The 115,343-nt window shown below is 49.7% G+C and carries 93 protein-coding genes, 1 tRNA gene and 1 pseudogene (2 of these 95 only partly in view); 33 read left to right on the top strand and 62 right to left on the bottom strand.

Annotated features, from left to right (window positions below):
* From PQG83_RS14895 to PQG83_RS14905, 3 genes are all read right to left on the bottom strand, one after another.
* Positions 1-107: the beginning of a rhomboid family intramembrane serine protease gene (locus tag PQG83_RS14895; RefSeq protein ID WP_312742615.1), read on the bottom strand. It extends 610 nt beyond the left edge of the window; 107 of the gene's 717 nt are visible here — the first part of the coding sequence; its start codon is at positions 105-107; its stop codon lies beyond the left edge, outside the window.
* Positions 108-140: 33 nt separating this feature from the next.
* Positions 141-1,013, bottom strand: a complete 873-nt coding sequence (locus tag PQG83_RS14900; RefSeq protein WP_312742618.1) for a DHHA1 domain-containing protein — start codon at positions 1,011-1,013, stop codon at positions 141-143.
* A gap of 98 nt (positions 1,014-1,111) precedes the next feature.
* On the bottom strand, positions 1,112-2,191 hold the full coding sequence (locus PQG83_RS14905) for an LOG family protein (RefSeq protein ID WP_312742621.1): 1,080 nt from the start codon (positions 2,189-2,191) through the stop codon (positions 1,112-1,114).
* Positions 2,192-2,381: 190 nt separating this feature from the next.
* On the opposite strand from PQG83_RS14905, the gene PQG83_RS14910 reads away from it, so the two are divergent.
* Positions 2,382-3,545, top strand: a complete 1,164-nt coding sequence (locus PQG83_RS14910) for a tRNA dihydrouridine synthase (RefSeq protein ID WP_312742624.1) — start codon at positions 2,382-2,384, stop codon at positions 3,543-3,545.
* A complete protein-coding gene (locus PQG83_RS14915; protein WP_312742627.1) occupies positions 3,546-4,184 on the top strand; it encodes a Maf family protein in 639 nt (212 codons plus the stop codon). It begins immediately after the preceding gene.
* 152 nt (positions 4,185-4,336) lie between these two features.
* Here PQG83_RS14915 and PQG83_RS14920 read toward each other — a convergent pair whose 3' ends face one another.
* The 5 genes from PQG83_RS14920 to PQG83_RS14940 form a co-directional block, all read right to left on the bottom strand.
* Entirely contained in the window at positions 4,337-5,110 is a 774-nt protein-coding gene (locus PQG83_RS14920) for a PCP reductase family protein (RefSeq protein WP_312742630.1), read from the bottom strand.
* Between the two features lie 49 nt (positions 5,111-5,159).
* Positions 5,160-6,080, bottom strand: coding sequence for an Mrp/NBP35 family ATP-binding protein (locus tag PQG83_RS14925; RefSeq protein WP_312742633.1), 921 nt, complete (start codon positions 6,078-6,080; stop codon positions 5,160-5,162).
* Positions 6,081-6,268: 188 nt separating this feature from the next.
* Complete coding sequence (locus tag PQG83_RS14930) at positions 6,269-6,562, bottom strand: hypothetical protein (RefSeq protein WP_312742635.1); 294 nt, start codon at positions 6,560-6,562, stop codon at positions 6,269-6,271.
* 64 nt (positions 6,563-6,626) lie between these two features.
* Positions 6,627-7,016, bottom strand: coding sequence for a hypothetical protein (locus PQG83_RS14935; protein ID WP_312742638.1), 390 nt, complete (start codon positions 7,014-7,016; stop codon positions 6,627-6,629).
* Between the two features lie 91 nt (positions 7,017-7,107).
* Positions 7,108-7,713: a 2,3-bisphosphoglycerate-dependent phosphoglycerate mutase gene (locus PQG83_RS14940; RefSeq protein WP_312742641.1), complete on the bottom strand. Its 606-nt coding sequence runs from the start codon at positions 7,711-7,713 to the stop codon at positions 7,108-7,110.
* A 62-nt stretch (positions 7,714-7,775) separates the two neighbouring features.
* On the opposite strand from PQG83_RS14940, the gene PQG83_RS14945 reads away from it, so the two are divergent.
* Positions 7,776-8,696 carry a hypothetical protein gene (locus tag PQG83_RS14945; protein WP_312742643.1) on the top strand — a complete coding sequence of 307 codons (921 nt, stop codon included), beginning with the start codon at positions 7,776-7,778 and terminating at the stop codon, positions 8,694-8,696.
* Here the strand turns inward: PQG83_RS14945 and PQG83_RS14950 are convergent.
* Entirely contained in the window at positions 8,693-9,394 is a 702-nt protein-coding gene (locus PQG83_RS14950) for a DUF2628 domain-containing protein (protein WP_376753532.1), read from the bottom strand. The genes PQG83_RS14945 and PQG83_RS14950 overlap by 4 nt on opposite strands.
* A gap of 1,018 nt (positions 9,395-10,412) precedes the next feature.
* Between PQG83_RS14950 and PQG83_RS14955 the strand changes: the two genes are divergently transcribed.
* Positions 10,413-11,087 (top strand): pentapeptide repeat-containing protein, encoded by a 675-nt coding sequence (locus PQG83_RS14955; RefSeq protein WP_312742648.1) that lies wholly within the window; start codon positions 10,413-10,415, stop codon positions 11,085-11,087.
* Between the two features lie 84 nt (positions 11,088-11,171).
* Here the strand turns inward: PQG83_RS14955 and PQG83_RS14960 are convergent, their stop codons facing one another.
* Complete coding sequence (locus tag PQG83_RS14960) at positions 11,172-12,794, bottom strand: sigma-70 family RNA polymerase sigma factor (protein WP_312742650.1); 1,623 nt, start codon at positions 12,792-12,794, stop codon at positions 11,172-11,174.
* A 591-nt stretch (positions 12,795-13,385) separates the two neighbouring features.
* Here PQG83_RS14960 and PQG83_RS14965 point away from each other — a divergent pair.
* The 4 genes from PQG83_RS14965 (at position 13,386) to PQG83_RS14980 (ending at position 18,730) form a co-directional block, all read left to right on the top strand.
* Complete coding sequence (locus tag PQG83_RS14965; protein WP_312742653.1) at positions 13,386-14,249, top strand: MlaA family lipoprotein; 864 nt, start codon at positions 13,386-13,388, stop codon at positions 14,247-14,249.
* Between the two features lie 184 nt (positions 14,250-14,433).
* A complete protein-coding gene (locus tag PQG83_RS14970) occupies positions 14,434-15,582 on the top strand; it encodes an AI-2E family transporter (RefSeq protein WP_312742656.1) in 1,149 nt (382 codons plus the stop codon).
* A gap of 214 nt (positions 15,583-15,796) precedes the next feature.
* Positions 15,797-17,278 carry a DUF2868 domain-containing protein gene (locus tag PQG83_RS14975; protein WP_312742659.1) on the top strand — a complete coding sequence of 494 codons (1,482 nt, stop codon included), beginning with the start codon at positions 15,797-15,799 and terminating at the stop codon, positions 17,276-17,278.
* Between the two features lie 6 nt (positions 17,279-17,284).
* Positions 17,285-18,730, top strand: coding sequence for a DUF3482 domain-containing protein (locus PQG83_RS14980; RefSeq protein WP_312742662.1), 1,446 nt, complete (start codon positions 17,285-17,287; stop codon positions 18,728-18,730).
* Between the two features lie 232 nt (positions 18,731-18,962).
* Here the strand turns inward: PQG83_RS14980 and PQG83_RS14985 are convergent, their stop codons facing one another.
* A complete protein-coding gene (locus tag PQG83_RS14985; protein ID WP_312742665.1) occupies positions 18,963-20,369 on the bottom strand; it encodes a cyclic di-GMP phosphodiesterase in 1,407 nt (468 codons plus the stop codon).
* A 295-nt stretch (positions 20,370-20,664) separates the two neighbouring features.
* Here PQG83_RS14985 and PQG83_RS14990 point away from each other — a divergent pair, with 295 nt between their 5' ends.
* Positions 20,665-23,367 (top strand): AMP-binding protein, encoded by a 2,703-nt coding sequence (locus PQG83_RS14990; protein WP_312742667.1) that lies wholly within the window; start codon positions 20,665-20,667, stop codon positions 23,365-23,367.
* Between the two features lie 247 nt (positions 23,368-23,614).
* Positions 23,615-23,962: a hypothetical protein gene (locus tag PQG83_RS21040; RefSeq protein WP_376753533.1), complete on the top strand. Its 348-nt coding sequence runs from the start codon at positions 23,615-23,617 to the stop codon at positions 23,960-23,962.
* Positions 23,963-24,698: 736 nt separating this feature from the next.
* On the opposite strand, the gene PQG83_RS15000 is transcribed toward PQG83_RS21040, so the two are convergent.
* Positions 24,699-28,616: a PAS domain S-box protein gene (locus tag PQG83_RS15000; RefSeq protein ID WP_312742670.1), complete on the bottom strand. Its 3,918-nt coding sequence runs from the start codon at positions 28,614-28,616 to the stop codon at positions 24,699-24,701.
* A gap of 495 nt (positions 28,617-29,111) precedes the next feature.
* Here PQG83_RS15000 and PQG83_RS15005 point away from each other — a divergent pair, with 495 nt between their 5' ends.
* Both PQG83_RS15005 and PQG83_RS15010 read left to right on the top strand, forming a co-directional pair.
* Entirely contained in the window at positions 29,112-30,338 is a 1,227-nt protein-coding gene (locus PQG83_RS15005; protein WP_312742672.1) for an anti-phage protein ZorA-like protein, read from the top strand.
* On the top strand, positions 30,335-31,012 hold the full coding sequence (locus tag PQG83_RS15010) for an OmpA family protein (RefSeq protein WP_312742673.1): 678 nt from the start codon (positions 30,335-30,337) through the stop codon (positions 31,010-31,012). The genes PQG83_RS15005 and PQG83_RS15010 overlap by 4 nt, the downstream gene beginning before the upstream one ends.
* A 617-nt stretch (positions 31,013-31,629) precedes the next feature.
* On the opposite strand, the gene PQG83_RS15015 is transcribed toward PQG83_RS15010, so the two are convergent.
* The 7 genes from PQG83_RS15015 to PQG83_RS15045 all read right to left on the bottom strand — a co-directional run bounded on the left by PQG83_RS15015 (position 31,630) and on the right by PQG83_RS15045 (position 37,432).
* The gene (locus tag PQG83_RS15015) at positions 31,630-32,619 is read right to left on the bottom strand and encodes a zinc-dependent alcohol dehydrogenase family protein (protein WP_312742675.1); all 990 of its coding nucleotides are present in this window, start codon (positions 32,617-32,619) and stop codon (positions 31,630-31,632) included.
* Between the two features lie 30 nt (positions 32,620-32,649).
* Positions 32,650-33,180, bottom strand: coding sequence for a DUF5069 domain-containing protein (locus PQG83_RS15020; protein ID WP_312742677.1), 531 nt, complete (start codon positions 33,178-33,180; stop codon positions 32,650-32,652).
* 339 nt (positions 33,181-33,519) lie between these two features.
* Positions 33,520-34,140, bottom strand: coding sequence for a pyridoxamine 5'-phosphate oxidase family protein (locus PQG83_RS15025; protein WP_312742679.1), 621 nt, complete (start codon positions 34,138-34,140; stop codon positions 33,520-33,522).
* 33 nt (positions 34,141-34,173) lie between these two features.
* The gene (locus PQG83_RS15030) at positions 34,174-35,286 is read right to left on the bottom strand and encodes an alkene reductase (protein WP_312742681.1); all 1,113 of its coding nucleotides are present in this window, start codon (positions 35,284-35,286) and stop codon (positions 34,174-34,176) included.
* A gap of 59 nt (positions 35,287-35,345) precedes the next feature.
* A complete protein-coding gene (locus tag PQG83_RS15035; RefSeq protein ID WP_376753598.1) occupies positions 35,346-36,278 on the bottom strand; it encodes an alpha/beta fold hydrolase in 933 nt (310 codons plus the stop codon).
* Between the two features lie 172 nt (positions 36,279-36,450).
* Positions 36,451-36,819, bottom strand: a complete 369-nt coding sequence (locus PQG83_RS15040; RefSeq protein WP_312742685.1) for a nuclear transport factor 2 family protein — start codon at positions 36,817-36,819, stop codon at positions 36,451-36,453.
* Positions 36,820-36,883: 64 nt separating this feature from the next.
* A complete protein-coding gene (locus tag PQG83_RS15045) occupies positions 36,884-37,432 on the bottom strand; it encodes a carboxymuconolactone decarboxylase family protein (protein ID WP_312742688.1) in 549 nt (182 codons plus the stop codon).
* 204 nt (positions 37,433-37,636) lie between these two features.
* On the opposite strand from PQG83_RS15045, the gene PQG83_RS15050 reads away from it, so the two are divergent.
* The 4 genes from PQG83_RS15050 to PQG83_RS15065 all read left to right on the top strand — a co-directional run bounded on the left by PQG83_RS15050 (position 37,637) and on the right by PQG83_RS15065 (position 44,750).
* Positions 37,637-39,271, top strand: coding sequence for a sigma-54-dependent Fis family transcriptional regulator (locus PQG83_RS15050; RefSeq protein WP_312742691.1), 1,635 nt, complete (start codon positions 37,637-37,639; stop codon positions 39,269-39,271).
* Positions 39,272-39,509: 238 nt separating this feature from the next.
* On the top strand, positions 39,510-42,293 hold the full coding sequence (locus tag PQG83_RS15055; protein WP_312742694.1) for a helicase-related protein: 2,784 nt from the start codon (positions 39,510-39,512) through the stop codon (positions 42,291-42,293).
* Between the two features lie 504 nt (positions 42,294-42,797).
* On the top strand, positions 42,798-43,721 hold the full coding sequence (locus PQG83_RS15060; RefSeq protein ID WP_312742696.1) for a hypothetical protein: 924 nt from the start codon (positions 42,798-42,800) through the stop codon (positions 43,719-43,721).
* A 351-nt stretch (positions 43,722-44,072) separates the two neighbouring features.
* Positions 44,073-44,750, top strand: a complete 678-nt coding sequence (locus PQG83_RS15065; protein WP_312742699.1) for a hypothetical protein — start codon at positions 44,073-44,075, stop codon at positions 44,748-44,750.
* A 727-nt stretch (positions 44,751-45,477) separates the two neighbouring features.
* Here PQG83_RS15065 and PQG83_RS15070 read toward each other — a convergent pair.
* Entirely contained in the window at positions 45,478-46,005 is a 528-nt protein-coding gene (locus tag PQG83_RS15070; protein WP_312742702.1) for a peroxiredoxin-like family protein, read from the bottom strand.
* Between the two features lie 286 nt (positions 46,006-46,291).
* Here PQG83_RS15070 and PQG83_RS15075 point away from each other — a divergent pair, with 286 nt between their 5' ends.
* The 3 genes from PQG83_RS15075 (at position 46,292) to PQG83_RS15085 (ending at position 47,956) form a co-directional block, all read left to right on the top strand.
* Entirely contained in the window at positions 46,292-46,783 is a 492-nt protein-coding gene (locus PQG83_RS15075; protein WP_312742705.1) for a TVP38/TMEM64 family protein, read from the top strand.
* A gap of 15 nt (positions 46,784-46,798) precedes the next feature.
* Positions 46,799-47,104, top strand: a complete 306-nt coding sequence (locus PQG83_RS15080; RefSeq protein ID WP_312742708.1) for a TVP38/TMEM64 family protein — start codon at positions 46,799-46,801, stop codon at positions 47,102-47,104.
* 399 nt (positions 47,105-47,503) lie between these two features.
* Positions 47,504-47,956 (top strand): YiiD C-terminal domain-containing protein, encoded by a 453-nt coding sequence (locus PQG83_RS15085; protein WP_312742709.1) that lies wholly within the window; start codon positions 47,504-47,506, stop codon positions 47,954-47,956.
* A gap of 152 nt (positions 47,957-48,108) precedes the next feature.
* Here the strand turns inward: PQG83_RS15085 and PQG83_RS15090 are convergent.
* Together PQG83_RS15090 and PQG83_RS15095 are read right to left on the bottom strand one after the other, a co-directional pair.
* Positions 48,109-48,420, bottom strand: a pseudogene (locus PQG83_RS15090) (hypothetical protein); the annotation flags it as partial.
* Between the two features lie 42 nt (positions 48,421-48,462).
* Positions 48,463-49,575, bottom strand: a complete 1,113-nt coding sequence (locus PQG83_RS15095) for an SGNH/GDSL hydrolase family protein (RefSeq protein WP_312742715.1) — start codon at positions 49,573-49,575, stop codon at positions 48,463-48,465.
* A gap of 689 nt (positions 49,576-50,264) precedes the next feature.
* Here PQG83_RS15095 and PQG83_RS15100 point away from each other — a divergent pair.
* Complete coding sequence (locus tag PQG83_RS15100) at positions 50,265-51,812, top strand: glycosyltransferase (RefSeq protein WP_312742718.1); 1,548 nt, start codon at positions 50,265-50,267, stop codon at positions 51,810-51,812.
* Positions 51,813-52,551: 739 nt separating this feature from the next.
* On the opposite strand, the gene PQG83_RS15105 is transcribed toward PQG83_RS15100, so the two are convergent.
* Complete coding sequence (locus PQG83_RS15105; protein WP_312742721.1) at positions 52,552-53,526, bottom strand: exopolyphosphatase; 975 nt, start codon at positions 53,524-53,526, stop codon at positions 52,552-52,554.
* 209 nt (positions 53,527-53,735) lie between these two features.
* A complete protein-coding gene (locus PQG83_RS15110) occupies positions 53,736-53,921 on the bottom strand; it encodes a hypothetical protein (protein WP_312742724.1) in 186 nt (61 codons plus the stop codon).
* Between the two features lie 247 nt (positions 53,922-54,168).
* Here PQG83_RS15110 and PQG83_RS15115 point away from each other — a divergent pair, with 247 nt between their 5' ends.
* Positions 54,169-55,362 (top strand): outer membrane beta-barrel protein, encoded by a 1,194-nt coding sequence (locus PQG83_RS15115; RefSeq protein WP_312742727.1) that lies wholly within the window; start codon positions 54,169-54,171, stop codon positions 55,360-55,362.
* A gap of 993 nt (positions 55,363-56,355) precedes the next feature.
* Here the strand turns inward: PQG83_RS15115 and PQG83_RS15120 are convergent.
* On the bottom strand, positions 56,356-56,688 hold the full coding sequence (locus PQG83_RS15120; protein ID WP_312742730.1) for a hypothetical protein: 333 nt from the start codon (positions 56,686-56,688) through the stop codon (positions 56,356-56,358).
* 418 nt (positions 56,689-57,106) lie between these two features.
* On the opposite strand from PQG83_RS15120, the gene PQG83_RS15125 reads away from it, so the two are divergent.
* Positions 57,107-57,508: a hypothetical protein gene (locus tag PQG83_RS15125; RefSeq protein WP_312742735.1), complete on the top strand. Its 402-nt coding sequence runs from the start codon at positions 57,107-57,109 to the stop codon at positions 57,506-57,508.
* A gap of 40 nt (positions 57,509-57,548) precedes the next feature.
* Here the strand turns inward: PQG83_RS15125 and PQG83_RS21045 are convergent, their stop codons facing one another.
* On the bottom strand, positions 57,549-57,728 hold the full coding sequence (locus tag PQG83_RS21045) for a hypothetical protein (RefSeq protein ID WP_376753599.1): 180 nt from the start codon (positions 57,726-57,728) through the stop codon (positions 57,549-57,551).
* Entirely contained in the window at positions 57,650-57,838 is a 189-nt protein-coding gene (locus PQG83_RS15130; RefSeq protein WP_312742738.1) for a hypothetical protein, read from the bottom strand. Before PQG83_RS15130 ends, PQG83_RS21045 begins: the two co-directional genes overlap by 79 nt.
* 332 nt (positions 57,839-58,170) lie before the next feature.
* On the opposite strand from PQG83_RS15130, the gene PQG83_RS15135 reads away from it, so the two are divergent.
* Complete coding sequence (locus tag PQG83_RS15135) at positions 58,171-58,605, top strand: hypothetical protein (RefSeq protein ID WP_312742741.1); 435 nt, start codon at positions 58,171-58,173, stop codon at positions 58,603-58,605.
* A gap of 101 nt (positions 58,606-58,706) precedes the next feature.
* Here PQG83_RS15135 and PQG83_RS15140 read toward each other — a convergent pair whose 3' ends face one another.
* From PQG83_RS15140 to PQG83_RS15150, 3 genes are all read right to left on the bottom strand, one after another.
* Positions 58,707-59,396 (bottom strand): TIGR04211 family SH3 domain-containing protein, encoded by a 690-nt coding sequence (locus PQG83_RS15140; RefSeq protein ID WP_312742744.1) that lies wholly within the window; start codon positions 59,394-59,396, stop codon positions 58,707-58,709.
* Between the two features lie 653 nt (positions 59,397-60,049).
* On the bottom strand, positions 60,050-60,646 hold the full coding sequence (locus tag PQG83_RS15145; RefSeq protein WP_312742747.1) for a cytochrome P460 family protein: 597 nt from the start codon (positions 60,644-60,646) through the stop codon (positions 60,050-60,052).
* 82 nt (positions 60,647-60,728) lie between these two features.
* Positions 60,729-61,184: a YHS domain-containing (seleno)protein gene (locus PQG83_RS15150; protein ID WP_312742749.1), complete on the bottom strand. Its 456-nt coding sequence runs from the start codon at positions 61,182-61,184 to the stop codon at positions 60,729-60,731.
* Between the two features lie 242 nt (positions 61,185-61,426).
* Here PQG83_RS15150 and PQG83_RS15155 point away from each other — a divergent pair, with 242 nt between their 5' ends.
* The 4 genes from PQG83_RS15155 to PQG83_RS15170 all read left to right on the top strand — a co-directional run bounded on the left by PQG83_RS15155 (position 61,427) and on the right by PQG83_RS15170 (position 67,026).
* Positions 61,427-62,023 (top strand): TetR/AcrR family transcriptional regulator, encoded by a 597-nt coding sequence (locus tag PQG83_RS15155; protein WP_312742750.1) that lies wholly within the window; start codon positions 61,427-61,429, stop codon positions 62,021-62,023.
* Between the two features lie 1,098 nt (positions 62,024-63,121).
* A complete protein-coding gene (locus PQG83_RS15160; protein WP_312742753.1) occupies positions 63,122-64,111 on the top strand; it encodes an acyl-CoA desaturase in 990 nt (329 codons plus the stop codon).
* A 204-nt stretch (positions 64,112-64,315) separates the two neighbouring features.
* Complete coding sequence (locus tag PQG83_RS15165) at positions 64,316-65,329, top strand: Ig-like domain-containing protein (RefSeq protein WP_312742756.1); 1,014 nt, start codon at positions 64,316-64,318, stop codon at positions 65,327-65,329.
* A gap of 740 nt (positions 65,330-66,069) precedes the next feature.
* Positions 66,070-67,026 carry a hypothetical protein gene (locus PQG83_RS15170; protein WP_312742759.1) on the top strand — a complete coding sequence of 319 codons (957 nt, stop codon included), beginning with the start codon at positions 66,070-66,072 and terminating at the stop codon, positions 67,024-67,026.
* Between the two features lie 164 nt (positions 67,027-67,190).
* On the opposite strand, the gene PQG83_RS15175 is transcribed toward PQG83_RS15170, so the two are convergent.
* From PQG83_RS15175 to PQG83_RS15190, 4 genes are all read right to left on the bottom strand, one after another.
* Positions 67,191-68,783 carry a hypothetical protein gene (locus tag PQG83_RS15175; protein ID WP_312742762.1) on the bottom strand — a complete coding sequence of 531 codons (1,593 nt, stop codon included), beginning with the start codon at positions 68,781-68,783 and terminating at the stop codon, positions 67,191-67,193.
* Entirely contained in the window at positions 68,783-68,929 is a 147-nt protein-coding gene (locus tag PQG83_RS15180) for a hypothetical protein (RefSeq protein WP_312742766.1), read from the bottom strand. Before PQG83_RS15180 ends, PQG83_RS15175 begins: the two co-directional genes overlap by 1 nt.
* Before the next feature lie 414 nt (positions 68,930-69,343).
* A complete protein-coding gene (locus PQG83_RS15185) occupies positions 69,344-70,333 on the bottom strand; it encodes a UbiA prenyltransferase family protein (protein WP_312742769.1) in 990 nt (329 codons plus the stop codon).
* On the bottom strand, positions 70,311-71,039 hold the full coding sequence (locus PQG83_RS15190; RefSeq protein ID WP_312742771.1) for an HAD family hydrolase: 729 nt from the start codon (positions 71,037-71,039) through the stop codon (positions 70,311-70,313). The genes PQG83_RS15185 and PQG83_RS15190 overlap by 23 nt, the downstream gene beginning before the upstream one ends.
* Before the next feature lie 1,298 nt (positions 71,040-72,337).
* Between PQG83_RS15190 and PQG83_RS15195 the strand changes: the two genes are divergently transcribed.
* From PQG83_RS15195 to PQG83_RS15215, 5 genes are all read left to right on the top strand, one after another.
* Entirely contained in the window at positions 72,338-73,843 is a 1,506-nt protein-coding gene (locus PQG83_RS15195) for an alkaline phosphatase family protein (protein ID WP_312742773.1), read from the top strand.
* Positions 73,844-74,034: 191 nt separating this feature from the next.
* Complete coding sequence (locus tag PQG83_RS15200) at positions 74,035-75,192, top strand: glycosyltransferase (protein ID WP_312742775.1); 1,158 nt, start codon at positions 74,035-74,037, stop codon at positions 75,190-75,192.
* 641 nt (positions 75,193-75,833) lie between these two features.
* On the top strand, positions 75,834-76,976 hold the full coding sequence (locus PQG83_RS15205) for a glycosyltransferase family 4 protein (protein WP_312742777.1): 1,143 nt from the start codon (positions 75,834-75,836) through the stop codon (positions 76,974-76,976).
* A 116-nt stretch (positions 76,977-77,092) separates the two neighbouring features.
* Entirely contained in the window at positions 77,093-78,061 is a 969-nt protein-coding gene (locus tag PQG83_RS15210; protein WP_312742780.1) for a glycosyltransferase family 2 protein, read from the top strand.
* Between the two features lie 5 nt (positions 78,062-78,066).
* Positions 78,067-79,179 carry a glycosyltransferase gene (locus tag PQG83_RS15215; protein WP_312742783.1) on the top strand — a complete coding sequence of 371 codons (1,113 nt, stop codon included), beginning with the start codon at positions 78,067-78,069 and terminating at the stop codon, positions 79,177-79,179.
* Between the two features lie 269 nt (positions 79,180-79,448).
* On the opposite strand, the gene PQG83_RS15220 is transcribed toward PQG83_RS15215, so the two are convergent.
* The 22 genes from PQG83_RS15220 to PQG83_RS15325 all read right to left on the bottom strand — a co-directional run bounded on the left by PQG83_RS15220 (position 79,449) and on the right by PQG83_RS15325 (position 106,707).
* Positions 79,449-80,909, bottom strand: a complete 1,461-nt coding sequence (locus PQG83_RS15220; RefSeq protein WP_312742786.1) for a lipopolysaccharide biosynthesis protein — start codon at positions 80,907-80,909, stop codon at positions 79,449-79,451.
* A gap of 5 nt (positions 80,910-80,914) precedes the next feature.
* Positions 80,915-81,910: an SGNH/GDSL hydrolase family protein gene (locus PQG83_RS15225; protein WP_312742788.1), complete on the bottom strand. Its 996-nt coding sequence runs from the start codon at positions 81,908-81,910 to the stop codon at positions 80,915-80,917.
* Positions 81,911-82,036: 126 nt separating this feature from the next.
* Complete coding sequence (locus PQG83_RS15230) at positions 82,037-83,011, bottom strand: glycosyltransferase family 2 protein (RefSeq protein WP_312742791.1); 975 nt, start codon at positions 83,009-83,011, stop codon at positions 82,037-82,039.
* Complete coding sequence (locus PQG83_RS15235; RefSeq protein ID WP_312742793.1) at positions 83,011-84,378, bottom strand: cytochrome P450; 1,368 nt, start codon at positions 84,376-84,378, stop codon at positions 83,011-83,013. The genes PQG83_RS15230 and PQG83_RS15235 overlap by 1 nt, the downstream gene beginning before the upstream one ends.
* Positions 84,375-85,598: a glycosyltransferase family 4 protein gene (locus PQG83_RS15240; protein WP_312742795.1), complete on the bottom strand. Its 1,224-nt coding sequence runs from the start codon at positions 85,596-85,598 to the stop codon at positions 84,375-84,377. The genes PQG83_RS15235 and PQG83_RS15240 overlap by 4 nt, the downstream gene beginning before the upstream one ends.
* Positions 85,599-85,616: 18 nt before the next feature.
* Positions 85,617-86,573, bottom strand: coding sequence for a glycosyltransferase family 2 protein (locus tag PQG83_RS15245; RefSeq protein WP_312742798.1), 957 nt, complete (start codon positions 86,571-86,573; stop codon positions 85,617-85,619).
* Positions 86,574-86,595: 22 nt separating this feature from the next.
* Positions 86,596-87,630, bottom strand: coding sequence for a glycosyltransferase family protein (locus PQG83_RS15250; RefSeq protein ID WP_312742801.1), 1,035 nt, complete (start codon positions 87,628-87,630; stop codon positions 86,596-86,598).
* Positions 87,631-87,946: 316 nt separating this feature from the next.
* On the bottom strand, positions 87,947-89,011 hold the full coding sequence (locus PQG83_RS15255; RefSeq protein ID WP_312742802.1) for a Gfo/Idh/MocA family oxidoreductase: 1,065 nt from the start codon (positions 89,009-89,011) through the stop codon (positions 87,947-87,949).
* Between the two features lie 17 nt (positions 89,012-89,028).
* Positions 89,029-90,033 carry a glycosyltransferase family 2 protein gene (locus tag PQG83_RS15260; protein WP_312742803.1) on the bottom strand — a complete coding sequence of 335 codons (1,005 nt, stop codon included), beginning with the start codon at positions 90,031-90,033 and terminating at the stop codon, positions 89,029-89,031.
* Between the two features lie 222 nt (positions 90,034-90,255).
* Positions 90,256-91,500 (bottom strand): Glu/Leu/Phe/Val family dehydrogenase, encoded by a 1,245-nt coding sequence (locus PQG83_RS15265; RefSeq protein WP_312742806.1) that lies wholly within the window; start codon positions 91,498-91,500, stop codon positions 90,256-90,258.
* Positions 91,501-91,778: 278 nt separating this feature from the next.
* Entirely contained in the window at positions 91,779-92,528 is a 750-nt protein-coding gene (locus PQG83_RS15270; protein ID WP_312742809.1) for a class I SAM-dependent methyltransferase, read from the bottom strand.
* The gene (locus PQG83_RS15275) at positions 92,528-93,826 is read right to left on the bottom strand and encodes a hypothetical protein (RefSeq protein ID WP_312742812.1); all 1,299 of its coding nucleotides are present in this window, start codon (positions 93,824-93,826) and stop codon (positions 92,528-92,530) included. Before PQG83_RS15275 ends, PQG83_RS15270 begins: the two co-directional genes overlap by 1 nt.
* Before the next feature lie 581 nt (positions 93,827-94,407).
* Positions 94,408-95,769 (bottom strand): phenylacetate--CoA ligase family protein, encoded by a 1,362-nt coding sequence (locus PQG83_RS15280; protein WP_312742815.1) that lies wholly within the window; start codon positions 95,767-95,769, stop codon positions 94,408-94,410.
* On the bottom strand, positions 95,766-97,655 hold the full coding sequence (asnB, locus tag PQG83_RS15285; protein ID WP_312742818.1) for an asparagine synthase (glutamine-hydrolyzing): 1,890 nt from the start codon (positions 97,653-97,655) through the stop codon (positions 95,766-95,768). Before asnB ends, PQG83_RS15280 begins: the two co-directional genes overlap by 4 nt.
* A gap of 241 nt (positions 97,656-97,896) precedes the next feature.
* On the bottom strand, positions 97,897-99,060 hold the full coding sequence (locus tag PQG83_RS15290) for a GNAT family N-acetyltransferase (RefSeq protein ID WP_312742820.1): 1,164 nt from the start codon (positions 99,058-99,060) through the stop codon (positions 97,897-97,899).
* Between the two features lie 102 nt (positions 99,061-99,162).
* Positions 99,163-100,473, bottom strand: a complete 1,311-nt coding sequence (locus PQG83_RS15295; RefSeq protein ID WP_312742822.1) for a phenylacetate--CoA ligase family protein — start codon at positions 100,471-100,473, stop codon at positions 99,163-99,165.
* Between the two features lie 30 nt (positions 100,474-100,503).
* On the bottom strand, positions 100,504-101,805 hold the full coding sequence (locus PQG83_RS15300; RefSeq protein WP_312742824.1) for a phenylacetate--CoA ligase family protein: 1,302 nt from the start codon (positions 101,803-101,805) through the stop codon (positions 100,504-100,506).
* A 154-nt stretch (positions 101,806-101,959) separates the two neighbouring features.
* Positions 101,960-102,697: a class I SAM-dependent methyltransferase gene (locus PQG83_RS15305; protein ID WP_312742826.1), complete on the bottom strand. Its 738-nt coding sequence runs from the start codon at positions 102,695-102,697 to the stop codon at positions 101,960-101,962.
* Positions 102,698-102,904: 207 nt separating this feature from the next.
* A complete protein-coding gene (locus PQG83_RS15310; protein WP_312742828.1) occupies positions 102,905-103,213 on the bottom strand; it encodes a hypothetical protein in 309 nt (102 codons plus the stop codon).
* Between the two features lie 34 nt (positions 103,214-103,247).
* Positions 103,248-105,086: an NAD(P)/FAD-dependent oxidoreductase gene (locus PQG83_RS15315; protein ID WP_312742831.1), complete on the bottom strand. Its 1,839-nt coding sequence runs from the start codon at positions 105,084-105,086 to the stop codon at positions 103,248-103,250.
* On the bottom strand, positions 105,086-106,204 hold the full coding sequence (locus tag PQG83_RS15320; protein ID WP_312742833.1) for a glycosyltransferase family 2 protein: 1,119 nt from the start codon (positions 106,202-106,204) through the stop codon (positions 105,086-105,088). The genes PQG83_RS15315 and PQG83_RS15320 overlap by 1 nt, the downstream gene beginning before the upstream one ends.
* Before the next feature lie 426 nt (positions 106,205-106,630).
* Positions 106,631-106,707 (bottom strand) — tRNA-Met (locus PQG83_RS15325).
* An 87-nt stretch (positions 106,708-106,794) separates the two neighbouring features.
* On the opposite strand from PQG83_RS15325, the gene PQG83_RS15330 reads away from it, so the two are divergent.
* Positions 106,795-107,451, top strand: coding sequence for a hypothetical protein (locus PQG83_RS15330; protein ID WP_312742836.1), 657 nt, complete (start codon positions 106,795-106,797; stop codon positions 107,449-107,451).
* Positions 107,452-107,491: 40 nt separating this feature from the next.
* Here PQG83_RS15330 and PQG83_RS15335 read toward each other — a convergent pair whose 3' ends face one another.
* From PQG83_RS15335 to PQG83_RS15360, 6 genes are all read right to left on the bottom strand, one after another.
* Positions 107,492-108,682 carry a DUF4340 domain-containing protein gene (locus tag PQG83_RS15335; RefSeq protein ID WP_312742839.1) on the bottom strand — a complete coding sequence of 397 codons (1,191 nt, stop codon included), beginning with the start codon at positions 108,680-108,682 and terminating at the stop codon, positions 107,492-107,494.
* A 58-nt stretch (positions 108,683-108,740) separates the two neighbouring features.
* Positions 108,741-110,675 carry a Gldg family protein gene (locus tag PQG83_RS15340; protein WP_312742841.1) on the bottom strand — a complete coding sequence of 645 codons (1,935 nt, stop codon included), beginning with the start codon at positions 110,673-110,675 and terminating at the stop codon, positions 108,741-108,743.
* A gap of 47 nt (positions 110,676-110,722) precedes the next feature.
* Positions 110,723-111,460, bottom strand: coding sequence for an ABC transporter permease subunit (locus PQG83_RS15345; RefSeq protein WP_312742844.1), 738 nt, complete (start codon positions 111,458-111,460; stop codon positions 110,723-110,725).
* Between the two features lie 154 nt (positions 111,461-111,614).
* Complete coding sequence (locus tag PQG83_RS15350; protein ID WP_312742847.1) at positions 111,615-112,571, bottom strand: ABC transporter ATP-binding protein; 957 nt, start codon at positions 112,569-112,571, stop codon at positions 111,615-111,617.
* Positions 112,572-112,658: 87 nt separating this feature from the next.
* Complete coding sequence (locus tag PQG83_RS15355) at positions 112,659-114,455, bottom strand: BatD family protein (RefSeq protein ID WP_312742849.1); 1,797 nt, start codon at positions 114,453-114,455, stop codon at positions 112,659-112,661.
* Positions 114,452-115,343, bottom strand: partial view of a VWA domain-containing protein gene (locus PQG83_RS15360; RefSeq protein WP_312742852.1) — the 3' end only. 1,010 nt of this gene lie beyond the right edge of the window; only the last 892 of its 1,902 coding nucleotides appear in the window; its start codon lies off the right edge, out of view; it ends in the stop codon at positions 114,452-114,454. Before PQG83_RS15360 ends, PQG83_RS15355 begins: the two co-directional genes overlap by 4 nt.

Raw genomic sequence — 115,343 nt, forward strand, 5'->3', positions numbered from 1 at the left:
ATCGAGAGAGAGGTCTCATACAGGAACACCATACTGCAGGAGACAATTAACGCCACCGTCACCACAGGTGTAATTTCAGTAGGATTGTCATCCCGAAGTGGAATCATGGATGCACCCTCAAGAAGATTCTCTTGAAATAATCAGAACCGAGAAGCGGCGGGAGAAAATTCAGGCAAACCGAATACGGGGTTAAGGAAATTCTGGGAATTACCGTCTAAAGAGATAGAAAACCCGGCAGCATGGGTATGCCCGCCTCCACCATATTTGGCTGCAATATCAGCCACGGAAATCCCTCCGGCTTTTGACCGAAGGGAAAAATACCGGCGGCCATCTTTTTGATGCCAAATGAGACAAAATGGATGCTTCTCAGAGAGATGCTCCCCTATTTGGCTGGTTAGCACGGCTGAATGAACGGCCGGAACCATATGTCCCGCAAACGTCACCATGGTGAATTCCGTTGCCATCTTTTCAACCAATGCCTTTTCGGATCGTAAAATACCTGTCCCTTCAACCTTCAATGTTTCAAATTGAAGAGATTCCCAACGTTCAAATCCAAAAGGGTATGACGCCAGCGCCGCACTAATTTCACGACTACCGGGAAGTTGCCACTGCCACAAATCCTTATCCTGCACATACTGGAGGAGCCAGGGAACCGGTTGCCTGTGGGCCCATTCCCATGCCAGGACCGCGCCACTTCGGTGCATATCGAAATATGCAAAAGGCAAATCCTTCAGAGAATCCTGCGCGGTAATATGATGATCTAAAATATAAAGACTGGCCACTTGATCTGCCAATTCCAATATGGTTTCGCGGTGATAACTAAAATCAACCATCACCACATGATGGTTTTGCAACCCATCCGGAGGCGGATTCCCATGCTTAACCGCAACATAGCGAGCCTGCGGAAATCGTTTCCAGAGAGCCCACGCTGCGCCAAATCCATCCATACAATCGGCATGATACAATACTATGTCAGGAGGATTCTGGTTGGGCATTTCATCAAATTTTGTCATTGGTTTTGTCATTATCATCTCGCCTCTCGGGCTGAGCTTATCAGCTTTCAATAAATCCGGACAAACCCTCAATGCATTTTACCAAATGCCTATATGGCTCATGCTCGGGCATTTAGCCAATCAATGCATTGCCGAAGACGACCCAACTCCTTCCAATTAAAATGTAACATCAGACGTGGCAGGTGGGAAATGTGGGGTTCATCCCATTCCTCTGGCAACGCCTCAACTTGCTGAAACTGGCCATCGGCCAAGAGGTCCGAAAATTCCTGGTTCAACTGGGCCATCTCCGCCTGGGAGAGCTGTTGATGAATACGAATAACCATCGAATTTTTCACAATTCGTAGAGAATGATACACCCGGAAAAATTGCTGAATTTCCTTAACCGCTTCCTCTGCAGAATACACGATTTTAAAGAGTGCTAAATCGGATCGATTAATAAATCCACGAGACAAGAGTTGCTGATCAAAAAACTCCATCAATTGCTTCCAGTAATCGCCCCCAGGGGATTCGATACACACGACGGGAATCGGGTGCGTTTTCCCCGTTTGAATCAGCGTTAACACCTCAAACGCCTCATCTAAAGTCCCAAATCCTCCAGGGAAAAGGGCGACGGCATGGCTTTCCTTCACCAGCAGTAATTTTCGCGAAAAAAAATACTTGAGATGTACAAGTTTTTTATCATCTGCAATCATCGCATTCGGGGCTTGCTCAAAAGGCAGCATGATATTTACTCCAAAACTATTGTCCCGACCAGCCCCTTCATTCCCGGCTAGCATAATCCCGGGCCCTCCCCCCGTGATCACCATAAAGCCACGTTGACTGAGGAGTTTCCCAAGTTGGGAAGCCAACTTATAGTTGGGATCATCCCCTGGGGTCCGGGCTGAACCAAAAATACTGACTTTCTTCACCTCGCGATATTGCCGAAATACCCGAAAGGAGTGGCGAAGCTCTTTTAAAGCTCGATGAAGAATTTTGACATCTATGACATCCGTATCCAAATCACGAAGCCCGACGACACTGCCGACCATTTCTTTTAATAGGGCCGTTCGCACATCCGTATCAGGTCCTGTCCAAAGAGTTTTGATTTCGCGTACAATCTCCTCTTCCAACACTATGGTATTTCTAAAAGGTTTTGTATCAGATGGCGCTTTCAAAGTTGCATTTCTACGTAATGACATCTAATACCCTCCAAATTCACCAACGACAAAAACAAATTATGTCCCAACTGGACTTTCCCAGAAGCTTCCTGTCAATTGGTCGGTCCGCTGTGTCAGGATTAAAGGTGTAAGATTTAGATTTAAAGGAACACCTAGACGTTTTCGGTTAAATAAACCTGAAACTCAAGCACCCGATTGCATTCCATATCCCATGACTCACTACCCTCAGACCGAATCCACACTATGGCGGGCTCTCCCTCAACCAATTATTGGATTGGCCCCCATGGATGGCGTCACTGATTCGGCTTTCCGCCACATAGTGGCAATTCATGGAAAACCTGATGTGGTCTTTACGGAATTTACCAACGTCCATGACATCTGTTCCGGTAGACTCAAGGCCCTCGACAGCCTGCGATACTCGGAAGCGGAGCGTCCCGTCATTGCCCAAATTTATGGGAAGGAACCTGCTTTATTTTACCAAGCGGCCCATGTGGTCTGTGAGTTGGGGTTTGATGGGTTGGATATCAATATGGGGTGCCCCTCGAAAAACGTCGCATCCTCGGGAAGTGGCGCCGGATTAATTCGCACTCCAAATTTGGCGCTGGAACTGATAGAGATGGCAAGAAAAGGCATTCAGGATTGGACCGCCGGCCAACCCCTAAATCAAATCGGGATGAAGCCCAAAGCATTAGAAGCCATTGGCCAGCTCCAGACCGAGCTTCACCACTCCCCAGTTCGCAAAGCCATTCCGTTATCCGTCAAAACCCGCATTGGCTTCGACCGGAACATGATCGAAGAATGGAGCGCCTGTCTTATCCAGGGACGCCCAGAGGTCATCTCCATTCACGGCCGCACGCTATCGCAAATGTACCGGGGACAATCTGATTGGGAAGCGATCGCCCTAGCCGCAAACCGAATCCAGCCGCATGGCATTCTTGTCCTGGGCAATGGCGATATTCAGAGTCTGGGAGAATCCGCTGCCCGCATTCGGGAATCAGGCGTAAACGGCGTGTTGATTGGCCGTGGCTCACTCGGCAATCCATGGGTTTTTCAGGGGATTCAACAGATACGAGAAATGTTGCAGACCGGACAATTCCGTAATCCTCCGCAGCATGTTCCAAGCCTGGAAGAAAAATTCAGGATCATGATCCGACATGCTTCTTTGTTTGAACGGGTCCATGGGCCAGATCGTTTCGTACGCATGCGCAAACACTTAGGTTGGTATTGTTCGGGCTTTCCCTATGCTGCAGCGATGCGCGCACAACTCGTCCGTACCCATTCCACGACAGATGTGATCAATTTGGTCAACAAGTACCAAGCCCGTACCCTGGACAACCAGGACATGGAAATACCGGTCACCATCACTGCCCCCTAAATGCCCGATCCTCACCTCATCCTGGCATCCTCATCGCCTCGTCGAAAAGAACTGCTGACCCTCTTGGGGCTCCGCTTTGAAATCATTTCGCCTTCAATCAATGAAGAAGTTCTCGGCCAGGAGTCACCCGCCAATCATGTACGACGCCTTGCCATTGAAAAAGCCGAATCCGTGGCGAGTCACTATCCCGACAGCCTCGTCATCGGCAGCGATACTGTTATAGAATTAGATGGTCAGATACTTGGCAAACCGGCAAACCTTGAAGATGCCCACCACATGCTGAGGAGCTTGCGCGGTCGATGTCATCTCGTCCATACCGGGTTGGCCTTGGTAGCAAGGGCTAATGGGCGAAAAGAAATGTACGTAGAAACCGTCAAAGTCTGGGTCAGGGAATTTTTAGATGCCGACTTGCAATCCTACCTGAAGACTCAGGACAGCCTGGGAAAAGCGGGCGCCTATTCCATTCAAGGAAAAGGAGCGTATTTGATAGAAAAAATTGAGGGAGATTATCCCACCGTGGTGGGATTGCCACTTGGGAAGCTAGCTCAACTCCTTGAGCAGGCTGGAGTTGAACTGCCCGTAAAGGCAGAAGAGATTTACCGAACAAAACCATACGCGAATTGGAAGGATTTCTTATAGCGGGGTTTCGTCCCCGCATAAACTATATTGAGATTCCAGGAAAAAAATATCGAGGAAGCCGCAAATGTTGTTATGGGTAGAATGTAGAGAAATAAAAAAAGGCGGGACTCGGTGAGTCCCGCCTTTTTTATAAACCCGTTTGTGAATTTGGGCTACATAAACTTCATAAATTTTTCTTTGGCCTCTTCCATCACCTGGGCCGTAATTTCCGACTGACCCCGTTCCTTGACCAGACGTTCGATTTCCCGCCTCGCCATGGGGCGAATAAAGTCGGGAATATTATCCAACCGTTGCTGCGCCTCCGGTGTCCACTTTATCCCTTCCGTAGAGGCATTCTTGGAATCATCCATCACCTGAAGGGTCACGGTGGTAAAACCGTTCTTCCGGGCATAGGTCTCTACACTGCTTTTGACCATCGGCTGCACAAAAGATGGCAGTTTGGCTAGTTTTTCCTGAGCATCCGGAGTCCAAAGCAATTGATCCACAGCCTGAGGGGCTTGAGTTCCTGTGGCACCCGTCGAGCCCAAACCCATTTGAGCAACCATGGCCGAAAACGGACATCCTCCGCCTTCCGAAGTGGTCCCTGGTGCACTGGCAGTAGCTGGCGCACCCGAGGCCGCAGGATCCGCAGCCGGTTTGCCGCTCTGAATTTTCTCATTCAAATAGGCAGCCATCTGTCCCATGCCCGCCGAAACGTTATCCTCTAGCCCGCCCCGGGTCATTTCCAAAGGTTTGGATGCTTCGGTTCTCCCCCCCAACTGGACGCCTAAAGAGGAGACCATCTGGGTTTCGCCGGGATTGGTCACCATCGAAAACCGCGATTGGCAAGAGGGGCATTCAAAAAAGACCCCAAGAGAGCCTTCAGCCGGTTTTTCGACTTTTTCAAAAGTCATATAGGTTTCGCATTTGAGGCAGACAAATTTCATATCGCTTCCCTTCTGAACGTCGGCGAAGGCCAACGATCGCTTCGAGACGTTACACTTTCCCGTCTAAAACATGTTGATAATCCAACAATGTATGAACTTTTTTGGCAATATCCTGATATTTCGCCGAAGTGGGATTGTCCCCTTCCAGGATCGGTTCCCCCTTATCAAAGGTGCGGGCAAAATTCCGATCAAAGGGAATACGTCCTAAAAGAGGCAAACCCAATGCCTCACACATGGAATCGGTATCCCCCTCAAACAAGGGGCTTTCTTCTCCGCAGGATGGACACCGGTACTGGCTCATGTTCTCGACCACCCCCAAAATCTCAATACCCAGTTCCTGGGCATAGGCAATGGATTTTTGGACGACATTCGAAGCCACCTCGGATGGCGTCGTCACCACCACCGCCCCCGCTAAATCAGGAATAAGTCCCGCCAAGAGGGGTGGCTTATCGGCTGCCGCCCCCGGGGGCAGGTCGGCCAGCAAATAGTCCAATTCCCCCCACACCATGTCGGAGAGAAACTCCCGAATCACATTCATTTCGGTCATGCCCAACCAAACCGGGCTGAGGTCCATGGGACCTTTCCACCGCACCGGGGCGTTTTCTTGTAGGAGAAAATCCATCGACGCAACCTTGATATTTAATGGACCAGTCGGCGGCACTGCCCCTTCCGGGGTATCCAGCAAACCCTTACCACGCATCCCCAGCATTTGAGGAACACAGGGCCCATTAATATCCACATCCAATAATCCCACCCGTTGACCCATTCGCGCGAAGGCCAACGCCAGATTCACGGTGGTCATACTTTTCCCCACCCCGCCCTTGCCGCTCATCACTACCACCTTGCGGCGAATACCTTTCATACGGGCCATGACCAGTTTGGTCTGGGCAGAAATCTGCTCCACCACCTTGGCGTCGTCAGAATAATGGAGTTTATTCAGAATCGTTTTCAGGTCATTTTGTTGACTCATTGTCTGCACCTAACTGTGAAAGGCAATAGGTAGAAACCAGAAACCACGGTACCACAGCATTTTTTCCAGCGTCAAACCACTCAAAAAACCAACCCCATGAATTCCAGTAAGGCTGAACCGCCCATAAAGAGGCTCATTTCGGTGGGCAACGAAAAATGACCGGGAAGAAAGATCAGTTGGAAAATGGTTTATGAAAAATCTTGAAGAAGGGTCATGCCAAGAAATCGCAATCGACTGAAATAATCACGGGTGGATTCAGATAATTCCGGGACAATAATTTCCAGATCAGCAAGGCAATCACGTAAGATTTCAATTCGAGGTTCATCTAGGTGATGCTCCTCAAAGTAATAGGTCAAACATCCACCAATGACTGTATCTAACGTCATGAGTTGCCCTTCATGACTTCCCAACCCGTCTGGCCAATCGGTAGATTGATGAACCTGCCAGGTTTCGCACAGTTTCTCACGGTCAAAATCCGTCATATGCCCTCATTGTCATCCTGCTTTTGGCAAAGCTGGATCAGATTGTCCACGCCATTCCACTCCCCTACAGTCCTTGTCCCCAGCCCAACGCATCTAATAGCAAGACAGAAAGGGCACATAACCCCAGCCCCCAGATGCGATAATCGACCACATCCCGTTCCAAACACCATTTAACGATCCGCAACCGCCAACGATCTGGTCCGGCATACAAGAAAACGCCCTTCGCGACCATACTTAGGCCCACGACCATCCAAAGAGGTTGGTAAGGCAGTCCTTTGGTTCCGAATAACAAAACAAGGCCTAATAAAGCTGCAACGCCACCCCATTTTATAAACCCTGGTGCCACAATCAGCGACTGTCGCAGTGTGGCAATCATCCGTTCCGGCGCCACTAACAAGGCCACACCATCGGCCATCCACAACCCTGCAATAAAGAAAAGAAAAATGACCACCATGATTCAACCAAGCAGGAATAAGGCAATTTTCTATGCGAAACGATTCTTTGAAATTGCGCTTGAGAGACATTGGCAAGGCGCTATGGCTCACTTACAAATACCGATGACCAGTTATTTCCCCTGATGCGTCTAATTCATACCATAATGGCGCTCCCGTCGGAATATTCAATTCAAGCACAGCTTCCTTGGACAAATGCTCTAATTGCATAACCAATGACCGCAAACTATTGCCATGGGCCACGACTAAGACCGTCTTATCTGCCAAAAGGGCCGGCCGGATTCGATTTTCATAATAGGGAAGAACTCGTTCGGCCGTATCCTTCAAGCTTTCACCCCCTGGGGGAGGCACATCAAAACTCCTCCGCCAAATTTTGACCTGGTGGTCGCCATATTTTTGTGCCGTTTCTGTTTTATTAAGCCCCTGCAATTCTCCATACATCCGCTCATTCAGCGCTTTGTTTTCCTCTACGGGAATCGTCGTCTGCCCAATTTCCTCCAGAACCAATCGTAAGGTTTCCTTGGCGCGTACCAACACTGAGGTAAATGCACAATCAAATCGAAACGTCTTAAGTTTCATACCCGCATCGCGAGCTTCTTGCTCCCCCTTAGCAGTTAATGGGACATCGACCCAGCCCGTAAAACGGTTTTCCAGATTCCACTGAGATTCACCATGACGAATTAACACCAACTGAGCCATCTAGTTCTCCTCCCTCGCTCCCTTTCGTGATTGCCTCTTCAACATTGTTAGGTGACCTATTCTTGCTTGCATTGCTCGGCACCGAATCGTACCATGACCAGGAATTTTTTACCTTCTTTCGAAGCGATATGGCCTCTGACGAACATAAATGGGAACAATTCGCACGCTGGTGGACCGCTTTGGCTGGCCGACACGGCGTCGCAGATCGAACAGAACAGTTTTTTTGCCAAGGTCTTGGGCCGCAAAACGCCTTGGACCGTGCAGCTCAGGAAGGCGGAGATCTGGACTATATCCTATTTACACTCATCAGGCATTGGATTCCCGCGGTCCTTCCCCCCGCAGGACAGGAACGAACTGCAAAAAACGATTCCGACTATTGGTTGGAGTCGGAACGTATCCTCAAGGCTGCAGTTGGTCGCCTCAGAGAACTCAAGCCCGTTATTGATATGCTCACGACACCTAGTCCGCTTGATAGGCCCGCTGACTCCCCTCGATCAGAAGTTGAGGTCGAATTGGCCAATATGTTAGAGGGCATTGCAGAAGTGGTCGGAGAATATGGGGGCCCCGATTATACCTCAATCATTAAAAACTTTGACCCGATTCCCCTGCGTCAAACACAACCATTTAAACACAACAAAAAACACAGTGCGGAATTGTGGGTAGTCTTTTTATTACGGGAACATTTTCGAAATTTGGGTTTGGGAAAAGATCGAGCTTGGAAGCTTATCGCCCAGCTTGTTGATGCTGCAAATATTTTTCAGTCAGACGATCAGCCCTCCACACCTGAGGCCCTTAAATCCTGGTGGACAAAAAATTGGCCCAGGACCTACACACTCTTGACGGAAAAGGGCCAACAAGGGGACGCCAAATCTACCGCATATCAATCTGATTATGAATGGTTCCAAGCGTGGTTCAATTGGCAGACCGCCTCAAACGAATCCCAGATCCCTCCAGCCAGCAAATATCCGAATTCTCTCTCTTAAAAGAATTTTTGAGAAGGACGTCCTTCCGTTCCCCCAAGAGGATCCTGCACCGGAGGCCCTTGAACAATCGCCGCAGCCAATAGGCCAAGCATCAACACATGCAAAACCACCCCTAACCAGAGGACGTAAGGTTGCACGCCACCCTCTTCCTGAATCAGGTGAGCACGACTCGTATCATCAAGACCGGGCATTGCCATAATTCTCTGCACCTTGTCTTTCACATGCCAGTAATACAAGTAATTCGCGCTGGCTCCGGCCAATAGTCTCGATACAATTCCCACCATCACATCCCCAGTCATAAATATGGCGAGAGCTGGGGCAACAGCGTATAACAGCGCAAATAGGTACATTTTGCGATATAAAAACCAAAGAAACGAATCAAACAACGCGGCGGGCCAGTTCCAACTTAGGACGAATCGTGGACCTTGAGGGGTCTCAATATTCTCAAATTTTTCCTTGTAATACAAAAAAGCCGAGCGCCACACCCACCCGGTCTTGACGGAAAATTGAATGGATTTACTCGGACCGATGAACGTTTCCCATAATTGGGATTGAGTGGGAGGAGTCCTGGTCCCAAGACCCTCAGGATTGGCCTCTGCCGCAGTTTCTAAGGAAGGTGAACCAAGCGCTTGTCCACACTGCAAACAAAAGTTCGCTGTATCGGGATTCTCTTGTGAACAAGAAGGACAAGGTCGCATAGTGGTCGTTTATAGCATCCCAACTACACCCGCACAAGTTCTGTCTGGTAGCTGAAGATCACTCGACAGCCTCTGAATCCTCCTCACCTAATCATCAAGACTTAGCATTGAACATTTCGACTCATTCTCACTTTTTGATCAAGCATGTCATACACCATTCTCTTGAGATCGCGAAGGGGCATTTCTGGATCATCCAGCTCATGTATGCTCCAGGATAATCCACAATTGTGGCATTGCGCTGGAACATATGAAATCTGAGCCGGAACCCTTCCCACCCATCGCTTCAAACACCCACGACAAAATGGCCCTTGCACCATGGATTGGACTTGATCATCCTCAACATCTTCGTTCGAAACCACTCCCATTTGAAACCAAATTGAATCGCTGAGTGTAAACCGAAGGCCTTTCCACATGATCGACCTGGGTCGAGGGACGGACCTGTCAATGTGAGAAACTGAACCCTCAAAGGATGCAAGGCCATTAACAGATGGTTCTCCTTTTTGAATACATTCTTGAAATTGCTGAAAGTATTCCCGGGCTTTGACCCCTAAAACCTTCCTGAAATAAACCTGCTGCTCCAGACGAACAAATTCAGCTTGAATGGTCTTCAGCGCTCTGACGTCCACCACTCCTAATCCCCCCTCGAAAACGATCAGAAAGTTCTTTCAGTAGCTGCAAAATTAAACCATGTGTTTTCCGTATTACCCATAGTTGATAGCTCAGAAGCACGACGACCATCCATAATAGAATTAAGATCAATTCCATATCACCTCACCACATGTCCAATACTTGCGATGTGCATCACTGAAATATTTTTGAGTATCTTCGATTCATGTTTCCTGCCCCACAGGGTCGTAGTATTTGTATACCATCATTAGGTTTCCTTGATGCCTTCAGGCCCTCATTTTGGACTGGACCCTTGTTGTCATTTTCGCTAAGGTTTCATCATGCCCTTTTAGGCCAATGTCCCCTTTTAACGCATTTTTTATTTTCTGTTGTCTTTTCGTGGCGTTTCTCCATGGCAGCGACTGAAGATAGTCCATTAAAGCCAGCCCTTAACGAGGTTGAAGAGGACCGGGCACTTCTTCTCCACACACATAGGAACTGGAGACGCTCCCTGCAAGCTGGAATCAGGGAAAATGGACCACCTGAAGATGCCCAGTCTACCCACACCACTCCACCAAGTTCTCAAGATTTTTTTCAGATTGACCTCCGGGAGGCCGATTTTCGCCACCAGGATCTTCGGAATGCCAATTTTCAAGAAGCTTACCTCCCTGGGGCGAATTTTGAGGGAGCGAACTTGCGTGGCGCAAATTTTCAAGGAGCCAATCTGCGAAGTGTCCGTTTCAGAAGTGCCCAATTAGCCTGGGCGAATTTTTCACAAGCCGATCTGATATGGGCGGATTTCCAACAAGCGGAACTTCAAGGAACCGACTTCCAACATGCCACGCTTCGCGGCGCTACCTTCGTTCGTGCACAAATTCGGGGGGGTAATTTTTTTTCCTCGGACTGCTCTTGGGCTGATTTTCGGGACACTGACCTGCATGAGAGTGATTTTCAGCAGGCCAATCTCAATGGAACAACCTTCATCAATGCCCAGACTACCGGCGCTAATTTCCAGAGTAGTCTTGGTTTTTACAATTCTCCAATGACGGATTCTTCACCACCCTCTGGGGATCCTCTTTTCCCTTAAGAGGCTTTCAAAATATTATTCCAATTCGGAAATCAGTCGCCTACGTGGGTCGACATGCCACGTTCACGAAAAGTATCAATCCTGCTAATCTAAGGCTGGACCGGATGGTTGAAAAAAATTGCGCAAGACCACATTCCGTTGGGGTTCACGCAATTTGGCCAAGGCCCGTTCCTCAATTTGGCGAATGCGTTCTCGGGTTACAGAGAATTCAAGACCGATCTCTTCAAGAGTAGCATCTTCAAGCTCTCCAATACCAAAGCGTCGCCGAATAATATGTGCCTCCCGAGGCGTTAAAGTCCTTAACAAGGAAGTCACTTTTTCCTGGAGATCCACCCGTTCCGCTGAATAACATGGAGAAACGGCTGTAGGATCTTGCAAGAGATCAGAGAGCGGCGAACCATCTTCATCGCCCATGGGAGTTTCGAGCGACAGAGTACCTTTTGTCGCTTCCAACATCGTGGACAATTTATCCAATGGGATATCCACCGCGCCGCTGAGTTCCTCCAATTTCGGTTCACGCCCCAATTGCACCGCTAAACGGTCCAGCGTTCGTCGCACTCGAGTCAGCACATCACACACGTGCACCGGAATCCGCACGGTTCTGGATTGATCGGCCAAGGCCCTCGTTACCGCCTGCCGAATCCACCACGTCGCATAGGTGCTGAACTTATAGCCTCGTTGATACTCAAAACGGTCCACTGCACGCATCAGTCCGATATTGCCTTCCTGTATGAGGTCCAGTAAATCGAGGCCTCGATTCACATAACGCTTGGCAACACTAACCACCAGGCGTAAGTTTGCCTCCAACATCGCTTCCTTGGCGAAGTGCAGGCGAATTTTCGCTTGATCCAAGCGCCGAACCCGGGCGAGGAATTCTGAAAAGCCCAGGCGCAAAACTTCTTGCTCCAAATATACGAGGTGTTCTCCAGCTTCCAGGGTTGAGCGATGGGAACCCGAGGTTATCTCAAGTCCATGGTTTGTGGAGGATAGAGAATTGCGACCCGCCTCACGTGTTCGCTCATCTCCATTAACAATATCTTGAGGGGATATTCCTAATCGGTTCAAAACTTCGGTGAGTTGGCGTTCCGTTGCCCGTATGCGGCTTTCCACCTGTTTGGTAAATGCAGGATGCCAATTCACTCCTTCAAGACTTTGCCATAATTTTTTTCGGGCTTGCATCGAGGCCGAACCGCCTTGCTTGCATGCAGATGCATTTTCCTTGGCCATCATGAATTGAACACAATGACAAAGTTGGCTCAGTTGCTGAATTACCCGTTGACGAAATTCTTCATCTTCTTGCTGTTCGGTTTGAATATCCGGAATGTCAGGTTCTTCCTCCGATTCAGTCTCCGCATCACCTTCTTTTTCCTTTTGAACAATATGTTTTGCCAGGATTTCGCCATTCAACAAACGCATGCGTTGTTCCTGTAGATAGTCCAAGGTCATAGGGAGTGAGTATAGAATATCCAACATACTTCGCCGGGCTTCCTCAATTTTCTTGCACAAACGAACTTCGCCCTCCCGGTCAAGTAATGACACTTGCCCTATTTCCTTTAGGTATAGGGGGAGTTGCTTGTCACTCATTCCTGACGAACGGTCCACTTCAGGAGAGCCGCCGCCGGACAAGACAGGATGACGGTTCTGTTTTTTCACTCGTTTAATGGAACCATTCCAGGAAGGTTTCTGCTCCGATACCGATGGGCTCATAGCTGGTCTCCCTTCAATTGAACGTTCTCAGATCATCTGACCATGTGGTTAAGAGGCATTGGTACCCCGGGAACCTTATTGATCACCTGCTATGAATCAGCAAAGGGAGTGCCACTGAAAAAGCTTTGTCGTATGCTGCACATTGATTATCGTTACCGCTGACACCTTTCCAATAATGAAGAACATAATCCCTATAAGATGGAAGCCCTCATTGAAAACGTCGAGGCGGCTTACGACCTTTGAGAGACTGCATGTCAAAGAATGGTCAGTATCTACGTTTTTCTCGATTTTTCTTGTAATGGTTTGTCAAGGAAGCTGACAAAACCTTCAGCAGCCTTCTCCAAGCCTTTACCAAAAAGTCGAAAAAAGTCTGATTTTTTTCACCACTCTCAGGTCTTCAAAAAAGTGGGGACGGGGAAAGAGATTCTTGGCTTGGGTATGGGATTTTGTTACAGTCCGCGCGGTTTATCTGTGAAATAGTTGAAGTTATTCCACATTACTGAATCGATCTTGCGTTCCAACAATCGGATTGAAGTGGACGGGCCCGATATAAATCTCAAAAGAAAAGCCTTTGGCATGAGAGGAGAAACGATGCGATTGTCCATCTGGGTAATTCTATGCCTCGCGGTAGGACTTGGTGGATGTGCGGGAAAGTCCAAATCCACGAAGACCCAAAATGGCATGGAAACCGCTCCCGACATTCAAATCGCTGAATTTGAGGACGGACTCAACGCTGAAGGCGAAGGAAATGAAAATGAATTCTTTGATCCTTTTGACGAGTCTGGTGATTCCCAGAATAAGGACTATGATCCGTTTGAACCTGTTAATTCTGCCGTTTTTGAATTTAATTACCGGCTGGACAAATACGTGGTGAAGCCGGTTGCCAAAGTTTACAATTTTTTCATCCCTCCCGATGTCCAGCAAAGCTTTTCAAACGTGTTTCAAAATATACGATTTGTCCCGAGATTATTGAACAACATTTTTCAAGCAAAGCTTCAGGGAGCTGGCATTGAGCTGAGCCGATTCCTTATTAATTCCACCCTTGGGGTCGGAGGATTATTTGACCCGGCTGGAGTTATGTTCGAGTTAGAAACTCCGCAAGAGGATCTTGGGCAAACCTTAGGAACTTATGGTGTCCCACCTGGACCGTTCCTCATGATTCCGCTCCTGGGCCCCTTCACCTTACGAGATGGCATTGGATTCATCGGCGATTCCTTCCTCGACCCTTTTAACTGGCTAGTCCTGCCCTTTATTGAAATCGCTGACGCTCCGCGGTTGGTCCAACACGATATGACCGTCACCTTATCACGGCTTGGAATGGTCGCCGGCGAGACGGTGAATCTCCGTGCACTCACGCTGGAAAAATTTCAAGGCGTTGAGGAAGGCACGCTCGATTTGTATGGTGCTGTCCGGAATGGGTATCTCCAACAACGGCTGAAGGCCATTCAGGAATAGTCCTCTAGCCCATCATCTTGGTCCCCACAGCAGCAACCACGCTAAGATTTTAGAGACTTTTGAATTTTCCTTTTCTCCGCTGACTTCTATCCATAGCACCGACAACTTTTCGCTCGAAGACAGGAGAGGAAAAAACGGGTATCATACCCAAAGAAGACACAGTTTCTTCGCGATAAACCTTTTCATGATGCACAACCAGCAGAATTCCCAACTACCGACCTCCAGTCATCCTCCAACTGGTCGATTCTTGTTGACCACCGCAGCATTTATCATCGTTGTGGCCGGGATGCGGGCTGCAGAGCCCATCCTGGTTCCTCTTATTGTCTCAATATTTCTTGCCATTATTAGTGCATCACCAGTCTTTTGGCTTCGACAAAAAGGCATCCCTACGCCATTGGCGGTGTTCGGTGTCGTCCTAGGAGTTCTCAGTGTCGGAGTTGTGTTTATTCTGATTATTGGAACCTCCCTGGATGATTTCTCCGAAGCCATTCCACGCTACCAAGCTCGATTGACCCAGGAAATCGAGCCCATGATCCATTGGATCCAGGAGTTGGGCTTCCAACTTGATAAAGGCATATTACTGAAATCCATCGATCCCGGTGCTTCAATGAAGCTCGTAGCCAAAATGTTGTCCGGGTTGGGAAACGTGCTCACAAACTCTTTTTTAATTTTCCTCACCGTCATTTTCATTTTATTTGAGGCGTCCAGCTTTCAACAGAAAGTAGGGACCGCCTTCGGAGATCCAAAAGGCACTTTCTCCCAGGCCCAAAAAATAACGGACGCCGTCAACAATTATTTAGCTATCAAAACCGTTGTCAGCCTTGGAACGGGTGTAATTGTTGCGTTGTGGGTGTGGGCCTTAGGAATTGATTTTCCCCTTATCTGGGGCCTTCTGGCGTTTTTGCTGAACTTTATTCCAAACCTCGGGTCTATCATTGCAGCAGTCCCGCCAATGCTATTGGGATACATTCAATTCGGCATTGGACACCTGTTGCTGGTAGCCGCAGGGTATGTAGCCGTCAACTTGATCTTCGGTAATGTAGTGGAACCCAAACTTATGGGGAGGAAGCTTAACCTTTCCACACTTGTTGTCTTTCTCTCCTTAGTATTTTGGGGGTGGGTGTGGGGACCGGTTGGAATGTTGCTTTCTGTTCCCATGACCATGGTGGTGAAAATTGCCTTGGAAAGCAGCCCCTCGACCCGTTGGATCAGCATCTTGTTAGATTCTGAGGCCTCCGCTGCCCAATCCGTAAACAATAATTCTCAGGAGCCTCAACCAGATGCTTCTTCTTCCGGATCAAAACATGCCGGTTCGGTTTCCCTCCATACCTGAGCCATACAAGCTAAGGAAACGCTGCGTCCCCCGTTTTCCCTGGGTTGACCTCACGCCATGCAATTAGTCATTTATCACACAACAAAACACGTCACCTTCTACACAGACACAACAGTCAGATCTATCATGGTTGTACGTCAATCCTGGCAGGCTGTTTGCTTAGTGACCCCATCCTGAAAATATCACAGATTCAGATGGCAAAATGGCTACAGTTATGAATTCGAAACAGGTATCAAAAATTCTGTTAATCCAGGCACTGGAACAATCAGACCCACAAGGACGATATATTTCACACTCCACCAGACAGCGAGCCAGCCAACACGCAAAAAAAAGCTCGCCCCACGAACCACCCTTATCAGCAGAGAGTTCTATCCAATTTTTCACCAATCGAGCGGAATCCCTCTGGAATTTTCTTTCCACTTCTTACCCCATGATCACTGAATCGTTTCGAGGCGCTCAGGCTACAATTCCATATACCATCGTGGCGATACCGGCCTTTGTTGTCGGCCTGTTTATCAATGGGCTCGGAACGACTCAACGAGTCAATCTCTTAAACTTTCCACTCTTGATTCTGCTTTTGTGGAATGTGGGAACCTATGCGGGTACCATTCTGCCGCCGCTTCTGGGAAAAGACCTAACCGGGCCACTTCTCCGTCACCTGGCCAAAGGATTTGCCACCGCGACGGAATGGTTAGGGAAAGGACCATGGCCAAAATTTGCTTTACCTGGAGGTGCGGAAAGAGAATGGATTCTTCAATCTTCCGAACGATTTATGAATCTGTGGTGGAGACACTGGCATCCCGTCATTATCAGTCGCGTTCGTCATCTGCTGCATATTGGATCAGCCTGTCTGGCGCTAGGCATCATCTTCAGTATGTACGTCCGTGGACTAGTTTTAGATTATCAAGCCACGTGGGAAAGCACCTTCTTGTCAGCAGCACAGGTGCATATGGTCTTAAACGGACTCTTGGGACCAGCAGCCTGGCTCCTGGGTTTTCCCTTTCCATCAGCTGAGGACATTGCACGTCTTCAAGCTCCCGGCCAGGGCTCTGCTGCTCAGTGGATTCACATGTGGGCACTGACGGCCTTTGTGAGTATCGTCATACCTCGGGTAACCCTGGCCTGGCTATCCGCACGATTCGCCCACAAAGCCGCGAAATCTTTCACGCTCCCTCTCGATGAGCCGTATTATCTACAGCTGCTGAGTACTGAACGCGGACAAGGCATCCAAATTGATATTGTGCCGTATAGTTATCAACCTTCTCCGGCCGCTTTAGATTGCGTGGGACAATGCCTTCTGGATCTCATTGGCAATCAGGCCACCTTGCATTGGAGAGACCCACTTCCTTATGGACGGACATGCCTTACCTCGTTGCAGGCAACCGCCTCACCTCAAACGGTGGTTCTTCTCTGTAATTTGGCGCAAACCCCGGAAGCGGAGGTGCACGGCGAACTCTTTCACATGGTTCAAGCCTCAATTGAATCCTCTAATGGACAACATCATTTACTCATTGTTCTGGACCAGGAGCCCTATCGGCACCTTGCTAATCAGACACAAATGAGAGAACGTCAACAAACCTGGCAACGTCTCGCCAACGACTACCATCTACAAATCGTGGCCTTCGATGCCAAAGATACATCCCGCGACCAGCTTCTGGAGAAGGCCCAAGCGGCTTTGTGGCCTCCCAAAAGGTGAGATGTCATGACGGCCCTTTCTTCCTCTATCACGCTTTCACTCATTTCCCATACCAATATCGGGAAGACCACCTTGGCCCGCACTCTGTTGCGTCGCGACGTCGGACAGGTGCTCGATCAGGCCCATGTCACGCTTCAAAATGAACAATTTGTATTGCTGGAGACTTCTGATGGCTCCCGACTCAACTTGTGGGACACCCCAGGCTTTGGTAATAGCCACAAGCTTTTGGATCGCCTTCAAGGACTCAGCAACCCGATTGGGTGGATGGTGTCTCAAGTCTGGGACCGTATAGCAGACAAACCGTTTTGGTGCAGTCAGCAAGCGATCCGTAACGTCAGGGATGAAGCCGACGTGGTGTTATACCTCGTCAATGCGACAGAAGACCCATCCATGGCGGGCTATCTTCAACCTGAACTCGATCTCCTCACTTGGCTGAATAAACCCGTCATCCTGTTAGTGAATCAAACCGGTCTGATCGATCCACAACAACAGCGACAATTGGAATCCCTTTGGAAACAACACTGGGTTAATCATGGCGTCATTAAAGACGTGATGAGCTTGGACGCCTTTACGCGTTGCTGGGTTCAGGAAGGTGTGTTATGGGATCACGTCACTCAGGTCCTGCCATCGGAAAAACTCCCCACGATGGAAAAATTAGGAAAGGCCTGGTATGCCACCCACCGGCAAATTTTTGACACATCCATGACCCATCTCACTCAACTTTTGATCGAGACCGCCATGGATGGAGAATGCCTTCCCCAAGAGTCTACGGGCTTCTCGAAAAGGCCGCAAATCCAAAATGCGATTCAGGCACTGGACCAACGTTTAGCACAACGCATCTCAGGCGTCACCGCAGATCTTATTGAGTTACATGGGTTAACCGGCGATGCCGCGCACACACTCAAATCCAGGATTGAAGATGTGACCGTGCCAGGTGAAAAAAAACCGTGGGAAGAAGAAACGTTCTGGGGAGCACTGGCCAGTGGCGCGGCAGCCGGATTGGCTTCGGACTTAGCCACGGGAGGACTCTCTCATGGCGCCTTTACCATTGGAGGAGCGATCCTTGGAGCATTCGCCGAACGGACCTATGCCAAAAGTCAGGAAACAGGCAATTCCAATCGGATTTCCTGGGTCCCTGCCTTTCTTGACCGGCAAACGCGGGATGCCTTGTTACGCTATTTAGCGGTGACTCATTGCGGGAGGGGACGGGGAGATTACACGGACCCAAGAGAGTTTCCCGTTTTTTGGCAACGCGCCGCCGAAAACGTTCTTGAACAACAAAAAGACGCTCTACACCAAATGTGGAAACTGGCCAGATCGCCGCAACCCACAACCGCCACTACGGATCACATCCAGACCAATCTCGTTTCTCTACTCTCAAGAATGAGTCAGGAAATTTTAGGCCAATTTTATCCCGAAGCCAAAGGTTGGTTAGAAAAATCTCCGGGCTAGCATCTTCCGTTTATCCGGTCCACCCTTTACAAAATTATCGAGTCCATAAGGGGGAAACAAATGATATGTCTTTTTCTGAGGAGTCGGAGCAAGGCTCTCTTCTTGTATGAGCTCAAGGCGATTATGGAAATTTGCCAACCACTGACAGCCCATGAACACTTAACGCCCTACCGTTTGTATCGGAATTACGGCATTCATGAACCTCAACCGTCTCTTTTCAATACCATCCGGACTACCGCTTCAGATTTGACTTAAAAATTTGACGCTGCCTGCTGTTGGACGCCACAGTGGTGGGTTCGGTCGCATGCACAAACATGGCCATTCGACGGGGGCTCAAGTAGGCCAGGGCAGGCAGGGGTATATCCTTCACATGGAGGGCTTGTTTAATTTCCAACTCAGGCTCTTGTGCCAAATTGACCAGCATCCCATCGTTTCGGCAGATCCAGGGCGCATACAACAACACCGTCGGTCGGGTGGGTTGATGAATATCGATCAATGACACGACCCCCAGAAATCCATCCGATAGTTCCACCAGGCTCCCCGGTGGATAGACCCCAATGGCCTGCACCAGGGCTTGCACGACTCCCGGGCAGAATCTGGACGATTCTCCCTTCATCACCACGTGGCGAAAGAGTCGGGACAACGCGGCATGAGGGGTGAGACTTGTTTGTAGATCAGGAGCATTGCAGAGTTCATCATAATGGTCCGCAACCATCACGATTTTTGTCGACAATGAAAGGCCGTCCACTCTCATACCATTCGGAAACCCCGAACCATCCAGTCGTTCATGATGGCGTTCAATCATTTCCAATACTGCTGGACTGGTATCCGGAAAGCATGCCATCAGCTGCCGTCCTACCTCCGGATGTCGCTGACTCAGCTCCGGGTCCGATTGAATTTTCATACCAACCGCACTGAATCGTACGTTCATGGGTAACGCGCGATAACCCACATCGTGGAACAACGCTCCACGCCCAAGCTCAAGTAATCCCTCGACTTCCAAACCCAACTGACGGCCGATGAGGAGGGAGAGGGTGCACACGTTGAGGGCATGTTCAGACAGGCCCCACGTGGCCCCGTTACTGCCGACCACATCGATTAACGACATCGCCGTCTTGGGATGTTGTATGGCCGTGATAATACTCGTGATCATGGCATCCGCGGTTTTCCGTCCGGACTGCCGGCGATCACTCAGTTGCCGGAACAATTCATTCCCCTGTCCCAGAGTTTTTTGATATGCCCCTTCGATCTTACGCAGGTGATTTTGAAATTCATGGTAATCCTGTCGCCGGTCCAGGATTGTGGATAGGGAAGATTCTTTGATCAGTGGTTCGTCGTCTTCCGGGTGATCGAATGTTGAATCGGAAATGACCTCCGAGTCTTCCTCCCTACTTACGCTCTCCTCATGATCCAGAGGCCGCCGGTTTTCATCCGGAACATCCTCAACATCGAACGAGGCCGACCGTTCGGGGTCTTGGAGAATGACGACATTTTTGAGCGCTTGAATGGTCGCCAGATCATCAGCGGATTTGATTTGAAAGGTATTCGTGGGAAAAGGATGGCTGAACCAGGACCCTTCGAGTTTGACAAACGTCCCGACGCGAAGATCCCGGGTATCTTCAACTTTAAAGAACGGCATAGAACAATCTCATTTTCAGCTATAAAGCAAAACATCCATCTGGGGAATGGCTACAATTATGGGTAAGCAGAAAGCTCCATGCTTTTTCGGAATATTTTCCTTATTGGTTAAGGCTTGACACCTATCGACTGTAAATAAATCATTTCCCTTTCATGCCGAGTGAGCCTCATCACACCAACCTGCCCCTTTTTTAGGCTCAGTTTCCGTTACCCAAGTCTTTTCTTGGATCCATGTCCCCTTTCGGGTAGACTTTGTTTCGAATCGTTTTTGACAGCCCTCTCAGGAGACACAAACGATGCAGGCTTCTCCCATCGCTCCCACCAATCTTCCAGATACTATTCCCGAGGCCTTTTTTGCACTCACGGCCATAGCCCCCGATCAAGTGGTCATGCAAATAAAAGAAGGGGAGAGGTATCGACAACACACGTATGGGGAAGTGTCACTGCTCATTCGGGGATTGGCGGGAAGTCTTCATGAACACGGACTTGGTCCGGGCCACCGTGTCGCACTCGTGGCTGAAAATCGTCCGGAATGGGTGATTGCTCATCTCAGCATCCTCACCGTCGGCGCCACAGCCGTTCCACTGGATATTCACATGCCACAGGAGCAACTGCTGTCCTTCCTCACCACTTCCAATAGTCGGCTCGTCTTCGTCAGCTCAAAAACCGTGGCCTTAATACAAGGCCTTCCCACCACGATCACCGTCGTGAACATGGATCCCGCTACCACATCTACCCACCTGTCCATGAAAGATCTCATATCACAAGGACAGCAGAAACCGTCCGTCGATAGGCGAATAAACCCTGACGACGTGGCTTCGTTGCTCTATACCTCTGGCACCACCAAAAAACCCAAAGGCGTGCTACTCACCCACCGCAACTTTATGGCCAACGCCAAAGACATTATGGGGAAAGATTTAGCGGGCCCGGAAGACAATTTTTTAGTAATGCTCCCTCTGCACCACGCCTATCCCTTTATGATTGCCTACCTTGTTCCCATTCTCCTGGGCGCCAGAATGACCTTCTTATCTTCACTCAAGGGACCGGATCTAGTGCAATGTCTTCAGGAGACCGGCGTCACGATCGTCGTGGGTGTCCCCCAAATTTTTTCCATGATTCGTCGGTCAATATTTGAAGAACTCGCCCGGCGTCCCGCGTTCGTCCGTCCGCTCATCACGCTTCTACTCGGCCTGTCAGATTTTGTGAGAACCCATACCCGATGGAACCCTGGACGCCGTGTCTTTACCCCTGTTCACCGCCGATTTGGTTCCTCGCTTCGGCTTCTGTGCTCCGGCGGAGCCAAACTTGATCCACAAATCTCGAAAGACTTAGGGAACCTTGGATTTACCATTCGGGAAGGATACGGGCTCACTGAAACGGCGCCCGTGATTGCCTTCAGTTCCTTGTCTCGACTGAAACCGGGTTCCGTCGGTCCACCACTCGCCAGCGTCGAGGTGCGAATCGATCAGCCGAACGAAGAAGGAATAGGAGAAGTGGTGGTACGAGGGCCCAATGTGATGAAGGGCTATGACCAAGCACCGGCAGAAACGGCAGAGGCTATTCGTGATGGATGGTTTTTTACCGGAGATCTGGGCTATCTGGACTCCGACGGATACCTGTTTCTCACCGGACGGATCAAGGAACTGATCGTCACACCTGGAGGAAAAAACATTCTTCCCGAAGAATTGGAAGAGGCGTACCAACAGAATCCGGCGATCGCGGAACTTTGTATCCTTGGACTCCCCCGCCCTGGGGAGGAAGGCGAATATCTTCATGCCGTGGTCGTCCCCAATTTTGATTATTTACGAGACCACAAAATTCATGATTCCGCCACTTACATCAAAGATGCGCTGAATAGTGTCGCGGCAACTCTTCCCTCCTACAAACGAATCAGTGGTGTGACCTTCATCAAAGATCCCCTTCCACGCACGCGCTTAGGGAAGATCCAGCGACATCTTGTCCGGGCCATGACGCAATCTAAGCAGACTGCCGTTGAACCCGCACCGGAGCAAGAACCTGAGACCGACCAGGAGATTCGCCAAACAACCATCGGCCAAGTGGTTATCCAAACCCTTGTCGGGCTGATTTCAGCCGACCGCGCCCTACGATTGGACGACCACCTGGATCTGGACTTGGGATTCGACTCCTTGAAACGCGTCGAATTTCAAGCAGCCCTCGAAAACCGGTTGGGAGCGGTCCCGGAAACGTTCATGGGAGAAGTCGTGACGGTGCGTGATGTCATTACCAAGCTCATAGCCCTCCAGCAAACTCCCGTTGAGGACACAGAAACCACCTCCTCCTGGCATCAGATCTTCGAAACCCCACTCCCTCCAGCCCTGAAAAGGACCGTTCTCGCTCCGCTTTCCCGAGGGAATAAAATCATCGGGCAGACAGGCATGGCTATTGTCGGAACCCTCTCCCGTCTAGCCTTTCCATTGACCGTCAAAGGCATCACACATCTGCCCAAGGAGGGACCTTTTATCCTGGCGGCCAACCATCTGAGTTTTGTTGATCCCTTTATTATTTTGGCGACCGTCCCACCATCCACCTTTTCACAACTTTACACTCTTGGCTGGGAACCGTTTTTTCGATCACCTTTTCGTCGATGGGTCGCGCGCGTGGGTCATGTGATTCCCGTGGGACCGGAGACGCCCCTGGTCAATGTCCTCAAAGCCTCAGTCGCCCTTCTCCGGAAGGGGAAAAGTCTCCTGATTTTTCCCGAAGGGGAACGGAGCCTTGACGGGCAGCTCCTTCCCTTCAAGAAAGGTCTCGGGGTTCTTGCCTGTGAATTACACATTCCAATTATCCCGGTTAAAATCGAAGGAAGTTTTCAGGTCTGGCCCCCCGATGCCAAAACACCTCAACGTCATCCCATTTCCCTCACCTTTGGGGAAGGGCAAACCTTCACCCCATCCATGGTTGAAACATGGACAACCAGAGGGGAAGACCCCTATTCAGCAGCAACCCAGTTAATCCGTGAGGCAGTGGCATCTCTTTAACAATTGGGTGGAATCTTTCAACACATCCCGCCTCACCATGGCATTTAAATATCTTACGCCTTTTTCCCATTAAGAGAGGATTCTACCGATCAAAGAAAAAATCAGCTCATTGTGATTGTTGCTCCAGCACCGGAAAAACAACGGTGGCAATGGCCAACAACTCTTTGACAATCCTTCCAGATTTTTCTAAGGTGAAATGTGAAATTTCCATGGAAAAACGTGTTCACAAATATTAAAAGGAGGCATCATGAGCGACCATCGCATTCATGACAAACATCCCCACACACACGGTCCCGATTGTGGCCATACCGTTATCCGGCACCAAGACCATCAGGATTACCTTCATGATGGACATCTGCATTTCCCGCACGATGAACACGTGGATGAACACACCTTGGCTGTAGGGACTGTGAATCCCGCTGATTGTACCCCCAACCACGATTGCGAGGCCCATGAGTCCTCCCATCGCCATGGGCCTACATGCGGGCATCAAACGGTTCCGCACAGCGACCATATCGACTATCTGGTTGACGGCCATTTGCATTTTCCGCACGGCGCTCATTGCGATAACCATGGCATGGTCCAAGTGGGTTAACTGCTTCACCGAATCAGTCCCGCCTGCCAGATAATGCAGGCGGGACGCATACACGCCAGATGCCTGGACAACCATTGTGTCACCGCAGCCATCCAATTTGCGGTGCGCATCGCCTGACATCACTGGCCATTTTGACGGCAAGTTCATACGCTTGAATGACAGCCTCTTCACCATTCATGACACATCCTCACAGAAACGGTCATATGAAAATACGAACGCCAATAACTGTAGCCTGACTTTCCCCCTTTCAGCCGCACATTTCATCAAGCAAATGGCAGAACGACCGGTTCGCTACCTGCAGGACGTCAAGAGCAAAAGAAGAACCCCTTTCATAGAAGCCTTCTGAATGTGAAGGAACACCATATAGTGACTTGGGAATCAGCCACCATCGAATTTTGATGATCAGCCCATTTTCGCTCCCGTTCTGATTTTGACATACGGTGGATGGCATGCGGAGCATGTGAGTCGGCGAAAACGAAAGGTATAGGAGCTACGCTGGCGCGAGTTTCAACAGCCCGGGAAAACCCTACGCACAATCTTGCTGGGCACACATTTCGATCGTGAATGCTGATGACGAGTCTGCACAAAATATTGATGGGAGTGTGATGAAAGAAAACAATCTGAAAACGGGGATTACGGACATCACCACAATTCTGGCGAGTAAACTCTTCACACACCAAACAGAAGCCGGAAGAAATTTCACACCGTCCGGAACGACAAAGTCACATTCGGCCTGTCATGAATCCAGAACCTCCCGAAGAGTCCACGCGAGATCCTTGATCAACAGCGGCTTTAAAAGAAAAGCACGAATCCCCATGGCTTTGGCCTTTTCCGAGGTCATACTGTGACTAAACCCCGTACACAGGATAATAGGCACGTCCGGTCTAAGTTCTAACAATTGACGCGCAAGAGCTTCGCCGGTGATATGCGGCATCGTTTGATCGGTCACAACCGCATCAAATCGAAAGGGATCGGCCCGAAAAGTTTCCAGAGCTTCAACGCTACTCATGCGCACTATAACCTCATACCCCAACCCCTTCATGGCCTCCTCCCCAAGCCTGGCGAGGGGCACCTCATCTTCCACAAAAAGTATATGCCCTCGGCCCTTGAACACTTCTTGTGGCAATGGAGGATTTTCCTCTGGATAACTCGTGGCCGCCATCTCCGGAAAATAAATGCTAAACAGCGTTCCCTGTCCAGGTTCACTCTCCACCTTAATAACACCGCCATAACTGATGACGATTCCATGGACCACGGCCAAGCCCATTCCCGTCCCTTCACCGACCCTCTTCGTGGTAAAGAAGGGATCAAAGATACGTTGGACGACATCCGGAGTCATACCTGTTCCGGTATCACGAACCGTCAGACATACATAGGCACCTCCCTTTAGATCAGGATGTGCGCCAATCCCATCAGGTTCACCAATCACACTCTCCAACTTCAATTCAAGAACACCTCCGCTTCCCCGCATGGCGTATTCGGCGTTGGCACACAGGTTCATCAACACCTGATGCATTTGGATAGGATCTCCTAATATGATCGAGGTCGCCTCAGTGAAATGTTGCCGAATGTCGATGGTCGCCGGGAACGTGGCACGAAGGAATTTGCCAATTTCCTTGACCAACAGTTGAAGGTCAAGCGGCTGCTGGATTTGCTCGGTTTGCCGACTGAATGTCAAAATTTGCTGAACCAATTCCTTGGCGCGCTGCCCAGCTACCAACACCTCATCAAGATTCCTTTGGGCTTTGATATTTTCCCTGGCACTCTGTTTGGCAAGTTCCGTATAACCAATGATCGCCATAAGAATGTTATTGAAATCATGGGCAATACCACCTGCCAAGGTCCCAATCGCTTCCATTTTTTGAGATTGGCGAACCTGATTTTCCAACTGCTTTAATTGAGTGATATCTGTGTTGGATCCAAACCATTTCACCACCTGCCCCTCTGAATTAAAAACAGGAAGAGCCCGCCCGAGATGCCATCGGAAAGCATGGTCTGACCCCCGCAATAGCCGAAATTCGATTTCGTAGGGTTGGTTGGTTTCACGTGCCCTGGCCCAGCAATCCAGACATCCAGGTAGATCATCCGGATGCAGAAATTGCTGCCACCCATGACCGATCATCTCTTCAAAGGATGAACCGAAATACTCGAGAACCCGTGGATTGACATAATCTAAAGACCCATCAGGGCATGCCGTCCATACCTGCTGAGGAATCGCTTCATTTAAAAGTCTGAACCGCTCTTCACTCTCCTGAAGAACGGTTTCTGCCTGCTTCGTCTGCGTTATATTAAAGATGACTCCACGCAATTTCACAGGCTGACCACGTTCCACCACCACGGTCACCAGATCTCTTAGCCAGATCATCTCCCCATTCTTCCTGAGAAATCGGTATTCTATTTCATAGTTCTTTTTCTTGAGAATGGCTTCCCTGCTATATTCCATCACCCGGTTTTTGTCAGCCTCATGAAGACGACCCCAGAAAAAATCGTGATTTTCCAACCATTCATTTATGGGATACCCCAACAGGCGCTCCGCCTGTTGACTAACAAAGGTGATCCGATAAGAAGGCAACTCACACTCCCACACAATCCCCTCCAGTGAATCGACTAAGGTCAAAAACTCCGCTCTCGATTTATTAAACGCCTCTTCCGTTTGCTTGCGCTCGGAAATATCTCGAAAAGTGACGACCGCTCCTGTCAGATTCCCATCCTGCCAAATTGGGGTGCTGGTATAGTCCACCGGGAAACTGGTGCCGTCTTTGCGCCACAAGACTTCATCTTCTACCTGCCGAGTAACTCCGTCCGAATAGACCGCATACATAGGGCAGGTTTCACGGGGATAAAGAGAACCATCGGACTTAGAATGATGGACGGTTCCATGCATAAGGGATCCAATGAGCTCCTGGGGGTCATACCCCAACATTTTTGCCCCAGCCGGATTGACAAAGGTCGTCCGACCCTCAAGATCTAATCCATAGATCCCGTCACCTGCCGATGACAGGATCAGTTCATTCTGACGGGACAACCGCTGAGCCTGCTCCTCTGACTTTTTCCGTTCCGTAATATCGTGGGTGACCGCTAAATGTTCCACTTCATTCGTGATGGGATTTTTGAATGGCACCGCATAGGTTTCTATCCAACTTCTGGTGCCTTTGAGGCTCTGGACCTCAAATTGAAGGGTCTGTTTCTTCCCCTGTATCACCTCGTGATGCATCTGCTTAAAGGCATCCAGATGCTCAGGCACGACGAGGTCAAAGACGGAACATCCAAGCACCTCCTCGGCATTTGTCGCTTCGATTAAATCCAACCCCGCAGGATTGATGTGGAGCAGGGTTCCATCGGCGGCAACCCGTTTAATGCAACCTGGCCCCATTTCAAAAATAAGGTGTAACAACGTTTCACGTTCTGTCCGTTCCAATTCTGCCTGCTTCTGCTCAGTAATATCCTCTGAAATTCCTAAAAGATATTCAGGGGTTCCCTGACCATCTAAGATCGGAATTTTTTTGGTATGCAGATACCGTGTCCCATGAGATTGGGTGTGAATGACCTCCTCCGGGATATTAATCAGGGTTTTACCGGACAAGACTTCTCGATCTTTCCTGGTATAAAAGTCTGCTTCCGATTTGGGGAACAAATCGTGATCGGTTTTCCCGATCATCGCTTCCTTGGAATAGCCAATGAGCTTTTCTCCGGCTTGATTGAAGCGGATAAAGCGGAGATCTTTGGCATCTTTAACAAAAATCATATGCGGGAGATTATCCACAATGGAGGTCAAAAAGCGTTGACTATCCTGCAAATGGATCTCTGCCTGTTTCCTGGTGGTGATATCTTGAACGATGCCGAGCATTCGTTGGTGGAGACCATCCTGATCTTTAACAAGCTGCCCCTTGCAGGCGATCCACCGGACCTCCCCGGTTGGCCACACAATTCGATGCTCGACTTCATAAGGCGCCCCGGTCTCCAGCGTTCTCCCAATGATGTCTTTAAGCATCGGGCGATCATCTGGATGAATGCAGTTTTCGTAAGCCTCAAATGTTTCATCAAACATCCCATGGGCCAACCCGAAGAGCCCGGCAACTTCCTCCGAGCAGATAAGATGACCGGTCGGAATATGCCAGTCCCAAATCCCCATATTTCCCGCCTTCAAGGCCAACGTCAGCCGTTGCTCACTTTCGGAAAGCAAGGCTTGCGTACGTTGCTGTTCGATCTGGCGTTTCGATTCACTGGAGGTGAGCGCCTTTTCCGCCTGCGCAGCTTTCCAAGTCAAATCCTTGGCCGCAACCGCGCGATGCACCATCTCAACCACCTCCTGCCGGTCATAGGGTTTGATCAAGTGGGCAAATGCATGATGTTGCAGAGTGAGAATTTTTTCTTTTTGATCGCCATGCGCCGTAAGAATGACCACAGGAAGGGTGGGATCCTGTCCATACAACCGTTGAAGGACAATGAGACCATCAAGGTCAGGCAGACCTAAATCGAGGATGACGGCACTATAGGAATGAACGGGAGACACTCGACGTAACGCTTCCCTTCCGGTCTCCACGGTCTCAACCTGATACCCTTCACTTTCCAGCAGATCACTCAAGGCGAGACAAATGTCCACCTCGTCATCCACAACAAGGATAGTGGGTGTGGTGGTTCTCAGAGCCTCCATCTTTTCCCCTTTTCTTTCCTCATTTTCTGCCAAAAATATCCTTCAGCCGGGAAGTGTGGCCGGAATCGTGGAGGTATTGTACGCCATTTGAAGAAAGGGTCAAACCCATTGGCTCTATCAGGCATCTATTTTTCTCTTGCGGGTTTCCCTAACCATGACCCCCTTAACATGAATAAAACCAATGGTCTGGCAAAATTTGGCACCGGATGAGGATGACAGTCGGTGACCAGAGGGAGAAGGATGGCGTCAGGATTTATGGGAGATCATGATTGTGGATGCGTATTTTTTGAGGACCAACTTGCCGATGCAGGAGGCACTCTTTGCCCAACGCCCCTCGCAAGATTCTTAAACATTCACAAAAATTGCGTTATTTTATGAGTTTCTACTGGCTTTAGCGACGGCACGAAACTTGAGAATGCTGTATACGAATTCGACGATCAACAACTCTGCCATGCATAAGCCGTAGGCAATTATTAGCGAAAGGCTGAGGACAAGATGCCCTCTACGTTTGGCCTGTGGGAATTTTTGAGCCGTGACGTGACCTTCCTGGGAGGCCCGAACAGCCCCATGCTGAGTTGGCTGGGGTCTGTTGGGATTGTGGTATTTTTCCTGTGGCACATTCTCAAGATGCGAAAGGAAACGGCTTCGGTTCGTCTGGCGTTTAATCGAGTACGCCCCATGTTGAACGCACTCGCTAACGAACGAAAGGAAATCGATCGCAACCGCTTCACGCATCACCCGGGAAAGGGGTTCTCAACCCATGTGGACCGTGCGGCATCCACTTCGAACCGGCTGGACAGTGAAGACATCCACACGCTCGACTCGGGAATGAAACAGGAACCCATCTTTCGCGATGCATGGGCGCAATACCGGATGACACTCATTCTTGAACAAGTCCCGTGGTTTGTCGACCCGCGGATATTCAGCACAAAACGCGCCGCCGAGGTGTTTACTCAAGAAGCCCTCATTGCCAAACATGTGAATCTGCCGTTCTATCGACAGTTGCCTTCGTTCATCACGGGGCTCGGGTTACTGCTGACCTTTCTCGCCTTGTTTATCGGCCTTGGCAAGCTACATGCCGAGGGAAGTGAGATTGTCGGAATTCAGGGGCTGATAAACGGGCTGGCCGGCAAGTTCCTGACATCCATCATCGGACTTATCATAGCCAATGTCTTTACGTTCATTGAAAAACCGCTCATGGCCCGACTGACAAACGACCATTACATCTTTCTTGGTCTCATTGACCAACTTTTTCCTCGAAAAACCATGGAGCAAATGTTAGAGCAACTCACAGCTATGCAAGGCCGATCCCCTAAAGATCATTCGGCCTCCGGCGGAGAAAGCCGCCCACACCTGGCCGGATGGGAGACAAACGGCCTTGCCGGTTCAACGGCCGATTTAACAGCGGCCATTCAAACTTTGTCGGCATTGCAGCAGGAGCAACATGCCGAATTCCGACGAACCGTGGCGGAACTTCCACGTATCATGACCGACCGGCTTCATGGTCCCCTCAATGATTTAAACGATGCCATTCACAGCCTCACCAAATGCCTCAAGGAAGCCAACCTGCATCCCATGCCAACAGAAACACCTTTCGAAAACCGCCCAGCCCTCTGGAAGACCTCTGCATACGCTCGGAGCCCTTCCATGATTAGTTTTTTCGATAAAATCAGCTCCTGGTCCAAACGGCCGGGGCCAGTCAGACACCGGCGGACAGGATGAGTTTTCCGACGGATCCGGATAACACCAGTTCTCCCACGACGGGCGGTATCATTGATCTCATGACCTCTCTGGCCATGATCTTCATTCTGCTCTTTGCAGCATTTATCACCCAAACCCCCTCCGAAGCCCAGTCGCAATTGCAAGAACACAAAGAGAATGTGCAGGCAGCCCTTCGGGACCATTTGGAGCGGTTAGGACTGACCCTGGAGTCCGATCCCCAAGATCCGCTCACGCTTCTCATCGTCGTCCCCGACAATAAACTCACCTTTGAGTTCGGCCAAAGCATACTTTCTCATGACGCCGTTCAGTTTTTACAGGAGGCGATGCCGTTCTACGCGGCCGTCTTATGCGGACCCTTACGCGACAAGGTCGATTCCCTCGCAATCCAGGGTCACACCGACGATCGCGGGGACGATGCCTATAATTTAAAATTAAGCCAGGAGCGATCCCTGGCCGTGATGGTGAAAGGGCTAGAGGCCATTGAGGCTCAAGAGCCGTCGGCCTATCAATGCTTCCAGGCCATGACGTCAGCTTCCGGCCGTGGCAGACAAGACTTGATCTACGATGGGAATAGCAGGGTGAACCGCGAAAAGAGCCGGCGCGTAATCTTTAAAATCCGCCTCCGTTCAACCGAGCAACGTCATATGGCTGAGCAGCCAGCCAAGATACTATAAGCCACTCGACACTCCGCAAATCGCCTCCCTTCCTCTCCTCCCGGTCCGTCAAGACGAGACCACTGCAAAATTTTAGCAAAATTATGGCCATCCTTCCCCATAACGAACTGTCGAAATAGTCATGTGGTTGTCTGAATAAAAAGAGCCTTGCCTTAAATAAAATTGTCCAAGGACGGGGGGAGGCAAAGGGCAGTATTTTACTTATGCATAGAGGTCACATTGACACGACGAGCCCTGGAAATCCCAATAGGGGTTTTTAAAAGACCCTCCTACATTCATCTCGTACGAGGGACAGGTGCCTGAAACAGCATGGGAAAAAAAGTCTTCTCTGTGGAGGATTGCTCACATCCGATGATTGAATGACGGAGAACAGATACAAATGGAAATGAGTGATGAGGAAAGTATTAAGACGGTGTGGGCTTCAGGAAGAGATTGGGTCATCAAGCGGAAAAACCATCAATATTTCCATCGCCCGGAAAGGGATCATGGAGCATGGATCCCGGGACTACCCCCAGATACTTTTGAGCCAGAGATCGATGTCCTCTTCGATGATTAATGCCAATTATTCTTACCTCTTGCCCAAACCTACAAATGAACACACAGGGAAGCGGTAGACTTTATACCGTCACGACGATTTTGCCTTTTTGCTGGTTGGAGACCATGTAGCGATGCGCTTCCGCAATTTCCGCTAAAGGGAAGGTGCGGTCGATGATCGGTTTTAAAGCGCCTGATTCTAATCCCTGATAAATATAGTCTTTCCCGCGCTTCAGCATTTCAGGGTTTTTGACAATCTCGAATAGCGTATAGCCTCGTATGGTTAATCCTTTTGCCAGGGCAGGGAACAAAGGAAACGGGGTTGGGTGTGGAGCCAATGCCCCATATTCAAAGATGATCCCTCCTGGTGCGGTGACGGCGGCGAGTTGTTCCAACAACGGACCCGCAACAGGATCAAACACCAGGCGCGCGCCTTTTCCAGAGGTGAGCGCCATTCCTCTTTCCGCCAGATCTTCCGCATCAGTCACAATCACATGATCCGCTCCCGCTTCAAGGAGAAAGGCTTTTTTATCCGCGCCACGAGTCGAAGCAATCGCGACTCCTCCGGTAGCTTTAACGATTTGAATGGCCGCCAATCCCACACTGCTGCTGGCGGCCGTTATCAAAACCGTGTCGCCTGTTTTCAGGTTTCCGTATTCAATGAGTGCCCCATACGCCGTCATGTATTGCATCCAGATGGCGGCACCTTCAATGGCGGAGAGGTTGTCGGGATAAGGAGCGGCCGCAGAGGCCGGGACGATGGCACTCTCACCATAGACACCATATTGGCTCATGGGAAAGGACGGAATCGTACTCACCCTGTCCCCAATATGAAGGTCTGTGATGTCGGGACCGACGGCATCAATGACTCCTGCCGCTTCATATCCTATCCGAGAGGGCAGTTGAGGCGTCTCCAGATATTGGCCTTTTCTCAGCATGACTTCGGCGCGGTTAAGACCGATAGCCTCCACCTTCATGCGCACTTCTCCCTTACCCGGTTCGGCCAAAGGGAAGTCCTCAAGCTTCAGAACGTCAGGTCCGCCCGTTTGATGAAAGCGAACGATCTTTGGCATCACCTACCTCCTTCAAAAAAATCATTTCGGTCAGGTTTGTGACCGTTCCTTCACAAATTTCACGATGCGGTCCACGTCGTCATCCGCCTCCCGGACCATTTGGAGAAATTCAACGGGATTGACGTTGATCTTTCTCAGAAATCGGAGATCCGCACCGCAACTATACATCAGATCGGGTGGCAACTCTCCATAAAGCTTGGCTCTGGCTTTCTCAATAAGGCGCGGAAACCATTCCAGTCCGGCCAGAGAGGCCTCCCGAGGCGGGAACAATTCAGTAATTTTCACGAATTTCGAATATTGTCCCTGTTGATCGTTCAAAAAATAGTCCCGCCTTATCCTGGTGATGGCAAGAGCGGTTTCCGGATCGGGTTCTCCGGCATCGCACCAGTCCTCCACAAAGTCGAAAATTTCCTGAGGCGTGGCCCCGATTGATCGAAGAAAATCATCCTCTTGTTTCGTAAACATCACATCCACCTGACGCTCCCCGTTTTTATAAGCCGCGACCTTGCTTTCGAAGAGGGCCCGGAATCTCTCTTCCCACTGTTCAGATTCGTGATTCATCGTTCGATGTTCCCTTGTAGGGTCTGTTGAAAAAAGCCGCCAGCGGCGTTCTTGCCATTTTCCCGTGCTCACGTACTAAGCGTACGCTCCGCGCGTAAAAACGGCTGCGGCCTTGCTGGACGGACTTTTTTGAACCGCCTCGGATCCTTTGGTGAGTAATCTAATCCTGGGTAAATTTGCTCTTGAACATCCTTATTATTCAACACTCCCTTGTAGTTCCGTGTGTACAATCAGAAGCTCCTCTCGATTCGGATATTGATTTCTTGAATTGTACGGATGTGTTCATTTCCTTGTCTCCTATTTCAGCATGGCCTTAGACAGTAATCGACTGACATTCGTTTACACGGACACCCGCAATTGTCTGTTTAATATCTCAATTTCGGTTTCCAGGGCCGTGATCCGGTTCCTAAGGGGCAACATAAGGCGCTCGACCTCCTCTTGTGAATATTTGGCGGGAATGTGTTGTCGGCAATTGGCATCCCAGGCTTCCACATGAAAACGAATAACCCGTTCGGGCTTTCCCTTATAATGTGTATCGGTGAGTTGTTTGAGCAAGTCCTGAGCACCCTCAATGACCTCTGCCGTTCCCCACATCTTGATTCGGGTTTGGGTGGCATAATCCATCAGGAACAAAAAGGCCTGATGGTTTTCGGCCAAATTTCCCAATGAGATATATTGGCGATTGCCTTTGAAGTCGGCGAAGGCGAGGGTCCGATCATCCAGCACCCTAAGAAAACCCTTGGGACCTCCTCGATGCTGAATATAAGGTCTTCCTGCCGCACTCGCTGTGGCGAAATAGAAGGAGTCCCGCTCGCGTAAGAAATCTGCAAGCTCAGGCGTTATGGTGTCCGACCAGCCCTCCCGTTCCTCCATTCGTGCGTAGTGCTGTCGTGACCCCAGTCGCTCCTGCACGACTTTCACGGACGGAGTAAAGGCGATATCACTGATTGGTGGTTTCATATCTTCGTCTCCCTGTTCTCACTCAAATAGTCGTTAGGCAGCTTTTTCATTCAGAGGCAAATAGTCGGTATATCCTTTCGTATCTCCACCATAAAATGTGGAACGATCATAGGGAGTGAGAGGGGCAGACTTTCGGATCCGTTCAGAGAGGTCCGGGTTGGAAATGAAGTACCTTCCAAACGCCACCGCGTCTGCCAAACTCTTTTCTGTATATTCAAGAGCGGAATCAGGGGTATGCCCTCCTGCGGAAATCAGAACAGACTTCAAGTTATCACGAAACAATGCGGCCGTTTGTGGTGTGTCTTGAAGGCTTTCGTCTTGCATGCCCGCGAGCGCTGCCCGTGGCTCAATTAAATCAACAAAGGCCACACCTCGTGCATCCAATTCACGGAGGACATAGGTGAACAGCGTGATCGGATCACTATCCCTCATGCCATTAAATGCGTTAAAGGGAGATACACGCACGCCAACACGTTCTTTTCCCCAGACTTCGTTGACCGCATCGACGACCTCCAACAACAGACGGGCACGATTTTCAATTGATCCACCATAGTCGTCGGTGCGAACGTTGGAACCATCCTGAAGGAACTGATCGAGTAAATACCCATTAGCTCCATGCACTTCTACACCATCGAACCCCGCTGCTTTGGCGTTTTCAGCACCCGCTTTAAAGTCAGCAACAATTCCTGCTATTTCATCTGTTTCAAGTGCACGAGGAACCAAAATAGGCGTTTCCTGCCAATCAGCGGTATACGTTCCACTGTTTTCCGCAGCAAGAGCAGAAGGGGCAACCGGCAACGCACCATCGGGTTGATGAGAAGGGTGAGAAATGCGCCCCACATGCCATAGTTGAAGAAAGATCCGGCCGCCTGCCTTATGCACCGCATCGGTTACGAGTTTCCAGCCCTGGACTTGCTCTTGGGAATGTATCCCTGGGGTGCCTGGATAGCCCTGTCCCTGTTGGGAAACTTGAGTGGCTTCCGAGATGATTAATCCGGCAGAAGCACGTTGTGCATAATATGTGACATTGAGTTCATGTGGAACGTTTCCTGGCTGCTTTGATCGCATCCGTGTTAACGGTGCCATGATGATGCGATTGGGCAATGTCAGAGAACCTATGGTTAAGGGCTCAAAAAGTTTTGTCATGGTCCGTTTCCTTTTAATGAGTTGCTCAATGAACGACATTCTTACTTGCTCGCGATCTTTCACCGGTTTACCGCTACTCGTTTATCCAGAAAACGGCCAATATAATTAGCGATTAGGTCGCCGTCTTCTTCCAAGGCAAAGTGTCCCGTGTCCAGTAGATGAAACTCCAGATTGTTCAGATCCCGTTTATACGGGTAGGCCCCTTCAGCCGGAAAGATCTGATCGTTCTTCCCCCACACAATTAACGTGGGCGGTTGATACTCTCGCAGATATTCCTGCCACTGTGGATAGAGCGGCGGGTTTGAGCCATAGCTATAGAACAATTCCAGTTGAATGGCCTGATTTCCCTCCCGGTCCAACAGGTATTGGTCAACTAACCAATTATCCGGGCTGATGACTGCTGAATTTCTCACTCCATGGGTATACTGCCATTTTGTGGCGTCAATATTGAGAGATCGCTTCAGAGGTTCGGCATTTTGCGGAGTACGGTCTTTCCAGAAGGCTCGAAACGGTTTCCAGAACTCCCGTAATCCTTCTTCATAGGCGTTTCCATTCTGGATAATGAGAGATTCGATCCGTTCGGGATGGCTAACGGCCAAACGGAATCCCACAGGAGCCCCATAATCCATCAAATACAAACTGTAGGATTTCAATCCGACTTTTTGTATGAACTGCTCCATGACCTTCGCAAGATTATCGAAGGTATAGTGGAACTGATCCACCGTCGGCATGGAACTGTTTCCAAATCCCGGGTAATCCGGAGCCACTACATGGAAGCGGTCGGATAACTGCGGGATCAGGTTGCGGAACATGTGGGACGAAGTCGGGAACCCATGAAGCAATAAAATGACCGGCGCATCCTTTGGTCCCGCCTCCCGATAAAAGATCTCCAGTCCGTCCACTTCCACCGTTTTATGGAGAGTAGGATGATTGCTCCACACGGCCGTGGTTTGAGCAGTGGCCGGTTCTTGATTTCCCGACTTGGAAGCCATGGCCCCCACAACCAACATGCCTATAAGCCCGAACGGTACAACAGCCAAAATTCCAATCAGAGGTTTAATGATTTTATTCAATGGTTTCATTCCTTTCCCTCCGGGACAATGAAGAAATCTCATGCCTTCATAAAATGTTCCGGTCTCTTTCCAATTTCGTTGGTATTAATTCTCAAGGATTGTGGTAATACCGCTCGTGAGTGATCCTGCCGTCCTGCCATTTGGCAACCACGACCTGCTCAGCATGAACCGGAGTGCCGTCCGTGGCTATCCAGTCCATGACCGTTTCATAAAACGTCACGTCCTCACCAACGCCCTTGGCCGTGACATCAAAGCGCTTCCACTCCTTCACGGTGTTCATGAATTGCTTCTCCCGTTCCAAATTGGCCTTGCGCCCCACCGTTGGTGGTTGATCGTTCTCCTGCATGGCCGCATCTTCCGCATAGAATGCATTGATCGCATCCAGAATGCGGCCTTCGCGGATATACGAAAACAAGTCTTCCAGTCTGTCCTGTAGGTTGATGGTGGTTTGTGAGCTCATGGTCTTTCTCCTTTCTTGAAAAACTGCTTGAGTAATGGTGGTTTAAATTTTGGCCTGAACGGCTCTAGACCCTGGCTTCCAGCTCGGAAGCGGCAGGAAAGTCCACGTCCGTCCCGGCCACGTGATTGAAATAATTGGTGAACAGAGTCAGCGCGATATTGGCCAGGATCTCCGTCATCTCCCCGTCCGTGAACCCGGCCTTAGAAAGTTTGGCGAACTCTTCGTCCGTGACCTGCGCGCGGTTCGACACGACCTGCCGCGTGAACGCCAGGGCCGTGGCCTCCTTAGTGTCGAGTGACTCGCCTCGCCGGCTGTCACTGATGGCTTCCTCGCTGAGCCCCACCGTCCGGCCGATGGCCGAATGGGCTGCGAGGCAATACCGGCAGTCATTGACTTCCGAAACGGTCAGAGCAATTTGTTCCCGAAACTTCGCCGAAAGATGGCCTTTCGAGAGGGCTCCCGAGAAATCGAGGTATCCCTGAAGGACGGCCGGCGAGTTGGCCATGGTCCGCATAATGTTGGGCGCGAATCCCAGTTTGCTCTCCACGCCTTTCAACAAACGTTGAGCCTGACCTGTGGCAGTCTCCGGATTGAGTGCAGTTAATCGTGGCATGGCTTGGGTTCTCCTTGTGTGGGCTTGATAAACGTTCGCATTCATGTTTTCGTGGTAATACAATGACCGTGCCAATCGATAAAATTTCATAACATAATGTTTTATTTATAAAAATAATATTTAACCAATTGCTATTTTCCACGAAATATCGTGCTTCACGAAAACTCATTGCACATACACGAAATTTCGTTTAAATTTTCACTCATGACCACGACAAAACCGGAATGTACAGAACCCACCACGCTGGATTCCCTGAAATGCCTGTTGCTGGACATCGCCCAGCAACGGTCATTGAATGATTTGTTGTGGCTGATTGTGCGGCGGCTGGCGGATCGAACTACCGTGGTTCTGGCCCGAATCTGGCTCATCAAGCCCGGCGATATTTGCTCCACCTGCCGGTTCAAGGAGGAATGTCCAGATCAGACGCAGTGCCTCCATCTCGTGGCCAGTGCGGGCCGATCCGGTGTGGGGGATAAGATGGAATGGATGAACACCGACGGATACTTTGCCCGGTTTCCGCTGGGCGTGTGTAAGGTGGGGCGGATCGGAAAGACCGGCGAGCAGCTTGTCATTAATGAGTTGGAGAACAATCTCGACTGGATTGCTAAACCCGACTGGGCCAGGCAGGAAGGCATCCAGGGATTTCACGGACAGCCCATCATCTATAAAGGGGAAACCCTGGGTGTGCTGGCCGTCTTCGAACGGGAACCGGTCACGGATGAAGCCACCGTCTGGTTCCGGATGATTGCCGATCATGTAGCCGTCGCCATTGCCAACGCCCGGGCTTTCGAGGAAATTGAACGACTCAAATCCCAATTGGAACTGGAAAACACCTTCTTAAAAGAAGAAGTCCTGGAAGCGCAGAACTTCGGCGAAATTATCGGACAGAGTCCGGCCATCGCCAACCTGGTCCAACAGATTGAACTGGTGGCCCCCACCCATGCCACCGCACTCATCTCCGGCGAGTCGGGAACGGGAAAAGAACTGGTCGCGCGGGAAATACACCGCCGCAGTCAACGCAAGGAGCATCCGCTCGTGCGGGTCAACTGTGCCTCGGTTCCCAAGGATCTCTATGAAAGCGAATTCTTCGGGCATGCCAAAGGTTCCTTTACCGGCGCCATGAAAGACCGGGCCGGACGGTTTCAAGCGGCCGATGGCGGCACGCTGTTTCTGGATGAAGTGGGAGAAATTCCTCTGGAGATGCAAAGCAAACTCTTACGGGTCTTACAGGAAGGGGAGTATGAACGTGTAGGCGAAGAAACCACCAGAAAAGTCAACGTCCGCATTATCGCAGCCACCAACCGGAAGCTGGCCCAAGAGGTGGAAGCCAAAAGATTTCGTCAGGATCTGTATTACCGGTTGAATGTCTTTCCGATTGAAGTCGCTCCACTTCGCAATCGCAAGGAGGATATTCCGCTATTGGCCAGTATGTTCATGGCCAATGTCCGCAAAAAACTCAATTGCACAGGACGGGAATTAACCCAGGCCGAAGTGGTGAAATTGCAAAACTATCATTGGCCCGGCAACGTGCGGGAACTGCAGAACATCATCGAACGTGCCGTGATTTCCTCACGGTGCGGATCGGTGAAATTCGATCTGCCCGTTCCGCAAGCCAGCGGCGCATCACTCAAAACACCCCTCAAGAGAAACGGTGACAGCGGCGGCCAAATTCTGACCGAAGAGGATATTCGCCTTCAGGAAAAAGCGAATCTCGAAGCCGCATTACACAAAACAGGCTGGAAAATCTACGGCACGGGCGGGGCGGCGGAACTCCTGGGCCTCAAACCCACCACCCTCCTGTCCCGCATCAAAAAGATTGGGATTAAGAAGACCCATTAGATTTGTGTCACGAACTTGAATAGAGGTAGGAATGGAATACAAGCCAAAGAGGTATTCACCAATGACCCAGGAATGAGGTAAGCATTTAGTCGCCTCTTTAAGAAAAAGCAAGAAAATCACCCTGCACAGAACAATCACCATGGCTGGGAATGTCACAAACTAACTACCACCTCTCCAAAATCGATTTTCGTGTTTAGTAGCCAGGCAATCTCTACCTCTTAAAAGAAGATGAACGAATATGATGGATGATTTTACTCCTGGCCAACGCTGGGTGAGTGACAACGATGCCGCACTCGGGTTGGGCATCGTCCAATCTGTCGCCTTTCGCACAGTTCAAATTGAATTTCCCGCCGCAGATGAAACACGCACGTATGCAAAAGCCACTGCCCCGCTGACACGCGTTGAATTTGATGTCGGTGATTCAATTAAAAGTATGGATGGTTGGGATCTTTCGATCACCGAAATAGAACATGTCAGCGGCACAGTGCGCTACCACGGCATTCGGGAAAGTGGTGAGGCGGCCACCATGCATGAACGTGAGCTGTCCGATGCACTCACGTTTAATGTACCTCAAGACAAACTGTTTGCCGGGCAAGTGGACGACAACAGATGGTTTGAGCTCCGTGCGGCCACGTTGCAACACCTTGCCACACAACAAGCATCAACAAGCTTTGGCTTACACGGGCCACGTGTCAGCCTGATTCCCCATCAAATGTATATTGCCCATGAAGTATCAACGAGAACCGCCCCGCGTGTTCTACTTGCCGATGAAGTTGGACTCGGTAAAACCATTGAAGCCGGCTTAATTCTGCACCGTCTGATACTGACCGGAAAAATACACCGTGCTTTAGTTATCGTACCGGAACCACTACTGCATCAGTGGCTGGTGGAATTGCTCAGGCGCTTTAATTTACGCTTCACCTTAATCGATGAACAGTATTTTTCACATATCGACGAGGCATTCGACAATCCAGAAGAATCGGCACCTCTTGAAAACCTGTTCGATCAATTCCCCCTCGTGTTATGCGGATTACACTTTGCCTGCCGCGATGAAATCGCCCCGTTAATGGCCATGTGCCATTGGGATATATTGGTCGTCGATGAGGCGCACCATCTGGAGTGGACACCGGGCGAGAGCAGCCGGGAGTATCGACAAATCGAAACGTTAGCGAATCAGTCAGATTCAGTCTTGTTATTAACAGCCACACCCGAGCAATTTGGCACGGCAGGGCATTTTGCCCGTTTGCGACTTCTCGACCCAGCGCGTTTTCATTCGCTCGACAGCTACTTAGCCGAGGAAAAACAACATGCCGCGACTGCCGGGCTGGTGAATCTTCTACTCGACCATCAGACCATGACTGAAGATGATCTAGCGCGTTTAGATTCGCTCTTTGATGATAGCGATACCATCGACCTAGCAGCCATCAATGCCGCTAATGACGATGCACGCATACTTCGACGACACCTCATCGACCGTTTGATTGATCAACACGGCACTGGCCGCATGTTGTTCAGGAACATGCGTGCGGCGATCAGCGGGTTTCCCCGGCGTCATTTCATTCCTGCTGTACTTGATGACGACAGAAACGAGACCCGTATTGACTGGCTTTCCGATAAGCTACGAGAACTATCGCCGCACAAAGTCCTACTGATTTGCGCGACCGCCGAGACCGCGGTTTCCCTATCAACAATACTGCTGCAAAGGCATGGCCTGCCAGCCGGTGTTTTTCACGAACACATGAATCTCCTGGAACGAGACCGCGCTGCCGCCTGGTTTGCCGATGCCGAAGACGGTGCGCAAATATTGATTTGCTCGGAGATTGGCGGCGAAGGCCGAAACTTTCAATTTCTACATAATATCGTCCTGCTCGACTTACCCGATAAACCCGATTTACTGGAGCAGCGCATTGGCCGCCTGGATAGAATCGGGCAGCAGCACGATATCAATATTCACGTGCCTGTCGCGGCAGGTTCAAGAGACGCACGACTGAGCCGCTGGTATCATGATGCACTCAATGCGTTTGAGCATAGTTGCGTAACCGGCCAACACATCAAAGCCGAAATGGAAGAACCATTTGCTGCGTACCTTGCCGGCGAACACCTCGATGAAGACCGGTTCATCAAGGAATGCAGGCAACTGCACGAGCAAAAGACCCGGCAACTCAACCTTGGTCGCAACCGGTTGCTCGAACTCAGTGGTTGCCGTCAGGAAATTGCTGACCCGTTGATTAAAGAAATCAAACACAATGAGCAGGAGAACAGCTTATTACGATACCTTGAAAACGCCTTTGATTGTTTTGGGGTTGAAATTGAAGATCATTCGCCAAGCAGTTGGGTCGTACGACCGGGCGCTCATTTACAGGTGGCACAATTTCCTGAATTACCCGAAGACGGCATGACCGTGACGACCAATCGCGAGACCGCCCTTGTGCGAGAAGATATGCATTTCCTGAGTTGGGAGCACCCGTTAGTGGGTGCGACAATCGACCTGGTTTTGAACGGAGAACGAGGCCGGGTCAGCGTCTGCGCGTTACAACTGCCACACCTTCCGCCCCGCAATATTTTAATCGAGGCCATATTCGAATCGAACTGCCCTGCACCCGCCGGATTAGAGATCGGGCGCTACCTTCCTTGCCACGCATTGCGCTTGCTGGTCAACCAGGACGGGAAAAACTATACCCAGCTACTACCACCTGACAGCTACGAAACTTTACTGGAAAAGATCAATCGGAAAGTCGCACAGCAAATGATCCAGAGCACACGTGCGACATTAAAAAAACAGGTGCAACACATTGAGGAAATAGCCGCGCAACAGTTCCCCATGCTTCGCAATGCTGCCATCGCCTTGATGCATGAAAAATTAGATAACGAGTTACAGCGTCTCCTTACCCTGCAAAAGCGCAACCCCACAATTCGCGATGAAGAAGTGGAATCCCTGCGCACGAAAATTTCCGATGTGGAAAGGTGCTTGCAAAGCAGCACCCTCCATCTGTCCGCCCTGCGTGTCATTTATACGGTTTGAGCCGTTGAATTCAATCTTCGAGGGCATATTCCCCATTGCGTGTGGTGTAAATTACTCACGTGAGCGAGTACAATCATTAGGGAAGTCTGTGGAGCAACAACAATTATGGGTCGCGTCTGTTGTTGTAATTTGGTTAGGTAGATATTCCTTTATGGCGTGCCGCAATCCTTGGGTTTGCAAGAAGTCTAAACTAGATAACAACAGACATGACCCGTATTCAAAACGAAAATTGGAGACAGCCCCGGCGAAGTTCTGACCGAATACGATATGCGCCGGCGCAAAAGGGCGAATATCGAATCCGCCTTACAATGAACCGCCTGGAAAATCTACGGAACCGGCCGGGCCGCCGAACTTCTCCGACTCAAACTCATCACCCTCCTTTCCCAGATTAAAAAAATGGGGATTTAGAAAGCTGGTTTAAATTAGAAAAGGAATGCGTAAGAAGGAAGGTCAGACGTAAAAAAATCCTGATTCAAGACACATTAGATTTTTACCCCAGCCCCTATGATCAAAGAATTGCCAAACAATGAAGAGGATTTCCAGCAATTAATGGAAGAAGTTGATTCATTTTTACGTAGAAACAATGTGCCAATCCCATATAGGCAGTTAAGGGGGGCTTTGGAAATATCTAGGAGATTCCATTTAAGATTACCATCCATAAGAGATGATAAAGAACCAAAAGAAGGATCATATGTTGGCGCCGATTTAAAAATAAGAATTAAAAGATGGTTCGATATTCGTTATGGAGAAAGATTAAAAAAAAGTCTTGGACCTGGCCGAATGGTTTTTTCTCTTCGGGGGGATCCTTGGATCTTTAAGTTTCCCAAAGTCTATGGTCAAGGTTTCCGTTTTTTTTGTCATTCAATCGAAGAGTCCTTTAAGCCGGAACCCACTTCAGGGATGATACCAAAATTTAATATTTTGGATAGTATTATTGATCTTCCTTCATCCCTCCGTCGTACCTTAAATTCTTCAGAACTCAAAGGGATTTGGGGAAATTTCCAAATTGGGTTTAATGCATTATCTAAACTTCAATATTTTTCTGGAAATAATCTTGTCTTTACAGCCTTGGCAGACCACGAAGCATCCGTACATAACCTTTCCCAATCTTCACCTTCCTATGGAAATGCAAAATGGTCTTCCTTACTGTTCACAGAGAAATTATTGAAGGGGTTTATCAAAGAAAGCGGGCATTTATTTACATACGATCATGATTTAATGGCTTTGGCGGACAAAGCCATTTCATCTGGACTTCCCAAAACGGAGAAATCTTTAATTGCCCTCATTCAATGCAAAGCCGGTGTGCGATATGGGGACCCTGCCGTGTCACTTGAAAATGCCCTAGATGCTCATCGCGCTTCTTTAGAAATAGCTTTACAGGTTGCGGAAGGATTTAATTTATTGAGGAATCCCAATCCTCCCATGTAATCCCCATATTCATTGCGCCTGGGCAATAAATAGCCGAGAGAAATAAAAGAGCATTAGGAAACCTTTTCTTTGTGGCCATTGAACAGCGGAATGCTTGTATACGAAACCCATCACCATCCTCTCACACACCCTAAAATGGGGATTTAAAAACCGGGTTAGAACCAAAGATATATGGCAGATATTAAAACCTAACCTCTCTTTTTCTTTCCAGGGAGCCTGGTGAGAGATCAGAAGCAAACCAGACCGCAGTTTCTAAACTGAGAGTCACACCTTCAATTCCGGTTGGGGGTACTATAATTCAACTACTCAGATATGATCCCATATTTTCTTTATTACTCTTTTTAAGATTTAATGAAAACTCGCACCCACCAGATTAAACTACGCCGATGGTTTCCACCAGAGGACGCCATAGCTACGGCTGTTGGACAGCTTGCCATCCTGAGGGAAGACTATTTCCTCGAATTAAATGGATTGATAATTCCAGCTTCAAACACCTTTAAACAAAACTCAAAGGACGTTGGTCTTGGGGCCCTGGATGAAAACTCTCCTTCCTGGCGCTATCTTTATTTCTTCAGAAACTCCTTACGGTCGTTAATTGAAATCCGTAATGTGGCGGAGAGAGTTCACTTTGAACACAAAAAAGAGTTAACAAGAGAATCTCTTCCCTTCAGAAATGCCTTTAGAAAACTTAGGCAAGAGTTGGCAGTAATCCCTGTTGAATTCGAAAAGATCAAAAAACTCCGTGATAATTTGGGCGGACACGTTCTTAAAAATGGAGTTCAAGACGCACTTAACAAAATGGATATAGATAAAATTGGCATTTTCCAGGAAGGGGAGGTAAGAGGCAAGATACATTATAAATTTTCCGTCGAGTTAGTTCACTCTGTCATTTTCCCAGGAGTGAAAGAAGAAAATCTGGTTAATGAATTTGAAATGTTATTTAAAAATACAGCCAAACTGGTTTTCATAATTGGCACAATTGATGAAATTATCCACTCCTATATCCAAGGACGGAATCTTTTGCCGTAGATTCAATTGATTATCGCAACTAACCACGCAGGCGCTTTTCGAATTTCAACTCACCACGTTTTTTCTCAGTCGATAATGCAGGTAGTGCTGTCGAAACGAGTAAATATCACGCAAACCAAACTTGTGGGGATTAAATAAGGAAAAGCCAACCCTCGTGCCAGCACATTCCAGCTGCCCTACCAGGAGGTTTCCTGGCACCTCAACGTTGGAAAAGTAGCGAGGCTATTATTGAGGGTTTTGCTGTTTTTGGTGCTAGGCTCACTAAAAAAAAGCAAGAACATGCATTTGACTAAGAATTCTAAAACGGGAGGTAGAAGTGTTTTCTTTTTTCTCATCAATGGGCCCCTACCTTCGATGGTTTGGTGGGTTTTGTGAACGGCAGGTGCGATAATCGCCCCGCCACTCAGCACTTATTTAAAGAAGATCGACTCTCAAATTTTGGAAAAAAAAGCTGTTCAGTTTCGACCCTGTTTACAACATCAGATACTGCATCTATAGCCTTTTAGGCCGCACACGATGCCTTTCCGGCTACCAATTGGGTCAATCCTTTCGCGTGAATTTTTTCAAAAATTTCTTTCGGTGTGTCATCGGCCGCCTCATTCCCTACCTGACGAGTGCCCGTATTGCGATCCCCGCCGCCGCTATTCGCAAGGCAGTGTCCTCCGAAATTGAGAGTTGAACTCCGGTTGACGACCGACGAATCGGGAACAACCGGGTTTAGCGTTCCTTATTCATAGGTCCCGCGGATGGGATAGTCATTCTCCTGAATCCATTTCAAGGTATCAATTAATTCCTCGGGGTCCGACCTGTTGAAGGGCGTATTGGACATATCGATCAATTGAACCTGGCCTTCCGGATTCACCGCAAACATGCCAGGTTCGGGGAACGGTTGGTCCGTCTCCTCCTTAGAGCGCGGAAGGGAAATATACAGGCCGAGTTCCTTCATTTGTTCGATAGACAGCCCGTAGGCCACCGGAAACGTTGCGCCGGTCTCTTCGATCATCTTCCTGGCTTTGTGTTCCGGATCGCCTGAGACGGCCACCATTTCTGCTCCAACAGCAGGAAATTTTTCCTTCAAGTCCTCGAGTTTTTTCAGGTATGTTTTACATATGGGGCAATGCAGCCCCCGATAGATAAACACCACCTGCCAGTTTCCTTTCTTCTGTGGCTGTCCCAATGTGACCTCTCCTCCGTTGACCAGCGGAAGTGTGAATTCAGGGAGCCGGCTTCCCGACGAAAGCTTTGTTGGAGCCATGGGTATCACCTCCTTTAAGATTGGTTCAGTTTTTCGTATAAACCGGTTCAACCCAAAAGATCATGTGGATTGGCTATCTTAGGAATTTTTGAAAGACCTGGTTGATCCCATCATAACAAGCCCGTGACGAGGAATAATGGCTCATAGGTGGATAAAAATTCTTTTTTTGATGGCACTTCATCTAACAACATGAGAATATCCGGCTTCCAATCTGATTGGACCGAAAATTCAGGAACTTGAGAGCAGGCGTTTTAAAAAATGCTCACTTCAGGAAGGCGTCCTGACCTTGCGCAATCCATCCCCGAATTCCCGTTTTTCCCCCAAGCGGCTGACAACCTCATTCTGGGTCAAAGCGGCAGTGTTACTTGTCTTGCCGATAGCAGTGTATTTGGCCATGCAGCACGTCGACGTCGGTGAGGTATTCAATCCTGACCGGCTCACCCGATGGCTTTCCGAGGCCGGGCCATCCGCCCCTTTTCTCTTTATGGGTTTGATGGCGGTCGCCGTGATTATTAGCCCTATTCCGAGCCTGCCGCTGGACATTGCCGCGGGGGCCGCGTTCGGGCCGTTTCTTGGTGCCGCCTATGCAGTGCTGGGAGCGGAATTGGGCGCCATTATCAGCTTTCTCATCGGGCGGGCCGTGGGACGGGAAGTACTGAGCAGACTCCTTCGAATGAACATCGCCTTCTGTGAAAAATGTTCCGACCATCACCTGGCGGTTTTTGTCTTTCTGTCCCGATTACTTCCAATCTTTTCCTTCGACTTAATCAGTTATTGAGCCGGGCTCACCAACATGTCTCTTCGTATGTTTGCACTGGTCACCTTTCTGGGCATGATCCCTCCAACTCTCGCGCTTACCTATGCCGGAAGTTCTGTCACCGGAGGAACATGGCTCACGGTGGTTCTTGGATTTGCCATGGTCGCGCTGCTCCTTCTCATCCCTAAAATTGTCCTCCGATTCCCCGACTCACGCTTCGTCAAACTCTTGCGAGGAGAGGCCCCGGTTCCGACTCCCGGATCAACTCCGCTTCAACCGCCAACTAAGGACTTTGCTGAAGGGACACCACGTTGCGCCTCATGCAACGGCCCGATGAAATAAATTGTGCGAGAGTGCCAACCGCGGGATTAGGAAGAAATTGCGCCGGGAAGCCATTCCCGAATATTTTAGCTACCAGGGCCTTTCCTGTCATTTTGGCGTCGACCCCCGGCTACAAAAACCTCTGGAGGACATTCTCCATGGTTATGGTCGAGCTCTGGCATTGAAACGATTACAATAGAAACCACGGGAACCATGGCATTGGAAGAACAGGCGCAGGAAAAAGAAATATTCAAGAAGCTTCTGGAGAAGCGAACAGACGACATTCTTCGCGTTCTTGGGGAAAAGTTATGGCGCCAAGACCAGGACGGGTAAACCCGGTCCCTCGGATCGACAATTTTCCGGGGATTTTTATTTTGTTTCAATCTTGTTTCTTGGCTCTCGAAAGGTAGGAGCTCTCCCATGAAACGATATGACTTAGAGCAGGATCTACACGAGCATATTCCGCTCTCACGCGCCATGGGCGTTGAAGTCATTGAGGTCGGCTGGAATGGGGTCACTTTGCGCGCTCCTCTTGCTCCCAATATCAATCATCGGGAAACCGTGTTTGGCGGGAGCGCCTCGGCCGTGGCCATCCTGGCAGCCTGGTCCATTTTGTCTATTCGACTACATCAGGAACACGTGAAGTGTCGTCTGGTGATTCAGCGAAACACGATGACCTATGAACGTCCCATTGTGAGTACCTTTGAGGCCTCTTCCACCATTCAAGACTCACTGCCCTGGGAGAAGTTTCTACGCACATTTACACGGAAGAATATAGCGAGAATCAGCGTCGCGGCCACACTAAGCTGCAACGAAGAACAGGTCGGAAGATTCGAAGGGGATTTCGTGGCTTTAACGATGAAACAAGACTAATGGCAGGCTCTATGGACCATGACTATAATGGGACCGCAAATTGGAAACCATCCGCATCTTTTTAAGGAAGAGGGTTTGTCCAAACCTGGGCGAGAAATAGTCTGCTCAATTTCGGTACCGGTTACCCCATGACATTCTGAATCTATTGCCTGTTAAGCCGTCGCATAGGCTGGCTTTCCTGCATCTCTCTGGGTCATGCTTCGCATGCGTATCATCCCGATGATTTCCTTGAGTGTTTTACCGGCCACTTCATTAGAGACCTGACAGGTGCCCGCATTCCGGTGCCCCCCGCCGCCATACGCCAGGCAGAGTTCTTCGATATTGACCATTGAACTCCGGTTGACGATCGACGCGCCAATTGCGAACACGGTGATTTGTTGTTTCAACCCCCACATCACATGGATGAACAAATTGCAGTCCGGATACAGGGCATAAATCATAAACCGGTTGACGGCATAGAAGGATCCTCATCGCATTGTGTGAATTTCAGAAAATTGGCGGAATGATTACGGCTTGGGCTTCGCTTGATTGAATGTCAATGAATCGCAGGGATCATCCTTAAAAGCCTCGGCGAGATATTTCCCGATCAAGTAATGGGCTCTGGCATTCGGATGTGGATCATAAGGGGAAAGAGTATACAAGTCCTGATTCCCTTGAATATCCGGTATGATCTGGGAAATGTTAATGAGCCGAAACCGATTGTCTTTAAATTTTTCTATAATCTGATCCGTCAAAATATTCCCGCTTCCCTTATCCCAAAACAGCACGTAAAACGGTGCGTGAAGGTTACCTTCAATCGTACGACGGCTTTGTTCTACCACACCAAGATAGAGAGGAATGTCTCTGGGATCAAATGCATGCATTTGAATGACACGTTTCTGAATAAAACCATACAGTGCACTATGACGAACAAGGTCGTAGAATATTTTGTACCATTTACCATGGAACGGACCTTGGTACCTCACTGATCCATCTGGCATGAGAGTATAGCGAGGGCCATAGTGATCCCAAAATGTATTTCCTGCCACGCGATCCACATGACTTTGGATCCCCTGATAAATCACGAGATGCACAGGACCATCCACAATCGCTTTGAGTCGTTCCGTTTCCAACGCTCGTAGCATTTGATGAGGTCCATAACCATGAAACCCTAAATTGTAGACGTTGAATTTTCCGTCGCCTTCTTTTGCAAAAAAATACGGCATGGTCTCCTGATCGCCTACGCCTTCTCCAAACGTGTAGGACCCACCAAAAAAAACCACATTACAACTTTCGGCACGCTTCTTTTGGGGCGTTTCGCGAATTCTCTGTGGGGTAATGGCATATGTTTGGCTATACACGAGATGAGCTCCCTGGTATTTCTGAACAGAAAAATTCCCCGGATTTGGTTCATACCCTAAATCACCATCTTCCCCGTCACTACGAAAGTAGGAGGTCGTGTACTCTCCAGAATAGGACTCTTCTGTCCGATTAAGTAGGAGACAAAGGATTTCTCCAATAGCCAAACAGGCAAAGACACTCAACAAGATGAGGATCACATTTTTCCAATGTGGCGGTCGAACCCAGGCAACAAGTATCCCTGCGATGAGAGTTCCTAGACCAAAAATTAATGAGAACACCGCTCCCTTTCCCACGAGGAAAAAGAGAATTCCACCCGCACTGATCGTGATGAACAGCAACCTCAATTGGATTGATTGATACCACGTATTTGAAATGGATCCAGACAACATTAAATTTGTTGTACTAAGAATGAGGGAAGTTCAATTGTCAACGTATTGACACAACACGAGGAGTCACAGGCTTTCAGCTGTGAAGGGATTGCCCCTGACCATAACACCCTTAATGTATATTGGCAGGTGAATTCGAGTTGTCAATGCAACGCTCTATAATTTCTCAGGCCCTTCCATGACTGGTGCTTTAAGAATTGGAGGTACACCTGTCCGGCGACCAGGACTGGTAATCCCGGAATTGGCGCTCATCAAAGTCCTTAAAGTTTGGCCTATATGTTTCCGATTTCCGGGAACTAATAGGGAAGGAACCAGTTGGTGGGATTGCCCCATTCTACTCATTTCTCTTTATGCCTCTCAAAATTTATGAGTCAAAGGAAAGATAGTTAGAAACATAATTTCCTTTCAGGCCATATGAGTTAAAACGAGGCATTTGTGTGAGCTAGAAAATCATTCTAAGTCTAAAGGGAAACCATTTTTACAACAGGCAATTTAAGAATCTGTCACTGCTCAGGCGGTTTTCTTTTGTCAGAAGGAATTCCCAATTTTTCAGACATTTCACCCCTTTGGGGGGTTGGCCAGTGGGAGGAACACTTATTGTTAGCATAGCAGCCACGTTAGCCTTTTTTGTCCAGGTTGTTTGCGGTGTCTTCCTCTTGGGACTGACCCTCTATTATGTATTTCTGATCGCATTGTATAGACAAAATCACGGCTTGGACCCTGCACCCCTCTGTCGTTTTGAAGAGAGCGCACTCCCATGTGTCACGATACAGCTTCCAATTCGAAACGAAGGTCAACTGGCTGTGCGCGTCATCCGGCATGCGGTGGCACTGGATTATCCAAGTGACCGACTTGAAATCCAAGTCCTTGACGATTCCGATGATGAAACATCAACAATTATTCAACGGGAGGTGGACCGCTTGCGTCAGCAGCAGGCAGGGCTGGATATCAATGTGATCAGACGAACAACACGGGAAGGATTCAAGGCCGGTAATCTCAAGAACGGCTTTCCTATGGCAAAAGGAGAAATGTTGGCCATATTTGATGCCGATTTTCTCATACCGACAGATTTTCTTCGGCGAACCGTTCATTTTTTCACGGACCCCCTGGTCGGTATTGTCCAAGCCCGATGGTCTTACATGAATCGAGGAACGTCCTGTTTCACGGAATTTCAAGCCACAAAACTGGACACACACCAGATGTTCGAGCAGGCCGCACGGGCTCGCGCCGGGCTATGGATTCATTTCCACGGAAGCGCAGGGATCATTCGCAAATCAGCGGTTGAGGACGCAGGTGGGTGGAATTGTCTATCCGAAGTCGAAGATGTCGAGTTCAGTATCCGCGCCAATATCAAGAAGTGGAAGCTTGTTTACCTTGACCAGTTCAAGGTGCCATCAGAGGTTCCGGAAACCCTCACCGGATTCCTGGTTCAACAGATGCGGTGGAAGAGAGGATGGATACGAGTCCTAAAATATTATGCCGGGGACATCTGGAAAAGTGATTTTCCTCTTGCGATTCGTCTCGATCTTTTGGTGCGCCTGTTCGGTAGTTTTGGGCCAGCACTCTCTCTGCCCTTCACCTTAGGTGCACTCCCGGCATTCCTGATAAGTGCTCGGTATGGTCTTCAATGGTTCGTTTATTTGGAATTCTCACTGCTGCTCATTTGCTCTCTTTGTATACGATTGGCTGAAGGACACTATGTGACAGGGAACATCGATTCGGAATTTCCGGTGCGGAAATTCCGACTCTCTTCCCTTATCCCAATTGGGTTTGTTGTGAATCTCGGAATGATGTGGGTCCAAACCCAGAGCACTCTTGAAGGTCTCGGAAATGTCCAGAGTTGGGACGTCACACCAAAATCCCATAAACATCTGGTTCAACAAAAAGTTCCCCTGCCTGGCTATATTGTCGGAACAGTCCTCATGTGTATATATGCAACGGCGTTTTCTGTTTGGTCCTTTTGGACGGGGCACTTCCTGGCAAGTGGATTCTATATGCTGACAATGGTGGGAGCCGGCTGGATAACCATGTCATTCTTGCTTGAACGGGTCTCATCCAAGAGATCGCTCTCCGAATCTTTCCTGGAGGTGAAGCCTCGTAACTATAAAAGCGCTATGCATACAGATTGAACCTGCGACCAAATTCGCAAGAAAGACCTAATCGTTCCAATCGATCCCTTGCTGCACAATTTTTGTGGATGGAGTTAAAGAAATTGCTTTAGAAGTCATGCAACACACTACGCACCTTGCGATGGAAGCGATTACGAACGGGATCGGGATCAGACAAGACGAAAGGTAAATAGTTTCAGCATTGCGGCCACCAATCCGAAATTGTACCAGGGAAGTAATGCTTCGCGCTTTAGATAAGATCTCTAGTATGGATTCAATGTGGTTCCGGCACCGGCGGGCCCCCCGAACTCTTCGACCTCAATCCGGTCCCTTCCGTATCAAAAAGATGGGAGATTCCATTTTCGAGTCTAGAAAAAGAATTAACGTGCCCTCAATTCTTCCCCAGCGTAATCAAGGAGGGGTAGTTCTAGTTCAGGAGAATTAGGAGGCCGTACCAATAATGCCAGCTGATGAAATGGAAGAAGCGTTTTTTTGGGTGGTTTTTCGGCATGTCGTTCTTTTCTCGGGGCTATTGCGGGACTTAGTCTGTTTTTAAATAGGCCTTTCCGTGATTAAATTGGTCACGATTGGTAAATATCCAGAAGGAAAATCCGCTGTGACTCAAGAAATTATCACCTACAGGTGGGTCTCCTTACCTTCTTTTTGGAATAATGATGCTAACAGGATTTGGCGCTAAGGAACGCTTGGGGAAGGTGGCCTCGGTACCGGTTACCCCATGACAGTCTGAATCTATTGCCTGTTAAGCCGTCGCATAGGCTGGTTTTCCTGCATCTCTCTGGGTCATGCTTCGCATGCGTATCATTCCAATGATTTCTTTGAGTGTTTTACCGGCCACTTCATTAGAGACCTGACAGGTGCCCGCATTCCGGTGCCCCCCGCCGCCATACGCCAGGCAGAGTTCTCCGATATTGACCGTTGAACTCCGGTTGACGATCGACGCTCCAATGGCGAACACGGTGTTTTGTTGTTTCAACCCCCACATCACATGGATGGACAGATTGCAGTCCGGATACAGGGCATAAATCATAAACCGGTTGACGGCATAGATCGTCTCCTCATCCCGCAAGTCCAGCACGACCAGATTATTATGGACGGTCGAGCATCGTTGGATTTGTTCCTTCGCCAACTCGGCATGTTTATGGAAGAGCTGCACCCGCTCTTGCACGTCCGGCAGGGCAATGATTTCATTGATACTGAGGCTGATACATTTTTCGATGAGTTCCATCATCAACTGGTAATTGGAAATACGAAATTCCTTAAAGCGTCCAAGTCCGGTACGCGCATCCATAATGAAATTCATCAAAGCCCAGCCGGTCGGGTTGAGGATTTCGTTGATATCGTATTTGGCCGAATCGCCTTTATCGACTGCGGCCATCATCTCATTCCATGCGGCCGGAAATGTCTTTTCACCACCGTAATACCGATAAACCACCCGCGAAGCCGATGGAGCCTTCGGATCGATGATATGGTTACTCCGTTCACCCTTATTTCGAATAGTTTCACTCAGATGATGATCAAACGCGAGATGGACGCCCTCAACATACGGAAGATTGGTGGTGATATCCTTGGCGGAGATCGCCACTTTGCCATCCTGCATATCCTTTGGATGGACAAATTTGATGTCCTCAATAATTCCCACCTTCTTCAGCAGAACCGCACAGACCAGTCCGTCAAAATCACTGCGGGTCACTAATCGAAATTTTTCAGTAGCCATAAGATTTGATCCTCAAAGGGAAGCAAGGTGGATAAGGAAATGCCGCGAGCGTGTTCATAAATGACGATGGTTTAAGCATGGCGTCCTTAGGCTGAACGGCCAAGGCCTACTCATATTTTCGGCCAAAAGGTTCAGATCTTAAGGAAATATGACTTTCGTGTTTGACTTTTTCGCCAGAAATAGGAAGCCCGTCGCTCTTTTTCTCGCATTTAGAGGAGTCGATGCCCTTGCCCCAAATCCAGTTGTTGTCCCAGATCAACCAGGTTCGCGATCTCTATATACAGGCGATGAAATTCGGTGACGCAGGCGAACGCATGGATTTCATTTATTTCTTTGAAGAATGGCCTGATAGAACCTACCTGGACGTTGTCCATTGTTGGCATGGTCCAGGCCATGGCCCTTTTTCCCCCACACAAAAACCGTACAAAAGAGTTCTGGATGACACCGGTCATATGAGACTTTATCCTGATAGGATCCTGCTGCTATAGGTAAAGGGCACTCCAATCGTCAGACACATATCTTTACATGACAGAACACATCAGCAGATGTACGTTCCTCTCAATCCGGTCATCCGAGAGATGGGGGAGCATCAAATAGAGCTAGCCCGATCGAAAACAACTGAAGACGGAGAACGGTTAGACCATGATAGCGATTACCTGGTGGATGGGCATGATCACATTGGTGACATACTTGATCACGATGACTCAGGCCCTTGCAGAGGAACCTGAGCGTCTGCCCCGAAAAAAGGAACTGTCGCAGAATGTTGCGGCCCAGCTACCGAAAGCCCGGTCGCCACAATGGCACTACGGCGGGTTTGTGGATCTTGGATATTCACATGACTTTAATTTTCCCGACAATCACCTCTTTCGCAATCGCGGTACCACGCCCCGAGTCAACGAGCTCGAACTCAACATGGGCGGTGCCTATATTAGGAAGAGTGCGTCCGAGCAGTCCCGATGGGGTGCAGAGCTATTGGGGCAGGGCGGACAGGATTCCAAAGATTTCGGGTTCGGGACCAACCTTCCTCATGTTCCCGGGTCCGATGTCTGGCGTCACTTCGGTCGCGCGAATCTCTCCTACCTGGCTCCGGTCGGCAACGGCTTGACGATTCAGGCCGGACTCTTTAACAGCCTCATCGGTTATGAATCCCTGTACGCCAAGGATAATTTTAACTATACGCGCTCCTGGGTAGCCGATTATTCACCGTACCTCATGTTCGGGGCGAATGCGGTCTATCCGTTCAACGACCGGTGGACCGGTGCGGTCTTCGTCATCAATGAATATTTCCATCTACAAAACGCCAACGATCTGCCGAGTTATGGAGCCCAGGCGACATACACACCCAATCGCTCCTGGACGATAAAAGAAACCATCTACTATGGGCCTGATCAATCGAACACGTCACTGGAATTCTGGCGATTCTTTTCAGACACCATCGTTGAATGGAAAGGCAAACAGGTCACCATTGCGGGCCAGTACCAGATGGGAACCCAAAAAAATGCCTCGGTTCCTGGCAATCCCCGATTAATTTATATGGGAGCAGCGCTCCATACGCGCTGGCACATCACCAAACCATGGTTTGTCGCGCTTCGACCGGAGCTCTATTCGGACCCGAATGGTCTTATAACCGGCTTTGAACAATTCATCTGGGCGGTCACCGCCACTTCGGAATACCGGCTTCCCTATGAATGGACCAATTCCATCTTCCGGATCGAATACCGCCATGACAACTCTACGGGTTCCGGTGGCGGGTTTTTCAAGGGTGAGCAAAACACTCTGACGCCTTCCCAGAACTTATTGATATTCTCGGTCATTTGGACCTTCGACTCCCCCTGACAGGGAATTCCAAGCTGAGCCTGGATGAAGATGAGGATGCGAAATTTCCCGGCAAGAACAGGTTCACAAAAGACACCTTGACTGAAATGGCGTCACAGGGATCATGGCAGGAAACCCACATGGAAACGATCACGGTTTTTTCCCTTCAGGTGATAGGATAGAAGGAAAACGGAAAACTGGTTATTGTGGAAATTTCTCATAGACAACTGTCCACGATGTAACCACTTGTCGATCTCCCTCCAGCTGTTGACTGATTTTCATTTCTCCTAAGAATTCAAGCGTTTAAACTCAGAAGGGTTGGGAAAGGGTTCTCCCGCCGATTGGCATCATGATTGCTCCTTTACCTCACCAAGGCAAAAGAAAATTATTTACACATCCAATCAAGTGAGGCACTGACATGACATGGTCCTTGGTTATAACCATTAGTCTCACCATTGTGATCACGTTACTCGCCATGGGTTGGATTTGGGCGGAGAACAAACCCCCAACTCGAACTAAAGCGAGGACCAAAGCGTCAAATGATTACTTCCAAAATGAAGGAATAGAAGAAGAATAAACAATGGAAGTAGCGAGACTTCAAGGTTATCCATATGTTCCCTGATGGGGCAATTAGTTTCCTGAATCTCATACAAGGTTTCGATCAACTCGTCGGGGTCGGACCTGTTGAGGGATGTGTTGGAAATACCTATTATGGACCTTACCGTCCGGACAGATTGCAAACATTCCAGGTTCTGGAAAAGGTGTATCCGTTCCTTCGGGAGATCGCGGGCGAGAGATTTACACCCCAAGTATCCGATTCCATCACAGATGATCACCGGAGAATTAGAATCAAACTTTTATCGCCTAGCCAGGATACGGAACGAAAGATTCTGGATGTCAAATTTGAATAAAGGCTCAATGGCCCATACCAGGATGCGTATGGACCATCATGCACAATTTAATATTAGTAATCCGGCTTCCCCATGAAAGCCTGAAAGATCCCCGTTAACGTCCTTACGGAGATTTTGCCTGCTCAGCATGAGCCTTCGCCATCTTTTCCGCAACTTCCGCAGCTTTATTGTAATGGTCCCTTAAATTCTTGGCATGTTCCACAAGGCTTGATTCATGCCCTTCTTTGGGGGTCCCCAAGAACTCATATTCTTTTTCAATTTGGCGCATTTCTTCTGCCCTCTCATGAAGATCACTCGCTTCTTTCTGGTACCAATCCGCTAAACGCGCATGGTCATTTTGTTTCACCATATTGCTTGGCGGACTGAATGCGCACCCGACCATCAGGGCCATCATTGTGGTCGCAAGCACCAATTTCCAGTTTCCTTGAATGTTCATACCCTCCTCCTGTGTGATGAATGATTATTGGTTATCCATCTACTTTTCCTATGCCATCATCTGGTAAGGAATGGGTTGTCAAAAAAGAATCTCAACGGTCTACCTCAAGATCGGCATGCTACTTTAGGATATCTCCAAAAAGCATTCACAATACTTCGCTAGAAAAAGGTCTATCGGAATCCTCTCCGATTTCCTTCCTGAAATAAAAACCAATCGGCGGGAGAATGAACTATTTTTACAGAGACCTCGCTATCCCCCGCTCTCACAAATTTCAGTATGGCCTTCGTGGGTTTGCTTAGAGAGATCCGCGCAGACATTCACAGCCTCTTTTGATATCTCGGTGAAAGATTTGATATCCGAATCTCACCTCATATTGCACATCTTTAACCAACTTCATATACACATCGCAATGCTAAAAATGGATGACTATCTTTTCACCCTATTCGGCATGACAGAATGTGCCTTTTTTATGGGATATGGCCCGGCTTGGCCGCTTCAGGGTGCAATGTTGGTAGAGCCCGGCCATGCTTACTGCGGTATGGCCGGGAACGTGAATGCAGAAAAAATCCGATTAATCTGGATGGCTTCATCACACCTCAACCACCTGCTCCGCACCGGGCATGGCGGAAGCGCCTGCACGATGAATGATCCGGGTGGCGCCAAAGTGTTTGGCATGCCGAGCAGCCTCCGCCGCATCATCCTCTTGGCTGAGGAAGATATACCGAATTCCACCTTTCTCTTCAATCGCCTGAACCAGGTGTTTGAGGAAACGCAAAAAAAATCGACGAACCCGGTTTCTTGGAGATGTTGGATGAAATAGCAATTGGCGCCAAACGATTTTCCGAATGGAAACCTACATACTACGCATTGTTTTCAACAAGGATCGGGAAAGAGCCTTGCGCCTCTGAGAAGATCGCAGGATTCTTTATCCCAGTGACCATTGACTCCACGGGATAGGCTATTAACGCTTGATAGGCGAAAAATTCTTCTTCTTGAGATCCCGGTTGGTGACATACTGTCGAACACTCACCGGCCTCCACAAACGTGGCCCCTGCCAATCGTCGGCAAGTATCACAATCGATCCGGGTGGAATCGACAAACAATTGCCCTCGACATTCCCCTTTAAACGTTTGGATAGGTTAGCCATCATTCGTTCTCTTATTGTTTTAAAATACCGCCCAGAAAGGTGCCAATGCCATTTTACATTACATAAGAATGATGTTGAATTTAAAATGGAAGTTTAAGGAGATGGACCAATGTGACCTGAAGACCCTGTTAAGTTTGTGACTTGCCTTTTGGGAGACCAAAAACTGAAAAAATGCCTTCCGAAGACAATTTCGCTCCAGAATTCAGATAGGTAGAATATCTCTTTTTTGATGGATGCGCTCACGTGCACATCCACCCAAAAACTTAAAACAATCTTTTATTGGCTAGAGATCATACAATCTACACCACCTATTCACATTTACCCTGGAGGGGCTTATGCAAAAGATTGCCGCCATTTTCGCGATAGCAGCTCTGATAACCGGGCTGAGCGGATGCAGTTATGTTTTCTATCCGCGTGCGGATGAATTTGCCCAAAAAGCGAAAGGGACCACCAGTCTCGAAACCGTACTGAACCTGACCGCTATGATGGAAGCCAGTGCGGAAGCCGCGAAGGGGGGAACAGGGTCCGATCAGCCATTGGACGACCTGCACAATCAATTCCATGCCTTCGACAATTCATTGTGTTGTGTGGACGAGGCCAAACGGGAAACACCGGCCTACGCTCTCGCGGTGACCCATAATAAGGAATTGTGGGCCATTTTTAAACGGCTATGGAAGTTCAAGGATACGCAACCTCAACGGGATGAACACCTCGCCTTATTTAAGACCGAGGTTCAAGAACTCCGTGCAACCCTTGAGGTATTGAAATAATCGGAAGGCGTGGATTGACCCAACTGGCCTGAATCGAATTTGGGCGAGAGAGGTGCCTAAGGGGACACAGACTTTTGGGCAGGGATTTCTTATGAAGTTCCTTACGAATAGCGGGAATAACTCGTCGTCTGCCTGGGCCGAGCTTTGAGAATGACTCCGATTAACAGGCCGATGAGTACCAGAGCGCCCCCATACAATAGCCATTTAAGTTGTAAGTTTTCTTCGAGCTGCCTGGCTTTGGCGGATAGCTCTTCAACCTGGCCAGCTAAGAGGGTATTCTGCTGAACAAGTTCGATGTTACGGGCATGCTCGTTGATGGAATCGCCCGATATACGTTTCAGTTCCGCGAGTTCTTTCGAGAGGGATTGCACCTGCGAATTGAGTGTCCGGTTGTTGGCGTCGGTTTCTTTGTGCTCAGCCTGGATGCTCGCACGCGCCTCGCGCTCTTTTTCGATTTCAGCTTTAAGAGCTTGTAGGCGCTTTTCGGCTGCAGCCAGCTTGACCCGGGCAATGGGTTCCCCGATAAGGTACTGAGACGTTACCCAGCCCTCCATCCCATCGGTGGTCCGGACCTGGGTGAACCCGGCCTCCTCGTCTATCGCAAGAATGGTCAGTTGGGTCCCGCTTGGTAGGCCACGGTGTAGGATGCGATGGGCCGTAGTGGGCCCACTGCGTAGCGGCACCGTTACTATGTCGGAGATGTAATTCACGTCTCCGACCGCAGCCAAGGGCTGTGTGGTCAATCCCAACCATGAGAACGATAAAAAGACGAGATAGATTAAAAATTTCAAAGCGTTCAACCTCCTCATGGTATTGCACATTTCGAGAAAGGAGTTCTTTCGGCGAAAGGTAAAGTGTCGTACTCACTGGGAATAGGAAATGTATAGGCCTTGGGGGACCAAGCCGATAAGTAGCAAAGGAGCCGTAATGTGTCAATGACACCAAAAAATCGGCTCATGAAAAAGGAGGCTTTAAAAGATTAAATCCTGTCTTGACCCACCAGTTAATCCCCTTTTCCGTCCACGAACATAGAAGACCCGGACATGGTCACGCAAACGGGCCTAAAGAAGGTGGGTAAAACAAGGTAGGATGAAATGAAAACCATCACTACAGGCTTGATCTACGACTCAGGTGATCATATGACCACCACATATGAATGCGCTAACCGGGCTGACGTTCATACCCAAAAGGATCCTAGTTGAGCCAGAGGGGTTGGTCCACTCCTCCACGGTATGCGTCAGAACGATTCAATATGTAATTTTGGATGGAAATGGCTTTACGTCCCTTGGCCCAATGAAACGAAACCTCGGCTTCCGAACCGGAATACGGTTCTTCCAATAGCCAAAGTCAAATAATAACCCTTGACGAAAGGAAAAATGTCAGGCGAGTGAACTTTTTTATGGAACAGTACGGATGGATGGGATGTTCATTTTAGGTTGCTCTGTCATTTCTTTTGAAGCACAGGGTAACCAAACGAGTAAATCCATTTATCCGCCTCAACCGCATTTTTCTGGGCCAACTCTCTGGCCGGGGTGTGACACGGAAGACAATCTATTTTGTAATCCTTAGACACCGTATGTTGAGGATCGTCCGAATTAAAGAAGGACCAACCCCAACCATCACCCCATAGGCTGGATTCTTTAAACCGCCCGTTCGTATCCCTGACCAACACAAACCAGCCTTTGATGGTGGTCGCGTGACCGACTGCCGGCCCGGTGGTCATCGACATGGTGTCGGCGTGTAGGAGTTCTTTCACCAACACCGCTCCGTCGGGAAACCGGTTTTTCTCTTTGTAATACCTGATTGTATCCGGCTGGGTATACACGACGTGGTATTCCTGCAGACCGGGCGCACCTTCAACCTTGGCGTGGGCCCAGGTCCCAAGCGTGGGCCATTCCCGGTAATTTTCAGGAACATTGATGGCCCCAGTTTTGGGGTGAACATTAGGGGCAAAATATTTTTCTTCTTTCGTCATCGCCCATCCTGCCAAACTTCCCAATCCCAGAAAAAGGACCGTTCCTACGGTGATAAACTGTTTCATAGAATTCTCCTTACAAAAATTAGTAACTAAAAAACGGCTGAGGTCCGTCCCAAAAACCGTGACGGACCTCGGCCTAGTTTCTTTATAAATCCGACGGCGCTTTATCTTTGATTTCTTTCCAATTGGCCTCGGATTTTTTGAGATAGACCGGAATTTCCTTGGCCCATTTGTTTTGGATATCCCGATCCAGATTCAAATACAGTTTGCCCTGAACGATCTTCCACGCTTCAGGATCGGACACGAATTTCTTCCCGACCGCCACACCATAGGCACAATATCCACCATAGGCTGGCACATACTTCCCGGGGTCGGCCTCGAACATTTCTTTATGCTCTTTAGAAGCAAAGGCATAGGTCACTCCCTTGTGCTCGACTACGTGGTAACCGGAGCCCCTCATCGGTTTACCATCCGTAAAGTACGCAACCGGATCATAACCGCTGATTCCTGGAGTGCTATTGGTAACATCCCCCGCGAAAGCGGGTGTACCCGCGGTGGCCACGAACATGACGAACAGGGAACTTAAAATTGTCTTCATCATTTTCATGATGGATCTCCTTTTTAAAGATAGAATGGTTAATAAATCCAAGTATACCGATCTGTATCCTTTATGGAGCCTAGTCAGCTGAGTTCTTGTTTCGTTACACTTCTTTTTCAGTCGCGTTCACATTTCAGAAACCATTCATGTACTGGAATACAAAAAAGCCTGATAAGTCTCTTTCAGAGATATTTGTGTATCCACAAAAATTTCAAAAATATTGGTAGACCGGAAGGTCTAGTGAAATGACGGTAGAAAGCCCTCGACCCTCAAAGCGGGAGCAACTCATCCAGACAGCCGTGACCTTATTTGCGCAAAACGGGATTCACGCCACAGGGATCGATACCATTGTTGAACATTCCGGGGTGACAAAAAAAACCTTGTATGCCCACTTCCGCTCAAAGGAGGAATTGGTCCTCGCGGCATTGCGACACTATGACGGACAGTTTAGAAATTCGTTCATGCGGCAAGTGGAGACCAAGGCGCGCACTCCCAAAACTCGCCTGCTGGCCATTTTCGATGTGGCCGAAACCTGGTTCTCGCAACAGAGTTTTTATGGATGTCTGTTCATCAATGCCGTTGGTGAGCATTCCACCCCCGACACTTCACTGCGTTACGTCTGCAGGGATTTCAAGCGGATGATGACGGAGTTTATTCTCAAGCTCTGTATTCAGATGGGAGTGCGGAATCCTCAGCATTTAGCCGAAGAACTCTCGCTCTTATTGGAAGGCGCAATCGTGACCGCCCAAGTGTCGCAAAAACCTGATGCAGCCAAAATTGCCAAACGGATAGCAGCAGCGCTGATCGAAAAACAGAGACCACGTGAAACACCCCAAACATGAAATCATATTTCCAGGTGGATGATCGGAACTCCTAATTGATTTGATGATTGTCACTCGGCAAAGCTGATTTCTGACATATTCGACCCTTGGTCGTTGTGCATCGCTACGAGGCACCATATATCAGAAGGCATGAGCCTTAAAATCCGGGGAGGCTAACAGGAGGAGCTAAGATTTTTTCCTGCCCACTTGCATAATATTCAGAGGGCGGCTGAATGTGGCGAGAGGGTTTCAGGGGGAGGCCATCCTGGTTCTATTGGCTTTTCAGATGTTCCCATACAATAGAAACACAGGAATGGGCATCTTGTGTTCAGCGAAATCCCATACACGATGAGCGACCTATATTGATTGCATTTAGGCCTCATCACCCAGCCTCCAGGACCTTCTGGTATGAGAGAAGGTCCAGGTTACATTCAAGCAGAGATAATAAATGAAAATTTCCATAGCTGCCCCGTGGTAATGTCACGGGATAAATTTGGTAAACTCTGGGTGTTTTTGTTAGGTCATCCCCATACATAGTACTCAGTAGGTGCTAATAACAGCGTTGGCATCTTTCGCGGGTTTGCCCTCCACCCTCCAACATACATATTAATGCGTTTCTCGAATTGAATAGTCATTCTCTGGCGTTCATTCCATTGTTTCGAGGAACTTACCAGGATCGAACCAATGCATCGGAGCGTTGATCTATCAACCAAACCCAGGTTGCTTTCCAACTCCATAACAATATGCCAAGCCCCGAAACTGATTCCCTTCCACACCCAATCAGGAGAAATGATGGGATTTTAGTTTTGAAGAAAGTTTTTGTAAGGCATATGATCATTTATCACCTTCAATATCATCATGATGGACACTCGAGTCGGCCTTTTTTAACGGGTTCTATTAGATATCCAACCTCCCAATCATATACCAAAGGCCATACACCAGGTAAAATTGTATTTGCCAGAAGGTCTCCTTCTGGTTTACTTTGTAGAGTTTGTATATTCCCTCTTTATTTTAAAAAGTTGAGGATCTCCGCTTTACAAAAAGACCTCGATGAAGTTTTGTGAATCGTAAGCTATAGATATCTCGAAATCCCCTACACATGAGAGAGGAGCATTAAGGATGCCAGAAATCCAGCGGATCATATTGGGCCCATGGAAACTGTTAAAATCCCTGTTTGATACCCAAGAAGCGACAGCGCTGGCTTCCCATAAAAATGGTCGCGAGATAGACCTGGCTCGCACGATCCCATTTTTAGCCCTACATGTTGCCGTCCTGGCAGTTTTTTGGGTGGGCTGGAGTCCTATCGCGGTCGGGGTTGCGGTTTCCTTATATATTGTACGAATGTTCGCCATTACCGGCTTTTATCACCGCTACTTCTCCCACCGAACCTTTCGCACCTCACGAGTGATGCAGTTCCTGTTTGCCTGCCTTGGGGCCAGCGCGGCCCAACGAGGTCCTTTATGGTGGGCCGCTAATCATCGCCACCATCACGCCTATTCCGACAAACCGGCAGATGTCCATTCTCCTGTTATCCGCGGGCTCTGGTGGAGCCATGTAGGTTGGTTTTTAACCCATGACCAACTTGCAACAAAGTGGAACCGCATCAAAGATTTTGCGCGATATCCGGAATTACGATTTCTGAATCGTTTCGACACCCTTGTGCCAATCGGGCTGGCAGTCCTCCTGTTTCTCTTGGGGAAATGGCTGGGCAGTGCCTATCCGGATTTGGGAACAAGTGGATGGCAAATGCTGGTGTGGGGTTTCGTGATATCGACCGTTGTCCTCTGGCACGGAACCTTCACCATCAACTCACTTTCCCATCTTTTCGGTAGCCGACGCTATCCAACATCGGACCATAGCCGGAACAACTTCCTTCTGGCCATCATTACCCTAGGCGAAGGATGGCACAATAATCATCATCAATATTGCAGCTCCGCCCGACAAGGATTTCGATGGTGGGAAATCGATGTCACCTATTACCTGCTGGAAGGACTGCAACTTTTCGGGATCATTTGGGATATTCGACCCGTCCCCGCATGGGTACTGAATCACTCAAGTCTTGATCAGGAGGACGAGGAAACTGATTCAGCCGAGAAGATGGCGATGTAGATATACCATTGGTCCCGGGGATGAACACTTACGGTGTCCGGCCATTCACTCAGGCCTTTTTAAATTTACCCCTCCAGGCCTTCCCTTTCACACTCTCCCACATTTCACAAGCCAAGAACTCGTCATGATCATGAGGGATGCACCCACTTGGAAGGGTGATGTATGATAAGGCTAATGGCTGCTGACGCCCTGTGAGGTACGAATATGTTTCGCGCTCGGATGACGATAGTCTTCGTAACCGCTCTCACCCTTCTGCTTGGATATCAAACGTCCTGGCCCTTTTCCATACTTGAACCGAAAGAATTCACAGTTCACCAGTCAGGTGACCATATTTCGGTCGCCTTGGATTTAGAGGGTCTCCCCGGAGTCACCAAGGTGAACTACTACTGGTATGGTGAATTTGACGATATGCTGCGAGAATTTGTCGAAGAAAAATTAGCTCTTGTCGCCACGGCAAAAAATAATCCTCCCTTTGGCGGAAAGATTCTGATACCCAAGGAAATGATGGGCGCCTATCGGCTTCTGGCTGTGGCCGAACAGGGTGGAAGACAATCCCAACATGAATCTTTAGCCATCTTCGATGAAATCCTGATTCAAATCGTGCCGGACGCTGAACTCCTGGAAATTGACTTTCAAACGGACAAGCCCCTGAAATTGGGACGAGCCAGCGGAACTCGTGTATATGACCAAATAGACTTTCTCGGAAAAACGTTTGAATTACCAGTGATTGGGCGATTCTCAGATGGAATCTCCCGTTCCCTTCGTGCACAAAGCACAGGAACCACCTATCAGTCTGCTGACGAAAACATCATTTCGGTCAACCCAAATGGGGTGGTCCGGCTGGTAGGTAATGGGGAAACCGCGCTCACCGTAAAAAATCGCAATCAAGAGGCCACCCTCGGTATTCTGGTTGAGGTTAACGATGAACCGAATCAGCCACCGGTTTCGGATCCCGGCAAAACGCAAACGGTCCTTTCGGGAACACGAGTCACCTTGAATGGCTTAAGGAGTTATGATCCCGACGGCGGCTCCCTCCAGTACCACTGGGAACAAGTACGAGGAAGTAAAGTCCCTTTGCTTGACCCGTATTCCGCACAAGCCAAATTTTTGGCCCCGTTTGTAGTCGAAGAACGTTTTTTCCGCTTCACCCTCAGAGTTACGGACATTAAAGGTGCCGACAGTCAACCTGCCTTTGTCGACGTCATGATTACGCCCTAGCGGGAGGCACCTCATGAAACGTGCAGCGAGTCAGAAGCCAAACGTAATCACTCCTTTCCCTTATTACCCCTGAATCCACTCAATAGTGGTGCGATCTTACCCAACTTCCCAATTCCGCCAAAATCTCCTTTTCTGGTCGAAGTTACTACAGGCGGGAGGGGATCGAGCCAGTGATGATTTTTTTAAACTGCAGTACCAAGCTCACTTGGAACAGATTCCCAGGTTCATCTGGCATATGCGGACAACATAGGAATCATGCAGTTTTGGTTTCCAATTATCAAAAAAGCAGGAGAGCCGCTCAAATGTCGGAGCAATAATCTCTTAAGAAACCGTGAAAAAATGCCCATCGATGACAAAGGTCAAAAAATATTGAGCTTTACATCCCACATAGAAGATAGGCCCAGGAACACGTATACCTCGTAGTCGCCTTGGATCATCATCAAAAGAAACAAAAAATCGGAAGCAGACTAAATGCCATTCGCCATAGGTTAAACAATTTTACCCTATAAACGATAAGGCGAACCGAACGTGAACATCCATCCTGGTTCCGCTAATGTTTTACGGTTTCATCGCAGGAGCAAGGTGGTCGATTAAGGGAAATACGGAGTGCAGAAACCTTGAGTCCTCGCATAGACCTCCACAAGAGCATATGGGATGCATAGCAAATACGTGTATATGGCGAGAATCGAATCACAAAGGTAGGGGAACTGACTGCCATTTGAATACGAGGGAGTTTGCCCATGCTCATATTTAAAGCAAGCTGGTTGGAGGGTGTTTTGGTTGTATTGCTCCTGATGGCCCTCACCATGGTGAGTGCGTGCCTGGGAAAGTTTGAAACGAAACCTACATTAACCCAACCGTGTCGCCTGGATTGGCAACAGCAAGCGGGTCTCTCCGAAATCGATCTTCCTGATTCAACTGGGAGCCATGGTCTTCCGGTCTTGGTATTTAATATTCATGACCGCCTTCTTTCCGACTCATTCTTCTCGAGTGAGGCCCATACGGAAGAAGAGATCGCATGCATTGGGGATCTAGCCTCCAAGTTCGATCTTGTGCTGTTTCAAGAAGCCTTTGTCCGGCCGGCACAACTCGCCCAATACACCAAACATGCCTGGTCAAATCACCCATTGTTCAGCGAAGGCGGGGGTGGCGACTGGTGGCCTCTTCGAGCCATATGCCACATTTGTTTGAGCCCCGGACTCCTGATGCTCGCTCGTGAACACCCTCAGTCTGTCTATTCAGAACCCTATGAGGCCTTTGCAGGCTGGAATACCGATCTGAATAAAGCCGATGATTTCTTTTCGAAGGGTTTTCAGCTTGTTCAATTCCCAACGTTTTGGGTATTGAATAGTCACATGGACGCCGGTCGCGGAGAAGCCAGCATTAGGGCCAGAGCTCTACAGTTTAGACAGCTTACTGCAAGCATTAGGCATTTCATTTCTCCTGATGCACCGTTGTTTGTCGGAATGGATGCGAATCTTCGACCAGACCAAGAGGAACGCGATGTAGAAATTTTGGAAGAATTTCTTAAGTCGAATAGGCTAACCCTTGTGCACCAAAGCGGGCCGGATTTGATTGCCGTCAGAGGAATCCGCACAAACCACTCCCAATCCCTCCCTTTCAAAGGCATCCTTAGCGATCACAACGCTCTGTCCGTCATTATATACCCACCATTCAGATTAGAGTCACCAGACTAATCAGGCTCCTCGAGCTACGCATGATAATGGGATGCAGAGCGCCAAAAAATTAGCAGAAAAACTCGCTCTCTCATTGGAAGGACCAATGGTTTGTCCCATTGTCTGAAGATTCTGAAACGCCAACATTGTTAAATGGGACGCAGAACAACGACTCAATTGCAAAATTATATTTTTGTGTTGATGTAGACTTTTATTCCAGGATCGTGATCCTTCCCGAGGGAATCGAACATTTTTTCATCCAGGCTGATGAAACTCGTATCGTTCTGAAGATTTTTATCCGCCAAAGTTCCTCGATCAACGATGATGATTTTGGCAAGAGACGATTCCACCTCTTCGACAGTTTGAGACCTTTCCGACCTTCCATGCCAGGGCACTTGCATCAGAAAGGCGGTATAGGAATCGATATTTTCCAACCCGCTCGTCGAAGCAATTGGGCCGCTGATATGGAGGGCGTTCAATTTTTCTTTCAGGATTTTGGCTGCCTGGTAACTGGGTCTCTCGGGGAAAAAAGTTTGGTTGGCAAGGGGAAAGAGAAAAGATATTGAAACAAGGGCCAATGCCATGAAATGAAGAATTTTCGCCTGACCGGACCAACTCTTGGCCAGGTGCCCCACATAGCCTAAACTCGTGCCAAGGAGAAACGGGTAGACTGAATAATAATATCGCTTTTCTCCTGCATAACCCGGCAAAAAAATCACCACAAGACACCCAATGAGTATCGCTGACCATCGCCAGCGATCCGACCGTATATTCTGTCTCCATGGAGCATGAAACAAAAATCCGAATATGACCGAAACCAGACCAATGCCAAGCCAATCAAAGTCCTTCAGCAGACGTATAGTTTTCATCACATTACTATGGACGATCCGCAATTGATGACGAAAATTCTCTATACTTTCAATCGGGGACCAGTGTGAATACTTTTTCGATATGGGATCCTCCCAGGACGAAACTCGGCCCTGTTCCGGAATAAGAAAGTCAGAAAAAGTGGGATGTCCTCGTCCAACACCAGGCGGCCCCATAACGGCATGACTAATTCCTGCACTTGTCGAAAACGTCGGTCTTTCATATTTGAGGGACAGTACCAAAATCCAAGGCCCGGCAATAAGAATTAACCCGAGAAAGGTAATCGCGGCGCTACGTAGAGCCCGTATCGGGCTGGTCTGCTGACAAACGGTCCATAACACCCCTACCGCCACAATCAGAATAAATGCAAATGGCAACCCAGGCGCTTTCGCTAAATACGCAGCTCCGAATAATAGCCCGGCAGAAAATTGGACGGAGGGCTTATCGCACCAATCATGATGCAAAGTTCGGCTTATGGCTAGACAAAGCATTCCACTCATCAGGAGGTCGGGAGTGATGCCTAGAACCGCCCAGTGGACACTAAAAAAGGCAACGATCCCGAGAGCCACAAAGACCGCGGAGGACCCGATCCCCAAAATCCGGAAGATCGCCATACAGCCCGCAAGGTACACGATCGCCGTTAGTGCCATGGCCATCTGCGCAGCGGATAACGGTTCTTCCACAAAACCAAGCAACGGGACCATGATCCAACTCAACATGGGCCCCCAATAACCGGAAACCGCTAAATCGAACTGTCCAGATGCATAATATTGGGCAATTCTGATATAGGAAATCCCATCGGTACTAATCCAATCCTGATTGACCCAACCAGCCCAAATCAGCAACCCAATCTGAAGAACAAAGAAGCCGAAACTGACCATGGAGATGTCCCGCCGACTCATCTCACCCATTAGACATAACCATTTCCAGTAAGATTCCCTGGCAAACAACCAGCTCCCAAACGAGCCCTTCCTCCAATTTTTACTTCAAATAATAAGGTTCGTAATTTCGCATTTTGTAATCTCATCATTTTTATTTCCCCGTCACACTCATTCATAACCAGCACTCCGGCTCCTTCCCAACGCCGCGAGATCCATCCCGAAAAGTCCTAATGTTCAAAGGTCGTGATTTCCTCATGCTTGAATCTCAACATTCAAAACCCTTCACAATTTCGTCAGGTATTGGGGACAGAGTCCTCCCAGCGGTCGGCAAGATTCCGCATAGTGAAAAGATCACCCCATGCATGCCAGCATACTTTTCTCGGGGAGGCATTTCACGCTTTAACGGTTTCAATGTCCCCAAACGCAAGGCAGGGTCACGCGGGTCATGAAGTTTTTATTATTTCTTCGGAAATCCTGCATAAGACTGAAGGAATGTTTGGTGGCTTCTGGTACATGGCCTCACGAAAGCACATACAAAAACTAACGCCTCAGATATCCTTGACTCAGTTTTTTAGTCAGATAGGGGTGATTTACTTTTCACCAATAGTCCAAAGAGGTGGAATGAGGGCCGGATTAACATTAAACAACTCATACAAAAAAGGGATCTCAGAAAACATAAGCAGGAGAAAGAGCATCGTGCTCAATCCAACATAAAGAACAAACCCACCTTCCTTGTATAATTTTTCGGGATTTTGAACGGGACTATCCTCCAGCAAACCAACTTTAAGATAATACGTCAAAAACCCGGCACCTATAGGGACAAAAAGAATTAACTCCATATGATATCGGACAAGAAATATTCCAGACACAAAGGAACAGGCCATCGCATAGAAAAACATACTGAGCAATAGACGGTTTTCTGTGTAATATCCGAACGACTTACGATACCCACGTGCACGTATCGGATCACCGATACGTCGATACTCGGCAAATCGCTTAGTAGCCATGAAAAATGCGCCGACCATCCAGTATGCCAACACCAGGGAAAGTGGGGGGATGCTATTGGTTACAAGTGCAAACCACCCAAGCAACAACCGAATCGGATTATTCAGCGCCTCAGAAAGTACATCTAAATAAGGTAGTTCTTTCGTCCGTATCGGCGGAATATTGTAAATGAGGCCGCTCCCCAAAAAAATGAGGGCTGTGGTTCCAAAATATGCGTTAAGGGAAAATGCAAGTACGATCCCTGAAGTCCCCAATAAAAACCACTCCACCCAGGCCCAATTAGCTTTGACCTTCCCGGAAGGTACGGGACGGTCCTTTTTCACTGGGTGGAGACGGTCATAGGGCGCATCAAGAAGCTCGTTTACCACATAATTGCTTGAGGCAATTAAACAGGTAGCTACAACAGCCAGAAGCAAAGGGAGAAGACTATCCCAGACAAAGAGTTCCGGTTCATAAAACAAGGCCAGCACGATGCCCAGAATCATAAAGACATTTTTAAACCAGTGGTCGATCCTAGCGATCTGGACATAAGGCCAGAGTACCCGAAAAAAGTTAGATGGTTGAGTGGATAACATCGCAAAGACCTCTGAAATTAGTAATCGAACGATATTCTGTTTTTGCACTCGCGTCCAACTCACGAGGCACTCTGCGGGAAAATATGACGTAAGGCATTCCGGCAGCTTTGGCACCACACGCATCGACGTCATACCGATCACCGACATACAACACCTCCGGGGGATCAAGATTCCAGAGGTGACACGCATAGAGAAACCCTTTGGGGTTAGGTTTAAACGCGTTAATTTCAGGATCCGTGGCGCATAGTTCCACCGTTAACGGAGCATGAATCCCTAGCCCTTGCAATTTTTCTCTTACAGGGTAATCAGAAAAGACTCCCGTACGCAGGCCCCTATCAGCCGCTAATTGAAAAAATTCTTTCATGGCACGACGCCGACAAATCCTAAGATATTTCAAAGGGCGACGGAACATCCATTCCCTCACCACTATTTCCACTTCACTGGGGGTCACACCGACTCGTTCGGCAACAAAAGAATATTGCAAATTCACCAAGGGGGTACTCGGATCTTTCATGGTTCGTAACGCTTCACGTCCTTCCCGAAAACATTTCAAAATTCGCCAGACACGCAAAGCCTTAGGAATAGAACCTAATACAAACGGAACGGTAGATAACTCAAAGGCCATCAAACCCCGTAGAGACTGCTGGTGATAGAGAGTTCCGTCAATATCGAGCAAAACAGCACGAATCGGATGAACCAGCTTCACGAAACAGTCTACTCTCCATAATCAGAAAAATGGTTATTGAAAAATTGACCCTCAGAAGCTCGTAAAAACGCTATATAGTGGGTAAATACTTATATTCATCAAGTTAAGGGATGATTGTTCAAAAAAACCATTCTTGTGGCCTAAAGAGTTCCTTGAGGCATACAAGCAAGAGTTGTTCCGTATTGAATCTAATCGGAAGCAAGAATCACTGTCTGTAAAAAAAAAGTTAAAAAAACGAACCACTGGGGGGACCGTAACCGATAGCGGCCGTTCAGATTACGCGTAGGTCCCATTAAGCCAAGGTTGAGAAATTTAAGCGAGACCTCATGTCCTCGGTTGGCTCATCCTGTGAAACACGCTGTTTTCTGACGTCGGTAGGGTAAATGGTGATGGTGATAGTCGGGACAATTCTGCCCTACAAAGCCATCGTCCCCTAATTAATGGGAGACCGCTTTTGAGCAACTGCCGGTGGGGTAAGAAGTTTGATCTCCATTGGATCCCTATGGGGTTTTAGATGGTTGTCAGCGTTTTTGCCTTTTTTCTCTCCTCCTATAATGAGCCGAAAGGCTTATAAAAACCATAGTCTTTGCATTTTTTTGGGGAATAACGAGGGTTATTCGGATATTTTATACATGATTCCTCGTAATCCATGCTGCAACCGATCATTCTTAGAAAGAGGGAAGTTAGATTATGGTTCCTTATTCTAGCGGCTGAGTGGGCAACTCGATTGGGTGTCATGAAGCATAAATGTATCAATGGGTCGATCATAGCGATGATGAATTTTCCAGAGTTCAACTCACAACTATTATATGGAAGGATGGCAATTCGGGGATGTTCGTCTGGCTAAATATCGTACACAAGCTCTATCCCCGCTACACTTACACTTGTTTCTGAAGGAATGCAAATAACACTCCAAATACATAGCCGTCAACACCTTTAATATAATAACCCTGGGCAAGAGTTCATTGAAGATCTTCTTAGCATGGCCTAGATTTTTTGGCCACACGGGCAAACCAAGTTAACCTTGTAGAAAATACTCGGGATTCAATTGGTCTATTGCAAGGTGTAAATCGATAACACCATAGATTGATTTTACTGCTTCAAACCTGGCATCTTTAAAATTTGAAGGAAAGTAAAAGCGGTTAAATCCTACAAGTTTCATCTCCAGAACAACCAATGATTTTTGAGGCACCGAAATTCCTGGACATTTCCCCCCCTGTTCTCTTTCGAGGGAGTACCCGCATGTGCCAGAGCCAGGGTTACATCTGTCTGATCTGTTCTGTCATAGAATGCAAAACATGATTGCGGCTATCTCTTTAGAGGCCCCAGCGCTGCCCCTCATCCATCAGTTAATCGCTGACAACCGAATGCCAAATCTCGCGGCTCTTCAACGAGAAGGCGAGGTCGTCAGCCTCGACCCCCCATTTCTCGATGGAGCAGTTTACGCCACCCTCTATACAGGTCAGCATCTGTCAGAGCACGGCATTTATTCCCTGTTTACCTGGTCTGCTCCCGAGCAAAGGCTTCGACTGTCTCACGAACTCCTATCAGATGAGACTCTTTTTCAACGCCTGGACCGAGCAGGCAAACGAGTCCTTGCCATCGATCCACCCGAACATCCCATACAAGATCTGACCAATGGTACTGTGGTGAGTGGATGTCAGTTTCGATCTCGCGTCCACTTGGCTAAGTGGGCGCGTCCTCCGAGCTTGGGCAAGGAACTCTTAAAACATCTTGGCAAGACGCCTAGAGGTGAGGAGACCTTTGGTCAACCATCGCAGCACCATCTCCTCCACCTGCGGAAAATTCTCCTGCAGGCGCCTAGCCGCCTAGCAAGCGTGGTTGAACGATTGATGGAAGAGAGGGCTCCCGATGTCCTCTGGTTGCACATGGCTGCGATCCACCTTGCGGGTCATCAGCTTTGGGATCCAGCGTCCGTCGACGTCATCGGGCACTCACCAACAGGATCGGCTCTGCTGAAGGAATCCTTAATTGACGTATATCTGGCAGCCGACGCAGCACTCGGTCGAATCATAAAAATTCTGCCAGACAATGCAGATCTTCTTGTGTTCTGGGCTAAGGGAATGGGTCCGGAAACATGTCGGTCCGATCTTTTTCCCGAAATGTTGGACCGGATTCTGACCCCTCCCTCCGCGGTCTGCACATCATCAGGAAATGATATTTTGACGAAACTGCGTGCGATTGTCCCCACCTCGCTTCGATCTAAAGTTGCAGATGCCTTACCGGATTCACTTTCGCTCCAACTCACAGCTCGATTGGGGACGATCGGGAAAGACTGGAAAGCGGTACGGGCCTTTTCGCTACCTTCAGATGGCCCTGGATTGGTTCGGCTCAACATCCGCGGGCGTGAGCGGAATGGGATTGTCACCGAATCCGAAGCAAAAGTGCTCTGCGACGAGATCGCCAAGGGCCTCCGAACCTTTAGCGACATCGATGGGAAAGAGTGCATCGCAGGCATTGAACGACCCGGAGACCATTTACCTCCGGGGCAGAAACTAGATAGGCTTCCCGATCTGGTTATCCGATGGACTGGTGAACCATCTACTAACCTGCGTGGCGTGGCTTCCCCGGTGTACGGCACAATTTTGCGCGGAGGTGCGGGATCAGGACGGTCGGGAAACCACATACCAGGCGCCGGCGCAATCATCGTCCCACGATCGGGAACGTATCACGCAATCAATGGCCGAAACCCACATCTGGTTGATCTGAGTGCGACGGTCTGTGCAGCAGCGGACGTGCCCCACAAGGACCTTCCCGGCCAGTCACTTCTCGCATATCGATGAGAACATGGAGTGATGGAGATCCAACCGAATCACCCAGCTCAACCCAAAGTAAAAACAGTTTCCTAGAGTGAATCTCCACCCAGCAAGCTAGTGGGCATCTTTCATTTGTATTATCCCATCACATTTCCGCATTTCTTCCCTCAGCAAGCTGAGGGGTATCCTGTCCTGTTCTTATGAAAAGAATAAAGATATTGTTTGTCTATCTTGGTTTTTACCGGGATGCCGGAGCGGAACAAACTCCCCTGGGCCTTGCCGAGGAACTTGATCGGAAGCGCTTCAGTTTCGAGATGGTGACCCTGATGCCGACCACCTCCACAATCGGCGCTGCGATGCAGGCAACCGGTTGCACCATTCACGAGCTCGGACTTGGCATTCCCCGTCTCACAGACCCGATCGGCATCATCAAGGTTATCAAAGCCTTGTATCAGACCTTTCGCCGGCTCAGACCCGACATTGTTCAGACGCAATCGGGGTTTTGCAACGTGTGGGCCCGTTTGGCGGCCAAATTGGCGCATGTTCCCGTCATCATCGCGACTTTGAATTTTGGTGGGGAGCCAAAACCGCGATGGTTTCTGCGGCCGGTTATGCGGGCCATGCATCACTGGTTGTCGAGGAGCACCACCGCCTACGTCTGTGTCGCTGAGCATTTGGTGAAGGAACAGTTACAGCCCTACGAATGGGATCGTGCTGAAATCATCGATGGCTTTTTCGACCTGCATCGTTTTCTTGCGGGCCGCACCGATTTGCCGGAAATCCGGGCGCTAACCGATCCCGCGCATCCAGTACTCGGCATTGTCGCAAGGCTCGAATACGATAAGGGGCATAGGGTGGCGATCACGGCCATGCGGAAAATCGTCGATGCGATACCCGGCGCTCAACTCAAGATCATCGGTGCGGGCAGCTTGGAACGAGAACTCAGGGATCAAGTTGTGGCACTGCGACTCATGGAACACGTCGAGTTTACCGGTCACCAGACTCAGATTTGTGAGATCATGTCCACTCTGGACCTGTTATTGATCCCTTCATACAACGAAGCGTTTGCTAGGGTCGCGTTGGAGTCGATTGCCGCCGGGGTACCGTTATTGGGGAGCCGCAGCGGTGCATTCCCCCGAATTCTTGACAACGGGAAATACGGGGAGTTGGTGCCCCCCGCCGATCCTGACGTGTTATCAGAGGCGGCCCTCAAGATTATCGCTAACCCGGCCCCAGCATTGGTGAGGTTGAAGGAAGCTCGAGCGACTGTGCTCAAGCGATTTACCAAAGAGGAAAGTGCCAGGCGTTACGCTCGTCTGTATCTGCGTTTAGCTGAAAATTTTGAGGGGAAAATTAAAGACACTTCTAGTAAATAATCATTTCCTGGCTCAAGTGGTTGGCCCTATTGCAGACCAACGGTAAAATGATGGCACCCGTCACCATTTTCTGCAGTAATGCATTATCCAGATAAAAGGCCTTGAACGTGCTGGCCTCTGGCCTTTTCAAGTCAGTTATTCGAGTTATTTTGAATGGCACACGGACCTTGGGATGGAGAACGACTGGAATTAGACCAACCGGGTTTCACGAAAGTTCTATGTTAACGTATGTCATCTCTATTGCTGGGGGAAAGAGAGTAATGGACGAGACCCGCAACTCAGCCCTGAGCGTAAAGAGGCTCATGCCGGAGGTGCACAACACACTCCTCAGGGAGGAAGGTCTGGGAAATGCTTATGTAACGAGATCGACCCCAATCCTGGTTTCTTCTGAAGATTTCTTTTAAAAATATGGAACATGAGTTGATTTCTAAACGGTCACGCTACCTCTTGATACAAATCCATACTCATAGGTGATTCTGATCTATCGGCTCAGAGATTGGTCCCTCCCACTTCCCTCATTGATCCTCCTTTCCCTGTTTCGATAAAAAACTATATCTTATTTATTCACGTGGATTTTTACCCTTATGATGCTCTTTTATTTTAGGAATTGAGACCAAAACATCCCGGTAGTTTCGGCTAGAATGAAAAAAATTAAAGTATTGTATGCCTATCTTGGTTTTTACCGCGATGCCGGTGGGGAACACTCTCCGTTGGGCCTTGCCGAGGAACTTGATCCCGAACGCTTCAGTTTTGAGATGGTGACTTTGATGCCAACCACCTCTACAATCGGCGTTGCGGTACAAGCAACCGGTTGCACCATCCATGAGCTCGGACTTGGCATTCCCCGCCTCACGGAACCACTCGGCATTCTCAAGGTTATCAAAGCTTTTTATCAGACCTTCCGCAGAATTCAACCGGACATTGTTCAAACACAATCAGGCTTTTGCAACGTCTGGGCTCGCCTGGCAGCCAAATTAGCGGGCGTGCCCGTCATTATCATGACGGTGAATTTTGATGAACCAAAACCCCGATGGTTTCTGCGGCCGCTAATGGGTGCTGTGCACTACTGGTTGGCAACGAGCACGAACGCCTACGTCTGTATCGCCGAACATTTGATAAAGGAACAGTTGCGGCCCTACGAATGGGGTCGTGCCGAAATCATTGACCAATTTTTCGATCTAAACCGCTTTCTGGCGGGCCGCACTAGTTTGCCGGAAATCCGAGCCCTAACCGATCCCGCCCATCCAGTACTCGGCATTATCGGACGGCTCGAATACGAAAAAGGGCATAAGGTGGCAATCGCTGCCATGCGGAATATCATCGATGCGATACCCGGCGCTCGCCTTCAGATCGTCGGTGCCGGCAGCTTGGAACAAGAACTCAGAAATCAAGTCCTGGCATTGGGGCTCTCCGACCACGTCGAATTCTCTGGTCACCGAACTCAGATTTGCGAGATCATGTCCCATATGGACCTGGTGGTGATCCCTTCATACAATGAGGCATTCGGTTTAGTGGTGTTAGAGTCGATTGTGGCCGGGGTACCCTTATTGGGAAGTCGTAGCGGTGCATTCCCAAGAATTCTCGACCATGGCAAATACGGTACCTTGATCGACCCATCCGATCCTGACGCCTTGGCAGAAGCTGCCATCGATATGATCCGTAACCCGGCCCCAGCATTGGTGAGGTTAAAGGAAGCTCGAGCGACTGTTCTCAAGCGATATACCAAAGAGGAAAGCGCCCGCCGACACGCTCGCCTATATATGCGTTTAACCGAAAATTCTTAGGTAAAATTGCGAAAAAAATTCCATTAAGTAATAATTGTCTGGTCTGGGGGTAGGATTTAAGAGGTAAAGCATTCAAATTCGATCTTTTGTATAACAAAGCAACTGGAGGTATACACATGCTTGATAATGAATGCTCTGGAACTGGCCACAATTCCGAGCCTGTGGTTAGTGTGCTGATTGTGGCCGACCATGACACAGATCGCCATGCAGAACTCGCGGATCTCCGCAGTTGCCTTCAAGCACTTGCCGCACAGAAAGTGGACGAACCCGTCGAGTTTCTGCTTGTCGAAACGGAAGAGCGTGCCCGAAAGCTTCCACCCGACTTGCTGGCCGAGTTACCTGGCCTAAAGGTGATCGGAGTGCCCAAAGATGCTACTTACGAGCAGAAGAACGCTGGCGCTCAGGCTGCTCAGGGTAAAATTATCGCTCTCTTGGATGCGGACTGCATTCCGGTTCCTGGCTGGCTCAAGTCACTGATCACCACATTTCAGTCCCACCCTCAATATGTTGCAGTGAGCGGCCGCACCATGTATGAAGGCAAAACCGCCACCGAACGATGCCTTTCAGTCTTATCCCGCGGCTTTCTCGACCCAGGGAAAGAAGGCCCAACCCGTTTCATTTCCAATAACAACTCCGGTTTTCTCAGAAAGGTTTACGAACGGTTCCCGCTCCCGGAAAATGAAGGCCCTTATGCAGCGCAACTACAATCTGCTGCCATCATGCGGGACGGAGGCCGTTTTCTCTTTCAGCCAGCCATGACTGTGATACACGACTTCGAGGGCTGGTCCATGGAACGCGATATTCGGTGCCATATCGGCTGGGCCACTATCCGAATCCGTCAGCTTGATCCTGGATTACGATTCAGCTGGCTCCTACGGCTCGGACAGGGTTCAATTCCTTTATTTTACATAGGTAGAGTTCTTGAGAGCTTGGGGACGTGTTTTCGAGTCGGCCAACAATACGGTCTGCGGCTGACCGACTATCCAGTCGCAGTGGCACTCACGCTTTGGATACATTTCCTCGAAATCAATGGCATGCTGTTAGCATTCCGTCACCAGCGAGTAGACAAAACGAAATATCGCTGACCATTATGGCCAAGCTTTTCATTGCCTCGCTGGTTGATCCGGCTTCGCACCCGGGTGGTGCAGGAACCTACACTCGCGGACTCCTTGCCGCCCTGGGGAGTAGCCACGTGGTCAATTTGGCAGCTCCTCTTCACCCGCCCCCCGGCCCATGGTATCGGTCGCGCCAAATAATGTCGTTGGCCCGGTCCTACATTTCTGAGCTTCCAGCATTGACATTATTTACACGTCAACCCGAGTTTAAGCTGAGAATTCGCAAAATCGCGCGATCCCAGCATTTCGATGCGGCATTGATCAACGGCGGTGACATGTTATGGGCCATCAAGGAATTACCGCCGGAAATCCCCACAGTGCTCATCGCGCATAATCTCGAGCACCAGGTGCTGACTCAAAAACTGGCCAACTACCCATTCCTTTCACATGTCCTCAAACGGGAAATTATCAAGCAACGTCGTTATGAGATCGAGGGGTTTCGTCGCTCCCGAGGGGTTATATTTCTTTCGGCGGCTGAAATGGCTTGGGGTTGTAACCAGGTCCCAGGACTGCGCGCTCTTCATGTTCCGCCGATGTTTACCGATCCTCCTATAGTCCGCCAGCCGAAGCCCAACGGCCATCTACGGCTTGGATTCCTTGCCGATTTCGCATGGTGGCCCAATCGCCAAAGTTGGAAGTGGCTAATGGATAAGATACTTCCCAAGGTGTGCCGCCCAATCACGGTTCACGTTTTTGGGCGACAGAGTGACCAGATACCCACTCGTGGCAGAGTTATTTCCCATGGCTTTGTCCAAAATCTAAGGGAGGTATGGGAACAGGTTGATATCATGGTTTGTCCTATTCACGAAGGTGCCGGCGTGAATATCAAGCTTGCGGAGAGTCTATATAATCGAATGCCAGTTCTCGCGACCACCCTGGCAGTACGCGGCCTCGAATGCCCATCCGGACCTGGCCTGACAATTATGGATAGTGCTGATGAATGGGTTGCCTTCTTAAGTTCCTCCCAGGCTGATCTGCTGGCCGCCGAAGTCCCATCTGAGGAATTAAGCCGACAATTTTCTCCCGACCGCTATAGGGAAAAGCTGGAAAATTTCCTCACGGAGGTAATCCGAGGCAACCCGAGGTGAAGGACCTTTAAAATTGGAACCTTTTCGAATGTACCCGCACACGGAGGGGAGAATCTCAAACCAATCAAGACACCCTGACAGATCTTCTCACTTAAGATTACAATCAAACCCTTATAAGATTATTGCCGACCTCTTTCCCCTGCTTAGCCCATGCAGCTGAAAGCTTGAAGAGCAGAAAGTGGCGTGCTCTGCCACGGAACACATTTAACGTTCCCCTAGAAGAGCCTTGATTCATTCTCCCTCGATTGGCCTTTGAACCGAACTCACATTTACTTCTGTTGTTCGATAGGTACGGTTCTTCGTCTTAAAAACGAACGGGTGAGTGCAATTTCGTCGTAACTGAATTCCCGCAAGACCAGATATGCCAGAATAATCACCACTCCGATTACCCCAATCTTTATCACGAGCAGAAGTCCCGCGGTTGGCCACATCACTGCCATGGTATAGGCTAGTACGCTGATGACGGCGCTACGCCACAACGTACCAATTGGCGGGGAAATTGCCCAAAGCCGATAGATCGCAAACACGGAAGCCAAGGCACCAATTCCCTGACACAGTGCTGTCACCATGGCAGCGCCCAGGGCATCGAATCTTGGGATCATCACCAAGTTCCCGATCACTACCAGCAAGACCAGCGGGATACTTAAATACAAGGTGAATAGTGGAGCACCTGAAGCCGTCGCAATGACCACGGCTACTGAGACCATCACAAATGCGATGGCTCCCATAATCAACACCCCCAGTATTGGACCAGCAAGCTCGAAAGACTGGCCAAAGACTAATGTAACAATCTCAGGAGCAGCGCCCGCGACGAGAGCTCCAAACGGGAATAACCCCACCACCATTCTCATTGCACCAAATCCCATGCTTTTTGCCTGATCAGTTTTCCCCTCAAAAAGCAGACGGCTCACCGTCGAGAGTAACAGCGGGGAAAAAGATGCCCCAAACAGACCGGGAATAATCGACAAATTCTGGGCCGCACCATAGACTCCTGCCTGCTCCAGGGTTCCGCCAAGGATTTTCAGCATAACCAAGCCCATGCTGGAAAAAATTAGGAACAATATGGATGAGACACACAGGAGGATACCGAAGTCATAAAATGGGCGTATGGGAATGACAATTTTGCCAAAGAAGGGAGGCCTGACATATCGACGGGTGATAGCGAGTTCGACCAGGGCCGCCCCAAGACTTCCCAGTATAGCGCCAGAAACAGACAGGCCCATTTCAACCAGCAACAGAATCAACAGCAGCCTGGCAATCCAACGGTAGGCATTAGTCACGGCTTTCTGCCGAAAACTACCAATTCCCACGAGGATGCTCTGGTGGGCTTGAGTCAGGCTACTGATTGGGATGTGGAGAGAATAGAGGGCGAGATAGGGCGCAAGCAACGGTTCGTCGAGGAGCCAGGCGAGAGGAAATGACAGCAGTCCTAGTAACACCCCTCCGCCAACCCCTGCTACAAATTGCAACCGTATGAGGGTGCTACCAACTGGCAGCCAGTTTTTCGCTTCCCCAATAAACTTAATCGCCGGACGAGCAAAAAATGAGTTGATCCCGAGCTCCACCCATCCAAACAACGTTGCAGAGAGGACCAATAAGCCATAACCATCCGTACCGAGTCGTCGGGTGAGGAACCCGGCGGTAATGAGGCCCGTAAGGGGAAACAGGAGCCCGGCGAGAAAGACTCGGACTGTCCCATCAACAAGATGACGGCCTGGTTGGGACGACAAGGGACTCACTGGGAAAACTCTGGTTGGTGTTCCACATACAGGGCTAATGCTTCCCCGATTCGGCGATGAACCGCAGGGGAAGGATGCCGGTCAAACCGACTTGCCATATACTCTTCAGTGGTAAATTCTTTACTTATGTTTGATAAATCAAGATGCCTGATACCGTCTTGTCGCAGTTTGTCAGGAAGAGGACCCCAGGCCTTTTCTTCCATTCGTGGAAGGAGCGCAATCAAGGGGAAAAGTCCATAGTGAATTGCTGTCTCCTTGAACTGTCGAATGTAACGGTAGGAGTCGGGAATTTCGCCGCGTGAAAGCAGTGGGTGAGGGTATTGAGGTGGAGAAACCCACCGTGACCCTATATCCCGGAGTACATACAGAAGGCGGATGCCTCTTAAGGCCGCTCCAACCGGAGAATCAAGAAGACTGGCAATTTTTTGACCAACCAGATAACCGGTTGAGTCTATGGTGGGGGTCCGGTCGAGATTCAGATCAGGCGGAATAATAGCCATCACAACCAGATCCGGTCGAATATCTACCATACGGTGTTGAAGCATGGCGGCCATCTCTTTGACGCTATAGGCCGATACACCAAAATTAAACACCTTCACGGTCAAGAGATTCTGGTGTTGATTCAGCACATGTTCCAGAACTTCGGTGAACGTTTCCTCAGTGGGAACACCCTCCCCAAACGTAACGGAATCACCCACGATTGCAATACGATATTCCTGTGGTTGTTTGGTACCATAAACCATTCCGGAGACTTTCGAACGTAATCCCAGGCTATCCGTGTTAATGAAAACAAGACCCCGGGCTCTGGCCTGCATAAGATTAGGTTTATGTATATAGGGAATGTCTTCGCTCGGTTCAAACGAGGTATAGATCGGATCATGAATATGATGCTCCGAATATCCCCAGACCCTGACCCCGATTTCCAGGAGGGAGACGGTCACGAGGAACAGGTAACCAGCATACAAAAGAGCTCTCTTCAATCTTTTTGGCATCGATGCTTCTTTCTTACCTAGACCAACCGATGCAGAGAATGGATCTGGGCATTCTGCATTTTTGCGTTGTTCTTTGATCATGCCAATCACATTAATTCTGGCTTGAGTAAACGTGCAACTTAGTATTCATGCCTGGTCAGGGGGCAGGCCTGGATTGAACGCACGTTTGCCTGAAAATAGAGTAACCATCCGAGCCCGCAATTTATGAGGCATGAGCCAGATTCCCCAAAACAATACGACATTCAGGACAGACAGTTTTCCATGCTGGTAGGCGTGTCGAAGAAGCAACAACGACTCCAATCGATTTCCTTCCTTCACGGCATTTGCACTCAGCCAGGTCATGAGGAACGACGCGTAGGCCCTCTTGGTGACCAAATCCTTATTCTGGTTAATCCAAGCAAGTGAAAAACGCCAATCCGTCTTGCTACTGACCGTGCTGCGGTTATCATCCTTGTGCCAAATGGCTAGTGGGGAAGAACCGGGGACAAATTGGACACCAACATCATGTCGCCTGGTTGCCCGGAGGACCCAATCAATATCGTCATGTCTCTGACTTTCCTTTCTAAATGGAACAATCTTTAAAAGGGCTGTCGCGGTAAATATGGTGGAAGTTTGTAAGTTTCCTTCCCCTCCGAAAATCTTCGTCCGGAAAAACAGGTATTCGCTCATAGGCTCGTTCGGCTTAGGGAGTCTGGTCGGCCATACCAAATCCCCCATTTCATGACGCACAATTAGGCGACATCCGATAATCGGATATCGATGCGGGGACTGTTCCGCTACTCGAAGCTGGCTGAGAAGCTTTTGGGACAGCCATTCATCGTCATCATCAAGGAACGCTACCCATTGACCTCGTGCTTCCTTGACTCCCTCATTGCGAGCCTCCGCAGAGCCATGAGTGTGGGGCAGAACTTTGACTCGTAACCGGGAATCCTTTATTTCACCAAGAGACTCTACCGTTAGGTCATCGGGACCGTCGACGACAACAATCACCTCAAAAGCTTCGTGGGTCTGGCCCAACGCACTGCGTACGGCTCGCACCACTAAATCGGGGCGATGCCGGGTAGGAATCACGCACGATATCAACGGGACTACCTCAGGCATCACGCTCCCTCAGGCACATTCCTCATGTGTATCCGCAACATGATCCCGTTTCGTGGACGCAAAGTCATATGAGGCTTCGGCACAACCGTCTGCCCAGGTACTAACGTGAGAGTGAACCGCTGAGCGATAGATGCCAGAGCCAACATGCATTCCATTTTGGCGAAAGCTTCCCCGATACAGACCCGGATACCTCCTCCAAAGGGAAAATACGTGAATTTAGGCCGTGCTTTTATGGCATGTTCGGTAAAACGTTCCGGGTCAAAGCGTTCCGGATTTGGCCAATACCGGACATTCCGATGCATGACATACTGACAGAGGTATAGTTTTGAACCCGCAGGAATGGTGAACCCGCTTGGAAGGACAGCATCTTGTCGAGCCATGCGGATAAAAATCCAGGTCGGAGGATAGAGACGCATCGATTCAGCTAAGATCATTCCGGTATAACGAAGCTTAGACAAATCATCAGCACCAGGAACACTACCGCCTAGCACTTCGCGAAGTTCCTCGTGGAATCTGGCTTCCACGTCCGGATGCTGAGAGAGCAGATACCAGGTCCAGGTTAAGGCTTCCCCGACAGTTTCATAACCTGCACTGAAAAGTGTCAAAAATTCGTCACGGATTTGCTTGTCGGTCATTCCAGTTCCATCTTCGTATTTGGTATGCATAAGCAGGGACAACAAATCGTGAGACGGCTCAGGGGCCCCGCGGCGCATGTCAATCTCCCGGGTAATGGTATCATCGATTCGCTTCATCGCCTGCTGATATTCATGCCATAACATTGGAGGAAAAATTTCAGAAAATGGGAGCAGTGAAAATTGCACATGTTCAACATACTGCTTCCTGAGGGTGATGGCGCTGGCTAACGCGCCGGAAGGATCATCAAAGCGACGACCAAAGACCGTCTTGATAATATTGTCTTGTGCCAGTTCCATCATGTCCTGCCCGATATTGAGCTCGGTGCCGTTTTTCCATTCGGCAATCATCTTTTCAACACCACTGGTTATGGTCTCCGCAAAGGCGTTAATAGATGTTCTATAGAACACCGGTTGCATCATCATTCGCTGCCTGAGGTGGGCCGATCCCAGACTGGTCAGCAAACCTTCGCCGGATAACCGCTTTCCTTTTGGACTGGTTAGGCGTGGCCCCTTGTCAAAATTGTCGGAATTGGTCACCAACACATGTTTAATGTCTTCAGGATTGTTTAGCAGGAAGGTGGTCTCTCCAATTTTAAGTTTCACCACATCCCCATACTCAGACGCGCAACGTGAGAGAAACCCGAGTCTGTCCCAAAGAAAACCAGGGATATGGCCGAGAATAGGATACCCCTTAGGACCGGAAGGTTCCTTTCGTGATTTATCGTTGATCATAAAATGGTGCTTCCTGCCAACTTAAATCTTTTTTTCTTACCTATCTCTTGGATAAGTTGCAGGTAGCGTTCCAGATATTTTTCTTGGGAATACCATTGCTCATACCCTACACGCGCCCGTTGTCCAAGAGTCTTACAAAGCTGGAAGTCATTTCCCAGCAAAGTAAGGGCGTCATGCAACTCTTCAGGGGAGTGATACACCACTCCCCCGCCTGTCTTATCAACGGCTTCACGACTCCCACCGGCATGATGGACGATGGCCGGCGTGCCATGGGCAAAGGCTTCCAGTATGGTTAAGGGGAACACCTCCGGAGCGAGCGAGGGGAGAACCAGGGCGGTTGCCTTTTGATACCAAGGACTGATTTGTTCCTGAGAAAGAGGGCCTAGGAACTGAATGTGACGGTGCTCGGCATATTGCCGTTGGAGCGTGAGCAATAAGTCTCCACCTCCAATAACCACGAGATCGTATTCGCTGAAACTCACAAATTCTTTCAAAAGTATAGCAATGCCTTTCGAAGCCGTGACTCGTCCCACATACAGAAAACATCCGCGCTCTTGTAGGGAAGCGGAAGCGGTATTGTTCAATTTCGGATCTAATCTGGAAAAGGTTGGCAAGACATGGATTGGTAGTGTTTGTCCAAGGTTTTTATGGCGATCTGCCGTGTATTGGCTCGGCGATAAGAATGCGTCTACATTGGCTAAACTTCGCTCTATGACACCGGTGTATCGCCAGAATTGTGGGGGAATGCCTGACCGGAGACAACAACGGATACACTGCGGTGAATCACACTCTTTGGTATCGTTTTTCCAGAAGATATGCATCGGACACAAAAGCCAGTGTTCATGCAAGGTATACAGGTTTACAGCCGCTTTGCTCATGCCCAATATTCCTGGTCCACCTACCAGTGAAATATTATGAAAATTCACCACATCGAACTCACGGTCAAAAATGGCTCTGAGTTCTTGTGCCTTTGGACCAGGCTGACCTGTCTGTTGGGTGATGATGGGAGAGAGCAATCTCATTGAACTGTGCAAACGATGGACTATAATTCCGTCATTCGTTTCAGATTTTTCCAGTGACGCCTTTTGCTGCAGACGGTAGGCATCTTCGCAGTGCACCACTTCGACATGGTGTCCTTCCGAGACCAATGCACGAGCGAGGGACTGCACAAAGATGGCATCGCCTCCAAAATGGTAGGGCGGATAAAATGTGGTGACCATGCAAAAGCGCATTGACGATTATTTCCGTGGTTCCTTGGAGTTTCCGGCTTCTCTGGGAGCCTCCTCTGTTCGAGCCAATCTTTCATGGCGAATGCTTGGAAATGACAGGAAAAATGGTTGAGCGGCTTGCCATAAAAACCCTGCCAGATTCGCCACCTGCCACAACCCCAACAAACCGGTCATGCGGAGTGGCTTCTTCCCTGAGAGCGCACGGCGGAATACCGAGGCATAGAACCGTGGATCAGGTTTCAAAAGACTAGGACCGCATCGTGCTCGCGTGCGATGAAACTGATATGCCCCACGCCCATAGGAAAAGTGTTGCCGACAGAATGCCGTCAAGGTGAGTTGGTGATAATGATGGACAATGGCCTTGGTAGTATACACAAGGGGGTATCCTTGCCGTATCCACCGGTCACAAAATTCGCGATCTTCGGAAGTACGAAAGGATGAATCGAACCCACCGATTTTGTGAAAGAGCCTTGTAGAAACCGCCATATTGTTCGACGCGAAAAACCTGAGGCCACTATCTCTGCGGAGGAAATATGCATAGGCCTCATCGATAATCATTTGGCTGGCGATCGAAAAAATATTGTCGACCAGCCCATTGACGGTTCCCCCACCGACAAGTCCCGTTGGAGCATCATTACAGGATCGGGCCAGTTCCCTTAACCACTGTTGGGTGGGGACACAGTCATCGTCCGTAAAAGCCAGAATGTCTCCCTGTGCATGCTGCGCCCCCATATTGCGAGCTGAAGCCGGACCGGCATTGAATTGACGCAGACAGGTGATACTTTTCAGATTGGACCCATCCATCTTGTGCACTTCGACGGGATCCAGGCTCCCATCATCCACGATAATGATTTCGAAACGATCATGTGGATAGTCGAGCCGTCCACAGGCCTGTAAGCAGGCAGCAAGTTGCTTCGGCCTATTGTAGGTCGGAATCACGATCGAAAAAATAGGTGCATCAGTCATCTTTATGACGGTTCAGAAGTTTTTAGTTTATACGACCAATTGAATCAGTCCGGAGTGACGCGGTTGCATCAGATATGAGATCAACGATCTGGCTTACCGATCGTTCCATTGTTACGTCCTGAGTAATCAATCCATGAGCCCGTTGGCTGATTGAAGCACGCATCTCATCATGAGCCAAGTAGTACCGAATCTTTTCAGGCATCTCCTCTATCGAGGCACTGATAAAATGCTGTCCCGGCACAAAAGGGGCTGGGAGATAGATCGGTTCGGATATGACCAGCGCCTTATTTGCCATCCCCAGGATCAAGCGGAGGTCGGGAAACTCTCCAGGTGTTCTGGACAGGTTAAGAAGTATTTTTGTTCGATTCAGCAATTCAGTCCTATCTTTCCCCCAACAACCTTGATTAGCATAACTTCCTACTGCATGTATCCGAATTCCGTTTTTCCCCAGGCGCTTCAAGAGTCGATTCCGGCGGGGGACATCCTGGGCTCCAAGGAACAGCACATCGATATCCCTGGGCAGATCCAAGTCCTGTCCACATGAAGGCTCGTATCCCAGTGGAACCCAATCGGCCACAACCCCTCGCTCAGATAGAAACTCCCTGCGTCCTAATGTAGCAGCCACAAGGATATCCGGAAGCCCATTCCTCACCCAACGACGCAACACAAGATAGTTCGTGTAGACATCCGTGGCTTCGGAACTACGAAGGATGAACTTTGCCGTTTCCCACCAGTTCAATCGCGGCCATGGCAAGCCAGCCGCGCTGGGAGGCGGGAGAGGTTCGGTGTGCCAGATTATGATCAGAGGCCTTTGCGCTCGATTGATGGCGGTGAGTTGCGCAAAGAGTCCAGGATACCAATTCGTATTTCCCCAGACCCAAAGGACACTATCGGGTGCAAGATCCAATGGCCCATCTTTGATCTGCCTTACCTGATGCCCGGCCTTTTCAAGAATGGAAACCACGACACGAGGGGGAGTCCCATATCTCGCAGTAAAACCCCGATAGCAGAACGTGATGGCAAGTTTCTGGCCGACCCGTTGTTTCGAAGCCATCATCTGGATAATTCTCAGTTCGCACCGGCATGGCCACAAGATAAGGATTGGCACGTGGCATGGTTGTTCATTGAAGCATTCCTTCTAAAACCTAAATATCATAAGAAAAGGCCCTTCACACATGCAGTAATGGGCTACGACGTTTTCTCGGATGTTTTCAGAATTTCGAAAGGAACTGGCTGCCCGGCTGCGTGACCTGATCCAGGGGCATTCGCGAAGATTTCTTTGGAATAAGGTGCCATATAATCTGCGAATATCCATGTAGTAGGCAATGAATCAGCTTGTTAAACTGACCAACCCTTCGTACTTCAATATCTAGCTATCTCTTGGCAACCGTCACCGCTTTTCCCGTGGCTGCGGACTCCATCGCGGCCAAGGCAACAGCTAAGGCACGTCGTCCATCTTCTAAACCGCATTCCATCCGGCCACCCCCACGGACTGAGCCGATAAAATGTCGCCATTCTTCTATGTAAGACCGGCGCCATTCTCCGCCCTGCCGATTCGTGGCGATCGCCTCGGGGAATTCGTTGACAAATTTCCTCAATCCTCTAATTCGGGCTTGGATATTTCCCGAATTTTCGGATGTGGTGGAAGTTTGCAACCCGTCAAAACGATAAAAGTCGATCCATAGTGATCCATTTCGTCCATAAATCTCCATACTGTTCGTTTGAGTTGCACATTCGGAGAATGTCGCCGAAGCAAGGGCGCCGCAACCCAAGCGAGCGGTAACCGTCGCCGATTCATCCTCCCAGGTTCCCGACCGGCTGTGTGCACTGATTTCCTCCACCTCCTCATCTAAAACATACTTCCAGAGATCGAAATGGTGCATCGCCATCTCAAGCAGAACCCCCCCGCCTGAGATTCGTCTCTTTCTCCAATCGGGGAGATCTTTATTGTAATTCGTCAACAGATTGCTGCGAACAATTTCAAGGGGCCCAACAGCACCTTGCTGAAACAGAGTCCTGGCCTGTCGGGTTAATCGATGCCAACGGGTGTTAAAGCCCAACATGATTTGAAGAGGTAACCCGGCAGCCCGATCAATAAGTCGATCACATTCCTCCAGGGTCAAGCTCAGTGGTTTCTCGATAAAGAGGTGCTTGCCAGCATCCAATGCTGCGAGAGCAATCTCCACATGGAACTCCACCGGGGCACAAATGGCGATCGCCTCAATTGTCGGGTTATCAAGCAAGGCTCGATAGTCAGAAACACACTGTTCTACCGCGAGTTGGAGGGAGGCGCGGTGAAGTGCCTCTGGATTGGGATCGGCCAAAGCCACTACCTTTGCACCAGGTACAAATTGTAATGCCGGCAGGTGAAGCATCGTCGTGGCCCGCCCACAACCGACCATTCCTATTCTGACAGGCAGCTTTTCATCCAATTTCATAAATTCTCCACACTGTTTTAAAATCCCAGTATTTCCAATCGATCCTGCTCTCGAATGTGTTTGAACCGATCAACCTCAAATCTGGCTACCTTGTCCAGGGCATTACCTGTCCCTAACGCATAGCCAACCATTTGGCCCGTTCCATCAATCACCAACCCAATTATCAAGGCAGGAAGACAGGACAGAAATCGAATCTTTAAGTCCTGAGAAGGGAGTCCCGTCCAAATTCGCCACAGCCGGACAATTGGAATAAGCGGCGACCCCAGAGCAAACATGATGCGCCATGACAAAGGCTTTTGCCGGGCTCTGGCTCCGGCGAAGAGACGTCCGTTATAGAACTGAGCTGGGACCCATGAGGACCATAAAGAAAAATTTGTATGGGCGACGCTCGCCGTCGACTCCATATGCAATCGATGCCCCTTTTCACGAAGATCCCAGTGGAGGACCGTTTCCGCTTCCATCATGGCATCCAGTTGTTCGCCATAGCCGAGCAAAATTTCTCGTTTGTAACTGGTATTGTGCCCTGGCAAAAATTCCGCTTCCCTGGAAGGAGCAGGGGTCAGCCAGGGACCGTAGCCAATGAACAGATCGGCCCAACTCACAGCAGTATTGGGATTGGCATTTCTGACGCCAGGGCCCACGGCAGCCCAGGGGCCCTTATGCGCGGCAAGGAGGTTCTCCGCCCATTGCGGATCAGGGAAACAATGGTCCTCAGCCAATGCCACAATCGGGGCTGCCGCTTGACGAATACCCGCGGCGTTTGCCTGCCCAATGGACTGAAATTTCTTGATCTCGACCACCTGATAACAGGCAAACTCATTCAACTGATCCAGCTCCTGGTCCAACAGCATTTTCGAAGGCGCCACAATCACTAATTCCAATGACGAGCGGGCGGTTTGAGAGAGAAGATGCGAAACGGTTTTTCGGATTGTGCCATACCCCGCTGGAGTTGCCAGAATCACGGAAAGACGCGGAGTCTTTTCCTGGTCCATAGCACGTGTAGGAACTTTTGATTCGTTCACTTTATTCACCTTCGCCTTTTTTCATGAGCCTTTATAAAGGATGCCACCCAAAACCGTTCTGAACCCGAATGATCCCCCTTCGCCTGTCTACACAAGTATTCTAAATAATGGAAGTGTCAAAAAATATCTCCGGGCCGGGCACGCGCAGACAGACGTTAAGTATCCCAGACCACCTACGGAGGACCTCATCCCCTTAGCACACCGTCAAGATCCACGCGCCACTCAAGCCAACCTCTTTGCAAAGTATGGTTGCGCCAGAGCCGCCACAAGAGCACCAGGGACCCAACCCCGAGTATAGAGCTCTACCCCGGCGGCGACGAGCTTTCCGCGCAGCGACGGATGGGCAGCGGTTCGCTGGATATCCTCAAAGCGTTGTCTCGCAAACGGTTCGGCGATTTCGCGCGGCGATACCTGCCGGAGCCTCGCCTCCTTCAGCAACCAGACGACTCGATCGCCGAGATAACGATCCATGGTCGAGACGATCTGCTCCCTTTTTATCGAGGCGAAGGCCATCGTACTACCAAGTATCCCACCACAGTTGGCGACGAAATCGGGAAGATACACCAGTCCCCGTTCAAACAGAATTTTCTCGGCTTCGGCCGTCACTGGGTTGTTGGCTCCGGGGCAGATAAGGCGCGCGAGCACTCGAGGAGCATTGTCAATATGGAGACTATGATGAGTCGCACAAGGGCAGAGCAGATCCACGGGCAACTCAAACAATTGAGCGCAGGAAATACGTTCGGCATCTGGATAATAATCTACGACACGGCTGCCGTGCTGTTCGGCGAGTTGGTTGAGCTGTTTCACATTCAGACCATGCGGGTTCGTAATCGCTCCCCTCTCGGTAGAGATTGCCACCACCTTGACGTTGGCTTGGTCCAACAGGCTGGCCAGGGCATTCCCCACCTTGCCGAAGCCTTCAATGGCTACCGTACAGCGAGGGAGCGTCAAGCCGAGATGCTGCATCGCCCGTTTGGCACTGATGAACACGGTCGCGGCGGTATATTGCCCCGATTGCGTATCGCGCAATTCCCCCCAATTGAGCTTCACTCCAACCGCATTGAGCATCGCATGGATATCTGTGTCATTCGTACCCATATCAGGGCCAGGGATAAAGATGCGGTTGATCAGAAGCGGAGCAATCGCTCGCCCAAACGCTTCCAAGTGCTGCCGGCGTTCGGCGAGCGGGGCCTCAGGGTTGAAGCGCACGCCTGCCTTCGCGCCACCCTGTGGTTGTCTTAAAAAGCCGCACTTGAGCGTCATGGTACGGGCCAGACCACGCACTTCTGCTTCGCTCACATTGGTAGACATACGAAGCCCCCCTCGCGAGATGCCACATACGGTCGAATCAACGACGACGTATCCCAAGACTTCGGAACCTCGAGCGACCGTGCAGACGAGTTGGTTGTCATCCCTCAACTCTGGATGCACATCCACGCAGTCACCTACCCTGAGTAATGAGGCCATCGGCAATCCCTTTCAAAACTTCAATATTCGAACAACCATGAAGTGGCCGGTGAGATGGCATGCGGGATATCTTGATAAGTGCTGAACCCTGCTCACGCAAAAACCGTTTGGGCGCTTCTTGACCGCGGCTTATGAGATAAGTTCCAAACTTCATATTTAAAGAAATCATTAAAGACAAGACATTGGCATAAGAGGATCTTTTCATTCGTTCGCAGCACCTACTAACCGAGCTATTGCCTGTTTAGCAGGTACCCAATAGCGCCGGACACGATTGTGGTTTAGGACTTTTTTGCATGGAGGAATAACAGCTCCCAGTTCATGCGACATGCGTGGCTTTCGAGATCATAGCCCAGGTGCTTTCGGATACCCTCTACTACCTGGGCAAAGTCTGCTTTATCGATCCCGAACAACAGTTGGGAAAAACGTCCCATGGCCTGGGAAGAATCAAACTCCCAGTGAAAAGGGATCAACGAAGACTCCCTCATAGTAAATCCCCATCGTTCGATCTCACCTTGAGTTTCGGCGGAGATATAAGTCCCTTTGTGTCCCATTGTATTGTGTTCGTTGACAAAACCGTCCAAGAATTCGGAAACGGGCGACCTCGCTTGCACGTCGGCAATGGTAAGCGTCCCTCCCTTTTTTAACATTCGATAGGCCTCTGAAAAGAACCGGTCCTTTTCATTGACATGGTGCAATGCCGCGAGGCTGATAATTTTATTGACAGCCCCGGTCTCGACAGGAATATCCTCCAGAGTTGAAAGCAACACGTGAGGCATGCCATTCGCTCTGCAGAGATCGGCAAAAACCTCTGAGGTTTCGATATGGCAAAGAGTCGAGGTCTGGTCCACGAAGTGCCTTAAGTATCCTCCGCCGGAAGGAATATCACAAACGATATCTCCGTCTTTTATGTCCGCCATACGGACAATATGAAGGAATTCTTCTGCACGAGCGGTCGGGTACAGGGTCATTGCTTGATGGTAGAGATGGCCTCGTTTCTTGAAAATTGCGCGATAATCCGAAAACATCATCACCTCGTATTCTTTTTGCCCGCCTCGGAATTTCCATGCGCTTTCGGCGATGTCGGCTGATTCCCACCTAACGTCGATAGAATTCGTTCAAAATCGCAGAACTCCGTCCCACCAACATAAGGTATCCCGCCTCTATCCTGTCCAGAAAGCACACCCACCTCCTGTGAACCATATCCGGTTGGCAACGCCACAAAGAGTCGCTGCAGCCCTGCCATCCACAACGAGCGATGCATCATAGACGCTTGGTCCGCGTGGGGTACGCCATTGAGCCTAATGCCGGTCAGCCCAGCCAGGTAACCGTGGTTTCTGAAAATCAAGGGCACGTCAGCAAGGAAGTCGAGGACCTGCTCATTCGGTCGCTCCCACCGGACCAGATAATCATAGGGAGTCTGGTGCTCATCCATGAGCTGGACTCCCCACTTCTTCTTGAAGTGAAGAAGTCCGTCATTGAGAATCGGCGGGGTGCCACCAAAGTCAATGCTTGCACATCCAGCCTCTTGAGCGCACTGAATTTCGAAAATGTAGAGCGCCGCAAGGGCACCCTGCTTCATCAGCGTGAGGTCCCCCCCAGCTGTGCCCAAAGCCACTCCACGGAAGACGTCACCCTGCTGCTCAAACAGCGCAGCGGCAATGCGATGGTCGCCCCGCCGCAGCCAGATGAGTCCCCCACGACGGAACTTTCGACGGAGCTGATGCACGTTATGGATCACGGCAAATTCTCCGTGCCGCTTCTGGACGAAGGGAAGATACATCAATGAGTAAAACGACTCGCAGTCTGCCTCTCTATGTGAGACCTCCATCGTGAAACCCTCACGCCGGAGCGTGCCCAAATCTTCCTTTACGCTGCGGCTGGCATGCGCAAGCTTGTCAAAATCGACCGGTAGCAGAAGTCGGCAGCCGATGCTTTCGGGAACCACAAGGAAACCGTCTTCAAAAAAGAGGCGGGCAGAGACACGATCGACGCGCGCGACAATAATGTCTGCATTGACAGCCAAACGTTTTAGGAATGAAGGAAGGGCCCATATAGGCACGGCTCCAACGACCTCTCGCCGAGGCGCACATGCAAAGAAGCGACGCGGCAGGTAATCGGCCCAGGGTTGAAGCCCGGCCACTATGATGGTTCCCGATCGCTCGGAATGTCTGGTTGGCCCTCGCAGAATAGCGACAGGAATGCGAAGCGCAACCCATGGCAAGACCCATGGGGCCCATCTCTTAGCTGCATCGTCCAAGGCGGCTGGAGCATGCTCATAGAGCCACCATGCCCAGTCGTTGAAGCGGGGAAAATTTTGGGTAGCCATGCCCATTTCCAGAGACTCACTACTCAGATGACCAACCTCAAGCAAATAAGGGGGACGTCACCGGCGAATATTTCGTTCCTGCTCTATAAACCGAAAATAATGCCCGCTGCATTTTTTTGGATTTTCAACCATAAAACATGTAGGCCATCTCGGTTATTGGTAATGGGTGGATGACCGGAGGAACTCATCCTCTCGTCAATCGTTTCAGATGTCTCCGCTTCCTGATGCTTAATACGGATCCAAAATGAACCGTTCTTTCTCATCAATATGGTACAACGCAGCAAGACTGAAACCATTCACAGAGATCAGCGCACACTTCGGACATTTCGATATGAATGAGAGTCGCCGCTCGATGGAAAAAGATGCTACGTACTCATCACCCGATGAGGCCTCGCAGACCACCTTTCTGCCCTTAATGTCGGTCTATGCGGACATCATGACCAGGCTCTTCAACACGTGCCTGTGGAAACATCGTCATCACTTGATGATTGAGATATCCGCGTTTCTTGAAAATTCATGATAGGTTGCAGGCAAAAGTCACCTGGTTTTCCATATCCACCTCACGATCGCCATGAGAATTATCAGTCGTCATTGACTACAGGAGGAACCATTTTTTGATCCGGCCACGCAAATGCGTCATAAGCCGATCGAATATGGGAACGATATACTCGGAATTTCCCGTTTGCCTCTCTCGGGATTGTGTCCACCAACACTACCTGGAACTGCACGTCCGATCCCAGCAACGCCATCACCGGTTGAACCAACGCTTCCATCTCCTGTGTGGAGGGTGTGTGGAATGGGACGACTTTCATCACGATGAATTCCAATCGTTCTTGGGTCACCTGAAACTCCCGAATCCAGGGGACCTTTCTGACCCCCAACTCATAAGGATGGACAACCCTGTTGCCGGGAAGCACGAAGTAATCGATCATACGTCCCTGGATCGATCGAATCGTCGAAAACGGTTGTCCGCATCGACAGGTTTGGCTCCCCTTTGTGACGACATCGCCAAGCTGGTATCGGATCAACGGCATCGCAAAAGAATGCAAGTCGGTTCCCACAAGCTCTCCCCTCTCTCCTTCACCCGCCGGGGCCCCATCCCGCAGCACTTCGATAATTACGCCATCGTCACATGAGTGATACTCCCCGGTTGTGGGGCATTCCCAGGCCAGAAGGTAAAATTCAATACTTCCATACGTTTCAAAGACCGGCGCGGAAAACCCGTCCTGAATCTGTTGACGCATGAGTGGCGTCAGGACTTCTCCACCAGGATTCACAAAGTGGAGTCGAAGGGACCGTAGTGCGTCGCGATTCACAGTCTGCGCGATTCTGGTCAACACGCCGGGATACCCCCCCACGACCGTAGGTTTGAACTTCTGCAGACCCCGGACAATGTCCTCGGGTGGCTGCAGGGCATCAATGACTTTTCGCCGGGCCATTCCAAGGGTGTCCAGGATATGCGTGGCGAGTTGGTTCTGTCGTTGGATATTCCAGTTCCCCATCACATAACAAATCTTGTCGCTCGCACGGAGGCCCAACGCATGGAGCGCACGCCACCGAAAGGCCCCATGAAGGCGTTCCTCCAGCCAAGTGCGGCGCACAATAAATGGTCGCCCGGAGGACCCGCTGGAAGCACGGGTGATCAAAGACCCCGGGTCCACATTCCGAGCAATGATTTCATCGACCGGCAAGGCTTGCAAATCACTCCTGGAGGTGATGGGCACGGCCCCCAAATCCTCGACCGTTCGGATATCCTGGGGTTTCAGTCCATGTCGATCAAAGAGCCCACGGTAATAGGGCACATGGCGATAGGCATGTGCGACCAACCGGCAAACTCGTTCGTTTTGAAAGGCCACAAGCTGCTCCCGTCCGACATGCGGATGGCGAAGTAGGGAATAGAGCGTCGACACAGGATTGGAAACCAACACACTCGTGCATCTCACGACGGACGGCACCCTTGGACAAATAGGTCATCCCATAATTGAATATTGAGGACACCGATTAACTCTCTTCCAAAATTCGCCTTGCCGTTTTGATGTTGCTGAAGCATGTATCGGACATAATGAGGATTGAAATACCCTTTGGTGTGGAGCCTGTTTTCGGACAGAGCGTCTGCGACAAATTCCGGCAAACGACCTTGCCATGGCCAGAATGGGGCGGAAAGTCCGCGTTTCTTTCTATTCAGAATTTCCGCGGGTAAGACACCCTCCAGTGCCCGTCGGAGAATATGCTTTTCCTGAAGCCCTCGCATTTTCAAGTCGGATGGAATCTGGCTGCATAATTCGACAAATTCATGATCGAGGAATGGCACGCGTGCCTCCAGACCATAAGCCATGGAGGCGGCATCCAGAGTTCTCGTAATGAAGTCCGAAAGACGTACATTGATATCCAAATATTGTAATTGAGCAAAACGACTCCATCCTTCAAAATCCTTCGGAAGAGAGAAAGGTGGTTCTGAATCGGTGAAAGAATTATGGATGTTGCTAAGATGATCGGAAAAAAGATCATCGTAACTTCGGTGGGAGGCATTATCGATGATCTGGGTGTATCGAGACCGGTCCATCGTGGCGTGGGCGGCGAATGCCCGGCTTGATCGAGAATATTTTTTCCTCAGGAAGGGGATGTTTGCGATGACTTGACGCACACTGAGTGGAAGATTGATGAATGGTTCAAGCAACCGCTCAACCCGGTACCAAGGGTAGCCCCCAAATATTTCATCCGAGCCCTCCCCGGTCAAGACGACTTTCACCTGCTGCGCCGCCATCCTGGCGAGCAACATATGGGGGATGCCCCCCGCTGAGATATTGGGGTCTTCACGATGCCAAATCATTTCCGGTAACAGATCAAAATCAGCGGTGCTGCAGGTGGTGATATGATTGCGGAGATTGTAGCCCGGGAAATCTGTGAGAATCCTATTCGGACCTATCTCATTAAACAACGGATCTTCAAACGCCGCAGAAAAAGTGTGGATAGGAGCCGAAATTTCTCGGCCCATCAATCCCGCCATTGCACTTGAATCGATTCCACTGCTCAAATAACAACCTAATGGCACATCGCTTCGGAGGTGGAGGCGAACGGACTCTTCCAGTTTTTCCCGCACCGCCTCGGCCCATTCCTGGACGCTTCGTCGAATGCCGTCCTCTCCCATTGATGGAAAGGAGAGATCCCAATAACGCTGGATCGTGATCTTCCCGTTTTCATGGAGAAGATAATGCGCGGGTGGGAGCCGCCGGATTGAACGCAAGAGGGTCTTCGGCGCTTGAACAAATCCGACCGCAAACAACTCCTTCATGGCTGCGGCATCAACCTGACGGTCAATACAACCACTTGCAAGGATGGACTTCAACTCCGATCCAAAAAACAGAGCACCGGGTTTGATGGCATAGCTAAGGGGTTTAATACCGAACCGATCTCTGGCCAACATGAGACGGCGATGCCGGGAATCCCAGATAGCGAAGCCGAACATGCCTCTCAGAAAATCCACACAACGCACCCCATAATCCTCGTACAAATGGACAAGGACTTCGACATCCGAATGTGTCCTGAAACGATGACCGGTAGCCTCGAGATCTTGACGCAATTCCTTGTAGTTGTAGATCTCTCCATTGCATACCACGGTGACAGAGTGGTCCTCGTTGGAAATGGGCTGATCGCCGGTTTCCAAGTCAATGATGCTCAGTCGACGGAAGCCGAGACCAATACCCGGTTCAACAAAGTACCCATCCCCATCCGGTCCACGATGGGCCATCATGTTTGTCATATGATGAAGCATATCCCGATCGACCGGCCTCATAGGATCGGAATACACCACGCCGCACAATCCGCACATAGGTACTCCTACTCTTGTGTGTCGCGTATCTCTTAGCCAACCCCCGGGAAAATGCGTTTGGTCAGTGTCCTCGTTGATGGCTTTCAAATCAACGACTGAATACAGCGCATTCCTATCGTCAGAAACAATCGAATAGCCAAAGAATGTTTCGAACCTTGTATCTCGCCACAATAGGTTCCCTTACGGATCATCGGCGCAAAGTGGGGGAATGTTGATAGGGCCCTTGATGTCTCCTCAAGCATCATGAAAGGGTCGATGAGAATCGAACGTGGCTCCGGTTACGCTTAACGAGAACTCCCTCATCTATCATCGGTTGGCGACCGGATTCAGTCAGGAGGTAGAGCCGATGCAGCCCTTCAATCCAGAGAGATCGGCGACTCTGTGATTCGTCAGCATGGATTGCAGACAAGCGTCCTCCGTCCCGAAAGATAAGACCTGTGTGAGAGAAGAAATCCTTCACTACGCCGTTGACGCTCTTCCAACGGATCAACAGATCAAAATACGAATTAGGATTATCAAATACAGCATTTCCCCATTTGCGTTTATAGCGAAGCAATCCGTCATGCAGGGAAGACCGAGCGGCTCTAAAATTTACCTCAGCAAACCCCAACTGGCGGGCATGCTGGATGCTGTAATAGTAGAGCGCGGCCATAATTCCTCTTTTTTTCAGCGGGAGTTCTCCCGAAGCCATGCCTATGGCCAAAAGGTTTAATGTGTCCTGTTTTCGTTCATAGAGAACACCAGCAAATGGCTGATTGTCTCCCATAACCCAGAGGATTCCCCCTTTTTGGATCAACCGACGTAATTCCTGCCGGCCTTTGATGATAGCCATGGCTCCATGACGGTCTCTCGAGAAAGGGACGTACATGGAATCATAGAACTCGTCAAATCGTTCCTCCCCTTCAGTGACCAATGGCTGCAACTGATATTTGCGAACCAGACGCATGTCCTCGCGGATACTTCGGTTACTACGCACCACCTCATCGAGGTCCCCAGGAACGGCGAGCCGCATGTCAATCCATTCAGGAACCGCGAGATAGTCTTTTCCGAAGAATGTTTCCGCTGACAATCGATCTGCCCGAACGATAGTCAGGTCCGCTGCTTCACGCCGGCGATCTAGCAGAGCCGGCAGGTCCCGTAACGACACATTTCCTACCAGCTCACGTTGGGGCTCCCCAATGAAAAACCTGTTCGGCAAATAAGAAACCCAGGGATCATGGCCCGCCACCAATAGTGTCCCGATTTGCCCGAATGGAAGGGTGGGCCCCCGCAGCAACACAACCGGGATCCCTCCTAATCCCAGACACGCCCACGCGTAAAAACCATATCGCGGAACCAAGGCTTGTGCCTTGCCGGAAAGGCGGGAGATGACCCACTCTATCATGATGTTTTTTAAATGATTCATCCTATCCGTGCCCACTGTTTTTGTTTCGACTGGCCGCAACCACATTCGCAAGGTTCAACCACCCTCTGTCGTGTTTCCACAAAACCATGGGCATGTCGCGCTTCAAGACGCCGTTCCCGTGGTGTCCCTGAGAGAACCCTCATTGAGATTGACCCCCGAGAAGATTGCATGGGTCTTGCCCGTGCCATCTGCCGGCCACGGCTGAACAATCCTAATCGATAGATCGATCTCCCCAAGGAGCTTGCGGAGATGATCCCGTACAGTCAGGTGGACATGCGAACAGGGGTCTACGTCCTCGACCCCTGGATGGCCGACAAGGGCGTGGCAGGTGAGCTCGAGCCGAAACTTCTTTAGGCTTTCCTGGTACAGGCGGTACTCTCCGAGGCGGAGTGTTCCCGCGAGGTGATCAAGTATCTTTCGGGTCGTAAGGCGACGCCCGTCTCCGAGTAAAATTGAGGCTCGTTCGCGCCCTTCAATTGAACCCATCAAAGGCAGTTGCCGACCGCAGGAACATCCACCTGATGCAGCTATGGCAAGGTCAGCCGTGCTGTACCGTATGAGTGGCATGGTCCGGGCGCGCAAATCTGTCACCACGATTGTCCCTAATTCGCCCGGATGGGCCGGTATCCCATCCCGCAATACTTCAACAAAATGTGTATCCGCATTTACATGGAACGACCCACGGTGCTCGCATTGCCAGGCGATATACCCGACCTCAGTCTGGCCATACAGCCCGACCGGTTCGCGGCCGAAGACTCGGGTGACCAATTGACGTGTTTCGGCATCCACCAACTCTCCTGCGCAAAACACCACACATGGCCGTTTAAGTGCGGCCTGAACCGATTCGCTCGCACGCGCAATGCGGCGAAGGGCTGTCGCCGTGCCAACCACCACATCAGCCTTTGCTTCCAACAATTGTGCTAACTGGTCCTCGATGGATCGTTCCGTCGAGATCCATGTCTTCCGAGAAATACCGAAGCGCTGCAGTACGTGCGAGGGACCCGGCTTTATCTGAAATTGCGCTGTGTTATGACGCCAACGAAATCCGTGTTCAAACCATATCCGCAGTCCCACGGCTCTTCGTACCCGTTCCTCGAGCGGCCGTTTCCAAATCCGTAATGCTGCACCTGATGAGCCGCTGGTCTCAAGGTAGGTGCAGGATGAGGGGTCCACTCCCCGCGCCAGCAATTCACCTCGTTTCGCCGATTCTCGCACCAGGGGAGCGGTGATGATTGGAATTCGATCCAGATCTTGAATGCCTCGAATGGCTTGGATATCTACACCCGCTTCGTCCCACACACGACGGTAAAAGGGGACGTTGCTGTAGGCATGGATGATAGCGTCGCGGAACAAATGATCTTGCAACGATCTGAGATCTGCGGGAGAGCGTGTGACGTTCGCTCTCAGATCCATGAGGCACTTCCATGTTCGCAGAATTTCCATCTAGAGCCCTTCCCTTCCGGAGACAGGGTGCTGCTCATTTGCAGTTCCGACCTTCGAGATGATCATCCTGGTCTTCTCGCCCGGGCTAAACGGGATCGCTTCGACTCGCTCAACGCACAGATGGACCTCACCGGGCAAGACCGCTTGAAGATCCGATTCAATCCTCGAAAGAAGACCCTGAGCGTTATTGGGTACAACGATTTGGAGGTGGATCTCGTTTATCTCATCTTGCAAAATTCTCCACTGGCCTAACTCGTCATAGCGTCCCAAGACTTCGTGAAAAAATGGCCAGAAGATTCGCCTGCCGTTTGGCAAAGCCACTGAATCTACCCTGCGCCCATAGATTCGGCTGAGAAGGGGAAGAGTGCGCCCACAGGGACATCGTGTGGTCTCAACCTCGGCCAGATCTCCTGTTTCATAGCGAATCATCGGCATAGTCCACATGCCTAATGCTGTGGTGATAATTGGGCCTGGCTCCCCTGCAGGCGCAGCAACCTCCACAATGTGGCTATCAGCGCTTACGTGAAATCCCGAACGACGCTCACACTCCCATGCGAAATTTGAAAGCTCAACCAAACCGTACACATCCACAGGATCCCTTCCGAGCGCACCCCGAACCAGTTGGCGAGTGGCCGGCGAGAGGGTTTCACTATCGGAGACGATGAGTCGGGGTGAGGGCAGATTGAGCCCCAGCGTTTTGACAGTGTCCGCCAAGGCATGCAGCGTACCCGCCCCGGCAACGATCACGTCCGGCCGCGTCTCAATTATGCGTTGTGCCCAGAACTCTGGGGGGTCCAGAATCGAGCACCACTCTTTAGGAGCAATACCAAGACGTTGGACGAAAAACTGCCGACCAAAAGTCATGCGAATTTCAAGCGTTCGGTCAGTCCAGCGGAAACCGTGTTCGAAAAGAATGCGCCAGGCAACCACACGCTGCCACTGCTGATCTAAGGCTCCAAGAAAAATACGCAACGGAGTTCCTGTCGAACCGCTCGTTTCAACGACTCCACATCGGTGTGGATCAATCCCCTGGACAACGACTTCTTCCGGACTTGCCTGCTTGAGACGATCCTTTTGAAGGATAGGGATGTTGTCTATATCATCCAACGAACGGAATTCATCAGGATGAAACCCTGCCTCCTTGTAAAGCCCTCGATAGAGCGGAACGTTCTGATAAGCATGCATGAGGAGGTTCCGAAGTTGCGCCTCTTGTAGTTGCCGTAGATCCTCAAACATCCAGCGACTGGAAGCCAGGGCTTGGCGAATCAACCGAACAGTTTTCCATCCGTTCAACAACATCATTCGTTCCAATGCTGCGTATCATTTTTGATATCATTTTTCATGTAACAAAACGTGTGGGCCAGGAGCATCCGGCTGACCAGCCACATTGGCCCAGACTTCGCAACTTCCAAGCGTCCTGAACAATCTCAAATTCTCGTGGGCCTACCGATGGGCTCTATCTCTTTTCAGCTCTAACAGCAATAAAATGCCCGGTCAGATAACGCGTAGGCCAGTGCGACATGTTTTCGAATACCTGTATCCATCGCAAAAACCGTTGCTGTACTGAATTGTTCGCGAAGGAGCACAAGATTTTGGCAGCGAGCACGGCAAAAATCCGGGGACAATGGAGCACCGCTGTGACATCCATCACGTCGAAGCCAATTTCCCGCAGCCATTTCTGTAGCCGCCTAGGACCGCAGGTGGCACCAACATAGTAAGGAAGGATACCCAACCGGTTTAATAGTTTGAACGGAAGAACGTTACGGGCCGCAATAATCGGATTGGCAGGATTATCCAATGTCAGAATTAGCTGACCGTCCTTGCGAAGGACCCGGTGCAATTCCCGCAGACTCACGATGATCTCATCTGAGGTTTGAAAATGGTCCAGAGTCGAATTCGACACCACCACCTCAAACGACTCATTTCCAAACGGGAGGTCGCGTACATCCGCACAGGCTCCACAAACGCTCGTCTGCGTCCGACAGGTTAAGTGCGCATTCCCGAAGGAAAGATCCATCCCTATGACGCTATGACCTCTGGCCTGCAAGAAAGGCGTGAGGCCCTCTCCCACCAATTCGTCAAACATGTCCGTCTTTAACAATCGACCTACAGGTTGTTTGGGGAGCCATCGGAAGAGAAGAGATTGGTTGATTGAATCGCTATGCTTTCGCCAAAGCTGATCCGGGCGGGTCATTATCCATTCGTCTGCAATGGAATCCCAGTACCTCTTCCCTTCGATTATCACGATGGGTCTTTCATGTTTGATTAATGGGGATGTAAAGGCTGTAGGTCTGGGCTACACGTATTTTTCTTCGCAAGCCCCGACCAGACAGTGACACCAAGATAATAGAGGATGACAAAAATTTTCAGCGCCTTGGAAAAAATCCTAGTGGAATGCCGCTTATCGATATCGGATTCCCACTACCCTGTTATAGATAAACCCGATAGCCCAACCTAGAATCCCACCGGTCAGGGCTCCGTAAAAAAGCCCTACCAGACTCCCTTTCCACGTGACTGAATACCCGATGAAAAAGTTGGAAAGTAACTGAAGATGGGAGCCAACCTTTGGTCCCCCTTCGAGAAGAAGCCAAACGGTCATAATAAAAAGGCCTAATCCACCCATCAGGGCACAAACCACTGCCAACACCCCTCCCTGAATTTTGGCCACAACCCGGCTAAGTTCTTCATCACCCTTGGAATCCGTTCCCATATTTTCCCTCCAGGACCCTGCCTCTTGGTAATAGCTAATCTAGAAGATTGCGACGACGATTCACTTCCTCTCGCCATCGGATAATTTTCGCATAGGCCTTCATGCTCCAGTTTCGGAGTGAGGCTCCTGAGTATCCTATGGCAAATCCCCCGACTCCTCCCTCTAGGAAACCTATCAGTGAACCACCCCACGTCACTTGAAAACCAAATAGGAAATTCCCAAGCAGAGACAAGTTGGGCCCCACGACCGGTCCTCCTTTGAGGACCAAAATCACCGTCCCAATCAAGATGAGGAGACCACTGATGGTACCGACAGCCACACCCATAGCGACAGGATCCAGCTTGGCAAACACGATCTCGATTAACTCTTCCTCATTTGCTATGGGGAGTTCATCTCCGCTTACCTGAACCCGCACAGGCACCATTCGATCGCCGCCATTGCCGGAAGTCGTACGGTCTTCCTCATGGTAGGCTTTTTCGGTATTCACCGCCCATACATCATGATGGGATTCACCCATGATATTTCTCGCGGCATACACCCCCGTCACCATGGAATGATCCTGATTGTTATAGCGATGCAGACCATTTCGTCCAATGGTCTGAAGATTTGAAAATGTTTCCAGATATTGTCGAATCGTCCGGACGTGATCCTGATAGTGATGATCGTATACCGGATAGGCTTTTTCCATACGAACCACGGTCCCGTCTTCAACTTCTCGTGGATTAATGAGTCCGAGTTGGGCGCATTCCCGTGTCCCGAATTCGATCAACCGCTCGTTCGACCATGTCCACTCTTCGTCTTTGTCCCAGAGAAAATACTCAAGGCCCAGCGAAGTTCGTGAGGGATCCGGCACCATATACGGGCTCCAATTTTTATAATTCTGTATTCGCCCCATTTTAACTTCAGGTGAATGGATATAGATCCAGTTATCAGGGAATACGTCTTCGCGGTTAACCACCAAAACCACGGTTAAATAATCCCGATACCGCAGGCCAAGCGCGGCCTCTACAACCTTCTCAGGGGGTTGAGGATCCATGGCCTCGATTAACTCGCGCAGAGGCATGGTCGACACAAAATCGCTGCCTTCGAATTCCAAATGCTCCCCTGATGAGGCTCGCGCGGAAACACAATCTACACGCCCATGGTGGTGCCTGATACGCTCGACTTTCATGCCTTTTAATGTCTGAGATCCAAAACCAGCCACCAGTTCCTCGCACCGTTCCCACATCATTCCCGGACCTAAGCGAGGATAATGAAACTGCTCAATGAGCGAGGTCACGATTTCCCCCTTCTTCCCACCCCTTTGACCAAATAGGGCATTTCGAACCGCTTCTTTCAACGAGAGATTTTTGATTCGTTGCGCGGCCCAATCGGCTGATATCTCAGTACAGGAAATCCCCCAGACTTTTTCCGTGTAGGTTTTAAAGAAAATCTGGTACAGGCGATAGCCAAAACGATTAATCACCCATTGTTCAAAATTTTCCTCCTGGCCATTGGGAAACACCTTAACCTTGGCGTAACTGAAACAGACCAGAAGAGCCTCCACGACCCCCAGTCCGGCCAACGCATTTGTGGCCTTAAGCGGATAGTCAAAAAAATGTTGGTTGTAATGAATTCGGCTTATACGAGGTCGAAGGAGAAAGTTGTCACCGAGAATTTCATTCCATAACTCTGTCACCATCGGCATTTTCGAAAAAAATCGGTGTCCACCGATATCAAAACGAAAGTCTCGATAGTTGACCGTTTGTGATATGCCCCCTACCTGTTTCCCCGCCTCAAGGATAAGAGAGGAAGAGCTGTTTTTCCCAAGTTCATAGGCCGCCGTAAGGCCTGCAGGACCGGCGCCAATTACCACTACAGGATGAGATGCCACTACTGCCTCCCTGACGTTCTATTGATATCGAAGGATTCAGGGACAAGAGCCGGCATGGTCGACTCCTTCCGGTTGCCCCCATACAAAACATGGCGTGCCAGGCCTATGGCAAACGCCAAACCACTATACAAATAATACAGCCAATGCCAGGGAATACTCTGCAGGGAAAACCGGAACCCACGTTTTTTCTGAAAAAATCGATAGAGGGGCGCATTAATGATCACCAGCGAAACCATGATCAAGGCCGCCACCGCTAGCAATGGACCCCACCAGATCGCTCCCAGCAAGGCTCCCACGAGCCCATACGTCAACACGACACAAAGGCGCTCGGAATGCCGGATATTTAAGTCATTGGTGAACCTGCGATCCCGAAGAATTAATTCTGTCCAGGGGATTGCGCGGTAAAAAAAATCTGCTTTGAGCATGGAACAGATATCCCATCGTTTCAAATGTTTCACATGGATATCTTTACACAACTGAATCTGGTGACCGGTCTTTTTCAATCGATAGCCCAACTCAATGTCTTCAATAGAAGGACGACGATACGTTTCATCAAACCCGCCTATTTCCAGGAAAATATCACGGCGGATGGCTCCGCAAGCACCCCAAAACGTCGAAGCTTCTCTTTGGGCTTTTTGATGGACGTAGTGGTGAAAGAGATTTTTGTATTGGGATAAGAAATTTGGTTCGCCAGGAGTGTCATCGTATGACCCGATCAACGCAGTGAGGTCTGGATTATTGTGAAACGTTTCTGCCACCCGTCCCAGGGTATCAGGATGCACACACACATCGGCATCGACAAAGAAGAGGTAGTCGCCTTTGGCCTGAAGTGCTCCAATGTTTCTGGGGTATGCCGGTCCTCCTGAAGTAATAGGAAGTCGAATGACCTGAGCACCAAACTGTTTCGCCACTTGCCAGGATCCATCGGAGTCACCATCGGCAACAACGATAATTTCCATTGGAGGCGGCTGTAAAGCTGCCAGACTTATCAGGCATCGGCGAAAGGCCTCACCCCCGTTGTACACAGGGACAACAATGGAAATAGTTATTTCCGGCAAGGAAGATCTCAACGTATCACTGACTTTCTGCTTTTCGTTATTTCGAAAAATTTTGTTCATACATTAAGCCTATTTGGCCAAACGAACCTGTCTCCTGGAAAGCACCTCACAGACACTTAAATGCGAAAATGTGGGCAAATACCCAGAAAATTCAGGAATGGCAGGATCCGAGCCAAAATGAAAGGGGCGTTGATGGTCAATTCTTTTCCCTGCGCAAATTGATGTCCAGAATTAAGGGAACCCGAAATTCATCTACATAACGACCTGTCCTCAATAGGGGTGCTTTTCACCCCCACAAAATCTTTATCGGTTGCCAGAACGTAAACCCAAGAGAAATAAGCAACTATCCTCTAAATATGTGCACTTTTCGGACAAGCAAAGTCATGGTTCTCCGACTCATGGGCAACACATTTTTTGGTTTCAAAGTAGGATAATCTGTAGGAAAACATAATGGAACTATGAGAGTTTTTTGATGGGGAATCGAGGTGGTTGCGGGGGAGGGATTTGAACCCTCGACCTTTGGGTTATGAGCCCAACGAGCTACCAGGCTGCTCCACCCCGCGAGTCGATAGTAGAGGAGGGGCGGCCGCGAAGTCAATGCAAAAACAGGAGTGTAGCAGAAGAAGACACTATGGTATCTTCACCGTCCTATGACATTTGCCGGAATTATTGCCATCTTGCTGTTTCTTGGTCTTATCATTGGTGATTGGTATCAATTTACCACCTTGAAAAGTTGGGCCTGCCAATATGGCTGTCCTTTGGCTCACAGGAAGAACGCCCTGGACTCTCAATCTGTTTCCTCGATTTCCACTGTCTTTAAACCTGGAGCCCTTGCCTTGCCTCACGGAATTGCCCGCTGGATCGCAGACCGACGGGTCATCGTGATCCGCCCATACTATCAACTCTTTTCCCTGCGGTTTCGCACCGCATGGCCATTAAAGGGAACAATCGATGTCAGTTCAGACGGCACCCAACTCCTGCTGCATTTGTCCAAGCGCATTCCCTGGTCATCAGCAATTCTCACCTTCTTATGGTTACTCTTTGTCATTGGAGGCACTCTCACGTTTGTGGTTCTGTTTATTCTTGATGGAGGGATAAGCACAGTCGGGGGAGTCTTTTGGGTGATCGGGATGACCGCATTGGGCTTATTAGTGCTGGCCGGAGGCTTGATTCTGTTGTCGTTTGCCTATCGGCTTGAGGATTCACGCCTGACTCAGGTTTATCAAGAATTACTGGACGTCTTGACTCCTCCCTTAAAAGATTCGGATAAGTCGGCGAGCCCTTTAAAAATTTCCCAAACACCATAGCAACCCTCTTGACTCTACATGCAGCACTGAATGCTTTAGCTTAGGGAATTGTTTCAAGAAGATCTTTCTTGGCTTTCGAAAAGTTTTCGACCCGGAACGTTGGCAATTCGTACGCCCAGCCTCCCACACGCTGATTGAACGCCTCAACTTCTCGCTGAACCTCTTCCGGTTTTTTTAATAGTGAGTCTTCTTTGGAGGAAGGCTCTACTTGTATATCTGCTGTTTTCTTCGTTTCTGGAGATTCAGGGGCCTTTTCGTCTTGAGCAAAATCCTGCGCTGGAACCGTTTCCCCATTTTCTGTGGAAGTGGTGGCATTTACATGTTGAACCAGTTTTTGATCATATTCCGCAGAAAATTTTCCAAAAACTTTATCTTCCTGTTTGGCCGTTTGAACATGAAGCCTGAGCCCGTCAAAGGTTTCCAAAACAGCCGTTACTCCAGAGCGGTCCTGAAAATTCACCTCGTGTGCTTCTTTCACATTCTCTAATGAGAGCTGCACCAGAGTCCCCACCACGTTATTCACATTAAACTGGGAAGCCACTTTCGAACCTGAAGGGATCGAATCCAGCTGAAAATCCAGATCCTCAGGTGTATCCTTTGAGACAAAAAGAGTGTCCCCGCCGGGATGCATGACCGTCACCCGATGCACGCGCTTAGTCGTCAGCGCCGTTATTTCCTTATCGAGCCACTCTCCCCCCACTTTTTCCAACGGCAAATTCCCTATTGTTAACCAGGTTTGTGGATCTCCTGGTTTTCGCGCATAGATTTCACTCATCCGTGGATTTCCCTTGGCAGGACGTTGATTCCCCAGAATCACCAAGGCCGCCTCGGGATTATTCGGGGTTTTTAGTGTCACCGTTGTGGAAAGCGAACCTTCTTCCTCTTTGTCCCGTAACCCCAGTCGATCGTATAACTCCGGATTTTTCGTTTTGGGTTCCAATATCCGCAACTCCGCCAACCCGATGAGAGTCTGTTTTACCTTCTCCACATCTGCGCGATATCCTGCCTTCTCCTTAACCCGCCAGATATTCTCCCCACGCACCAGCGTCACGGTCTGATCCTTGGTCTCCACAACTATTTCGTTCACGTCATTGACAACCGGCAATAATTCCGGGAACAACAGCTCACCACTCTGTGGAAACTGAGAGGCCGGCTTTTGATTCAAGAAAATGGCTAGAACAATCCCAGCAATGGTTATGGCGGCTAAGATGCCTAGAGTTTTGGCTTTCATATGCTTTCCTTAATATTCTTGAATAGTCGAATGAGTTTCTGGTTGATCGATACCTGGGTTACTTGGCTTTTGGGGACGCCTTCTTTCTGATCCCTGAAGAACTGATCCATACCCCGACAATACCGATCAGCAACGGCACGAGCCCGATATTGATAAATTTCACCCAACGCTCAACACTCTCTATGTTTTTGCCAAGTTCATGCTGTACGCCCCGCAGTTCCTTGCGAACCTGGAGCAATTCCTTTCGAAATTGTCCCATGGCCTCCTGCTGTTCCACACTCAGAATCATGGCATTTCCCTCAGGCTTTTGACTCTGCAGTTCCTGAATTTTACGTTCCGTCGCCTTGAGCTGTTCCTGGAGCACTTGCTCCTTTTGCCGGAAGCGCTGCTCCGCTTCCTGTTGCAACATTCGCAAAAGCGTGAATGGCCGGGAATATCCCGCCCGGCTTCTCACACTAATCAGATCATTGCTTCCCGTCAGATTATCCAAGGCATTTGTCACAAACGTGCCATTGCCAGCATTGGGAATGCCTATCCGTTGCCCAAAGAAATTTTGGACTTGAACCCAAAACCGGTCCTGCAAGATATCCGTATCGGCCACCACAATCACATTGATGGGACCTTTCGATACTGTGAGGTGATCTTGGGTCTGGGTCTCGGCTTCTGAAGCCATATTTGGATTCTCACTCGTATTCGCCGCCGCTTTCGGCTTTCCATCAGGAAAAGCCGTTTTCACGGTTCCTGTTACCCTGGCGGCGACGATAAATTTTTCCCCTTCAGGCCGATAACTATTGAGTAAGCCGCTGACATCAGGCATGACTGATAAGCGTGAGGATTCAATCTGCATGGCGGCTTCATCCGATTGGATGAGCGGCTCGACCGTGGTCCCCGTCTCCCCCTTCTTTCGAATGATGCCTGCTGATGCCACCGTGATCGACGGCACCTGAGCCGTGACGATGTCCTTGTCGCTGAAATGTTCCTGGCGGAAATCAATCCAGACAGGATAATCAACCACCTGCAGACGGTTTTGCTGTTGGACTTGCACCTTTTTGGCCAACGGCAAATCTCCCAACACCTGCCCTTTCACCAACTCAAGTCCCCAGGCGGCAAATAACGCAGGCATATCCGAATTCCGGGGGCCGCCGCCTCCCATCGGATTCATGGGGTTTCCGCCTCCACTATCGGATTCCGCCAGAGGATCCACAAAAATCATGGCATGCCCGCCTCTCAACACATACTGATCAATGGCATAGAGAGTGGCCTCACTCAAGGACTTGGGATGCACAATCATTAAGACACTAATCTCCTCAGGGATAGCCGCCGCCGTCGTTTCAATTTTTTTCACTTCGAACATTTGTTCGATGTGAGACAGAATAAGCCAGGGTTGGCCTCCTCCCTGCTGTGCCATAAACGGCATGCCCCCACCCCCATCAATGGGCAAGGTACTCAGGAGGCCAAGAACCTTTTTCTTGGGATTGGCCAACGTGTGAACCATCTTCGTCAAGTCATATTCCAAGAATTCTTCCCGCTCTGGTTGAAAAAAGGAAATCACTTCCAACTCATCCGTCGAACTGGTCCCGGCCAATCCAAAATAAAATTGAGCGCTCCCACCATCAAGCGGGATACCCTGCAGGCCGAATGCGACTGCTCGGTCTTCTTCTTCTGAAAACGGTTCAGGATCTATTATCTCCAAGTACAGTTGGTCTCCCGCGACTTGCGCATATTCCTCCAACATTTCCTGAACGCGGGTTGCGTAACTTTTAATGCCCGGCAAGCCGGTTGCCAGGGTTTTGGAGAGGTAAAACCGCAGTGCAATGGGTTCCTTTAAACTTTTAAGAACGTTCTTGGTGCCTTCAGACAAGGTATACAGGCCATGTTCTGTCAGATCGAATCGTGCAGTACTGAACGCGGCATTACTCACCATGTTGAAGACGCCGAACAGAACGGCTGCCATGATGAGACCGCTTCCCGTGAGTACTTTTTTATTCATCATCACTCCTCATTTGCAAGGTTTCACACCGGATCCTTCAAACCGTCCCCTTACGATTCGGCTTTTTTGATATCAATGACCGTGGCCGTCGCAAACAACCAAAAGGCAATCAACGAAAGAAAAAAGAGAATATCGCGCAAATCCAAGACACCTTTGCTGATCGATTGGAAATGCGTCAAAAAGCTAAATGAGCTGATGGCACTCAGCAGAAATTGTGGGGCCCAACTGCTGAAAAGATCCAGAACAAGTGGGAACCCACTCAAGATGAACCCCAAGGAAATGACCACGCTGATCACAAAGGCGATCACCTGATTTTTGGTGAGAGCGGAGATGCAGGAGCCGATGGCTAAAAATCCTCCGGCCATCAGCAGACTGCCGAGGTAGCTGGCAAGAATAACGCCATTATCAGGGTTCCCCAATACATTTACCGTCAGCCACATGGGAAAGGTCAAGGCCAAGGCGATTCCCGTGAAACACCATGCGGCCAGAAATTTCCCTGCGACCGCCTCCCACATGGTGACGGGCAGGGTCAGCAGCAGTTCAATTGTTCCGGAACGACGCTCTTCCGCCCATAAGCGCATTGCCAACGCAGGGATTAACACCAGATAGAGCCACTGATGAAATTCAAAAAACGGCACCAGGTCGGCCTGGCCGCGCGCAAAATAATTGCCCAGATAAAACGTGAAGGCTCCACTAAGTAACAAAAATATGACAATGAACACCGCCGCAATCGGCGTGGCAAAATACCCGGCCAATTCCCGTTGAAAAATCACTCGAATACGTCCCACAATTCCTCCTTCACTCTCGGAAATGTCTTTCAGCTATTATCTTTAAATTATTGGTCCCTCCGAGAGACATTAAGATGAGATCCCGTTCGTTTAAGGATATACTGCCGAAGGAGCCTCCGGCCGATAGCTTGCATCCCTCCAGAACCAGTCCCTATTACGAAATCGTCTGCTTGGGAGTCGTCAATAAACGAAATACCTCATCCAATTGACCCCGGTCGGGATAAAGTTCCCTCACTTCCCACCCCTGTTCTCGCGCGCAATGTCCAATATCCGGGAGGATCCACTGTCCGTCATCCGGATAAATACGAAATTGCACTAAATCACCGTCCCGACCCACCTCTTCAATCTTTTTGACCCCTTTCACCGTCATCAGGTGATGATGTAAGACCATGGGATCCACTCCGGCTATCGTGCCGAGGACCGTATGGTGAGTAAGAGATTTTCCTTCCAATTCCCCTGGTGTGCCATCAAACACCACTTTCCCCTTCGCAATGATCATTGCACGGGTACAGAGTGCATGTACTTCTTCCAAGATATGCGTCGAGAGAATAATGGCTTTCTCTTTCGCCATGGCCCGAATCAGCGTGCGAACCTCATGCTTTTGATTGGGATCCAACCCATCGGTTGGTTCATCTAATATCAAAATTTCCGGGTCATGAAGAATCGCTTGAGCCAGTCCTACGCGGCGCTTAAACCCTTTCGACAACGTTTCAATCGATTGGTTCAACACCGATTGCAAATTCACCTTCTCGACCGTTTCCGATACCGTTCGCTTTAGCGTCGCTCCGCGATATCCTCGCATCTCCCCAATAAACGTAAGAAACGAGGCGGGAGTCATATCCTGATAGGCCGGCGCTCCCTCTGGCAGATAGCCGATACGCTTTTTGGCATCGATGGGTTGAACGTCAATATTATGTCCACAAATATGCACTGCACCGCTGGTCGGCGTGAGAAAACCTGTGATCATTTTCATGGTTGTGGATTTACCTGCTCCGTTCGGTCCTAAGAACCCGAGCACTTCTCCTTTTCCTACGGTAAACGACACACCATCCACTGCGACAATCGGCCCAAATGTTTTTCGCAAGTTTTCAATTTTAACCGTGATTTCCATGCTACCCTCTTTATCTCAATAATTTCATGAAGTGATCTGTGGCACCTGTTGCGCTCTCGCGTTCTGATTTACCCAACCCCCTTAAAATCAATGGAGATACAATGGGGGCAACTCTTTGACATGTTTGTGAGATTTCGATGGCTTGGCTGTTATGGCCGGCTTGACTGTTTCCCAAAACTGCCGACCATCCCAGTTCTGTTTTTCTGCCGAGGTCGTGTACAAGGTCCGGTCAAGGTTCCAAATGGCCGCAGAAATTGCGGCCGGATCATGAACCGGCTGACTCAATAGACGTTCCACTGATTTCAGACTTCGACAGGGGCGCCCTTTTTCCTTGAGGGAAGCCCATTGTAAGAGTGCGGCTCGCGTTTTTTCCGCTGACTGTTCGAAACACGCAGCCTTCACCCCTTGAATCGCATCTCGTTCCGACTCCAATTTCCCATCATTCCTTTTTGCCATATCTTGACCTCGTTCATTCCGTTTGTGGCGCTCCCTCCACCAGGCCACCAGGGTCACCACCCACAACGTGAAACATCCCCCTGTTATCCACCGCCATGGTAACGGCCTGTCACGATCAGAGGTGCCAAATTGGACATCCATCTTCTGACGATCACTCGCTGTTGAAGAAACAGGCAGGTCCGGAACGGACGTGGGAATCTGTCCTGAGGATGCAGGTTGAGGCGTGCCGAGAACCGTCAGAACCTTAGCAGGGAGAGTGGCTTCTTCCCACTGGTCAGTCTCTATGTTCCACCAGGGAACATGAATCGCGGGCAACGTCACTGTGCCCGGCTGCGTGGGCACGAACACATATTTTTCCTCCCTGGACCCCACAATCCATTTCCCGTCAAAATCTGTCTGGGTTTTTGCCTTGTCGGGATAGATCTTCACAATGGGTGGCGAGGGCACGGGCACTTCAGGCAATTGTTCTCCCCGCTGACCTGTCGCACGCATCACGATCGTTCGAGTGGGGGAATCCCCTATCTGAAGTGTATCGGTATCACCCGACCATGTTTCGGTAAGAGTGAGATTTTTCGCCGGTAGCCAAAATCGCCCATTCAAATCTGATGGAAAGTTTTTGACGTTGATCGCAATTTTCGGACTTCGCCTGTGAATCGAGCGTGAGGTTTTGAAAGGATCACGCCCCAGACTTCCGGGGCGATTGCCAAATAATTCCTCAAAGAGCGTTCCACGGGTTCGGCCTTCCTGCACGGTTCCGGAAAAGAGGACCGGAGGAATCACCTGCCTCCCGCTTTGTTGTGATGTGATGACATAACGACGTTCGGTAATATGATAGCGTCGTCCGTTCCGGGTCGACTCGTACGAGACGTCCTTGCCCACGCGTTCAACAATTCCCCAATCCATTTCGGGTTCATCTAAACGGCCTTCCTGCACGGAAATAGCGCTGACTAACCTCAGCGTCAGAAGGACTTGCCCCTGTAGATAGGAAACGTGTGAGTCCACATCTGCTTCGAGAAAAATATCCTGGATTTCGTTAGCCTCTCTCGTGTGATTCGGCTCATTGACCTCCAGTTGAATGGAGCCGGTTTGATGAGCGCCCACGTGGATAGGAGGAATGGTCACTGTTCCTGTTCGTTTTGGCGCAAGCGTCGCAATCCATCGGACCACGGAAGTGGTTTGCATATTAATGATCGAAGTTTGTTGACTTTGGGTCGTGCCCAATACATCGAAGTCTGCGTCTAGGATCTGCCATTCGGGGGATTCGCCCGAGGACGTCTGATCCGTCTCCACGATGAGCTGGAAGGTCTCATCTGCCATGACCGGATTCCGATCCACATATGCCCTGACTGATTGGGCCGAAACAGGGGTATCAAGACCCATAAATCCAAGGCAGAACACCATCACCCATATCCATCTCAAAATTCTCACCAGCCTTTTCCTTGAGAAATGGTGGACCTTCCAGCCTCTACACGGCGTTGATGCTCCAAAAGGAACTTTCGGCGTAACAATCCCCCGGGATCATCAGGGATACGGCGAAGCCATTGCTGGAGGATTTGTTCAGACTTTTCAATTTCCGGTGACTGGGCAGCGTCCCCCGCAGAGGATAGCTCTGAAAGTTCCGTCTGATCTTCCGGCTTTTCTTCCATTGTAGGTGGTGCGGACAACGGCTTCTTAGATGGTTCGGCTTTCAAAGGGTTTCGCCCTTGCGCCTCTCTTTCAAAACTTTCTTCAGAAGAATTCTGATCTTCATTCGACTGATTAGAGGTTCTGACAGAATCCGAACCCGACCCGGCTTCTTCTGGTTTCTCCTTTTGAGAGTCAACTGTTTTCGAATCGGATTGTGTATGCGTGGAATCTGAAGGATTCTGTGATTTTTCTCCTTGACCTCCTGCCTCATTCCCATGATTGTTCTGTGTGGCAGAGGAGCCATCCGATTGTTGGGGTGATTCTCCTGCCTGTTCTGCAGATGATGATTTTTCCAAGAGTTGTTTGATGATTTCTAGATTATGTCTGGCGTCGGCATGATCCGGCTGCCGAGTGAGGGCGGTTTGATACGAGGCCAAGGCTTCCTCATAACGACCGAGATTAGCCAAGGCATTGCCTCGATTATAATGACCCTCCGGCGTATCCACTATGGAAAAGGCTTTTTCTGCTTCCTGATATTTCCCTGACCGATAATGGGCTATGCCCTTCCAGCCGGGGTCTTGAAACAAGTCTGCCGCTTCTTCCGGAGCGTCACGCTCTAATGCCTGAATCCCCTGTTGATCGGGACGAACCCAGAGGTTTTCCCAGGAAAAGGCCTCGCTTACCTGGGGA

Source organism: Candidatus Nitrospira neomarina, from assembly GCF_032051675.1.
Lineage (GTDB): Bacteria > Nitrospirota > Nitrospiria > Nitrospirales > UBA8639 > Nitrospira_E > Nitrospira_E neomarina.

Bases quoted from the DNA above. Each gene is read 5' to 3' on its own strand.
- PQG83_RS14900 (WP_312742618.1), bottom strand. From the start codon at position 1,013: ATGACAAAATTTGATGAAATGCCCAACCAGAATCCTCCTGACATAGTA.
- PQG83_RS14905 (WP_312742621.1), bottom strand. From the start codon at position 2,191: ATGTCATTACGTAGAAATGCAACTTTGAAAGCGCCATCTGATACAAAA.
- PQG83_RS14910 (WP_312742624.1), top strand. From the start codon at position 2,382: ATGACTCACTACCCTCAGACCGAATCCACACTATGGCGGGCTCTCCCT.
- PQG83_RS14915 (WP_312742627.1), top strand. From the start codon at position 3,546: ATGCCCGATCCTCACCTCATCCTGGCATCCTCATCGCCTCGTCGAAAA.
- PQG83_RS14920 (WP_312742630.1), bottom strand. From the start codon at position 5,110: ATGAAATTTGTCTGCCTCAAATGCGAAACCTATATGACTTTTGAAAAA.
- PQG83_RS14925 (WP_312742633.1), bottom strand. From the start codon at position 6,080: ATGAGTCAACAAAATGACCTGAAAACGATTCTGAATAAACTCCATTAT.
- PQG83_RS14930 (WP_312742635.1), bottom strand. From the start codon at position 6,562: ATGACGGATTTTGACCGTGAGAAACTGTGCGAAACCTGGCAGGTTCAT.
- PQG83_RS14935 (WP_312742638.1), bottom strand. From the start codon at position 7,016: ATGGTGGTCATTTTTCTTTTCTTTATTGCAGGGTTGTGGATGGCCGAT.
- PQG83_RS14940 (WP_312742641.1), bottom strand. From the start codon at position 7,713: ATGGCTCAGTTGGTGTTAATTCGTCATGGTGAATCTCAGTGGAATCTG.
- PQG83_RS14950 (WP_376753532.1), bottom strand. From the start codon at position 9,394: ATGCGACCTTGTCCTTCTTGTTCACAAGAGAATCCCGATACAGCGAAC.
- PQG83_RS14955 (WP_312742648.1), top strand. From the start codon at position 10,413: ATGGCAGCGACTGAAGATAGTCCATTAAAGCCAGCCCTTAACGAGGTT.
- PQG83_RS14960 (WP_312742650.1), bottom strand. From the start codon at position 12,794: ATGAGCCCATCGGTATCGGAGCAGAAACCTTCCTGGAATGGTTCCATT.
- PQG83_RS14965 (WP_312742653.1), top strand. From the start codon at position 13,386: ATGCGATTGTCCATCTGGGTAATTCTATGCCTCGCGGTAGGACTTGGT.
- PQG83_RS14970 (WP_312742656.1), top strand. From the start codon at position 14,434: ATGATGCACAACCAGCAGAATTCCCAACTACCGACCTCCAGTCATCCT.
- PQG83_RS14975 (WP_312742659.1), top strand. From the start codon at position 15,797: ATGAATTCGAAACAGGTATCAAAAATTCTGTTAATCCAGGCACTGGAA.
- PQG83_RS14980 (WP_312742662.1), top strand. From the start codon at position 17,285: ATGACGGCCCTTTCTTCCTCTATCACGCTTTCACTCATTTCCCATACC.
- PQG83_RS14985 (WP_312742665.1), bottom strand. From the start codon at position 20,369: ATGCCGTTCTTTAAAGTTGAAGATACCCGGGATCTTCGCGTCGGGACG.
- PQG83_RS14990 (WP_312742667.1), top strand. From the start codon at position 20,665: ATGCAGGCTTCTCCCATCGCTCCCACCAATCTTCCAGATACTATTCCC.
- PQG83_RS21040 (WP_376753533.1), top strand. From the start codon at position 23,615: ATGAGCGACCATCGCATTCATGACAAACATCCCCACACACACGGTCCC.
- PQG83_RS15000 (WP_312742670.1), bottom strand. From the start codon at position 28,616: ATGGAGGCTCTGAGAACCACCACACCCACTATCCTTGTTGTGGATGAC.
- PQG83_RS15005 (WP_312742672.1), top strand. From the start codon at position 29,112: ATGCCCTCTACGTTTGGCCTGTGGGAATTTTTGAGCCGTGACGTGACC.
- PQG83_RS15010 (WP_312742673.1), top strand. From the start codon at position 30,335: ATGAGTTTTCCGACGGATCCGGATAACACCAGTTCTCCCACGACGGGC.
- PQG83_RS15015 (WP_312742675.1), bottom strand. From the start codon at position 32,619: ATGCCAAAGATCGTTCGCTTTCATCAAACGGGCGGACCTGACGTTCTG.
- PQG83_RS15020 (WP_312742677.1), bottom strand. From the start codon at position 33,180: ATGAATCACGAATCTGAACAGTGGGAAGAGAGATTCCGGGCCCTCTTC.
- PQG83_RS15025 (WP_312742679.1), bottom strand. From the start codon at position 34,140: ATGAAACCACCAATCAGTGATATCGCCTTTACTCCGTCCGTGAAAGTC.
- PQG83_RS15030 (WP_312742681.1), bottom strand. From the start codon at position 35,286: ATGACAAAACTTTTTGAGCCCTTAACCATAGGTTCTCTGACATTGCCC.
- PQG83_RS15035 (WP_376753598.1), bottom strand. From the start codon at position 36,278: ATGGCTTCCAAGTCGGGAAATCAAGAACCGGCCACTGCTCAAACCACG.
- PQG83_RS15040 (WP_312742685.1), bottom strand. From the start codon at position 36,819: ATGAGCTCACAAACCACCATCAACCTACAGGACAGACTGGAAGACTTG.
- PQG83_RS15045 (WP_312742688.1), bottom strand. From the start codon at position 37,432: ATGCCACGATTAACTGCACTCAATCCGGAGACTGCCACAGGTCAGGCT.
- PQG83_RS15050 (WP_312742691.1), top strand. From the start codon at position 37,637: ATGACCACGACAAAACCGGAATGTACAGAACCCACCACGCTGGATTCC.
- PQG83_RS15055 (WP_312742694.1), top strand. From the start codon at position 39,510: ATGATGGATGATTTTACTCCTGGCCAACGCTGGGTGAGTGACAACGAT.
- PQG83_RS15060 (WP_312742696.1), top strand. From the start codon at position 42,798: ATGATCAAAGAATTGCCAAACAATGAAGAGGATTTCCAGCAATTAATG.
- PQG83_RS15065 (WP_312742699.1), top strand. From the start codon at position 44,073: ATGAAAACTCGCACCCACCAGATTAAACTACGCCGATGGTTTCCACCA.
- PQG83_RS15070 (WP_312742702.1), bottom strand. From the start codon at position 46,005: ATGGCTCCAACAAAGCTTTCGTCGGGAAGCCGGCTCCCTGAATTCACA.
- PQG83_RS15080 (WP_312742708.1), top strand. From the start codon at position 46,799: ATGTCTCTTCGTATGTTTGCACTGGTCACCTTTCTGGGCATGATCCCT.
- PQG83_RS15085 (WP_312742709.1), top strand. From the start codon at position 47,504: ATGAAACGATATGACTTAGAGCAGGATCTACACGAGCATATTCCGCTC.
- PQG83_RS15105 (WP_312742721.1), bottom strand. From the start codon at position 53,526: ATGGCTACTGAAAAATTTCGATTAGTGACCCGCAGTGATTTTGACGGA.
- PQG83_RS15110 (WP_312742724.1), bottom strand. From the start codon at position 53,921: ATGGCCTGGACCATGCCAACAATGGACAACGTCCAGGTAGGTTCTATC.
- PQG83_RS15115 (WP_312742727.1), top strand. From the start codon at position 54,169: ATGATAGCGATTACCTGGTGGATGGGCATGATCACATTGGTGACATAC.
- PQG83_RS15120 (WP_312742730.1), bottom strand. From the start codon at position 56,688: ATGAACATTCAAGGAAACTGGAAATTGGTGCTTGCGACCACAATGATG.
- PQG83_RS15125 (WP_312742735.1), top strand. From the start codon at position 57,107: ATGGATGACTATCTTTTCACCCTATTCGGCATGACAGAATGTGCCTTT.
- PQG83_RS15130 (WP_312742738.1), bottom strand. From the start codon at position 57,838: ATGATGGCTAACCTATCCAAACGTTTAAAGGGGAATGTCGAGGGCAAT.
- PQG83_RS15135 (WP_312742741.1), top strand. From the start codon at position 58,171: ATGCAAAAGATTGCCGCCATTTTCGCGATAGCAGCTCTGATAACCGGG.
- PQG83_RS15145 (WP_312742747.1), bottom strand. From the start codon at position 60,646: ATGAAACAGTTTATCACCGTAGGAACGGTCCTTTTTCTGGGATTGGGA.
- PQG83_RS15150 (WP_312742749.1), bottom strand. From the start codon at position 61,184: ATGATGAAGACAATTTTAAGTTCCCTGTTCGTCATGTTCGTGGCCACC.
- PQG83_RS15155 (WP_312742750.1), top strand. From the start codon at position 61,427: ATGACGGTAGAAAGCCCTCGACCCTCAAAGCGGGAGCAACTCATCCAG.
- PQG83_RS15160 (WP_312742753.1), top strand. From the start codon at position 63,122: ATGCCAGAAATCCAGCGGATCATATTGGGCCCATGGAAACTGTTAAAA.
- PQG83_RS15165 (WP_312742756.1), top strand. From the start codon at position 64,316: ATGTTTCGCGCTCGGATGACGATAGTCTTCGTAACCGCTCTCACCCTT.
- PQG83_RS15170 (WP_312742759.1), top strand. From the start codon at position 66,070: ATGCTCATATTTAAAGCAAGCTGGTTGGAGGGTGTTTTGGTTGTATTG.
- PQG83_RS15175 (WP_312742762.1), bottom strand. From the start codon at position 68,783: ATGGGTGAGATGAGTCGGCGGGACATCTCCATGGTCAGTTTCGGCTTC.
- PQG83_RS15180 (WP_312742766.1), bottom strand. From the start codon at position 68,929: ATGAATGAGTGTGACGGGGAAATAAAAATGATGAGATTACAAAATGCG.
- PQG83_RS15185 (WP_312742769.1), bottom strand. From the start codon at position 70,333: ATGTTATCCACTCAACCATCTAACTTTTTTCGGGTACTCTGGCCTTAT.
- PQG83_RS15195 (WP_312742773.1), top strand. From the start codon at position 72,338: ATGATTGCGGCTATCTCTTTAGAGGCCCCAGCGCTGCCCCTCATCCAT.
- PQG83_RS15205 (WP_312742777.1), top strand. From the start codon at position 75,834: ATGAAAAAAATTAAAGTATTGTATGCCTATCTTGGTTTTTACCGCGAT.
- PQG83_RS15210 (WP_312742780.1), top strand. From the start codon at position 77,093: ATGCTTGATAATGAATGCTCTGGAACTGGCCACAATTCCGAGCCTGTG.
- PQG83_RS15215 (WP_312742783.1), top strand. From the start codon at position 78,067: ATGGCCAAGCTTTTCATTGCCTCGCTGGTTGATCCGGCTTCGCACCCG.
- PQG83_RS15225 (WP_312742788.1), bottom strand. From the start codon at position 81,910: ATGCCAAAAAGATTGAAGAGAGCTCTTTTGTATGCTGGTTACCTGTTC.
- PQG83_RS15230 (WP_312742791.1), bottom strand. From the start codon at position 83,011: ATGCCTGAGGTAGTCCCGTTGATATCGTGCGTGATTCCTACCCGGCAT.
- PQG83_RS15235 (WP_312742793.1), bottom strand. From the start codon at position 84,378: ATGATCAACGATAAATCACGAAAGGAACCTTCCGGTCCTAAGGGGTAT.
- PQG83_RS15240 (WP_312742795.1), bottom strand. From the start codon at position 85,598: ATGGTCACCACATTTTATCCGCCCTACCATTTTGGAGGCGATGCCATC.
- PQG83_RS15245 (WP_312742798.1), bottom strand. From the start codon at position 86,573: ATGACTGATGCACCTATTTTTTCGATCGTGATTCCGACCTACAATAGG.
- PQG83_RS15250 (WP_312742801.1), bottom strand. From the start codon at position 87,630: ATGATGGCTTCGAAACAACGGGTCGGCCAGAAACTTGCCATCACGTTC.
- PQG83_RS15255 (WP_312742802.1), bottom strand. From the start codon at position 89,011: ATGAAATTGGATGAAAAGCTGCCTGTCAGAATAGGAATGGTCGGTTGT.
- PQG83_RS15265 (WP_312742806.1), bottom strand. From the start codon at position 91,500: ATGGCCTCATTACTCAGGGTAGGTGACTGCGTGGATGTGCATCCAGAG.
- PQG83_RS15270 (WP_312742809.1), bottom strand. From the start codon at position 92,528: ATGATGTTTTCGGATTATCGCGCAATTTTCAAGAAACGAGGCCATCTC.
- PQG83_RS15275 (WP_312742812.1), bottom strand. From the start codon at position 93,826: ATGGCTACCCAAAATTTTCCCCGCTTCAACGACTGGGCATGGTGGCTC.
- asnB (WP_312742818.1), bottom strand. From the start codon at position 97,655: ATGTGCGGATTGTGCGGCGTGGTGTATTCCGATCCTATGAGGCCGGTC.
- PQG83_RS15290 (WP_312742820.1), bottom strand. From the start codon at position 99,060: ATGAATCATTTAAAAAACATCATGATAGAGTGGGTCATCTCCCGCCTT.
- PQG83_RS15295 (WP_312742822.1), bottom strand. From the start codon at position 100,473: ATGGATCTGAGAGCGAACGTCACACGCTCTCCCGCAGATCTCAGATCG.
- PQG83_RS15300 (WP_312742824.1), bottom strand. From the start codon at position 101,805: ATGATGTTGTTGAACGGATGGAAAACTGTTCGGTTGATTCGCCAAGCC.
- PQG83_RS15305 (WP_312742826.1), bottom strand. From the start codon at position 102,697: ATGACCCGCCCGGATCAGCTTTGGCGAAAGCATAGCGATTCAATCAAC.
- PQG83_RS15310 (WP_312742828.1), bottom strand. From the start codon at position 103,213: ATGGGAACGGATTCCAAGGGTGATGAAGAACTTAGCCGGGTTGTGGCC.
- PQG83_RS15320 (WP_312742833.1), bottom strand. From the start codon at position 106,204: ATGAACAAAATTTTTCGAAATAACGAAAAGCAGAAAGTCAGTGATACG.
- PQG83_RS15330 (WP_312742836.1), top strand. From the start codon at position 106,795: ATGACATTTGCCGGAATTATTGCCATCTTGCTGTTTCTTGGTCTTATC.
- PQG83_RS15335 (WP_312742839.1), bottom strand. From the start codon at position 108,682: ATGAAAGCCAAAACTCTAGGCATCTTAGCCGCCATAACCATTGCTGGG.
- PQG83_RS15340 (WP_312742841.1), bottom strand. From the start codon at position 110,675: ATGATGAATAAAAAAGTACTCACGGGAAGCGGTCTCATCATGGCAGCC.
- PQG83_RS15350 (WP_312742847.1), bottom strand. From the start codon at position 112,571: ATGGAAATCACGGTTAAAATTGAAAACTTGCGAAAAACATTTGGGCCG.